Origin of the sequence: Leucobacter japonicus (assembly GCF_001273855.1) — a bacterium.
Taxonomy (GTDB): Bacteria; Actinomycetota; Actinomycetes; order Actinomycetales; family Microbacteriaceae; genus Leucobacter; species Leucobacter japonicus.
This window is the reverse complement of the sequence record NZ_JHBX01000106.1, coordinates 57,672-169,166: the sequence shown is the minus strand read 5'-3', so window position 1 is coordinate 169,166 and position 111,495 is coordinate 57,672. Positions and strand designations below refer to the sequence as shown.

Below are 111,495 nucleotides of genomic sequence, written 5' to 3'. Positions count from 1 at the left end.
TGGTGCCTCGTCAGAACGGCAAGAACGCGGTCCTTGAAGCGCGCGAGCTCGCCGGCTTGCTGCTGTTCAACGAGGGCGTCATCATCCACACGGCGCACGAGTTCAAGACGGCGAACAATTCGATGATCGCCCTGATGAACCGCATCAAGGCGTCGCCCCTGCTGGGCGAGGTCAAGGGCGGCGCGGGAATGGCGGCGAGCTCTGACATTCGAGACGTTGACGGGTTCCGTACCGGCAATCAGCCGTCGATCACGATGAAGAACGGAAACGTGCTGCAGTTCGCGGCGCGCTCGTCTGGCTCTGGTCGTGGCTTCACGGGTGATCTTGTGGTCCTCGATGAGGCCTACGCGCTGAAGGCGGCCGAGATGGATGCCTTGTTGCCGACGATGGCGGCGAAGTCGATCGAGGGCAACCCGCAGGTTTGGTTCACCTCGTCAGCGGGCATGCTGGACTCGGACCTCCTGGCTTCGCTGCGTGCACAGGCGCAGAAAGATGAGCCCGGCCGTCTGGCCTACTACGAGTGGTCTTCTGCGGACGACGCAGACCCGCTAGACCGGGACGCTTGGTACGAGGCGAACCCGAGCCTGGGCTACCGCATCTCAGAGGAGTTCGTTCAAGACGAGTACGACACCCTCGTGGGGGAGACGGGCAACGACGAAGGTTTCAAGCGCGAACGGTTGGGCATCTGGGCGAAGCTTGGCGGCGGCGGAATCATCCCTGCTGCGGCTTGGAACGATGCTGCTGGCGACCCGCTCGAGGTCGAGACGGAGACGCGCGAGGTTGGTCGTGTCGCGTTTGCGGTCGATATCCCGCGATCCCGTGATTCGGCATCCATTGTGATGGCCGGCGAGCTGGGGGACGGTCGCACGTCACTGGTTGTCATTGATCGCCGCGTCGGAACCGATTGGGTTGCTGAGCGTTTAGCTGAGCTAAAAGAGCAGTACAGCCCGGTCGCGATCGTGATCGATGAGCTCGCTGCTACGGGAACGATCCTTGGTGAGCTGAGACGACTCAGAATCCGGGTTTGGGCGGTGAAGTACCGCGAGTACCTGCGAGCGTGTGGGTCGCTCTTCGATTCGATATCTCAGGGCCGTGTGGTGCATACCTCGCAGCCGGAACTTAATGATGCGGTGGCTGGTGCTGGCCGTAAAGACGGGGAGTCCACGCTTTGGAAGTGGGCGGGCTCTTCGCATGTCGATATTTCTCCGTTGGTTGCAGCGACTCTGGCGTTTGCTGGTCTGCACCGACGATCCGCGAAGCCTGTTGAGGGTGGTCAGCGGAAGCTAATGGTGATGGGTCGGTGATCTCTTGCGCGAACTGACTGAGGATGAGCGGAAGACGTTCAATAAGCTGCACGATCAGTTGAATCGTGTGAAGCGTAGGAACGTGTTGCGCGACCGGTATGCGGATAGCAAGAAGACGTTGGATCAGGTGGGGTTTTCGATTCCTCCTCATATGGCGTCGTTTCAGGCTGTTCTGGGTTGGCCGGATAAGGCGTGCGCGGTCCTGACTCGCCGTCTGCGGCCGCAGCTCTTTGCGAGCACCACTGAGTCTGAGCTTCTGGATGAGGTCAACGAGCATTTCAAGACCGCAGACGTTCGCCTGGTCGAGCGCATGGCTTTGGAGTCGGCGGCACGGCATGGGGCGTCGTTCGTGTTCACCTCTGCGGGTGACACGAGTATCGGTGAGCCGGAAGTGCTGCACACAGTGTGCTCGGCGCTGACCGCAACTGCGATCCAAGACCCCCGTTCACGGCGGATTGTTGCCGCTCTGGAGCTGGTGTCTGGCGGATTCAATCTGAGCTTGCCAGGTGTGACGCTCGAGCTTGGGCGCTTGGGTAACTCTTGGGGCGTCATTGACGAGCACGCCGGCACGCCGGGCCGCGTCTTGTGTACCGCCTACGTGGTGGGCGGGCGTGTGGACCGTCCTTTCGGGAAGTCGCGCATCACTCGACCTGTGATGGCGTTGACCGACATGGCGGTGCGCGTGATGCTTCGCCAGGAAGTCTCGGCAGAGTTCTTCTCCTCACCGCAGCGCTACATGCTGGGCGCTACGGAGGACATGTTCACTGGCCCGAACGGTGAACCGCGTACCGGGTGGGAATCCGTTCTTGGTGGCCTTCTCGCGGTCCCGGATGACGAGGACAAGTACGAGAATCAGCGCGTCACGGTCGGCCAGTTCGCTCAGATGTCGATGCAGCCTCACTCGGATCATTTGCGGTCGGTCGCGATGATGTTCTCCGGAGAGACTTCGATCCCGGCGAGCTATCTCGGCATCCTCCATGACAACCCGTCTTCGGCGGAAGCGATCATTGCTCACGAGGCCGAATTGGTGTCGATCGCTGAGGACGAGATTTCGTGGCTGAGTGCGGCACGAGTGAGTCTGGCGACCAACACGGTAGCGGTCATGGCGGGGAGCGACTTCGGTGCGGCTGAGGCGCTCGAAGTGGCGTCGTTCACCCCACTATGGCGTGACCCGTCGACTCCGACGCGTGCCGCGATCGCGGATGCAATGTCGAAAGAGATCAGTGCGTTCCCGTGGATGGTTGATTCTGATGTCGCGCTTGAGGGCTTCGGGCATGATGGTCCGACTCTGGAGCGACTGAAAGCGGATCGCCGCAAGAGTGGAACTTCGGCGTTGGTGGCGACTTTGCGATCTCAGCAGGACGCACAAGGCGGCACAGCGGAGTAACCGGCATGGACATCGCATATCGAATGGTGGTGGTCGTTCATGTCGGTTGCTGCGCTTGAACAGCATCGTGCGGATCTTGGGCGGTTGTGGTCTGCAGCTTCCCGGGATCTGAACTCGGTGGTCTCTGCAATCCGCCAGTTGGACGTCGCTGAGGCGCGCGAAATGCTGAAGCTCGCGATCCCCGACCTGATGGACCCGTTCCTTGGCGCAGCATCAGACTTGTCGGCAGTCTTGCTTGAAGAGTTGTACGCGATCACAGCGAATGTGCCGGCCGCGACGTATCTTCCGGGTGCCGACAAGATCGATGGCATGGTTCGGTGGGCGGTCGCGCCGATGGCGGATTCGTCGTTGGATTCGACGGTTCTGACTCGTGTTTCCGGGGCGTCGGAGCGGATGATGTACGACGCTGCACGCCTGACGGTGGAGCGCGGCGTGATCTCGAACTTCCTGGCACGCAAGAACCGACGCTACGGGAACGTGACTCGTGACGAGGCTGGCAAGATCGTCAAGTTTCAGCGCTTCCCCCGGGCTGACGCGTGCGACTTCTGCAAAATGCTGGCCTCGCGCGGTGCCGTGTACAACACGGAAGCATCTGCAGGCGGCGTGGTTGGTCGCGGTTCGACACGGACCGGGCTTAGCGCCACTGGTGCTCGACTCTCTGGCGGCATCGGTGGAGGCGTCCAGGCGCGCGGTTCGCAGAAGCTCGGGTCGAACTATCACGACACATGCCGGTGCCTCGTGCAACCCGTCATCGCCGGAACAGAGGTCGCTTCGTATGCGGCCGAAGTGGAGAAGAAATACATGGCCGTCTACTCCGGTGCTTTCACTGATGCGGTCGGTACTGAACTCACTTCGGACGCCGACATTATGGCTCGATGGCGCGAACTCCAATCCCAAAAACTACCCGCGTAAAACGGGTCCAGCCTTCACCACGGTGGGGGCTTTTTTCATGCCCTCTTGGGCGCACGCTGAGCACTCGCGGCGGTCAACAGCGAGGTGAGAGAGAACAAGCAATGACTGAGCAGGATAACCCGGCAGGCGAAAACGGCGGCAACAATGCAGGGTTCACGCCACCCGCAACCCAGGAGGAGCTGAACGCGCTCATCGCTGGGCGTCTCGACCGGGAACGAAGCAAGTACGCCGGATTCGAAGAGCTCAAGGAGAAGGCTGCACGTCTCGATGAACTCGAGGAGCAGAACCGATCCGAGCTTGAAAAGGCTCAGGCTCGTGCCGAAGCCGCTGAGAAGGCGCTGTCTGAGAAGACTGCGGCTGAAGAAGCAGCAAAGGCAGAGGCCGAAGCCAAGGCTGAGCTCGCGAAGACCGCAACTGCGGTCGCGGAAGCCAAGGGCATTCCGGTTGCGCTGCTGCGCGGCGATTCGAAGGAAGCGCTCGAAGCTCACGCCGATGAACTCGCTGCTGCTCTCGGCAACGGCCCACGCCTGAACTACGTCCCGAACTCCGGTACAGGTGCAGGCAGCCAGTCAGCTACGAACTCTCTCGCTGCTGGACGGGAACGGGCAAAAGCCCGGTCCTCCAAGTAACCCACTCTGAAAGGAGATCCGCATGGATCTGACTCTGACTAAGGAAAGCTACGGCGGCTCGAAGCTGTCTTGGCTTGGGTCGCGTCACGGCGTCGACAACGCACGCACGGTGACGATTGACCGCACCAAGCTCTCGACCGCGACCGTCAACGCCGGCGTCGTGCCGGCAGGCACCCCACTCGCGAAGGAGGGCACCAAGGTTGCCCCGTACACCGCCGCTGAGGGGCAGGAGTTCGTTGGCTTCCTGCTGACCGACCAGGCCGTGAAGCCGGGCGGTGGCGACATCGTTGCACCGCTTCTCGATCACGGTCGAGTGATCGTGGCAAAGCTGCCGGTGGCATTCACCGCGCCCGATAACGCGACCTCGTTCGTGTTCGTTTAAGGAAGGGGACTGACACATGGCACTGTGGACTGATGTTGTTGAGCCCGCCGAGCTGACCGGGTACGCCCGTCAGACGCTCGAAGATTTCGAAGCCGCGAAGGGTTCCCTTTCGCGTTGGCTTCCGAACCGTACCGTCCCCGACATCGTGGCACGCTTCGTGCGCGGCGAGGGCGGCCTGACTGAGGTCGCTGAGTACCGCGCGTACGACGCGGAAACCTCGATCGGTGACGCACCGGGCGGTGAGCGTGTGACGCTCGAGCTTCCCCCGCTGGGCCGGAAGCTTCGCAACTCGGAGTACGACCAGCTCCGACGTAACGGGAACGTCACCGATGAGTCGGTGCGCCCCACGATCGAGAAGTACGCGGCTTCGGTTGCTCGCGCCGTCTCGGATCGCTTCGAGCTTGAGCGTGGCCGAGTTCTCGACACCGCGAAGGTCTCGATCAACGAGGGTGGATTCATCGCGACCGCTGACTTCCAGCGACGCGCCGACTTCACCGTGACGGCCGCGAACCTCTGGTCCGCGAACGACGCCGACCCGCTTCGCGACATCGAGGCATGGCGTGCAGCCTACGTCGCTGAGAACGGTGAAGAACCCGGAACGATCCTCACGTCGACCAAGGTGCTCAACGCGGCCCTGAAGTCGGCTGCGGTTCGCGCGCTGGTCGCCGGCAGCGGTCCTGCACCGACTGTCATCACGCGTGCAACGTTCAACACGATCCTCGAAGCGTTCGGCCTGCCGGCGTTCGAGATCTTCGATCGTCGCGTGAAGGTTGGTGGCGCGAATGTTCGCGTCACCCCGGACGACAAGGTGTACCTCCTGCCCGCGGCAACGGACCCGAACAACGCTGAGGGCACTGACCTGGGCGGCTCGTTCTGGGGCACCACGCTCGAGGCTTCCGAGCCTGAGTACGGTCTGCCCTCGGATGAGCAGGGCGGTCTCGTGGTCGGCGCGTACAAGACGCTCGACCCGATCGGTGTGTGGGTGCACGGTGCGGCTATCGGCCTGCCGGTGCTCACGAACCCGAACCTCTCGCTCGCTGCGAAGGTGCTGTAACTCGATGGTGTTGGTGGGGTCGTGATCCGGCCCCACCTTCGCCCCGATCTAGGGAGTGAAGATGGCGAAGATTCGTGAAGATCTTGTTGGTGCCGTCCACGTTGACGGCTACGTGCTGGTCGCGGGGGACGAGGTGCCGGATGGTGTGAGTGTTGGTGCTCACCTGACTGGCGAGGAAACCACGGAGGCTGCTGCGGAGGTCGCGGGGGACGAGGTGCCGGAGGAATTCGATCCACTGGCCGATGAACCCGAAGCGGCACCGACGAAGCCGCGCGGTCGCCCCCGGAAGACCCAGTAATGCCTTGGGCAACCCCGGCAGATGTTGAGGCCCGGTGGTTGCTTGAAGGGGAGATCCCGGCAACCCCGGAACAGCTTGCGGCACTGATCGAAGACGCTGAAGACACGATCGTGGCACGCGTGCCCGACGTACCTCAGCGCCTCTCATCTGGTTCGCTCCCGCAGGCCCGCGTCGTGAAGATCACGGTCGCGCTCGTCATCGAACGGTTGAAGAATCCGCGCGGTACCCGGCAGATGAATTCGACTGCTGGCCCGTTCACGGAGTCTGAGACTTTCGGTGGCAACAACCCGGGTTCGATGACGCTTTCGGATGAGCAGATCCGGGAGCTCACTGGCGGTGCGAAGCGGGCAGCGTTCACGGTGACCACTGTGCCGACAAGTTGGGTTGGTGGTTACGGACATGGCTAGGTTGTCGAGCATCCCGGAACCGCATTCGGTCATCCATGAGCCCATCGTGAGCGGTGCGGAAGATGCGCACGGAAACCCGGTGGAGTCGTGGGGGCCACCCGAAACCGTCGCAGTGTATGGGTGGGCCACGCCTGGTTCAGACCAGGAAACCCGACCGGAGCTCACCGGGGTGAAACGTGACCTCGACCTGTACTCCCGTACACCGTTCGCCGGACCCCGTGACCGTGTGACGGTCGCTGGGGAACTATTCGCAGTGGTCGGCTACCCGGAGAACTACAACTTTGGGCCGTTCCGGTTCACCCCCGGATGCCGCATCAATTTGCGTCGGGTTGAAGGGTGACTCGGTAGCGAGGCTTTTCCCCGTGGTGGCGACCTTCATGGCCGTTCTGGCGTTGGCACGGGTTGCCGAGGTGGGAGACAAACTCGCAGCGTTCGGTGACAGGGCCTCGGCGGGCTTGGCGGGCTGTGCTGTCTTGATCCCTGCGGCATTCCTTGCATCGGGAAACGCTGTAGGTGTTTTCCGGAGTGAGTTCGTGGCCGCGGGGGCAGTGCGTCTTTTGCTGGAGCGAGCGAAGCTTTGCCTCAGTTGCCTTGCCGGTTCTGCGGTTTGTCGCGTAACTCACGGCGTCGAGGTGTTCCGGGTTCACACACGAACGGTGTTGGCATTCGGAATTCCGATGACATGAGCCATCTGAATTGTGACACAGGTGGTCGATCACAAAGCCTATGGGGATGGGGCCTACGAGGAGCTCGTAGGCAGTTCGGTGGGCGCTCCGGAGTTTGTTGTCGTAACGGAACTGCCCGTAGCCGACCGAAGTTAGCCTTCCGTGCCATTGCCAGCATCCGCCTGGTTTCCGATCTGGGACGTGTGATTCCCAAGCTTCGAGGAGGGATTTGTGCATGTACTAAGCGTAGCAAAAAAACGTTGGCGGGTGGAGGGCTAATGGAGGCTTACGAGTTTCTTGATGTCGAAGCTGAGCTCGTTTCGCTGATTAAGGCGCGCGTGCGGGTTGCTGCTTCCACGATCCTCCCGAAAGCGAAGCCGACCGAACATGTGCTCGTGATTCGTGTCGGTGGTACGGCGAATCAGCTCACGGACCAGCCAATGGTGACGTTCATCGCGTCGTCGGATACGTGGCCGAAAGCTGCTGCGCTGGGGAAGCTGCTGCGTCAGCGCCTCATGTCGGTCACGAGGTTCGGTGAGCATCCGGTGTATCGGGTGCGGGAAGTCGGTGGGCTGTCGCGATCGCCAGATCCTGACACGGGCGACCCGAGGTATCAACTGACGGTCGAATTCAAACTACGAGGTTCAACGCCACCCGAATGATGGGTGGCTTTTCTATTTGAAAGGTGGCGGTGATGGCGAAGGTCGTTATTGCAAACCGGTACGTCGGCTCGGATGGTCGCGCGTACAAGGGCGGTGAGGTTGCTGAGGTCACTTCGGGTGAGGCTCGTGTCCTCATCGGGCAGGGCAAGGCTCGTCCTCATGTCGAGCAGGACAAGCCGGTACTGCCGGCGGTGAAGGAGGCCAAGAATGGCTAAGAATCGTGACAATGTTCGCGTTTATGGTGATCTCGAGTCTGAGGTGTTTCTTGCACCGAAGGGTTCGACGCTGCCGACCACGCTGACTGATCCGGAGACCCCGTTTGAGTCGCTGGGTTGGCTGTCTGAGGACGGCATCAGCCTGACGGTTTCGACGGATTCGGAGAAGTTCAAGGCGTGGCAGGGTGGTGCGACGCTTCGTGTGAAGGTGACTTCCACGGAGAAGACGATCACGTTCCAGGCGCTTGAGGAAACCCCGGGCGTGACGGAGCTTTACTACGATCACGCAGCCCCAGTGGTGACCACTGGTGTCGCGAAGATCGACCTGCCCGAGGGCATCGGCACGGTCGAGCGTGCGGCCGTGTTCAAGTTCGTTGACGGCGGCGTGACGAAGTTCCTGTGCTGCGAACTCATCCAGATCACGGAGCGCGGCGACCTGCCCCACACAAATTCAGATATGACGATGTATGAGTTCACGGCTGAGATCGTGGGCGATTCGTTCATTCTGACCAACGCTCCGTCTTACACGGAGTAACGAGACCGGGTGGGGCGCGTGGTGACTCCGCGCCCCACCCTCACCACCTCGAGTCACACAGTCTTTTAGAAATGGAGTCATCATGTCGGAAACCCGTGCCAAGAGCGCCAAGAAGCCCGAAGACCACAAGCCCGCCGCCGATGAGCAGGTCGAGTTCGAGTTCGAGGGCGTTACGGCCAAGATCTATGCGGATGCGTTCGAAGACCAGGAGGTGCTCCGCAACCTCCGCAACGGCTTGTTCCTCGACGTCGTTGAACAGATCCTCGAAGCGAAAGATGCCCGAGCGATCGTGGACGCTGTCCGTGAGAAGGACGCGCGAGGCCGCGTCATGAGCGAGCACTTCGGACCGTTCTTCGAAGCTGCCCAGGAAGCGGTTGGGTCAAAAAACTCCTAACCCTCGTCGGCCTCTTGCAAGACTGCCCTGACCGACTTACCGCTGACCTGCGGCGCTACTACGGGGTGAGTCTCGCGAGCATGTGGGCGGGCCATGAGTCGATTCGTGAGGTATCGGACATGGCCGCCCACTTGCCACGCGGAGGGGCTGTCGGGGAATGGTACGGCGGCATTCTCGCGGTGACTGCTGAGACCGAGGCGGTCTGGGAGAACACCTACGTGCTTTCGCAGGTGAACTCGAAGAAAAAGCTGAAGCCTCGCCCGATGCCTGAGGGCATTCGTGAGCAGAAGCGGAAGAGCGACCGCGCCGCTGTCATGGCTGCGAAGTACCGTCGCAAACGAGGATGATCGGAGGGCCGCATGGCTGACAAGGTCAAGCTGAACATGCGTGAGCTAAACAAGCTCATGCGGTCCCCGAAAGTCCAGTCCGAAGTGAATGCTAGAGCAGCCAGGATTTCGGCTGCGGCAGGGCCGAAGTACCGTATCGTTCCAAGTCCGCACCGCTACACCGCTCGTACATTCGTGGAGCCCGTGCCTGACACTCGGATCAGCGATGCTGACCAGTCGACGTTACTCCGCGCGTTCGATTCAGGGCGTGCTTAGGCAGCGATCTTGTTGACTGCTGCGGCGAATTGTCGCATTTTAGTTTCGTCCTTGACGGGGCCTTCAAGGATTGCGGTGTCACCGTCAGTAAACACGACGGTGACGTAGCACTTCTTCTTATTTTTTCGGAACATGCCACCGACGATCGCACCTGCTGGTCCGGCGATGATCGCACCCGCACCGATGCGGGTGAGCGTCGGGCGTGACTGATCAGCCCCGGATTCGAACGTGGCCACTGCCCCCTCGATGTCTTTCTTCGATGCGATGAAGCTCTTTGGGGCTTTGAAGTGGTAGTAACCGCCGGCAACGCGATGGTCGCCGTATGACGCAATAGCTTGCGATCGAGCTTTCTGAGCTGCGGCTTCAGCTTTCTGAGCGCTCTCCAACTCGAGAGATGCTCGATCCGCTTCAGAACGGCTTTCGATTTGCGCCTCTACAGATTTTCTAAGCACCTGCATGGCCTCGTTCTGGGCCCTAGTGAAGAACACCTGCCCTGTGCCAGCCGCCAAGGTCTCCGGTGTCACGAACCGGATCGTGCCATTTGCCAGGGCAGTCGGCTCAACAACTTCGACCCGGATCACCTGTGATGTGTCGTACTTCGAACTTTTCCCCATGTGACCAATGGCCCCGAGCAGACCCTTTCGCGTGACAACGATCTCTTCACCGTCGAATGAGATCTGTCCGCCGTGTCCTTCTGCATAAATGCGCCCTGTGTCGCTCATGCGCTGATTCTACCGATCAAAGGAGACCCAATGGCAGCGACCGGCACGGAGATAGCCCACGGTTTTATCGCCCTCACTGTGAAGGCCCCCGGGATCAAGCGCGACATCGCGAAAGAGCTGGGTGCTGTCGACACTACCGGCGCGGGCCAGCAGATCGGCAACAAGCTAGCCGACAGCATGAAGAAGACGTTGCAGATCGCGAGCGTCGGGGTCGCAGGCGTTCTGGGGACGGCTCTTGTGAAGGGCTTCGGGCGTTTGAAAGCGATCGAGACCGCTCAAGCGAAAATGCGTGGACTTGGTAACGACGCAGACACTGTGGCGAAGGCTATGGACAACAGCCTCGCAGCGGTTAAGGGGACCGCGTTCGGGCTCGGTGACGCTGCGACTGCAGCCGGACAGCTCATGGCGGCGAACATCAAACCGGGCAAGGAACTCGAAGGGGTACTGAAGACGGTCGGCAATAACGCTGCCGCGGCGGGTGTCGGATTCGATGAGATGGGTTCCATCTTCGCGAAGGCCGCATCACAAGCGAACGGTATCCAGAACGACATCCTGGCGCAGCTCGCTGACAAGGGCATCCCGATCTACCAGGCTCTGGCCGATCAGATGGGCGTTACCGCTGGCGAAGTTTTCAAGCTTGCGTCTTCCGGAAAGATCAACTTCGAAACCTTCCAAGCAGCAGCAACCGCAGCAGCCGGAACGGTCGCTGACGAGATGGGTAAAACCACCACCGGCTCGTTCGACAACATGATGGCCGCAATGGGCCGCTTCGGTGCGACGCTACTTGAAGACGTTTACCCACTTATCGGCCCAATCTTCCAAAGCCTCACGGGATGGTTGGATGAGGCCGCGAAGAAGGTCGAACCTTTTCTGTCTGGAATCAAAGGCGTCGTTGACCTTTTGGCAACTGGGAACTTCACAGCGACACTGCGTGAAGCATTTGGGTGGGAAGAGGATTCCGGACCGGTCACATTCCTCCTTGGTCTGCGTGACACGGCGATCACGGTATTCGCAGAGGTTTCCGGTGGTGTGCGAGCGATGGTTGCCGCGTTTGAAAATGGCGGAACCGACGTGACCTCGAGCGGTTTCGCGGGGTTCCTGGAGCGAGTTGGCCTCGCTGCCCGAGCCTTGGCCGACTTCGTCGCACAGAAGCTCATACCGGGCTTTGTCACCTTCGGGCAGTGGGTAGTCCAGAACAAGGACTGGCTCGCAGCTATCGCGTTGACAGTCGGCGGAGTAGTACTCGGCATGAAAGCCTGGACGGTTGCGACTACCGCTTGGGCTGCAGTTACTAAGGGTGCCGCAGTTGTGCAAACTGCTTACACGGCAGCAACGGTCGCGTATTCGACGGCAACAACTACGGCAGGACGTGCGCAAGCAATCTTCAACGCTGTACTTGGGGCTAACCCAATCGTGAAGATTGTGACGCTCGTCATGGCGCTCGTGGGAGCCCTCGTCTACTTCTTCTCGAGTACGGAAACAGGCAAGAAGATCTGGGCCGGCTTCATGGGCTTCCTGCAAGACGCATGGGCGAACATTTCCCAGTTCTTCCAGGACACGTGGAACAACGTTCTCAAGCCGGTCTTCGAGGGCATCGGGCAGGTTCTCTCGTTCGTGTGGAACTCGATCCTGAAGCCCGTTTTTGACGGAATCGCTGCGGTTGTCGGTTGGGTGTTTAACAACATCCTCGTGCCGCTGTTCAAGGCGGCGCAGTTTCAGTTCGCAATCATGGCTGGCATCTTCCAGGGCATTTGGGACTTCATCTTGAAGCCCGTATTTGATGCGATCGGTGCGGTGTTCAAGTGGCTGTGGGACACGATCATTTCGGTGATCATCGGCTACATCAAGATCAATATTCAGGTTCTTGGTGCTGTGTTCTCGTGGCTGTGGACGAACGCTATCAAGCCCGCTATTGATGCGATCAGTAAGGCGTTTAGCTGGCTGTGGGCGAATGTGATCCAGCCGGTCGCGAATTGGATTTCAGAGAAGTGGCGCATTCTCGGGCTCGCAACACAGCTCATGTGGACGACGTATATTCAGCCGGCGTTCACAGCGATCGGTGACGCCTTGAACTGGGTGTGGGTGAACATCATCTCCCCGGTTGTTGAGTGGATTCGTCAGAAGTGGGAGATCCTCGGACTCGCGACTCGGATCATGTACGAGCAGTACATCAAGCCGGCGTGGGACAAAGTGGCGTCGGTGATTTCCTCGGTGTGGAACACCGTCAAGGGCGTCATCGAAACCATGGTGCGCGTCATCCAGTCAGACCCGAAGAAAGCGTTCGAGGCAGCTCGAGACGCGATCGGTAAGGCGTGGGCTGGCATTCAGGATCTCGCGAAGAAGCCGGTTCGGTTCGTCATCGAGACGGTGATCAACGGGCTTATCGGGACGGTGAACAAGATCCTGCCTGAGGGGATGAAGATCCCCGAGGTGCCGCTCCCCAAGGGCTTCTCCGATGGTGGCTACACCGGCAACATGGCACGTGACGCTGTGGCCGGTGTCGTGCACGGTGATGAGCATGTGATTCGTGCTTCGAGTCGACGTGCGATTGAGTCTCGTCATCCTGGCCTGTTGGATCACATGAATCAGCATGGGTCGATTCCGGGCTACCGTTCGGGTGGTCTGGTTGATCCGTTGCCGCAGGGTTCGTTTTCGGTGTCGCAACCGTATAAGGGTGCGGCGCATAACGGTATCGACCTTGCTGCTGCTGCGGGCACGAAGGTGTACGCGGCCGCGGATGGTGTGGTGGGTCTTGCTGGCTCGGTGAACATGGGCGGCAATGAGGTCTACGTTCAGCACGCCAACGGTCTTGGCACTCGGTATTCGCACTTGTCGCGGTTTGGCACGTCTGCAGGTCAGTCGGTGAAGGCTGGCAACGTTATCGGCTACGTCGGATCGACCGGTATGTCGACCGGACCTCACCTTCACTACATGGTGCAGAGTCCCGGCCTTGGTGCTGGGAACTACTCGAACCATGTGAACCCGGCAGCGTTCATGGGTAGCGCGGCGAAGGATCTCGGAGAGGGCGGCGGTGCCGCTTCCATCCTTGACGGGCTCGTGGACTGGGCTATCGGGCAGATCAAGTCCACGTTCCCCGGTGGCGGCATGTGGGTTGATGTCGCCACCGGTCTGGCGAAGCAGGCGGCGGGGATGATGGCGAAAGCCTTCAACCCGTTCGCTGCTTCTGACGGTCACACGATGCTGTACGACAACGGTGGCTGGCTGCCTCCGGGAAAGTCGCTTGTTGAGAACAAGTCGGGTCGGCCTGAACCGATCCTGACCTCATCGCAGTGGGATGACTTGCTCGATTCCAAGTCGGGAAGCGGCCTTGATGGGTCGCGGTTGCGTCTCGTCGTTGATGGGCGCGAGTTCGACGCGTATGTCGATGACCGTGCAGATGGTGCCGTGTATCGCGGGTTTGGTGAGTTGTCTGATGCGACTCGTCGGGCTTCATATGTTGGTTAGGAGTGCGAATGAGTTCGCTGTCTAGTGGTGCGCTCACGTATCGGGGGGTGTCGTTCCTGTTCGGGGACGGCACCCCTTACCCGTTGACGGGGTTCCAGCGTGGGGTTTCGTCGTATCGGGTTGAGGATCGTGAATTGCCGCGCGGTGACGGTCGCGCGTTCGGTCGAGATTACAAATCGGGGCCGACGCATGAGCTGTCGTTGCTGCTGCAGGGCGAGGGCGCATCGAGGTCGGTTCGTGAGTATGACGTGAAAGCTCAGCTCGGGAGACTGGCTGGACTGTGGTCTGCTGACACGTTGCGGGCAACAGGTGGTGAGCTCGCGCAGCTCATGATCGGTGACCGTGCAACCTTCGGCCGACCCCGGGAATTCACTCCAGACGATGGAGGGATTTGGGACGGCGTAGCCCAGCCCACCCTCCAGTTCGTCGCGGCAAATGACCTTTGGTATGGGGCCGAAGAGCAAACACAGATCCGATTCACGATCGCTGCAGGCGGTGGACTCCGGTTCCCTGCCCGCGAGCCTTTCCGCTTCACGAGCGAGGGGCCGACCCGGAACGCTGCAGTCGTGGTCGGTGGTGACGTTGCAACGTGGCCGGTCTTCGAGATCCATGGGCCGGTCACGAACCCTGAGATCGAGGTGCAGGGAGTTGGGCGGCTGCAGTTCCGGGCGAATCTGCCTTACGACAAGTTCATTCGCGTGGACACGCGGCCCTGGGCTCGATGGGTACAGACAGGGTTCAAGAACAACCCGGAAGTGCTCTCTCCGATTCCTGGGGTGTTGTCACCTTCAGGAGCACGACTTTCTGACATGGCGTTGCGTCCGGGCAGTTACACGGTGCTGCTGCGTGGTTTTGATTCGACAGGGACGGCTGAGATGCGAACTTCGGTTTGGCCGGCCTACACAAGTTTTTAGGGGCACATGATGGCATTTGTTGATCCTCCGTACGCGGTTGCGAAAACGGATCATTCGGCTCGCCTGTTCCGGCGACAGTTTCAGCAGTCTGTGGGTGAAGGGTCGGGGATCTCTCGTCCTGGCGACCTGAAGGTGCAGGCGTTGAATGTCCCGGGCAACGGTTTCCGGGTCGCACCTGGTGGTGGCATCGCACAGTCTCGAGACACCTCTACAACGGTTCGCGAGTCTTATGGCCCCGTGAATAACGAGGAGATCGTGGTTACGGATGTCCCGGGGACGGGGTCTGGCGGGACTCGACGGGATCTTGTGATTGTAGAGATCACGGACCCTGCGATGCAGTCGGTCACGTATCCGTCCCCAGCAGACCCTGACTACACGGGCGCGTGGCTCCTGGGAAGCACGTTCACGAAGATCACGGTCATCCAGGGCGTCGCGGCCGGCGTGAAGTCTCTCGACCAGATCACGACTGGCCCGTATGCGAATGTGACGGGTGTGACGTTGGCGGCGATCAATTGGCCGGTGTCGACGGCAACGATCACGAGCGCAATGATTGAGGATCTGCGCACGGTCCAGAGCCCACGAAGCGTTCGAATTCTGCGAACTTGGGCGGCACCTTCCGGGTTTTCGAGCCAGATCACCAACACTTCGGCGTGGCCTGCTGGTGGTGATTGGTGGCCGTCCGAATTCGTTGATGACGTGGTCGGCGCGATCGATATCCCAGCATGGGCGCAGCGCGCACGCATCGTCATGACGTGGGGCGGCGTGAAGCTTCCCGCAGGTGCCGCGTACGGTGCGACGTGGGTGCAGATCGGGTTGAACAGTGACCCTAACCGGGTGAATTGCCCGAACACGGCATACCAAACCCCGGGGGCCACAACGTTGGGGAAAACGACGATGCTCGCCGCCTGTGACATCGCCCTTCCAGCGGCGATGCGCGGCACATCGAAGAAGTTCCTCCCGAAAGCAAACCGAACCGGGGGGACCGCTGCAGCGGCACCAATCCTGGATGCGGGTTCATCGCTGGTCATTGACGTCGAGTTCTATGAGACGGCGGTCTAATTAGGGGGCTTGATGCTTCGCTACATTGTTGAACGCATATCGGATGGGGAGTTCCTGGAATTGGAGCTCCCCATCAACGTTTCAAGCGCGGGGAAACGACTCTCCGGCCCTGGACCGTTCGGCGGGACTATCGCACCCGACGTGGGCGGGCTGCGTGCAGCTTCAGGTGACCTGTTGATCGACCAGTACGCGACGTTCATCCATGAGGAAGCAGATGGTGTCATTCGTGGCACTTGGCTCGTCGTCCGATCTTCATTTGATGCTGAATGGAAGATCGACGGGACGGGTTTCTCCGCCTACTTGAATGGCCTTCCGTACGAGGGCGAGTACCGGGGGATTGCTGTCGACATGGCGGATGTGATTCGTCACTTGTGGGCGCACGCGCAACGATTCACGCGTACGAATATCGGCGTGACCGTGACTGGGATGACAGGTGTTGTCCGCGGCACTGACTCGGATGTGAAAGCTGATGCGGCGAAAGCGCAATACGAAGCGAAGAAAGCCACGCTCAAAGTTGCATCCGACAATCGGAAAGCTAAGTCGGCGCAGATCAAGAAAGCTGCGGCTCCATTCGATGCGCAGATCAAGGTTCTGCTCGAGCAGCAGAAGCCGTTGAAAGCTGCGTATCAGGCGCTCATTGACGCACGAAAGCCACTCATCGACGCCCATCGGGCTTTGACGAAGCAGCGGTCTACTCGGACTGAGGTGTACAAGGCGTTGGTGGAGCAGAAGAGCCCTCCGGCGACACCTGCGGAGATCGCTGCGGCTAAAGCTGCGGTGGATGCTTTGGCGCAGCCAATCGTGGACGCTGCGGCGGCGGTGAACGCCCGAAAAGCTCCGATCGAGGCGGCGAAGGTCCCTTTGGATGCGAAGAACTCGCAGCTCCGTGTGGTGCGCGCAAACAGGACGCTCGCGCTGGAACCGCTTCAGCTTGAGTATGAGGCGTTGAAGCTTGTTGAGGAGCCGTTGAAGCAGCCTACGGAAGACGCGAAAGATGCGTGGGAAGCTGCGAAAGAGAAGCAGTCTGCTGATGGGGGCGCATGGAAAATCCTCTGGTGGGATACCCCAGATTGCGGCACCGAAGTTCAGAACTGTCTCGATGAGGCGGGGTGGGAGTTTGTCGAGTGGTCGGGGTGGAACTCTGATCGCACGAAGATTCTCAAGCAGATCCGGTTGCAGCAGCGGGTCGGGAGAACGCAATCGGCGTTGCAGTTCGTTGAGGGTGACAACATCATCGAGAAGGTCGTGGTTGAGACCCCTGCAACTGACTACGCGAACGCCGTTCTTGCTATCGGCGCTGGCGAGGGTAAGAGAGCTCTCCGGTCGACCGCTGAAGTCTCGGACGGGCGACGCCGGCGCGTGCATGTTTTGGATGCGAAGAACGTCACGAAGCTGTCTGTTCTGAAAGTCCTGGCAGAACGCGAACTTGCGTGGCGGTCGCGTCCCTTGCGCGTCACTGATGTGCGCGTAGATGCTCGGCATCCGAACGCGCCCCGGGGAACATTCGACGTGGGGGACACGATCCTCATCGACTGTGAGGTGTCGTGGATTGGTCGTCAACGTCTGCTGCACCGCATCGAAGAGATCGAGTGGGTCGATGACTACGTTGCCGATTTGAAATTGGGGGTGAGCGCATGATTCCTCTCGCTGCGAAGCGTGTGTTGCAGGATCAGGCGGCGGCTGCGGTTGCTGCTCGTAGGGCGACTTCTGGTCTTGCACGCACGGGGCAGGTTGCTCGGTCAACGGTCGCCGTTGGCGATGACGATGTGCTGTTGGATGACGTTCTCGTTGGGGCGGTTGATACGTCTCTCGAGACGGAAGCTCAGTCGGAGGACATCGCGTTTCTGGATGAAGACCAGGTTGACAGTTTCGATGCCGTAATTAGCGCTGGGGATACTCCTGATGTGGACTTCGTGCTCGACGCGCAGGAAGCCGACCCAGACCTTGGGGACGAATGGGAAGCGTCCGCTGCTGCGAACGACGAAGCTCACGGCGGGCGAATGTCTGGAATCGAAGCGAATGCTGCCGCTGTGCTGGCTGCGGCAAACGCGGACAGAGCCATTTTGGATGCGTCGCAGGCAACTGAGACAGCGCTCGGCAATGCGCGGTATCGACAGGTCGACGGCGGCGCGATCACGCCACCGATGCCTGAAGGCGGGTTCCGAGTAGGGGCCGAACTCGTGCGCCTGAAAATCGGCGGTACCCCGTATCAAGTCGATGTGTGGAACGGCACCGATTGGAACCGTGCGCAGGTTCTCGCTGATCAGATACTCGTGCCCGGTGAGAACGGCACGATCGCGATCGGTGACGCGCAGATCTACTCGCCGACAATCATCGGCGGGGAGTTCTATGGCAATACGTTCGAGGGTGGGCTGTTTGACGGAGGCAAGTTCGTCTTGCGATCAGCCAAAGTTCTCTCGACGCTTGCGAACGACACGTTCGAGAGCACGAACCCGTGGGATGGCACACTTTCCACGGCGCAGAAGCATAGCGGCGCTCGTTCAATTCTCGCCCCGGTGAGGGCGTTGTTGCGCCGTGCGGAACGAACTGGTCTGGTCATGCCGGCGAACACGGAGACCGTGCGCATGAGCGCATGGGTCTATTCGGCTGTAGCGGGAGATGTGTCTATCACCGCAAGGTACGCAGATTCCCTGACGGCTAATTTCGCGGCGCGCATCGTTGCCGCGAACACGTGGACACAAATCACCGGGTTCTATGATGCTGCCGCATCTGCGACTGGAGAGATTGTTTTCGGTGTTCGCGGCGTACCGACCTCGACGGCCGCACTGTACGTCGATGATGTTGTTATCGAGGCACTCGACGCAGCAGGCGACACACTCACCATTGAAAGGACGATTCAGACTGGGGAAGCAGAGTTCCGCGTATTTAAGGAGAGCGGTCAGGGCGTCTCGGTTGGGTCGCGCGGGATACTGCTCGACAACGGCGCGGGAAAACTCGGCACGATCCAAAACGATCCGTTTAGTGCTGCGTTGGCGATCACCGCGTATCAAACTCGTGTCGATATAGCTGGTACCGAGATTCGTCTTCGAAGCCCCGTCTTGTTCGAGTCGACAGCGAAGTTCCAGGGCGATACCGCGTGGGTGGCTCTGACGCTCACTGGCGCGACGGGGACGATGGAGTGGAAGCGTTCGAATAACCGGATCATGCTGCGTGGCGCTATCCAGCTCACTGCGCTTTTGAACCCGGGCGGTTCTCAGAACCCGGTTGCGTCGCTCCCGGTTGCTGCCCGTCCTGACGCGAACGTGCCGTTGTTGGTGAAGGCAACGACCACGACTTCGATCGTTGAGGGTCTCGCGCTGCCTACGGGAAACATCGTGCTGCACAACATGTCGGCTTCGTCTACGGCGATCAGTACGACTCAGATCATCAGTTATGTGGGCGAGTGGGATGCGCCCGGAACGTGAGGGGGAGTAATGGCTTATATGGGTCAAGCTCAGATCGCGAATGAGCAGAAGATTCTTCTCCGGGTTCAGGCGTGTGCCGCGAATCTGGGGGAGGAGCAGCCGGGTGCGTGGGCTCCGCAACAGATGTGGAAGTTGGCGATCACTCCGGGCTGGGATACCGCGTTTGAGACGAAGGGTGCGGAGGGGATCACGGATGCGATGATTCTCGCCGCGGTGCAGGAACTCCGGGAGGTTTCTGATGGCGTATAAGCAGCTCGTCACACCGAATTGGTGGGCGCAGGAACAGGCCGGCAATTGTTTGCCGCTCGCGCAGAAAGTTGTAGGTGCGGGTGGTGGGCCGGTGTCGGCGACGCAGGCAGCGAACGAAACCCGCTTCCGTCACTACAACCGTGACTTCCCGAACGATGCGGTCGTGGTCGTGTGGCTGTCTCATTACGGGACGTACACGAACTACATCACCGGCCGTCTCGAGTACGGCGACTGGGGCCATGTTGTGCTGCGTGACCCGAACCACTTCGGGCAGGGAATCCCGGGCTACTACAGCTCGCCACGCAACGGGTACGGCGGCGAATGGTTCCGCACGATCGCGGAAGTCGAAGCGGCGTTCGCAGCGTCGTACCGGTTCTGGTCTGAAGACCTCAATGGGGTGCGCGTGAGCGCGCCTCTCACGAACACTGCTGCGGGCGCGAAGCACGCGGCTAAGCGAAGGAGAAAGAGTATGTCGACTGTTTACTACCAAACCCGTAACGACAAGCGTGCAGGGCAGGGTGGCACTGGCCTCGAGTGGGCGCTTGCGGGTGACAGCCCGGGCACGGATGCGAACTGGCTGACGACCACGCTGCAGGAGGTCGCGAACGATTGGGCTGAGTCGCACGGCAATGCGGTGTTCCTTGCACGGAAGTCGTTCAAGGCCTACTCCGAGTGGTACAAGCAGCCCGTCCGTACGCGATGAACCCGTTCCTGTTCGTGGGCACGGCCGTGGGGTGGGATTTCATGCTGCTCTGGGGCGTGCTCTCGTACGGGGCGTGGCTCGAGAGGAGACCATATGATCCGGAAGATTAGGCGGTGGCGCATCCCGGAGCCGAAGCACATCAGCATCATCATGGGCATCGCTTACATCGTGTTCGTGCTCACGGGCTTCGCGACGCTCGTAACACCGCCCCGGTCGATCGTGGGACAGTTCGGGGAAGTGACGATGTTGCTCGTGGGCGTGTTCTTCGTACTCGGAGGCAGTGTCGGCATGTTGGCCGGCGCACTCGAATGGTGGGAGCTTGAACGGTTCGCCGTGGTCACTATGGGGATGGGGCTCGCCACCTACGCATACATCGTGACAACCCTGCACTTCACCACCGAGGGTTCACGCCTCACACAGTTGGGCGTCATCACGATCGCAACCTGTTTACTGGCGCTCCGTGGGGCGATGATCTGGCGGTACGACTTTAAGCCACGGGGGTGATCGGATGACACCGATTACCTCTCTCGACGCACTCCTGTACACGGTGCTTGGTGCTGCTCTGCTCTGGTTGGGGCGCATCATCACGCGGTGGATTGATAAGTCCACTGCGGAGAGGCGTTTGCGGACTGATCGGGCCGCAAAGGTGGAAGCGAAGAACCGTCTGTTGACGGAGTCGTTGCATGACCACCGGAATGAAATGTTGAAGTCGGGGCAGTGGACGAGAGATACGCTGCCCCCGTTTATCCGGAAGGAAGAACTCTGATGTTCCGAAACATGAAGGCGGTTCGCGTCGCCATTTACCTCATCGGTGTCGCCGCGCAGGTCGCATCGTTCTTCGTCACGATCTACTCGCCCGAGCTCGCTCAGGCGTTCTCGCAGACCTCTGACGTGCTGGGTACGCTCGCGCTTGGTACTGCGTTGACGAATCTCTCCGACTTCGGTTCGGGAGATGCGGCCGGCGATCACGCCGCCTGAGTCAAAACGAATCAAAACGAAACACAATATTTTGTTTCAAGCCCCCATCTGGCCTTCGGGCTGGGTGGGGGCTTTTCGTCGTGCGTCTGCACGTTTCCGGTCTGGTGATCCTGGCGGGTACCCGTTGCCGTCCATGCCGGAGCGTCGTCGGTACGCGTTGATTGCTTCCTGATTGCCGCCGTCCGGCCGTGGTGGCACGGCCGGGTTACGTGACGGCCACGGCACCGCTTTCTCGGCGGCTTCTTTCGTGTCGAACAGCCCCATCATGTGCTGCTTGTGCCGGATAGGATGCCACGAGCACAGAATGAACCGCGCCTCACCCGACGCATCACGCATACCCCGGATGATCGCTTTCGGGTACTGCGCGAACTCACGCATCACCACCCATTCATCGGACGCGATCTGAATCAGGTTCGACCTTTGCACCATTCACCACCATTCGAAAGTATGTTCGAACAGTTTACGTATGTGGCGAACCATGCCGCACGACCGCACTGCAAAATCGACAACACAACGGCCTGCAAATTAGGCCGCCTAAATACCCGCTAACATCGCAAAACATAACTTCTTATTGCTTAAAACGACATTCAAGTGGTAAGTTTTGTTTGTTGCTCCCCGCCCTCCGTTTTCGGACTGGCGGGGTTTCTTTTTACGCGAGGGTGCTGTGACGACTGTAGAGCTGTTCATCGATTACCAGAACTTGCACCACTCGGCGCACGAGTCATTTTGCAGATCCGACGATGATGTGCGCGACTGCTTGATCCACCCGATGAAGTTTGCAATCGAAGTACTGAAGAAGCGTACGAACGAAACGGGGCAACAGGGCCTATCGATTCAAGCGGTCAATTTGTACCGTGGAATGCCAAACCCCCGCAAGGAGCCGCGTTTGGCGTCAGCGGCATCGAAGCAGCATTCTGCATGGGGTCGCTACGATCCACGAATCAAGGTGCACACGCGCTCGTTGAGGTACCCGGAAGAGTGGCCCGATGCGAAGGCAGAGGAAAAGGGTGTCGACGTGTTGCTAGCCGTGCAGCTTGCGCAGGCAGCGATAGCGAAGAGGGCCGATCTATTCATCGTCGTTACTCGAGATACAGACCTCATCCCAGCGGTCGAACTTGCGCGAGATGTGACGCCCGGATGTGTCGAAGTCGCCACATGGTATGGCCAATCCAAGCTTCGAATTAGTGGCGTCAAATCATTGATCCTCGGAGACGCTGCGTTCCGGGCTAGTCGCGACACAACGAAGTATTGGGACGATTTCACTCCTAGTTACTGAGTGTTCGAGGAAGCGAGATCAGCCCTGACACTTCTCTACACGCCTGTGCATAGAAGTGTTACCTAAACCGCACCCCATCGACGCCCCTATTCCCAGGGCATCTGTTCGGGGAGCGCTGGGAGTATCCGCACCACCCCGCGCTCATTGTTGACGCAGTGCACGGTGTCATCGATGCGTTCCGCACGACCACCACACGCGATACAGACGAACATACGTGTGAGGGTAGCCTCACAGTATGCTCATCGCCACTATCCGCAAGCTCGAAACCGTGACTGTTGAAGTGGCGGGTGAAGGACTCCCCGAGATCCAGGAGTTGTTGGAGCAGCATCGGCCTGAAGGGTTCGACCTCACCTCCGCACCCGTCGCCATGCTGAAAGGGCAGACCGCGATCACAGCAACCGGCACGTACTCGAAACGCGACGGGCTGCAAGAGATCGAAGGCGCGGACCTTGCTGACGTGCGATCCAAAGTGCCAGACGGGTGGCAGATCTTGAACGTGCGCAGCGCGTGACTGCGGCGAGCGCTGTCACATGCGCTCAGTAGCGAGCGGTTTCTGGTTCTCATCTAGGAGGATCACGCGGTAGCTCGTGCGCGACCCGGGAACCATCGGGTAATGGAATGAAGCACTGTAATGCTCCATGCTCAGCAGGCTCGTGATGTGTGCCGTGAACAGTGTCTCGTTGGTGTCGATCTGCTTGCGCTTGTTTGTGTCCCAGCATGTGGCGGAGACGATGAGCATGTCGACGCCCGGATCTGTTTCGCCGTTCTCGTCAATGGCGGTGAAGAGGTGCGACGCGGATTGTCGGCTGATGCAGAGCTTGATCATGATGTGCGGTTGCATCGGGTGAAGCCCCTGCACTTTGCGGGCTTCCTCGCCGCGGGTCGTGGGGTCGGTGGCTACGTTCTTCCAAATGGTGACGGTCTCGTTATGCTCGATCTTGTTCATGCCGGGAGGCTAAAACGGGCCACCGACATTCACGACAAGAGACCGGACAGTGCTTCCATCGCGGATGTCAGGCGCGGGTCGGAGCGGCGCACCTTGTAGGCGCGTGACTGCATCCGCGTTGAATGGCCCACGATCTCGATAATGAGATCCTCCGGCACGTGTGCTTCGTAGAGCAGGTCTACGGTCGTGTGGCGGAGATCGTGCAGGCGTACGTGTTTATCCGTGATGCCGGATCTCGTGAGCCAACGCTGCCATCCCACGGTGACGCTGTCGGGATCGATCGGGGAGCCGTCTTCGTGGCAGAACACGAGGCCATGGCGAGACACTCCCGCGCGCTCGGAGTGGATAGCAAGCATCGACTTCAGTGGGTCAACGAGGGGCAGCACTCGATTACCTGCCTGAGTCTTCGTCTCGACCAGATAGAAGTTGCCCGACAAATGCTGCGTCGAGTAATCGGCCGGCGCTGACTCGACATCTCGGATGCGTTGCAACTGCACGTTCACATCAATGTACGTCGACAGCCGGTCGTACTGCAGCCCCAAAGCTTCCCCGCGACGGTTTGCCGTAAGCAGGTAGTAGGCGTAGAGCATGGGCATGGGGTCGTATTCACCAGGCGCATCGAGCGCTACAGCCGCCGCTCGCAGCACTTGCTTGGCTTCCGTAACGTCCAAGACCTCGAGCTGCGGTTTCCGCTTCCTGGGGGCATCCATGAGGTCGCACGGATTCCGCCCAAGCTTGCCCTCCCGCTCGGCGATCTTGAGCGCTCGCGCCATGACCCGGTGAGCGTTCAGTGCGTAACTAGTTGACAGCTTCGGCCCATCAGGATCAGAAGACTTCTTCGGGGTGGACAGGATGCGATCGTGCACTTGCCGGATATCGTCCGGGGTGAGCTTCGCCAGCTTCTTCTTCCCGATCGCCGGAACGATGTGATTGCGAACCACAGACTCGTACCCGACCAGCGTGTTCGGGCGAATGGTCGCTGGTGCCACTTGCTTGATCCAGTAGTTGAACCACCATGCAACGGTGGGGGAGGAAGTCGGCAAGTCGCCGCGATCCTCGAGCACGCGCCGCTCTACTTTGAGCTTCTGCTTCACTGCACTCTGAGATGAGGCGTACAGAAGTCTGCGGCGACGCTTGCCTGCGCGCGTGGGGAGTTCGAGAACAGCTACCCACATCCCATCTGCACGTTGGTAGATGGATTCCTGTTTTGACCTAGGCAAGATGCCTCCTGTAGCCGCTTACTGTAGCCAGCGGTATTTGCGAATGTGGCTCATATTAGCAAACAAGATGGCCGATTGACCAGAAAAGCTCATCTTTTGGCCGCTAAGAATAGGCTGAAAATCGAAAGGTCACCGGATCGATGCCGGTCGGAGCCACTGTGGGAGTATTACGCCCACTCCGAACCCTCGCAAGGCTTCTACTTGCGGGGGTTCTTTTTATATGTCGGTTGTGCGTGTCTTCTTAAGCGCACCCGCTGTTAGGCTCCGATCGTGGAGTTCGAAACCTACGCCCGCAGGTTTGCCGCGGCAGTCGTGTGCGAAGGCAACGATTCCGAGGGCTACACGATTGAGGCGATCGCATGGGCGCCGTCGGACTTCATCATTGTGACCTACCTCTGGGGTGCAGGATCCCGCGTGTACGGCGGCATCTTCAGTAAACGCGAGTACGACGAAAACTTCGATGCGCGGCCCGACGCCCCCGAGGCGTACGCCAGCATCGTTTCGACGATGGACATCCAGTCACCCACGGGGCCTGGTGTCGCGCACTCCTTCCCGTGGGAGAGCGTGCTGCAGGTTTCGAATGGGCCGGTGTATTGGTGTGAACTGAGGTGGAGACTCCCGGAGTTGCTGCCCACGCTGCTCTATCACCGGCTGCACGACCCACGTGAGTGGCAATAAACGCGTCGAACTAGGCTTGAACACAATGTCTCTCGAACTTCCCATCAGCACTGACCGGCTCGTGCTCCGTGCGTATCGCACTGAAGATACTGGCGCTTTCCACGCGATCTACTCGCAGCCGGAGGTTGCAAAGTACCTGCTTGATGAGCCGTGGACGCCTGAGGTCGCTCAGGCGAAGATTGCCGAGCGGATCCTGCGCACTGGTCTCGACAGCGACGCCCACATGCTCGGTCTGGTCATTGAGTTCGACGGAACCGCGATCGGCGATGTCATGATCTGGCTCACCGACATCGAGCGCGGTGTCGCCGAGATTGGCTGGGCGCTTGATCCGGCGTTCGGTGGGAATGGGTACGCGCGTGAAGCTGCGGCAGCGCTGCTCGACGTGGCATTCGATGTGTACGAGCTGCACCGAGTCGCGGCCCAGCTGGATCCGCGCAATGTCGCCTCAGCGAAACTCGCAGAGGGTCTCGGCATGCGTCGAGAAGCGCACCTGCGCCAGAACTGGTGGAGCAAGGGCGAATGGACGGACACGGTGGTCTACGGGCTCCTCGCGAGCGACCGTGAAATTGGGTCGCGTGCGCAGTAATCAAGGCTGCCTGTAACGCGGCGTCACATTCGCCGAAGGTGACACCGCGCAATCCCTACGATAAGTATTTGTTGCGATTCGCGATCAGCGTTGGTGATGCGAGGTGCCTGTTCGGGCGCCCGAGTCTCGGTCGCTCAGAATGCAAGGCAGGGCAGATGACGGCGGAGAGCCTGGACGTTTCGCGCCCGGCGAGCGACCTTCGGCAGCCGGTTCGGGGCGACGCTCCGACGACGCCCGAATCGCGTGCACCCGAGGCGCGCGCACGCGCCAGAACCCGCAAGCGCTTCCCGATCGGCTGGATCCTGCCGGTCGCCATCGTGCTCGTCTGGTTCGCGGCCTACCAGTTCCAGTGGATCAACCCGGTGCTGTTCTCGTCTCCGGTCGAGGTCGCCAAGGCCTTCTGGAGCGCGGTGCTCGACGGATCTTTCGTCACCAACCTCAGCGCGAGTGTCGGCCGCTGGCTGCTCGGTTTCGCGATCGGCGGTGCGCTGGGCCTCGCCGCCGGTGCGCTGACCGGGCTGTCGAAGGTATCGGAGCGGCTGCTCGATCCGTCATTCCAGATGCTCCGTACCGTGCCGATCATGGGCCTGGTGCCGCTGTTCATTCTCTGGTTCGGCCTGGGCGAGCCGCCGAAGGTGATCCTCATCGCCGTCGCGACCTTCTTCCAGATGTACATCCAGGTCTTCGCGGGCATCCGCAGCATCGACCGCAAACTGCTCGAAGTCGGCCGAGTCTACGAACTCTCCACGTGGCAGACCCTGCGCCGCATCATCATCCCGGGGGCGATGCCGAGCATCCTCCAGGGCGTGCGGCTCGGGCTCGGGATCGCCTGGCTCGCACTGGTCATCGCCGAGCTCACGGGCGCGAACACCGGCATCGGCTACTGGATGCAGACCGGTCGCGAGTACGTGCGCGTGGACATCGTGCTCGCCGCGCTGATCGTCTTCGCCGCGGTCGGCAAGATCGTCGACTCGCTCGTGCGGCTGCTCGAGCGTCGTCTACTCGGCTGGCGCGACAACATCGAGAAAGACATGAACGCATGAGCAAGCAACTGCGCATCGAGCACGTATCGCGCGTGTTCGCAGGCACGAGCAGCGACGTCGTCGCGCTCTCGGACGTCGACTTCACCGTCGATGCGGGGGAGTTCGTCGCACTCGTCGGGCCCTCCGGCTGCGGCAAGTCGACCCTGCTGCGCGGCATCGCGGGGCTCGATACCGGGTTCACGGGCGCAATCCATGTGGGGGAGCGACGCGTCGTGGCCCCCAGCGTGGAGTGCGGCGTCGTCTTCCAAGAGCACCGGCTGCTGCCGTGGCTCAACGTGCGCGACAACATCCTGTTCGGCGTCACCGAGGGCCGCGAGGCCAAGAATGCGCGCGCTGATGAATTGCTCGCGCTCATGCACCTCGAAGCCTTCGCCGACGCCTACCCGCATCAGCTCTCGGGCGGTATGGCGCAGCGCACCGCGATCGCTCGCGCCCTCGCACCTCGCCCCGAGGTGCTGCTGCTCGACGAGCCGTTCGGGGCGCTCGATGCGTTCACGCGCGTCGAGATGCAGGAGGCGCTGCGCGAAGTGTGGCGCACGCAGAACACCACCGCGGTGCTCGTGACGCACGACATCGAAGAGGCCGTGGTGCTCGCGGATCGCGTGGTCGTCATGGCGCCTCGCCCCGGCCGCGTGCAGCACATCGAACAGATCGACCTGCCGCACCCTCGGGTGCGGGCGAATGCCGAGTTCGGTGCCTACCGTGCCGGTCTGCTCGCGCAGTTCGACCTCGTGCACTGAACCTCCCCCAGACCCACCACCCCAGTTCGAAGGAACCACTGATGCAGACCTCCTCACGCATGCGCTTCGGTATGCTCGCCGCAGCCGCAGCGCTTGCCACCCTGCTTTCGGGCTGCGCCGGCGCAGCATCCGGCAGCAACGCCTCGGGCGATGACGCGAGCTCGGTCGATTTGCCGCGTGTCTCGACCGTCGCTTCGTACCCCACGCTGCCGTCAGGCCTGAAGCAGGGCCTCTTCGACGATGCGTTCGGCGCAGACGCTTCGGGCATGCAGATCGATTACGTCGCTTCGGGCCCTGACGGGGTGCAGGCGCTCACCGGCGGCCACACCGACATCGTGATCGGCGGCTACGACCCGGGTGTGCTGCTCACCGGCGACGTGCGCATCCTCGCGCTCACCGAGGCGAGCCCCGAAACCCACGCGGTGCTCGTCAAGCCGGGCTCGGACATCGCGAGCGTCGACGACCTGAAGGGCAAGACGGTCGGCGGGTTCCAGGCGACGCTGCCGCCGTTCCTGTCGCTGATGCTGGAGAAGGACGGACGCGATCCTGACTTCATCAATTACATTCAGGTGCCCAACGACGGTGGGCTCGCGGCGCTGACCTCGGGCGCGATCGACGCCTGGTACACCTGGGATCCGTTCTTCGCTCAGGCGGAGCTGCAGGATCTCGCGAAGCCGATCGTCACGGGCGACGACTTCTTCCTGAACCCAATCGTCATGCAGACGACCCAGAAGTACCTCGATGAGCACCCCGAATCGATCAAGGCGTTCATCGAGGGCTACATCGCCTCCACCGACTGGATCAACGCGAATCCCGACGAGGCGCGTGACTACATGGCCGAGGCGACGGGCATGACGAAGGAGGCGGCCGAGATCACCATCGACCGTCGCCACTACGAAGTGACGGTGCCCTCGGACACCGACATCGACTGGATGAACCGAGTCGGTGAGCTGCAGCATGATTCGGGCCTCATCACGGGTGTGCCGGATCTCACCACCGTCATCACCTCTGACGTCACGGCCGAGGCGCTCGCCGCGCAGCAGGGCTGACGTCGCGATGACCGGCCTCGACGGCCTCGCCCGCCTCGAACGCGTGGTCGCGGATGACGCCGCAATGGTGGCGTATCCGTCGACCACGTGGACGCGTGCGGCGACGCAGCACGCGGCCGACGTGAGTCGCGACATGGGGGCGCATGCGGTGCACGCCGCGCGCGCAGCCGACGATGCGTCACTGTTCGTGGCCGACGACGTCGACGTCGTGATCATCGGGGCCGGTCAGGCCGGGCTCACCACCGCGGCGAAGCTGCGCCGCGAGGGTGTGGAGCGCGTGGTGCTGGTCGACCGCGCTCCCGAGGGGTTCGAAGGTCCGTGGGCGACGTGGGCGCGGATGCGCACACTGCGCACCGCGAAAGAACTGCACGGACCCGACACCGGCATTCCCTCGGCGACTTTCCATAGCTGGTATCGCGCGCAGTACGGCGAACCCGAGTGGGATCATCTCGACCTCATTCCGCGTGAGCTCTGGATGGCCTACCTGCGCTGGATCACTCGCGTCTTCGATCTCACCGTGCGCAGTGGAACCGAAGTCACCGACGTCGTGCCGACTGCGAGCGGTCTGGCGGTGCACCTCGACGATGGGGGCACACGGTCGTCGGTCACCGCTCGCCGCGTCGTGGTTTGCACCGGCACCGACGGTATCGGTGGCCCGGTGCTGCCCGAGTGGACGCGCACGCTCTCGCCGGAGCTCTGGCGCCACTCGTCGCACGATCTGCCGCTCGACCGGCTGAGCGGCGCCCGCGTGGCGGTGCTCGGCGCGGGGGCGAGCGCCTTCGACAACGCTGCGACCGCCCTCGAAGCCGGCGCGCAAGTCACGCAGTTCGTGCGCCGCGATCACCTGCCCACGGTCAATGGCCTGCGGTCGCTCGAGAATCGCGGCATCTTTCGTCATTTCGACGCGCTGCCCGATGCCGACCGTATCGCGATCGGGCGTCGCACCCTGTCGCTCTCGGTACCGCCGCCGCAGCACTCCGTGGCGCGCTGCACCGACTTCGATACCTTCGACCTGCGCTTCGGGTCTGCTTGGGCGTCGGTGCACGAGCGCGGAGGCCGCGCCGTCGTCACCCTGTCGAGCGGCGCTGAAGAGGAGTTCGACCTGCTGATCGCCGGCACCGGCTTCACCGTCGACCTGACCCGCGTGCCGTGGCTCGCGTCGCTGCGCGACGGCATCGCGACCTGGGCGGATCGCGCCGACCTCGGCAGCGATCCGGCTGATGCGCGGCTCAGCCGGTACCCTTACCTCGCTCGAGGAATGACCGCGACTCCCCGAACACCCGAAGCCGAGAGCTGGGCGCACCGCGTGCACTTCCTCAACCAAGCCGCATTTATCAGCGCGGGCCCGGCCGCGGTGGGAATCAATGCGCTGCCCGCCGGCAGCGACCATCTCGTCGCGGAGCTCTGCCGCTCGCTCGTCGCGGAGGATGCCGAGCGGTTCACGCAGGGGTTTCTGGACGACACCGTCGAACGTGTCGCGTTGACCACGGTGTAGCTCGCACGACTACTCGGCTGCCGCGCCACCGATCTCGGTGGTGCAGTCGACGAATCCGGTGTCACTCGACCGCTCGATGACGACGGAGCCGTCGACCGACACACGGCACGACACGGTGCGGTTGTCGATCGCCAAAGCGGGCAGCTGCACGATCAGCTGCACATGGTCGACATCGGAGCGGCGCTCCTCGGTGAACACGCGCTCGGCCGTTTCGGTGACGTCGTCATCGCCGACGATGTATCGCACGCTCACCGATTCGGCGGAGGCCGTCTGCGCCTCGAGCACGAGGTCGCGCTGCGCCGATGAGGAATCTGCGGGGCCGCCGAACGCCCCGAACGCCCAGACCAGAAGCCAGACGGCGGCGATCACTGCAGCGGCTGCAAAAGCCCAGTCTCGTGGCCTGCGTACGAAAGGAACGGGGAAGGGCTGCGACTGCTGCGCCATGGATTTCCCCTCGAACGATTGAAACGCGATATCTCCAGCATTCCTGGTATGCCGGGGAGTGAGCAACCCCGCTGGCGGGTCGGCCCGAGAGGCGCGCATGACCTCGACGGCATCAGCGCAACCCCGAGCGGCAGCGGTCGCCCGAACCCTACGATTGACGCATGACGGCTCTGATCTGGTTCCGAGATGATTTGCGCCTCGCCGACCACGCGGCACTCAGCGCGCTCGCCGATGACCCGGAGGGCGTGGTCGCGCTGTTCGTGCTCGACGAAGAGTCGGATGAGACGCGCGCCCTCGGTGGCGCGACGAAGTGGTGGCTGCACCATTCGCTGACCCGGCTGCAGGCGTCACTCGAGCAACACGGTGTGCCGCTGGTGTTGCGGCGCGGCCGCGCGGAAGAGATCGTGCCGGCCGTGGTGTGCGAAGCAGGGGCGGATCGCGTGGCCTGGAATCGCCGCTACGGCTCCGAGCGGCACATCGATGCCCGCATCAAGGAGCAGCTGCGCGCGGACGGAGTCGACGCGCACTCGTACCCGGGTGGGCTGCTGTTCGAGCCGTGGACGATCGAGACCCAGACCGGCGGGCACTACCGCGTGTACTCGCCGTTCTGGCGCGCGTGCCTGGGGATGCCGGCGCCGCCCGCACCGCTGCCGCGCCCGCGCGCGCTGCGCGGCGTCGCCGAGCCCCCGGCATCGGACGCACTCGACGACTGGGGCCTGCTGCCGACGACTCCCGATTGGTCGGGCGGGATCGCCGAGACGTGGACCCCGGGCGAGCGTGCGGCATCGCTGCGCCTCACCAAGTTTTTGGACGGCCCCACAAGCGAGTACGCGACGCAGCGCGACTTCCCGTCCGAAGACGTCACCTCGGGGCTCTCGCCGTACCTCCGGTGGGGCGAGATCAGCCCGCGCACCATCTGGCACCGGGCGCTCGAATCGGGCAAAGACGTGGGCACATTTTTGTCAGAGCTCGGTTGGCGCGAGTTCGCCTGGCACACGACCTTCCACAACCCCCCCGCTGCACCTGCACGGCCTGAACGCACAGTTCGACGACTTCCCGTGGAAGGAGCCCGACCATGAACAGCTCCAGGCCTGGCAAATGGGCACAACCGGCTACGGTCTCGTCGACGCAGGTATGCGCGAGCTGTGGCACACCGGATACATGCACAACCGGGTGCGCATGGTGACGGCGTCGTTTCTCACCAAGAATCTGCTCACGGACTGGCGGATCGGTGAGGCGTGGTTCTGGGACACCCTCGTCGACGCCGATGAGGCCAGCAACCCGTTCAACTGGCAGTGGGTCGCGGGGTGCGGAGCCGACGCGGCCCCCTACTTCCGCATCTTCAACCCGGCGACACAGCAGAAGAAGTTCGACCCCGATGGGCACTACGTGAATCTCTGGGCGTCAGACAGTGTGATGTACCCCGAGATCGTCGACCTCCGCGCGACGCGCGCACGGGCGCTCGCCGCCTACGATCAGGTGCGTAACGGCGGGTGACTATTTGCTCGGGTTCGAGAACGCCACCCCGAAGCAGATGCCCAGCGAGAGCCCCATGGTGATCCAGAGCCCGATGTTGTCGGTGAGCACGCCGATGACGACGCCCGCCAGCGCGCCGAACACGAGCCCGTAGGCGAGCCGGCGGTTCGGGCCAGCACTGGGGTCGTCGTCAGACGGCTCGCGCTGCTCCGGCGGTGTCGGTCGTTGCGTGCTCATAGGGCGAACCTACGTGCCAGGATGCCTGCGCACATCCCCCTTGCGGGGGAGAACCAGGGTACGCGAGTGCCGATGCCGAGTACGCTGACCCTGAGGCCACAGTCGAGAGGAGTGCGGGTGCGCCCCTCAACGAATCGAGCGTTCACGTGGATCGCGGTGACCCTGATCGTCGTCGGTGGACCGCTCGTGCTCGTGCTGGGACTCGCCGCGACCGGGGTCGATGTCGAACTCTCGCTCGGGGCCGGGCTCGCGGTCTTGGGCATCGTCATGTTCGTGTGGCTGGTCGCCGCGCCGATCCTCGTGCTCATCACCGTGGTCATCGCGGTGCGGGATTCCATTCGCGTCATCGCGGCGAACCCGTCGGGCGAGGTGCGGAGTCGCTATCAGCGCACCTGGGCGATCGCGTCGGGGATCGCGGTCGCGGTGGCGATCCCGATCGTGATCGTCTACGCCGGGCTCAGCGGCATCGCGTTTCTGGCGACGCTGTTGAGCGCTGCCGTCGTGTGCGGGGCCGCGGTCGTTTTCTGGGTGTCGCTCGATCGGCCAGTAGCCCCGGGTCAAGCCCCTGGCGGTGCGCAGCCGGGGCGCGGACGCGCGACCCGCTGGTCGATCGTCGCGGTCGCGGCCCTGGCCATCTTCGCGGTGGGAGCGACGGCCGTGCAGGGGGCGCGGGTGAGCGCGTACCACGATGCGGTCGACCGCACGCTCGCACTCGATCGCGAGAACGCGGCCACCGAGTCTTCGCGCGATGTGGTCTTCGCGCGCATCTGTCTCGGGGCCGGCGATATCGACCAGCGATTCCAGAATCTCGAGTCCATCGTCACGGCTGAACCTCCCGTGCTGCCCGACTTCCGGCGAGCACGACTGCAGGCGGAGATCGACGCGGCTCGTACCCAGCGCGCCGAAGTCGACCGGTCGTTCTGCGCCGACGTCGCCCCGTCGCTCGAACGTCGCATCGAGCAGCACGGTGGCGACGTGGACAGCATCGACTGGTCGGATACCGCGTACGACGCTCCGCTGACCGAGTACCTGCGTCTCGACGTCGCCGCGCCGCAGGTACGGTCATTCTTCACGGTCACCCCGCTTGCTGCGCGCGAGGCAGAGGCGGCCCGGCATGCGGCGCTGGATCGCAAATCGGCACTGCGAGACGCGAGCTCCGGTGAGCGGACGCTGGAAGTCAACGCACTCGGCGTGTATCGGATCCCTGATGCCGCAACCCTGCGGGAGCTCGAACCCCACGCTGATGACCTCCCGGCCATCGCCCGTCTGCTCGACCGAGCACCATGAGGCTGTTCGCGCGCTGAGACGCCCACAGCCGAATCTCACCCACCCCAATTACACGCGAAGGAGTGCACCATGACACCGAAAGCACCGAAAGAACCGGCAATGTCGCCCTCCGATGCTCCCGTCGACGAGGTGCTCGCGAAGGCGAGCGGACCGCGGCGCGCGGAGGTCGACGAACTCCTCGAACTGCACCGTGCCGTGAGCGGAGAGCAGCCCGTGGTGTGGGCCGGCCGCATCATCGGGTTCGGTGAGATCGGGTACACCTATGACACGGGCCACTCCGGTCGCATGCCGGTGCTCGCATTCGCCCCCGGCGCATCGAAGCACACCATCTACCTCACCTCGGGGTTTGCCGAGCGCTGGCCCGACCTGCTCGAACGCCTCGGCCCCCATCGCGCCAGTGTGGCGTGCCTGTACCTCACTCGGCTCGCACCAATCGACCGAGATGTGCTCCGTGAATTGCTCGAGCGCACCCGCGACGATGCAGTGAATTCGGCGTCGTGAAGTGGGGCGAACCTGAGTGCGAGGAGTCAAACGGCTGAGCATGCGCCCGGCAGCGCCGTCGATGCAGGTTCGTGCATGGCCCGACCGCTAGCGTGGGCGTAGCGATCGGCACCCGCCCATGGCTGACCAGAGTCGATGCGAATCGGCTCGGAACGGAATCGGTGCTGATCATGGCGGCTGAACTCACGCGTACCCTCGAAGGCCTTGGCCCGTTGCGACCGACGCGCTCGGGTACCGCTGACTTCCCGCCGATCGCCAAGGCCTACACGAGCGTGTCGCAGGTGGTGCGCGAGTCGGGGCTGCTGCGGCGGGCGCCGTGGTTCTACTCGCTGGTCGGCTCGGCGATCGTGCTCGCCTTCGGCGGTGCCGTTACCGGATTCATCTTGCTCGGCGACAGCTGGTTCCAGCTGCTCATCGCCGGTGCGCTCGGCATCATCTTCACGCAGACGGCGTTTCTCGCCCACGAGGCAGCCCACCGTCAGATCCTCTCCACCGGGCCCGCGAACGATCGACTCGCCCGCTGGTTGTCAGGCGCAATCGGCATGAGCTATTCGTGGTGGGATTCGAAGCACACCCGCCACCACGCGAACCCCAACAAGGTGGGCAAAGACCCCGACATCGAGGTCGACACGATCTCTTTCATCGAAGAAGACGCGGTTGAGGCGCGCGGCCTGCGTCGCGCCATCACGAAGCGGCAGGGGTGGTTCTTCTTCCCGCTGCTCACACTGGAGGGCGCGAACCTGCATCTGCACAGCTTCAAGTATCTCTTCAGCCGGGGCCCAGTCTCGGGGCGGTGGACGGAATTGTCGATCATCGCCGCGCGTTTCGCGCTGATCTTGGTGCCGGTGTTCTTGCTGCTGCCGGTCGGCATGGCATTCGCGTTCGTCGGGGTGCAGCTGGCGGTCTTCGGCGTTTACATGGGCGCCTCCTTTGCACCGAACCACAAGGGCATGCCCGTCATCGCGCACGATGCGAAGCTCGACTTCTTCTCGAAACAGGTGCGCACGTCGCGCAACATTCGCGGTGGCTGGTGGGCGACGTGGCTCATGGGTGGGCTGAACTACCAGGTGGAGCATCACCTGTTCCCGAGCATGGCTCGGCCGCATCTCGCTCGTGCTCGCGCGATCGTGCGCGAGCACTGCCGCACGCTCGACGTTCCGTACACCGAGACCTCGCTGTGGCGCTCGTACGCCATTGTCATCGACTACTTGAACCGCGTCGGCCTCGCCGCACGCGACCCCTTCGACTGCCCGATCACGGCGCAGTACCGTCGCGCGTAACTCCCGCGGTCGCCGGTCAGTCGGCGTCAGGTGACGCCGCGCGAGCGGCCTGCTCAGCGTCGTACTCGGTTTCGCGCCGAGTACGACGCGGGGTCGTGGTCGCTTTCACGAACAGGCGAACGAGGGCGCGCTTCTTCACAAAGTAGGCATGCCGAGTGAGCTCACCGCTCGCATATTGCTCGTCGAGCTCTCTGAGCGTCTCCTCCGCGGTTGCCGCGTCGAAGCGCGAGCTGCCATTCGCGAGCGTGTGTTCTTCTCGGATGCCCAAATCGACGCTCCTCTCGTACGAGCGATGCTACGCGCCGCCGCCGACATCGGGATCAATGGGCAGGCCGGGTTGACATTGCACCGTGGTGCAGGGAAGACACTTGCGGCATGTCACTCACCACGGCACTCCGCATCGTCCGCGTTTCCGCCATTTACGACCTCATTGTCACCGCGGGCTTCGCCTTCCCCTTCTCAGCTCCGCTGATCTTTGCCGGGGTCGCCGCGCTGCAAACGTCGTTCGGCGTGAGTGGATCTCTGCCTAACGCCGGGGATGCCTCCACCGTGATGTTTGCGAACCTCATGGGCGGTCTCGTCACCGTCTGGGCGCTCTTCCGCATCGTGCGGCCATCGCTACTCGCGGGGGCCGCCGACACACTGGGCCGAGCATTCTTCAGCATGGGCATGATTGCCGCGCTGCTCGCGGGCGCATCGCCGGTGATCTGGATCATGCTCGTGCTCGAACTGGCATGGGGTGTCGTGCAGGGGTGGGCCGTCGTCGCGGCCTGGCGCCGCGCACGCGTCGCCACCGCGTAGAGTCCCAGACATGCAGATCACTGAGCTGGCGCGCCGCGCGGGTGTCAAGGTGTCCACGATCCGGTTCTATGAGCGCAGCGGTGTGCTCGCCGAGCCGAAACGCACGAGCAACGGGTACCGCGCCTACGACGGCGATGACGCGGTGTTCGTGCGCTTTCTGCGGCGCGGGCAGGAGCTCGGCTTCACCCTGGCGGAGCTCTCGGCATTCGTCGATCTATCGGTGCGCGCACGATCGGGAGTGGCGTCCGCCGACGAGGTCGCTCAGGCAGCGGAGAGCAAGGTCGCCGAGATCGAAGACCGCATCGCAGCTCTTGAGCGCACGCGCGCTGCGATCACCGGCATGCTCGACGCGCAGTGCGTGGAGGCTGACGCGCCCTGCCCGATCGTGCAGGCGCTCGGCGCGGAGCCCGCACCGGCACCGCGTCGCGCCGGCTAGCACGTTCGCGCATCGAGCGTCACCCCGTGGCGCCTCCGCATCGCAGCACCTAGCGTGGAGATCCCATTGGGAAGGAGCACCTCATGACCGAATCACACCCCCACCCCCACCCCGCCAATGAGCACGAAGCGTCGAACGGCGGCGGTACCGTCCACGATTTCGGCTCGGGTGAGACGCTCGACCACCCGGTGCTCGACGGCTCGACCGAAGACTACGGCTCGGAGGGGCAAGAGAAGAATCCGCGCTACGGACAAGAGAATCCTGAACTGATTCGGCATCCCGAGACCGGTGAAGAGACCCCGACGCCCGACGAGAGCGCCTGACGGGTTGTGGTGTGCGGCGCGTCAGCGATCTGCTGCGAGGGTGCGGCCAGGGTGCACGCCGAACTCGATGCGGTACGCCGTCGAGAACCGTGACACGTTCGAGAACCCCCAGCGCCGTGCGATGCTCGCGACGGAGTCATTGGGGAGCGCGTCGAGCAGATCGTGGTGGGCTCCGGCCAAGCGGGCGCGGCGCAGATACTCGCTCGGAGTGAGTTCCATCGACCGCCGAAACGCGTACTGCAGCCCGCGCGTCGAGATGTGCGCGGCCGCGGCGACATCATCGATGGTGATCGCGTCTTGGGCGTGGGCGTCGATGTAGGCGAGCGCGCGGCGCACCGTATCGGGGGCCGCCGTGCGCTGCGGCGCACTCTCCCAGAAATCGGTGAATGTCGTCGAGAAGGTCGTGAGAATCGTCCACAGGGCGTGTCGTTGCAGGCCGGCACCGACCGCGGTCTCGGGGTCGAGCGTGGCGTCGCCCGACAGCACCGCCGCAGTGAGATAGGTGAAGGTGCGTTCCCACTGCGCGGCTTCGGCGTCGCCGACGGCCTCGGGCTTTTTCAATTGGATCGTGAGCGCATCGTCACCGATCATCTGTCGCGCCAGTCGTTGCGCGTGACCGCGATCGAAGACCATGGCGTGCACAATGGCCGAGTCTTCCCATTGCGCGCGCACGGGGCGGCCGTGCGAGGCCCAGGGGCGCCCATGCGGCAGTGGGCGTCGATCAGTCTCGGCGCCGCCGCGGGGCGAGTGCACACTGCACGTAAAGAGCTGGTCTTCGGGGGCGATTGACGACTCCACCTGCGCCGAGAGCTCGTACCGCACGAGTGAGAATCCGGTTGCAGCGGCGGAGAACCACTCGAGCTTGCTGCGATCGTCGTCGATGCTGACGAGCTGCGAGCTGGGGGCGAATTCTGCCCAGGTCTCCGCAACGGTGGTCGCATCAGTGGAGCGAAAGCGACGAATCTCGGTCGGTGGCACGGGTGTCGAACGATCCTTTCGCGCTGCGCGGTGACGCGCGAAGGTGCACGTGTGGTCGAGCGTATTGAGTGCAATAAAGCTCTCGGCAGGGGTGGTCAAACGAAGCAGAATATGCAATGCATTTCGGTGCGCGTTATGCCGCATACTGGCGCGGTTTCGCGTGCGGGGGCGAAGAGTTCTTGCGTCTTCTGTACCGCTCTGCGTGGCGAGGCACGAGAGACGCAGTTTGCAACCGACCGACTGACACACTGGGCGGCATGGGGTTTTTGATACACGGGGGCACTGAGTACGAGTTCGAGGATCGCCTGCTGGCGCATCTCAAGATGGTCATCGGGCAGAAGCTGAAGAAGCAGGAATGCTTTTTCGTGAGCTGGACGAAGTCGGCGGAAGAAGGCAGTGGACGCGTTTCGGTCTGGTTGTCTCCCTATACGACCGTGGCGTTTCGGTTTGCGGGAAGCCGCCCGCCCGAACTGAATCCTGCATGGGTAAAAGTGCTCATTGCGCTCTCGCACTCCAACCGGGGCCTGGTGGTCATCTCGGAAGACGACGCCGTACGCTACGCGCAGAAGAACCCCGACCTCATATAAGCCCGCCTTGCGCGTGACTAAGGCCCCGGATACGGTCGAACGGGGAACGAGTCGTGCGAATGGGGGTTCGCAATGCACGATGATTCGCGCGCGTGGCCATCACGATGGCGCTGGAGTCGCACTGCTTCGGGTGCGCTCACGGTGATGATGATCGCTGCGGCGAGCTGCGGAGCGGTCATCGGAATTGCCGCGCCTGCGCCGGCCTCCGCTGCGGCACCGCACCCGACCTCGTGCGTCGTGCCGGATGCCCCTCGCGGAGAACCCGGAGTCGCGGGCGAACCCGGGGCGCAGGGTGATCCCGGTCGACAGGGGCCCACCGGGGAGCCTGGGCCGCGCGGCCCTTCGGCCGAGACGAGCGCGAACGCGGTGCGCAGTGCGTTGGTCGCACCGGCGACGACTCTGTTCTCGGTGCGCAGCGAGGGTGCTGCGCCCAACTGCGCCGATGTTGCCGAGGTATGCGTCGTGCTGTTGCCCGGAGCGCAGGGGCAGCAGGGGGAGCCGGGTATCAAGGGTGCTCCTGGCCCGACGGGTGAACCCGGGGTTCCCGGTCCGCCGGGCCCGCCCGGAACCCCGAATACTGATGCGGCGCGATCGCTCACGCACCATGAGCCGACGCGGGCAGCCGTTGCCGCGGCCGCGGTAACTGTCGTGAGGCATGCCGAGTCGCCGGCGCAGCGGGCACCCGCATGCCCCGGTATCGACACCGCGTGCACCGTGACGGTGGTCGGCCCAGTCGGGCTCGCGGGCGAACCCGGCACCCCCGGCGAGGTCGGCGTACCCGGTCCGCGGGGGCTCCCCGGAGAGCAGGGGGAGCCCGGTGCGCCGGGGACGCCGAGTGCGCCGCAGGACCCCAGCTCGCTGGGAACGCCGAGTCGAGACCGTGACAGTGGAGTGACCGCCCGCGCCGCGAGCTCGGCCAGCACGGTGCGCCCCGCCGCGATCACGCTGGAGAACGGCTCGTCGTTCGCGATTCCGTCCACCTGCTTCGACGATGAGGGTGCCAGCAAGGCAGAGTCGAGCGACGGAGGCGCGACGGCAGGCAGAGACGGAGGCAGAGATGCCGATGGCGATCAGGGAACCAGCACCCAGCCCGTGAGCCCGCGGCCCGGAGAGACCCCGGCCGAGCCTGCGACGGGGGCGAACGCGACATCGGGCACGGACACACAATCGCCGGGCGGGCACGCAGCGCGGCCGCCCGCTGAATCTGCGGAGCGCCCTTCGTCGCCGGCGCCCGAGGGCGCCGAGTTGTCGAGCGCCGACGACGCCCTTCCCGGCACCGGTGCGTCCATTGCGAGTGGCGCGCTCGCCGCAGCGCTGATCGGGTGCACCACGCTGCTCGGTCTCGGTGCGTTGGTCGCGGCGCGTCGATCGCGCCGGTGAACGTTTCGAAAACCCTCGACGAACGCTCGGAGGCCGCGGGGGCGTGCGGCGAGGGCGCCTGTGCCGCGAGGGGGCTTCGTGGCTGAAGCGGCGCGGATAGGGGGCGCCGGATGTCAAGCCCTCGGGTGTGAACGGTTGGTGCTGACGAGAAAATTCCCAGTTCACGCGCTCATACACTCGGTGTGGTGAATGAGGTTCAGGCCGCAGCGCAGCAGAAGACCGGGGCGATCTCGGGCTCCGATCGCCCGGAGTCGCGCCTCCGTGCCGAAAATGAGATTCCGCGTGGGGCCCGATCTCCCGAGTACCGCTTCTTCGAGATGCTGCCCGCAATGCTCAGCATCGGCGTGCCCGTCGTCGCGGTGGTGCTCTCGCTCATCGACCTGCGCGCCGGCATGGGGTTCGTCATGCTGTTCATCGCGATGACGCTGGTGCGCGCGGTGCGCGGCGGCGTCGACGCCCTTCGCGGATTTCGGCGGCTGAAGACCGCTGAATCGCTCGACTGGTCGGCGATCCTGCGCGACACGGAAACCGAGATCGTGCGCGCCCGAACCGGCATCGCGCCGACGTCACCGGCCCCCGCGATTGCATCGCTGCCGCGGCCGTTCAGCTCGGCGCATCACCGTTTCCGCGCCGACCTCGCGGCCGACCCCGCGTCGTTCCCGCTGCCCTCGGAGCTGCTGCACGCCGTCATCGTCGCCGCCTACAACGAACCGTACGATGTGATCGAGCCGAGCATTCGTTCGCTCGTCCGCTCGACGACCGACGGGCAGCAACTCGTCGTTGTTTTCGCTCACGAGGAGCGCGGTGGGCCGGCGATGCGGGCGACGGTTGAGCGACTACGGCGAAACTTCGGCCACGAGTTCCGTGCGTTTCTCACCGTGGAGCACCCGGCGGGCCTCCCTGACGAGTTCCCCGGCAAGGGCGCGAACATCACGTGGGCCGGTCGGGCGCTCGAGCGCTGGCTGCGGGGAGCCGGCATCGACGCCGAGCGGGTGCTGGTGACGACGCTCGACTGCGACAACCGCGTGCACCCCCAGTACTTCGACAACGTCAGCTACACGTTCACGTGCGCACCCGATCGCGCCCGTCGGTCGTATCAGCCGATCTCGACCTTCGTGAACAACCTCTGGCACGCGCCTGCCCCCACCCGAGTGATCGCGGCGGGCAACACGCTCTGGAACCTCATTTCGACCGTGCGCCCCGGCACCCTGCGCAACTTCGCGTCGCACACCCAGCCGATGCGGGCGCTCATCGACATGGATTTCTGGAGCCGGCGCACCATCGTCGAAGACGGTCATCAGTACTGGCGCAGCTACTTCCACTTCGACGGCGCCTACGAGGTGTCGGCGATCCATGTACCGATCAGTCAAGACGCGGTGCTCGGAGAAACGCTCGGTCGCACACTGCGGGCCCAGTTCACGCAGCTGTGCCGGTGGGCGTACGGCGCATCCGATATCGCGTTCGTCGGCTCACGGCTTGTCGCTCCGGATCGCCGGGCCCCGTTCGGCCGCACGCTCTGGCGCTTCATCACGCTGCTCGACTCCCACGTCACGCTGGCGACGGTCGCGCCGATGGTGGCGTTCGGCGCCTGGATACCGATCATCGTCGGCAGCCTGTCGGGCGGTGTGGGCACGCCCATCGCGATCCTCTTCCGGGAGGCGGCCGGCGCGAGCGCGTCGGTGCTCGACGGCGTCTCGCAGGTGCTCGGATTGCCCCTCTCCGCGGGCATTCCGGCCCTTGCCGCGTCGACCGGATCGATTCCGACGCCGTTCGCGCACGCGCTCGTCGCACCCCCGTTCTCGGTCGCGCAGTTCGCCGCCGATCTGCCGGGCATGATCGGTGGCGTGCAGCGATTCGCGCTCGTCGGCGTGTGCATCACCATCGTGCTGACCCTGCTGCTCACCCCCACGCGACCCGACGGAGTGCCGAGGCGACGCTCGCTCGGCATGCTCGTGCAGTGGATTCTGCTGCCGGTGACGCTGCTCTGCTACAACACGATGAGCGCCATCGTCGCGCAATCGCGGTTGTTCGTCGGCGCATACCGCGAGGAATTCGATGTCACCGAGAAGCGGGCGGCGGTGCCGGTGATCACCGGCGCGATTCCCGTGCCGGTCGTCGATCGATCGGAGTGGCGTTAGTCTGCCGCTGTGCCGTTGCAGATCGCGATGGCGTGACCTCGATCTCGCGCGCCGATCTTCGCGAATGCCGTATTGATATACGACTTCACGGTCGCGATCGAGAGGTGCAGTGCCGCGGCGATCTCGGGGTTGCTGCGCCCGACGGTCATCTGCGCGAGCACGTCGATCTCGCGCGGGGTCAGCGCGGGGAATCGCTCGCCCACGGGCGCCGGCGGCGCGAAGCTGCGCGTGAGCAGCGCTCCGACTTCGCCTGAGAACGTCGACTGACCGGCGACGGTGGTGCGAATCGCCGCCGCGATGTCGCCGCGGCGGGAGCCTTTCACGAGATACCCGCGCGCACCCGCGGCGAGCGCTCGAGCGATGGTCGCGTCGTCGGCGTAGGTCGTGAGCACGAGTACCGGGATCGCCGGGAGTTCTCGCGCGAGAAGCGCCGTGGCGGCGACGCCGTCGAGCACGGGCATGCGCAGGTCCATGAGCACGATGTCGGGCCGTGTCTCGCGTGCGAGTTCGACCGCTCGGCGTCCGTCTGCGGCGGTGCCGACCACGGTGATGTCGGGCATGAGGGAGAGCACGGTGCTCAGGCCGTCGCGCACATCGTCTTGGTCGTCAGCGATGAGCACTCGAATGGGCGCGGTCATACGGGAACCTCGATCTCGAGGGTGAACGCTGCGCCATCGGCGACGCGAAGCGAACCGCCGAGGCGCTCAATGCGTTCGCGCATTCCGGTGAGGCCGTGCCCGCCGCCGACGGACGCTGAGCGGGCTCCGGGAGCGTGCGCAGTGCTCGATCGCAGCACCAGGCGATCAGCAGTCTGAGGGTTCGGAGTAGTCACGGAACTCGCGTCGGCATTCGTGTCGCGCGCTGACCCGCTTCGGGAGACCGTGACCGTCGTTGCGCTGCCCGGAGCGTGCCTGCGGGCGTTCGTGAGCGCCTCGCGGCAGGCGGCGGCCAGTGCGTCGGCGACGTCGGGGGAGACCTCGCCGAGGTCCGCGATCTCGAGCGTGGCAGCACCGCCGAGCTCGCGGTGCTGATCGACGAGGTAGGCGAGCGCTCGCGGCAGGGCGGTCGGCGCCGCGCGCAGCGATGCGACCGCCTCGCGTGCTTCGTCGAGCCCGCGTGCGGCGAGCGCATGCGCCGAGCGCACGCGATCCTGCGCCGCCTCGATGGCACCGGCCTCGAGTTCGGCATCGACGGCATCGAGTTGCAGCGTCAGGCCGCCGAGCGTGTGCGCGAGGATGTCATGGAGGTCGCGGGCGATGCGGGCTCGCTCCTCCGACGCCGCGGTGTCGGCCCGGGCCTGCGACGCCGCCACCTGGTCGACGAGGGCCTGGCGCTGCGCTCGGACGAGCGTGCGAGACTGGCGGCGCAGCAGTGCGAACAGTGTGGTGAGCGCGAGCGTGCCCGTGCAGCCGATGACCAGCTCGAAGGGGCTCACGCCGATCGCGCCGAGCCCCAGTGTGATGGCGAGCGCCACCGTCACGGCGGAGACGCCCTGCCACCACGGCCGCTCGATCTGCGAGAGCGCGGTCATCGTGCCGGCGATGGCACCGGCAAAACCGAGGAACTGGGTGCCCGGTGCCGAGAGCGATCCGCACACGACCATGACCGCGATGAGTGCGAGGTCGAACGGGGTGTTGGGGCGGTGGGTGAGGGCGCGCACCACCCATGCGGCGAGTGCGATGATGCCGACGATCGAGGGGAGCAGCGCAGCGCCGTCGGCGGCGTTGGCGATGATGCCCACGGTCATCCCGGCCGCCACCAAGCACGGCAGGATCACCTGCGCAAGTGCGCGGCGGTCGTCGGGGGTTTCGGGCACGCCCTATTCTCCCGCGGTGCCCGGTGTCTGAGCCACCGCAGTGCCCCCGACTGGAGCGTGCGTCAGGCCGTTGTCGCTGCGCACGCCGCGGTCGCGCTCGGTGCGGCGCGAAGCCCGGACGAGCAGCACACTGGCCCGGGCGCCGCGGTTCATTGCGATCGTGAGCAGCGCACCGCCCGTCGAGAAGGCGCCCACGGTGCCGGTGCCACGATGCTCGATCACCGCGACGAGAATGCGCACGGCGATCACCACGGCCCACAGGGCGATGCCCCAGCCGCCGGTGCGCGTGTCGAACGCTGCGGCGAGCGCCGACGGCGTCGCGCGGGGGCGCGATCGAGGCGGGATCTCGCTCGGGCGGAAGTGCGCGATGGCGCCCATGGCCACACCGGTCACCGCGGCGATGGCCATCGTGATCAGCGTGATCCAGATGATCGGCATCACCTGGTCGGCGGCGACACCGCCTTGCAGGCCTGAGCCGATGCTGGCGATGCCGGCGAGCGCGAGGATCGCGGGTGTGCGCCAGATGCGCGCGGGCTCGAGTCGACGCCACGTGGTCTGTCGGTACACCACCCATCCGATGACGGCGATGCCGCAGACGATGGAGGGGAGCTGTGCGAGAAGTGTGTCGGTGTGCATGTCTTCAGCTTCGTCGCCGTCGGTGATCGGCCGTACCACCCTGGGGTGGGATTCCTTGCGCGTTCGCGGAGCCGACAGGTGACCCGCGCGACGACGTGTGCGAGGATGCCCGCATGGGGTATCTCGTGCATGGACGCAATGAGTACGCGTTCGACGATCGCGTTCTCGCGCATCTGAAGCTGGCGATCGCGCAGAAGCTGCGGCAGCAGGAATCGTTCTTCGTGAGCTGGGCGGTTCGCCCGGAAGAGGGAAGCGGCCGTGTCTCGCTCTGGCTGTCGCCTTCGGCCGATCTCGCATTCCATTTCTTCGGGAGCAAGCCTCCGGAGATCAACGTCGCGTGGGTGAAAGCGCTCGCCGCGACGTCGCACTCGGTGCAGGGGATCCGGGTGATGTCCGAACACGATGCGGAGCAGTTCGCGGCGGCGAACCCCGATCTCGTCTAGCGCCCAGCGCAGACTCGGCGAATGAGTCGGTCCGTTACGGTGCGGGTGTCGCTGCTGCGGCGAGCACGGCGTCGAGCAGCCCGGGGAAACGCGACTCGAGATCGTCGGTGCGCAGGCTGAGTCGGCGACCTCGGCCGTTCGCCTCGTTGCGAATGATCCCGGATTCGCGCAGCACCTTCATCAGGTGCGACTTCGTCGACTTCGGCATCGTCGGGTCGGTGAGTTCGCACGACGCCATGTCGAGGGGGCCGGAGACCAATTGGCGTGCGATCGCGAGGCGTTCGGGATCGCTGAGCGCGAAGAGCACGTCGTGCAGTGCGATTTCATCGCGTGAGGGATGCGGGAGCTGCGGTGCGGCTGGCATGGTTCGAGAATAGTTGAACCATTGTCGAAAATCCACTAAGCTCGCGTTCGTTCGAAAAACTTCGAACTGATGGGAGTCATCGCATGGCCGCTTCGGGTATTCGTGTCGCCGGGCACGCACGCAATCGCGGGCGCGGGTTCGGATTCGCGCTGTCGATCCTCACCATCACCGTCATGATGGCGGGAGCCAGCGCGCCGTCGCCCTTCTACCCGGTACTGGCCGAAACGATCGGCTTCTCGCCGGTCGTGACGACGTCGATCTTCGCGGTGTACGCCGTCGCGCTGCTGCTCACTCTGCTGACTGCCGGGTCGCTCTCCGACCACATCGGTCGACGCCCCGTCGCGAGCTTCGGCCTCGTGCTGCTCGCCGTCAGCATCCTGATCTTCTGGCACGCTGACACCGTCGGTCTGCTCGTACTCGGGCGCATTGTGCAGGGCGTGGCGAGCGGGTTGCTGCTCTCGGCGGTCTCCGCGGCGATCACCGATTTCGAGCCCGCATCGAGGCCCGGCTCCGCCGCGGTCTGGAATGCCGTGGCACCGATGCTGGGGCTCGGGATCGGCGCGCTCGTCGCCGGCATCGCGCTTGACGGCGCGGGCGACGCCATGGCCGAGATCTTTGCGCCGCTGACCGGTCTCTACCTCGCCCTCGCGGTGCTGTTCTGGTGCATCCCCGAGACCGCTGCGCTCACTCCGGGTGCGCTGCGATCCCTCCGCTTCCAGCTCACCGTGCCGGCGTCGATGCGCGCCGACTTCCTGCGCGGCGCCCCGGCGATCTTCGCGGGGTGGGCGACCGGCGGGCTGTTCCTGTCGCTCGGAGCGAGCATCGTGCACGTCGAGCTCGGCGGCGAGGCGCATGTCTGGCAGGGGCTCTCGGTCGGGGTGCTCGCCGGGTGCGGCGCCATCGCGGCGTTCCTCCTGCGCCGACGATCAGCGCGCACGATCGCGATCTACGGCACCGCGGCGCTCGCGATCGGCACCGCGCTCTCGCTCGCCGCACTCGCGATCGGGTCGCTCCCGGCATACTTCGTCGCCGTGGCGATCACCGGCTCCGGGTTCGGCACCGCGTTCTTCGGCGTGGTGAGTTCGCTCTCGCCGCATATTCCTGCGGCTCAGCGGGCCGACGTGTTCGCGGTCATCTTCTTGGTGTCATACCTCGCGTTCGGCATTCCGACGGTCATCGCCGGGCTGCTCGTGCAGTTCTTCGGGTTGGCCCCGGTGAGCTTCGGGTACGGGGCCGTCGTGATCGTGCTGGCCGGTGTCGCCTGCGCGGTGCGGCTGCAGTCGCCGGCGCGCGTCGCCGCTGCGCACTAGCCCGCGTCGACGCAGCCCGCTCGCGTTCGGCGCAGGCTGCGCTACACTGGGGCACATGGATATCGAGGTCGACAGAATCTAGTCGCTGCTCCGCGGTCATCGCACGCATTGCGTGCGGTCGCGTGATGCACACGCATCCTCTGTCTCGCGGCCATACGCCGCATGCCGCTGTCCCTCCCGTGACGACCCGCGTTCGAGTCCTGCGCTCCGCGGCGTATCGGGGGCTTCTGCGACAGCGCAGAACGAATCGAGTCACCATGTCTCCATCAGCCGTCACCCTGCACGCCGTCAGCCACGCCTGGCCCGACGGTTCGCCCTCGCTCGTCGAGGTCTCGGGCACCTTCCCCGAGGGCCGCACCGGTCTCATCGGCCGCAACGGCGCCGGCAAATCGACGCTGCTCAAGCTCATCGCCGGCGACCTCGCCCCCGCGTCGGGGGTCATCGACGTCGCCGGCGACGTCGCAACGCTGCCGCAAACGTTGACGCTGCACGGCGGCACAACCATCGCCGAGTTGCTCGGGATCGCCCCCACGCTGGCCGGGCTTCGCGCGATCGAAGCAGGCGACGTCGATGTGCGTCATTTCGACGCGGTCGGCGACGACTGGGACATCGAATCGCGCGCCGACGAGGCGCTCGGCCGCATCGGGTTCTCGGCGCGAGATCTCGATCGCCGGGTGGCCGAGGTGTCGGGCGGCGAGTCGATGCTCATCGCGATCACCGGGCTCAGGCTGCGCCGCGCGGCCGTGACGCTGCTCGACGAACCGACCAACAACCTCGATCGTGCGACGCGTGCCCGACTCGGCGAGTTCATCGTCGACTGGCCGGGCACGGTCATCGTGGTGAGCCACGATCTCGAACTGCTCGAGCGCATGGAGCACACGGCCGAGCTCTACGACGGCGCGCTGACCACGTTCGGCGGCCCCTACAGTGCGTGGCGCGAGCACCGCGACCACGAGCAGGCCGCTGCCGTGCAGGCCGCACGGGCCGCCCAGCAGGTGCTTCAAACCGAGAAGCGGCAGCGCGTCGAGACCGAGACGAAACTCGCGCGACGCGAGCGCACAGCCCGAAAGGTGCAGCTCTCGGGCAGTCTGCCCAAGATTCTCGCTGGCAAGCGCGCGAATGCTGCGCAGGTCTCAGCGGGAGCGCTGCGCGGCACCATGGACGGCAAGGTCGACTCGGCGCAGGCCGCCGTCGATGCGGCCGACGCGCGGGTGCGCGACGACCGTCACATCTCGCTCGTGTTGCCCGATCCCGAGCTCGCAAAGGGGCGTCGCGTCATCGAGTTCGTCTCGGGGGAGCGGTCGTTCGTCGTGCAGGGCCCCGAGCGCGTCGCGCTCATCGGTGCCAACGGGTCGGGCAAGTCCACACTGCTTGCCAGGCTGCTGCGCGGCGATGACACGCCCTCCGACGACGATGCGCAGGGCGGCCGCCCCACGGCCCGCCTGCTGACTGAACGCGTCGGTTACCTGCCGCAGCGCCTCGACGCGCTCGACGACCGTGTGAGCGCGCTCGAGAACGTGCGAACGGTGGCGCCGGGGGTGCCGGCGGGCACGATTCGCAACGGGCTCGCGCGCCTGCTGCTGCGGGGAAGCTCCGCCGATCGCCCCGTGTCGACGCTCTCAGGCGGCGAGCGCTTTCGGGCCTCGCTCGCGCGGCTCCTGTTCGCCGACCCTCCCGCGCAATTGCTGGTGCTCGATGAACCGACGAACAACCTCGACCTCGAGAGCGTGGAGCATCTTGCCGAAGCGCTCGATGCCTACCGCGGCGCACTCCTCGTCGTGAGCCATGACGTCGCGTTCCTCTCGCGCATCTCGGTCGATACCGTGCTCGAGCTCGAGGCGGGTGAGCTGCGGCGGTTGGGTGAGCTTCCGGGTGGCGACCGCGCGGGGGCGCAGGCCGCCGGGTAGTCTGGCGACGCAACGGACGAAAGGGCGACGATCATGATCGTGGCGGGATGGGTGCTCGGCATCATTGCAGCACTGCTGCACGTGTACATCTTCTGGATGGAATCGGTGACTTGGACGAGCGCGCGCACTCGCGCGACGTTCGGCGTCTCCGAGACCGAGGCCGAGGCGACGAAAGAGCTGGCATTCAACCAGGGCTTCTACAACCTCTTCCTCGCCATCGTCACGGTCGTGGGCGTCGCCCTCGCCGCCGCGGGTCACGCCGGTGCCGGCAACGCGCTCGTCTTCGCCGGAATCGGCTCGATGCTGGCTGCGGCGCTCGTGCTCTTCATCTCGTCGCCCGGCAAGCGCGGGGCAGCGGTGAAGCAGGGGACCGTGCCCCTCGTCGGCGTGATCGTGCTCGCGATCGGTCTCGCTATCGCGTGAGCGGTGCGGGATCGACCCTCGTCGATCACTCCATCTCCGATGTCGGTGCGGCGGAGTAGCATCATCGTCATGACTGAAGACTGGCGCAGCGCGCGCGTCGCGCACCTCCGCAAACTTCTGCTGCAGGCCGACCCCGGTGTCGCCGAAGAGGTGAAGTGGCGCAAGCCGTCGAACCCCGACGGGGTGCCGACCTTCTCGGCCGACGGGCTCGTGTGCACGGTCGAGACGTACAAGGACAAAGTGAAGGTGACTTTCGCCAAGGGAGCATCGCTCGATGACCCGACCCGGCTCTTCAACGCGAGCCTCGACGCGGGCACCCGACGCGCCATCGACCTCCACTCCGATGCCGCGATCGACGATGCCGCGTTCACCGCGCTCGTGCGTGAGGCCATCGCACTGAACCGCTCCTGAAGCCCGGCGTGCCGGTGTGCGGCCGGAGCCAGTTAACCGGCGAGCGCCGCGTCGACGGCCTCCTCGACCGTGCGGTGTGTGAACGTGAATCCCGACTCCTCGAGCGCTGTCGGTGCGACCCGCGCGTCGCTGAGCAGCAGTGAATCTGCGGCGTCGGTACCGAGCGCGAGACGCAGCGCCCAGGCGGGCGCCGGAATGAGGAACGGTCGCCGCAGCACACGTGCGAGCGCCCGCCCGGTATCGTTCGCGGTGGCGGGAGTGGGGCCCGTAAGGTTCACCGGGCCGCTGATATCGGCGTCGATGACGTGCCGGATCGCACGGACTTCGTCTTCGAGCGTGATCCAGGGCCAGACCTGCCGGCCGCCTCCGAGCGGCCCGCTCAGGCCGAAGCGGGTGAGCAGGATCAGCGGCTTCAGCACGCCGCCGCGGTCGATGAGCGGCGCCGTGCGCAGCAACACGACGCGGGCGTCAGGCCCAGCGCTGAGCGCCGCGCGCTCCCACTCGACGCAGAGCTCCGCGAGAAAGGTGCCGCCCGCCGAACTCGATTCGTCGAGTCGCTCGCCCGGGCGACTCCCGTAGAAGCCGACGGCCGAGGCGTTGACGAGGGCGGGTGCATCGGCGCCGAGCGCGCGCACCGCGTCCGCGATGGTGCGGGTGGGGTCGAGACGCGACGTGCGCAGCGTCTCGCGGTACTCGCGCGTCCAGGGGAGCTTGCCGATGCTCGCGCCATTGAGACAGACCACGGCGCGAGCGCCCGCGAGCACAGCGGGGTCGAGCGGAGCAGTGCCCGGATCCCAACGCACCTCGTGCTCGGATTCGGGAGCCCGGCGCACGAGATGGGTAACGTGCACGCCGTCACCGCGGAGCGAGCGGGTGAGGGCCTCGCCGATCAGCCCGGAAGCGCCGGCGATGACTACGCGCCCGGGGGTGGGCGATCCGGCACCCGAGGTGCCCGATTCGTGCGCGTCTGCTGCTCCGACTGACATGTGCCGCCCCGATCGTTCGATGTGGTTCCAGGGTTCACCCTTGCGGGCGATCGCGCCAGCCCCCACGCGGTTCGTGCGCAGGGGCCGGGCGATTTCTCAGCGCGGCGGGTCGACCGGCGCGGAGTCCGTTGCGCTCGCGTGCGCCGGGTGCGGTTCGGCCGTGTGATCGTCGTGGCGCCCCTCGACGGCACCGGCGTGCTCCGGCCGGTGCTCGGGGGTGCGGCGCTCATCGCGCCAGAGCTTCGACGGCCACCAGATCGAGCGCCCGATGTCGGTGGCGAGTGCCGGCACCAGCAGCGATCGCACAATGAAGGTGTCGAGCAGCACGCCGAAGGCCACGATGAAGGCGATCTGGGCGAGGAACAGAATCGGAATCACGCCGAGCGCCGCGAACGTCGCCGCGAGCACGAGACCCGCCGAGGTGATAACGCCGCCGGTGATGGTGAGCCCGCGCAGCACCCCCTCAGGCGTGCCGTGCCGCTTCGTCTCCTCGCGCACCCGCGTCATCAAGAAGATGTTGTAATCAATGCCCAGTGCGACCAGGAAGACGAAGCCGTAGAGCGGCACGGCGGGGTCGGCACCGGGGAAGTCGAACACGTGATTGAAGACGAGTGCAGCGACACCGAGCGCGGTGCCGAACGAGAGCACCGTCGTCAGAATGAGCAGGATCGGAGCGAGCACCGAACGCAGCAGCAGCATCAGGATCACGAGGATCACCACGAGTACGAGCGGAATGATGAGATTGCGGTCGTGGATCGACGCCTGATTCGTGTCGACTGAGGTCGCCGTGACGCCGCCGACGAGCGCGCCGGTGCCCTCGAGCTCGCTGCGCAGACTGGTGATCGTCTCGGCCGCGGCGTCGGAGTCGGCCGCGTCGGAGAGGGTCGCCTGCAGCAGCACCTTGCCGTCGCTGACGGTCGGCTCGGGAGCGGGGGTGCCGGGCGGGCCGAACGCCTGGATGCCATCGGCCGTGACCGAGGCGGTACCGCTCGGCGAGTCGGCTGCGGTGACGGCGACGCTGTCGATGCCGTCATGCGCCAGGAGGGTGTCAGTGGTCTGCTGCAGGCGATCCTGCGCGACCAGCACATAGGCCGGACTGCCCGAGCCGCCCGGGAAGTGCTCGCCGAGAATCGCCTGGCCGTCGCGGGCCTCTGACTGGCCGAGCACGAGGTCGGACTGGGGAATGCCGGTCGCTTGCAACTGCGTGGCGCCGACGGCGCCGACGGCGAGCACGAGCGCGGTCACGATCCAGATGGGGCGGGGGTGGCGCCGGATCACCCCGGCCAGGCGCTTCCACATGCCGCGAGTGGGCATGCCGTTCTCGGCTGCGACGACTTCTGGCTCGAACTTCGGGCGACGCGGCCAGTATGCCGCGCGGCCGAACGCGAAGAGGAGCGCGGGCAGCAGGGTGAGCGCCGACAGCATCGCGAATACGATGCCGATCGCGGCCACCGGGCCGAGCGTGCTGTTCGACTTGAGGTCGCTGAGCAGCAGGCAGAGGAGGCCCACGATGACGGTGCCGCCGGAGGCAGCGATCGGCTCGATCGAGCCCTTGATGGCGGCGATGATGGCGGCCCCGCGATCCTGCGCCACTCGCAACTCTTCACGGAACCGCGCGACGAGCAGCAGCGAGTAGTCGGTCGCGGCGCCGATGACGAGGATGAACAGGATGCCCTGCGTCTGCCCGCTGAGCAGCAGCACGCCGGCGTCGGCCAGATGCCAGATGACGAACAGTGCGACGCACAGCGCGAACAGGCTGGTGCTGAGCACGACCAGGGGGAGCAGGAGCGAACGGTAGACGATCACCAAGATGACGAGTACCGCGAGCAGGGCGACGAGCAGCAGGATGCCGTCGATGCCGGCGAAGCCCGCGGCGAGGTCTGCGGTGAAGCCGGCGGGGCCGGTCACATGCGCGTCGACACCAGCGGGGGCGTCATCGCGCAGGGTGTCGCCGAGTTCGGCGACGACATCTTTGATCTCGGCGTTCGCGTCGATCGGCACGAAGACCTGCACGGCCTGGCCGTCTTCAGAGGGAATCGCCGGGGAGGTCTCGTCGAGCACGCCGTCGAGTTTCGCCGCGTCGGAAACGGCGGTGTCGATGCCGCCCAGTTGGCTCTCGGTGAGCTTCGCGCCGTCTGCCGACGAGAAGACGACGATGGCGGGAATCGCGTCGTCGCCGAGGAAGTCGGCCTGCACCTCACGTACCGCTGTCGCGTCGGCCGACTCGGGCAGATAGGTCGTCTGGTCGTTCGATGAGACCTCGTCGACCTTGCCGAACAGCGGCCCACCGGCCCCGGCTCCGGCGAACCACACGATGATCAGGAGCGCGGGCACCAGGACGCGGAGCCATCGGCGACCTGCGCGTGGGGGAGTGGCACCGGCGCCGCGGTGGGCGGCAGCCGATTGCGTGTCATGTTGAGACATTTCTCTACTATCTCTCGAAGAAAGTATCTAGCTTGGCTAGCAATAATATAGCCGCTCGGAGCGGGCGATGTGAAGTCGGACGGCCTTCGGCGTTCGCCCGAGTGTCGACACTCGTGTGTCGCCGTGTGTCGTCGCAGGTGCGCACCCCCGGGTCGCCGGAGCGGGCGAGCGTAGACTCGCCGCATGTCTGAACCGCGCCGACGCACCACCCCCGCCGAAGCCGAGGCCGCGGCGGCAGCGGCGATTGCAGCCGGGGCGCCTGGCGAACCCGTCGAGGTGCTGTCTGCTGACACCGGCATCGTGCTCGAGCACGACTTCGCCAGCCGGTTGCCCGAACTCTCCGCGCCCTGGCGAGCGCTGCGACCGGATGCGCCGCGCCTGCTGGTCTGGAACGATGCGCTCGCGGCGTCGCTCGGCATCGACGGTGAGCGGCTCGTGGGCGACGCGCGCGTGCGCCTGCTGCTCGGCAATGCGCTGCCGGCGGGCGCCGAGCCGGTCGCTCAGGCCTACGCCGGGCATCAGTTCGGGGCGTATTCGCCACGGCTCGGCGATGGTCGCGCGTTGCTGCTCGGTGAAGTGCGTGATCCCTCCGGTGCGCTGCGAGATCTGCATCTCAAGGGATCGGGGCGCACGCCGTTCTCCCGTGTCGACGGCTTCGCCGCAGTCGGGCCGATGCTGCGCGAGCACCTGATGGGCGAGGCGATGCACGCCCTCGGCGTGCCCACCACCCGTGCGCTCGGGGTGGTCGCTACGGGTCGCCGCCTCGCCCGCGATGGCGAACTGCTCGAGGGGGCGGTGCTGGCGCGGGTGGCGAGCAGTCACCTGCGCGTCGGAAGCGTGCAGTTCGCGCGCGCGCTCGACGATCGCGAACTGCTGTCGCGGCTTGTCGAGTACGCCCTCGAACGCCACGCGCCCAAGCTTGCGCCTGGCGGCGTCGCACCCGCCGCGGTGCCCGCGGTCGCGCTGCTCGATCACGTGATCGCGGTGCAGGCGCAGCTGGTCGCCCAGTGGGTGCTCGTCGGGTTCGTGCACGGCGTGATGAACACCGACAACATGACGCTCTCGGGCGAGACGATCGACTATGGGCCCTGCGCGTTCATCGACGCGTTCGACCCGGGCGCGGCCTTCAGTTCGATCGACGCGCAGAAGCGCTATGCATTCGGCAATCAGCCGTCGATCGCGCTGTGGAACCTGACCAGGTTCGCCGAGTCGTTGCTGCCGCTGCTCGGCGAAGAGGTCGATGCGGCGAAAGATGCGGCCGTTGCGTCGCTCGACCGTTTCGGCGAGCTCTACAACGCCGCGTGGATGGCGGGCATTCGCGAGAAACTCGGCCTCGGCGGCGTGGCCGCTCGTGCCGCGATCGATGAGGGCGCGCTTGCGGAATTGACCGCGGAGATGCTCGCAGACCTGCAGCGCCACTCGATCGACTACACCAGCTTCTTCCGTGCGCTCGCATCGTCGGTGCGTGGCGACAGTGCCGCACTCGAAGCGGCCTTCCCGCTCGGCGAGGCGGCGGGGCCGTGGCTCGAGCGCTGGCGAGCGGGCGACCCTGACGCCGCGGCGATGGATCGGGTGAACCCCGTCTACATTCCCCGCAATCACCTGGTCGAGGAGGCGCTCGACGCCGCGGTGGCCGGCGATCTCGAGCCATACGAGACGTTGTTGAGCGTGCTCCAGCACCCATTCGAGTCGCGTCTCGGGTTCGAGCGCTACGAGCGGCCGGCTCCTGTGGGTGGCCCGGCGCACGTGACCTTCTGCGGCACGTAGGGTGCGGGTGCGCATCACACATGATGCGGTTTCAGTTGCTCTTTTCGTAATTCTCAACTGAATTCGTTGTGACATGATCCAGTTGTGCGCGAAGTCGACCGTGCGTTCAGATGATGATCTGAACCCGAATCGCGCATTCGACTGGAGTGATACCCGTGACCTCCCCAGGCCACACCGCGGAGCAATCCGCTCGTCCCACCGCCCCCACTGCGCCGCTCGGCTGGTTTATCGGCCGATCCCGGCTGCGACGAATCGCGTTCGTCGGCGGCTACGAAACCCTCAGCGTGCTGTTCACCGTGTTCGTGCTCGGTGCGCTGCTCGGGCATGGCGGTGAAGCGTCGACGGTGACAGCGATCCTCGTCTCCACCGTCGCGACGCTGTGGAACTACCTCTGGAACACCGTTTTCGAAGCGTTCGAACGCCGCACCGGGGCGACCGGCCGCGGGGTGCGCTCCCGCGCCGTGCACGCCATCGGGTACGAGGGCGGGGTGCTGCTCGTCACGATCCCGCTCGTCGCCGCGCTGCTCGGCATCGGGCTGCTCGAGGCGCTGGCGATCGAGGGCGGGCTCCTCGTGTTCTTCCTCGCCTTCACGGTCGCGTACACGTGGGCCTTCGACCGGGTGTTCGGGCTGCCGCAGACCGCGGTCGGGCAGTAACGGCGACTGCGGTCTGCGGCAGCCCGAACCGGCGGGCGTCGGCGGCTTACGCGCTCTGACCGGCGTGCTTGCCCTCCGCGATCTCTTCGACCAGCTTGGCGTTGAACGCCGGCAGATCGTCGGGAGTGCGGCTCGTCACCAGGCCCTGGTCGACGACGACCTCCTCATCGACCCACGTCGCTCCCGCGTTCTGCAGGTCGGTGCGCAGGCTCGGGTATGAGGTGACCGTTCGGCCCTGCAGCACGTCGGCGTCGGCGAGAATCCACCCGCCGTGGCAGATGGCCGCGACCGGTTTGTGCTGCGCGAAGAAATCGCGCGTCAGGCTGACTGCGGCGGCGTCGAGACGAATCTGATCACCGTTGACGACCCCACCCGGCAGCACGAGTGCGTGGAACTCCTCGGCTCGAGCATCGGCCGAGGCCAGAGACACCTCCTGCTCGTGGCCGTTCTTGCCAGTGATCGTGCCAGTCTGAGTGGAGATCACCACGGCCTCGGCGCCGTGCTCGACGACCGCCGAGAGCGGGCTCGTCAACTCCGAATCCTCAAACCCGTCCGTGGCGAGAATGGCGACGCGCTTTCCGGTGAGATGTGACATCTGGAGGCCTCCTGAGGCGTACGAGTGCGGGTGCTGTGGCGTCGACCCCGGAACACCCGAGGCCGACATCACCACCTCATCAGGGCACCGCGATGCGCATCACCCCGTTGCGCATCGACGGCGCGAGCGCTAGGAGCGGTTTAGCGAATTCGGTGCCGGATCGCCAGCCCCTGATCGTTCCGATCGTTCGCAGCGAACACCCCTGGAGCAGTGTCGGCGGCCCGGCGTAGTGTGGGCCGCATGGCACAGATCATTCTCTTCGGCGGACACGGCAAGATCGCACTTCTCACGGAACCGCTGCTCGCGCAGCGCGGTGATGCGGTGACGGCGGTGATTCGCAACCCCGACCATGCAGACGAGGTGCGCGCTGCCGGTGCCGAGCCCCTCGTCGCCGACGTCGAACAGCTCGACACCGATGCGCTCGCAGATCTGATTCGCGGCCATGACGCCGTGGTGTGGTCGGCGGGTGCCGGCGGGGGAGACCCCCAGCGCACCTGGGCGGTCGATCGCGATGCGGCGATTCGCACGATGCAGGCCGCGGAACGCGCGGGCGTGCAGCGCTACGTGATGGTGTCGTACTTCGGCGCATCGCTCGATCACGGTGTCGACCCCGAGCACTCGTTCTTCGCCTATGCCGAAGCGAAGGCGGCCGCCGATGAGCACCTGCGCGCGACCGCACTCGACTGGACGGTGCTGGGGCCCAGCAGCCTGACGCTTGACCCGGCAACCGGCGCCGTCGACACGCAGGCCGAGCAGTCGTCGAGCGTGGCCCGGGCCGACGTCGCCGGCGTCATCGCCGCGGTGCTCGTCGACGACTCGACCGTGCGCCGCACCATCCGGTTCAATTCGGGTCAGACCCCGATCGCGGAGGCGGTGCGTGACTGAGCCCGAGCCGACGCCGACGCCGGGAGCTTCAGGCTCGGAGCGAGCTGATAGCGGTCAGCATGCCCCCGCTGCCGTCGCGATCGTTACCGGTGGCGCCCGCGGGCTCGGGCGAGCGATCGCTCTCGAGCTCGCGCGGCGGGGGTCGCGGGTCGCGGTGCTCGACCGTGATCTCGCCGGTGCCGAGCAGACGGCCGATCTGGTGCGGGCCGAGACCGGGGATGCGGCAGCAGCGGCAGCTTTCGAGGTCGACGTCAGCGACGAGGGCTCGGTGCGGGCGGGCGTCGCCGGGGTGGTCGATGCGCTCGGGGCCCCACTGATTCTCGTCAACAATGCGGGCGTGCTGCGCGACGACCTGCTGTTCAAGATGACGGTCGAGGGGTGGGAGACGATCATGAACGTGCACCTTCGCGGCGCGTTCCTCATGAGCCGCGAAGTGCAGCGGCACATGGTCGCTGCGAAGTGGGGGCGCATCGTCAACCTGTCGAGCACGTCTGCGCTCGGCAACGCGGGGCAGGCGAACTATTCGGCCGCAAAGGCCGGCATTCAGGGGTTCACGAAAACCCTCGCGCTCGAGCTCGGGCGCTTCGGCGTCACGGCGAACGCGGTGGCCCCGGGCTTCACGGTCACCGACATGACCCGCAGCGTGGCCGAGCGCGTGGGCGTGCCGTTCGAGCAGTTGGTCGAGCGCGAGGCCGCAGCCACCGCGGTGCGTCGCGTCGGGTCGCCCGACGATATCGCGAACGCGGTCGCGTTCTTCGTTGCCCCCGAGAGCGGTTTCGTATCGGGTCAGGTGCTGTACGTGGCGGGCGGCCCGAGAGGCTGAACCCGATCGGGCCGGGGCGATGTCCCGGCCCGCACCGATCTACTTGCCGAGGGCGGCAGACAGAGCGTCCGATTCCTCCTGGATCGTCGCCGAGTCCACGAGATCCGAGGCATCGTCGAGCAGCGTCTGCGTTCGGGTGTCGAGCAGCTCCTGCGCGACACCCGAGTCCACCAGGTTCTCTTGCAGTGACGCCGACGCCGCATCGACGAGCGCAGCAAACTCCGGCACGTCCATGAAGCGCTCGACCAAGATGTTCGACCCGCCCATCGACCCCATGCCGCCGCCGGCATTGCCACCGGCACGGGTAGTTCCGCCAGCGTCGTCAGTGTCGTCCGCGGTTCCAGCGGGGCCCGCGCCACCCGGCGCGAACCCGCCGTCGGTGCTCGCATCGTCGTCGGTCGGGCGATCCTGCCCGCCCGGGGGCATGCCGCCGCCGAAACCGGCACCGTCGGTGTCGCCACCACCGCCACCGTCGAAGCCGGCACCGCCGCCCATTCCGCCGCCGGGGCTGGCCCCGAACGCGAGGTTCAGATCCCAGTTCACCACGGTCATCTGCGTCGTGTCGGGGTCGTAGTAGAGGTAGGAGTTGTTGCCGGGGCCGTCGATGTCGTCGGAATTCTGCACCAGATCCTGGAACGCGAGGTACGTCGCGAATGACTGCACGTCGAGATGCTCGTCGAGATCCGCCGCGAACGTGTCGTCGTCTGACTCGTTGATCCACTGCAGGAACGAGATCAACGGGGTGAGATCGTCGTCGCCGCCCTGCTGGTCGAACACGTCGGTGTACGAGCTCTCGTCGTCACCGCGATAGCTGTAATCTCCCGAGGCATCGGCCTTGTAGAGGAGGCCGTCGCCGAGCTCGCGCTCCATCCAGTCGTCGTCGGGGTTCTCGATGACGAGGCGCAGGGAGGCGTCAGAGCCGTCGGCGCTGAAGCGCACGGCGGTCGCCTGTTCGGTTGCGAGGCCCGATTCGCGCAGCAGGTCAAGGGCCAGCGCCTCGTTCAGCGAGGTCTCCGACGAGTTGCCGCGCACGACGAGCTCGGTCGCCCCCTCGTGGTTCTGGCCATCGACGTACTTGTCGAGACGGATGATCCACGGGAGGTCTTGGGGGTTCGCGGAGCTCAGCGTCGCATCTTCGCTGGTCGAGAGCGAGCGCAGCGACGAGTTGCCTTTGAGTTTGAGACCGACGTTCTGATAGGTCGTGCCGTCGATGGTGACGTCGGCGGAGATCCATTCCTTGCTCCCCGAATCGAGGTACGCGGCGATCAGGGCGTCGTAGTCGTCGGCGTCGTAGGCGAGGTCGATGGTGTGGACCTGCGAGGCATCCCACAGGGTGGAGGTGCTGGCGGCCGACGCTGATGCGCGTGCGGATTCGCTGGCGTCAGACGCATCGGAGTCGGTGGCCTGCATCGCGGCGGCTACAGCGCTGCAGCCCGCGACGCCTGAGATTCCGGCCAGCACGAGGGCCGCGGCAATTGCGGTGGTCGCGCGCATCGACCGTCGGCGTTTCGGGCGTCGAGCGGGGCTGGTGTCGTGCGGGGGAATCGAAGGCTGCTCGGGGGTCATGTGTCTACAACACCCGATTGCCCTATGAGCACACTATGGCGCAACTGGATCGGGCGTGAGAACTCCTCATGTCGTGCGAGAATCACAGGGCGCGATTTGCGCGCTTTATTTGAATTACTCAAAATAGGTGGGTAGGGTGATCGGTATGGAGACGAGCAACGAAACGGCATTGCGCAGTGCCGGTTTGCGTGCGACCGCTGGCCGGCTCGCCGTGCTCGAGGCGCTCGCCTCCATGCCCCACTCGGACGCGGAGCACGTGTTCCGAGTGGTCGTGAGCGCATTGCCGACCACCTCGATCCAGTCGGTGCACAACATTCTCGCGGACCTGACGACGGCGGGCCTCACCCGCCGGATCGAGCCGGCAGGTTCCGCGGCGCTCTACGAGCGACGCGTGGGCGACAACCATCATCACGTCGTCTGCTCCCAGTGCGGAGCGGTCGCCGATATCGATTGCGTTGTCGGTCACACGCCGTGCCTCGCCCCGTCCACCACGGCCGGGTTCACCGTACAGACCGCCGAAGTGACGTTTTGGGGCATCTGCCCCGAGTGCGCCGTTTTGGCTGCATAGGCGAACACGCACCAGCGCCCCCGGTGACGGGGCGGTGTTCGTCGTGCCTGAAACTCCTGGAGGAGCCTCATGAGTAATCCCAAGACCACCACGCAGACCGGCACCCCGGTCGCCAGCGACGAGCACTCGCTCGCAGCCGGGCGCGACGGCGCAATCGCCCTCCATGACCGCTATCTCGTCGAGAAGCTGGCCCAGTTCAATCGCGAGCGCATCCCGGAGCGCATCGTGCACGCCAAGGGTGGCGGCGCGTTCGGCGAGTTCGTCGTCACCGGCGATGTCTCTGCGTACACGCGTGCCGCGGTGTTCCAGCCGGGTGCGCGCACCGAGACGGTGCAGCGCTTCTCCTCGGTCGCGGGGGAGCAGGGTTCACCCGACACCTGGCGCGACGTGCGCGGCTTCTCGGTGAAGTTCTACACCGCTGAGGGCAACTACGACATCGTGGGCAACAACACCCCGGTCTTCTTCATTCGCGACGGCATCAAGTTCCCCGACTTCATTCACTCGCAGAAGCGTCTGCCCGGATCGGGCCTGCGCGACGCCGACATGCAGTGGGATTTCTGGACCCTCTCGCCCGAATCCGCCCACCAGGTGACCTACCTCATGGGCGACCGCGGTCTGCCACTCTCGTGGCGTCACATGCCCGGGTTCGGGTCGCACACCTATCAGTGGATCAACGAGGCCGGCGAGCGCTTCTGGGTGAAGTACCACTTCGATGCATTGCAGGGCAACCAGGAGATGACGGGTGCCGAGGCCGAGGCGATCGCCGGTGCCGATGCCGACTACTACCGCCGTGATCTCTTCGACGCGATCGAGCGCGGCGACTTTCCCGCGTGGAAGGTCTCGGTGCAGGTGATGCCCTACGAAGAGGCGAAGATCTACCGCTTCAACCCGTTCGATCTCACCAAGGTGTGGCCGCACGCCGACTACCCGAAGATCGAGGTCGGGGTGCACACGCTGAACCGCAACCCCGAGAACTTCTTCGCGCAGATTGAGCAGGCCGCGTTCTCTCCGGCGAACACGGTGCCCGGCATCGACATCTCGCCCGACCGCATGCTCATGGCGCGCGTGTTCTCGTACCCTGACGCGCAGCGCTACCGCGTGGGCACGAACTACAACCAGATTCCGGTGAACGCTCCGGTGGCACCGGTGGCGAACTACTCGCAAGACGGCGCGCAGCGTCACGGTTTCAACGCGCCGAGCACCCCGGTCTACGCTCCGAACTCGGCAGGCGGCCCCGTCGCCGATGCGCAGGCTGCCGGGGCGGGGTCGTGGGAGTCTGACGGTGACCTCGTGCGCACCGCGGCGTCGCTGCATGCCGAAGACGACGACTTCGGTCAGGCGGGCACGCTGTACCGCGACGTGTTCGATGCGGCGGCGAAGGATCGCTTCCTCGACACCATCACGGGCGCCGTCGGCGGGGTGCAGCGCGCGGAGATTCGCGAGCGCGCCATCGGCTACTGGACGCAGGTCGACGCCGAGCTCGGCGCTGCGCTGCGCCAGCGCCTCGGGGCCGGCGAGTAACCCCTCCCTTCGCCGAGCGCCCCTGAAGTCGCCGAGCGCCTCCGATCTGCGCGTGCAGTTCGGGGGCGCTCGGCAACTTGGGGAGCGTTCGGCAACTGGCAGAGGCGAGCGCGGCTCGGGTGCCAGCGGCGCGGCTCGGGGGCATCGTCGCGAGAGGTCAGGGTGATCGTGCGGGGCGGTTGGCCCGAAACGCCGCAAACACGGCCTATCCTCGATAGCAGGGAACGTCGGCACTCCACCCGCGCTGACCCCCGGACGCGCGCGGAGATCCCGCACCGCGCCCACCGCATCCGCCGCCCGCTTCGCCGAAGAAAGCGGGCGCCCGAGAGAAAGCCGAATCCATGAGCGACCTTGCAGTGTTTGATCAGTACGAGTCTGAAGTGCGCGGCTACATCCGCTCCTTCCCCGTGGTGTTCGAGCGTGCGCAGGGATCCGTGCTGACCGCGGAAGACGGGACCGAGTACCTCGACTTCTTCAGCGGAGCCGGTGTCGTGAACTACGGCCACAACAATCCGGTCTTCACCGAGGCGCTCATCGGGTACCTGCAGAGCGGTGGCATCATCCACGGTCTCGACATGGCGACCTCGGCGAAGCGCGATTTCATCGATGCGTTCCAGCGACTCGTGCTCGCTCCGCGCGGCCTGGAGTACAAGCTGCAGTTCACCGGCCCGACCGGCGCCAACGCGGTCGAATCGGCATTGAAGCTCGCTCGCCAGGCGACGGGGCGCCAGAACGTCGTCGCCTTCACGAACGGGTTCCACGGCCTCAGCTTGGGCGCGCTCGCCGCGACGGGCAATGAGAAGTATCGCGCAGCCGGTGGGGTCTCGCTCGGCGACGTGACGCGCCTGCCCTACGACGGCTACCTGGGCGAGGGCATCGACACGCTCGACCTGCTCGAGCGCATGCTCGACGACCCGGGTTCGGGCCTCGATCTTCCGGCGGCCGTGATTGTCGAAGCGATTCAGGGCGAAGGCGGCATCAACGTCGCGAGTGCCGAGTGGCTGCGACGCCTGCGCGCGATCACCGCACAGCACGGCATCCTGCTGATCGTCGATGACATCCAGTCGGGCGTCGGTCGCAGCGGTCAGTTCTTCAGCTTCGAAGACTCGGGGATCGTGCCCGACCTGGTCACGGTGTCGAAGTCGATCTCCGCATCCGGTCTGCCCATGGCGATTCTGCTGTTGCGCCCCGAGATCGATGTCTGGAAGCCGGGTGCCCATACGGGCACGTTCCGCGGCAACAACCTCGCGTTCGTCAGTGCACGCGTCGCGCTCGAAACCTACTGGGCCGACGACGCGTTCACCGCGCAGATCGCGGAGCGCGCCGAGCAGTTGCGTGCGGCGCTCGAAGCGATCGCCGCCGACTTCCCCGAAGCCGCGTTCACGGTGCGCGGCCGCGGCCTCATGTGCGGCCTCGCCTCGCCTTCGCGACCCGAACTCGCCGGGGCGGCATCGCAGCAGGCGTTCGCACGCGGCGTCGTCATCGAGACGTCGGGTGCACGCGATGAGGTGCTGAAGTTCCTTCCCGCGCTCACGATCACTGCCGACGAACTCGACCGCGGCATCGCGATCGTGCGCGAGTCGCTCGCCGCGGCCCTGTCGGCGTAGGCTCCGTCGCCCGGCTCCGGCGGCGCTTACCCCGCGGCGCCGACCGCGCGACCGGCAGTGCGCCCTGAGAACAGGCACCCGCCTAAGAAGGTGCCCTCGAGCGCGTTGTAGCCGTGCACGCCCCCGCCGCCGAATCCGGCGGCCTCGCCGGCGGCGAACAAACCAGGAATCGGCGTGCCGTCGGCTCCGAGCACACGCGAGTCGAGGTCGGTCTGAATGCCGCCGAGACTCTTGCGGGTCAGCACATGCAGCTGCACCGCAACGAGCGGCCCGGCCGCCGGGTCGAGCAGCCGGTGCGGTGCAGTGGTGCGCGTCAGTCGGTCTCCGAGGTAACGACGCGAGTTGCGGATGCTGTGCATCTGCGCGTCTTTCGAGAACGGATTCGAGAGCTGCGCATCTCGCTCGCGTACGACGCGCTCGACGGCCACTGCGTCGAGCAGTGGCGCGTCAGTGAGTGCGTTCATGCGCTCGACGAGTTCGGATACTGAGTCGGCCGAGACAAAGTCGGCGCCGCGGTCGATGAACGCCTGTACGGGGCCCGGCGCTCCCGAGCCGAGCCGCGTCTGCAGCAGCAGTTTGCGGTCGCGGAACGTGAGATCGGGGTTCTGCTCGGACCCCGAGAGCGCGAACTCTTTCGCCGCGATGCGGTGCGTGACGATGAACCACGAGTGGTCGTGGGGTGCGATGGCCGGGTCGGTGCGCAGCAACTTGAGTGTGCCGAGGGTGTCGTGACCGGGGAGTCCGGGCAGCGGGAGACGGCGACCGAGGGCGTCGAGCCAGAGCGGGGAGGGGCCGGGCAAGATGCGGATCGCGTGGCCCGGCCAGACGGGCGCCCAGTTGCGCACGCCCTCCGTGTAGTGCCACATGCGATCGCGGTTCACGAGTCGTGCTCCGGCGGTCTCGGCGATGCCGAGCATGCGCCCGTCGACGTATTCGGGGACACCCGTGACCATGCGGTTCGGCGGCGTGCCGAGGCGCTCGGGCCAGTACTGACGCACGAGGTCGTGGTTACCGCCGATCCCGCCGCTCGTGATGATGACGGCCGACGCTCGCAGTTCGAATTCACCCGCGGGCACGCGGTTGGAGGCCGCACCGCGCGGGGTCGTGTCAGGCGCGAGCACGGTGCCGCGCACTCCGACGACTATGCCCGCCTCGGTGACGATCTCGTCGCACCGGTGCCGGTGTTTGATCTCGGTGCGACCGAGGTCGACCGCCTCGTGCGCGGCATCGATGAAGGGTTGCACGACTCCGGTGCCAGTGCCCCAGGGCACGTGGAATCGCGGCACGGAATTGCCGTGTCCGCTCGCCGTCAGATCGCCACGCTCGGCCCAGCCCACGACCGGAGTGAGATCGATGCCCGCTTCGCGAATCCAGGATCGCTTCTCGCCCGCGGCGAACTCGACGTACGCTCGTCCCCACCGCTCGGCCCACACGTCTTCGTCGCTCGGCGCCGCCCCGTCGCCGGAACCGGGGCCGGTGCCGAGCCGATCCCACTGCGCGCTTCCTCGCCAATCCTGCCAGGCGAGATCTGCCGAGTCGTGCACGCCGAGTCGGCGCTGCTCGGGGGAGTCGACGAGAAACAACCCGCCGAACGACCACCAGGCCTGCCCGCCGAGATCCTGCGGCCCCTCCTGGTCAATGATGAGTGTGCGCAAGCCCGCGCTGGCGCACTCGCGAGCGGCGACGAGGCCGGCGAGGCCGGCACCGACGATGATGACATCAGCGGCGTTGCTGGGGTTCATGCCCCCATTGTGCCTCGTTGCGGGTCGATTGCGGCGTGTTCTTCGGCGTGCTCCTGACCGGTGAGGTCGTGAATCGCCTGCATAATGCGCTCCGTGGCCTCACGACGGGCGCGACCAGCGGGTAGCTTGGCGAGATCGTGCAGCTGCACGGGGGCTCCGAAGCGCACCTCGACGCGCTCGGGTCGGCCCGTGGCTGGATTGCGCAGCGCTCGATTCGTGCCGATCAGCCCCACCGGCACCACTGCGGCCCCCGTCTCGAGGGCGAGCCAGGCCGCGCCGCTGCGCCCGCGATAGAGCCGACCGTCGCGCGAGCGACTGCCCTCGGGGAACACCGCGAATACCTTGCCTGCGGCGAGTACGTCGCGCCCGGCGTCGAGCGCGGACTGCGCGGCCGATGACGCTTCTCGGTGCACCGGGATCGCGCCGATCTGCCGGAAGAACCAACCGCCGATGCGCGATGCGAACAGTGACGACTTGGCGAGAAACTGCACCGTGCGCGGCGAAAACGATGGGATGAGGATCGTGTCGAGCCCCGAGAGATGGTTGCTCGCCAGCAGCACCGGCCCCGCCTCGGGCACATGCTCGCGGCCCGACACCCGGGGCTGAAACCGGAGCCGCAGCAGCGGACGCAGCACGGCTCGCCCGATCACGAAGACGGGCCCGGGTGACGGGACTGCTGCGGCAGGTTCGGCGGTACGCACGCTCCGAGACTATCGCCGCGCCTCCCGGTGCGAGACACGCCCACGAGTGCACAGCAAATGCATAGTGCAGGGCACGATCCGGTCACAAGGGCTTGCGGCGATTGCGGGCACCGGCATTAGGGTGGAACGACGCGCTGCTTCAAGCGCACGCACCGGGAGGGGCCGACGTGATCGAGTTCGAACGGGTGTCGAAGGTGTATGCCGGCGGCGCGACGGCGGTGCATGAGTTCTCGCTGACGATTCCATCGCACCGCGCCGTTGTGCTCGTGGGGTCCTCAGGTTCGGGCAAAACGACGTTGATGCGCATGGTGAATCGCATGGTCGACCCGACGAGTGGGCGGGTGCTGATCGACGGCGAGGACGTGCGCGACAAGAACCCGGTCGCGCTGCGCCGTTCGATCGGGTACGTGCTGCAGCAGGGCGGCTTGTTGCCTCATCGCACCGTGGCAGACAACGTCGCGGCGGTACCCGTGCTCACCGGAACGTCGCGCCGAGAGGCCCGACTCGCGGCGGGGGCTTTGCTCGAGCGGGTGGGGCTCGATCCCGCACTCGCTTCGCGATACCCCGCGCAACTCTCGGGCGGTCAGCAGCAGCGCGTCGGTGTCGCCCGGGCGCTCGCCTCCGACCCCAACATTCTGCTGATGGACGAGCCGTTCGGCGCCGTGGACCCTATTGTGCGGCGCGAACTGCAGCAGGAGCTGCTGCGTCTGCAGGCCGAGCTGGGCAAGACCATTCTGTTCGTCACCCACGACATCGACGAGGCGTTTCTCCTCGGCGACGAGGTCGTGGTGCTCGAGACCGGTGGCCGGATCGCCCAGCGCGGCACGCCAGCCGAGATTCTGGGCAGCCCCGCGAATGACTTCGTGCGTGATTTCGTCGGAGCCGACCGCGGCGAGCGTCATCTGCACGTCGTGCAGACGGAGGGGCAGCGGATCGCGGTCGATGCGGCCGGGCGCCCGGTGGGAGTGCTCGAACCGTGAAGTGGTTCTTCGCGAACTGGGAGTTCGTGGCACAGCTCGCACTGTCGCACCTGGTGCTGAGCGTTCCGGCGATCATCATCAGCGTGATCGTCGCGATCCCGATCGGCCGTCTCGCTTTTCGCCACCCGCGGGTGGGCGGCCCATTGCTCTCGGTGGCGACCCTCGCCTACGCGATCCCGGCGTTACCGTTGCTCATCATCATTCCGGCCCTGATCGGCACGGCTCTGCGGTCGTGGCAGACCATGGTGGTGGCGCTCAGCGTCTACGGTGTCGCGCTGCTCGTGCGCACCGCAGCCGACGCGTTCGGCTCGGTCGATCGGCAGCTGCGCGACGCCGCGGTCGCGATCGGGTACGCACCGCGGCAACTGTTCTGGCGCGTGGACCTTCCGCTGTCGGTGCCGGTGCTGATCTCTGGCGTGCGCGTCGTCTCGGTGTCGACGATCAGCCTCGTCACGCTGGGGGCGCTGATCGGGGTGCCGAGTCTCGGCACGCTCCTCACGGACGGCTTCCAGCGCGGCATCTTCGCGGAGATCTGGACGGGTGTGGTGGCGACGGTGGTGCTCGCGCTCGTGCTCGATGCCATCGTGCTCGTCATCGGGCGCGTGCTGACACCGTGGTCGCGACGCGTCGCATCGGGCACGCGCACAAGCGCCGTGCGTGAGGAGGTGCGTCGCGCATGAATCTGTTCGCCGATGCGATCGCCTGGCTCACCGACCCCGCCCACTGGTCGGGAGACGGGGGCGTTCCGACCCGCCTGCTGCAGCATCTCGGTCTCGCCGCCGCGGCGCTGGTCATCGCCGGTGTCATCGCGCTGCCGCTCGGCGCGATCATCGGGCATACGCGGCGAGGCGCGGGTGCCGTCGGCGCGCTCGCCGGTGCTGCGCGGGCGCTGCCGACGCTCGGCGTGCTCACGCTCTTCGGTCTGGCGCTCGGCATCGGCATCACGGCACCGTTGCTCGCCCTGATCGTGCTGGCGATCCCATCGCTGCTCGCGGGTGCCTACGCGGGCGTCAGTGCCGTCGAGCCCACCGTGCCGGCGGCGGCCCAGGCGATCGGGTTCAGCCCGACGCAGGTGCTGCTGCAGGTCGAGCTGCCGCTCTCGCTGCCCGTCATGATTGGCGGCATCCGCGCTGCGACTCTGCAGGTGGTGTCTACCGCGACGCTGGCCGCCTACACCTCCGACGTCGGGCTGGGGCGCTACCTCTTCAGCGGACTGAAGTCGCGCGACTACGGCCAGATGCTGGCGGGGGCGCTGCTCGTCATCGCGCTGACCATCGTGCTCGAGATCTTGCTCGGGGCGTGCCAACGCCTCGCCGCCCGCCGGATCGCGCGGCTCCCCGCGCGCACCGGCTGAATGCACCATCCAAACGCCGACCGGCACCGAACACCGTACGACCATCAGATCACCTACCGAGAGGACCCGATCATGCATCGTCGACCCGCACTGCGCTCCGCCAGGTGGGGAGCCGCGCTCGCCGCTGGCGCGCTCGCCATCACTGCCGCGCTGACCGGCTGCTCGAGCGGCGACCCGCTCGACAGCGGCTCGGCCGACTCCGGCGGCTCATCCGAGGGCGGCACCATCGTCGTCGGCTCGCAGGATTACTACTCGAACGAGATCATCGCCGAGATCTACGCGCAGGCGCTCGAAGCGAAAGATTTCGACGTCGACCGCCAGTTCCGCATCGGGCAGCGAGAGGTCTACCTCCCGGAGATCGAAGCGGGCAAGATCGATCTCTTCCCGGAGTACACCGGCAACCTGCTGCAGTTCTTCGTTCCGGATGCGCCAGAGCGCGTGTCCGACGATGTCTACTCCGCGCTCGAGAAGGCCATGCCCGAGGGGCTTCGCGTGCTCGATCAGTCGCCCGCGACCGATCAGGATACCTATGTCGTCACGAAGGAATTCGCCGACAAGTGGCAGCTGGAGACCGTCGAAGATCTGAAGAAGGTCACTGATCCGCTGACCTTCGGGTCGAACTCCGAGGCGGAGACGCGCCCCTACGGGCCAGCCGGGCTGGCGAAGACCTACGGTATCGAGGGCGTCAAGTTCACGCCGATCGAAGACAGCGGCGGCCCGCTGACGGTGAAGGCGCTCAAGGACGGGTCGATCCAGTTCGCGAACATCTACTCGGCCGACCCCTCGCTGCAGGCGAACGATCTCGTGACGCTCGAAGACACGAAGGGCATCTTCCTCGCTTCGCACGTCGTGCCGATCGCGAGCGAGAAGATCGACGATGCGGCGGCGCAGGTGATCAACGATGTCGATGCGGCGCTCAGCCCTGAAGACCTGGTGTCGTTGAACGGGGAGAGCGTGAACGACGAGCGCTCGGCCGCCGACATCGCGAAGGATTGGCTCTCCAAGCAGAACCTCTGAGCGAACATCCCGCGCGTGATGGCGGGGTCGACCGTAGGATCTCCCCATGGAGAATGCTGCGTTCGACCTCGCCATCATCGGTTCCGGATCGGGCAACTCGCTCATCACCCCGTACTGGGATGACCGACGGGTCGCCATCGCGGAGCAGGGCACGTTCGGCGGCACCTGCTTGAACGTCGGGTGCATCCCGACCAAGATGTTCGTGCGGCCGGCGGCGCTGGCGCGCGGGCCGGAGGAGGCTGCCCGACTCGGGGTGACCCAGCACACCGACTCGGTCGATTGGCCGGGGATGCGCGATCGCATCTTCGGCAGGATCGATGCCATCTCGGCTGGGGGCGAACGCTATCGACGCGATGAGCTCGACAACGTCTTGCTGATCTCGCAGCGCGTGCGCCTGACCGGAACGCACGGCTTCGTCGCCGATGACGGCACCCGCGTCGAAGCGAAGCAACTCGTCATCGCCGCGGGGTCGCGCGCGGTACTGCCCGATGTTCCGGGCATCGATCTGCCCCAGGTGCACACCTCGGACACGATCATGCGGCTGCCCGAACTGCCGCGTCGCGTGCTGGTCGTCGGCGGCGGATACATCGCGGCCGAATTCGCGAACATCTTCTCGTCGTTCGGTTCGGAGGTGACGCAGGTGCACCGAGGGGAGCGCTTGCTGCGCCGATCCGACGAGGACATCGCGGAGCGCTTCACCAGCGAGGCCGCTCGGCAGTGGGACCTGCGGCTCGAACGCGAGCTCGCGTCGGTGCACCTCGGCGATGACGGGGGCGTCGTCGCGGAGCTGGTGCCCTCGGGAAACGCTGCTACTGGATCACCGAACGCATCGGAACGCATCGCGGTCGATGTCGTGCTGGTCGCGGTGGGCCGCACGCCGAACTCCGATCTCGTGGGCGCGCGAGAGGCCGGGCTCGATCTGCACGAGGACGGCCGGATCGCCGTCGACGCGTTCCAGCGTGTGCTCTCGGGCGGCGAGCCCGTCGCGGGGCTCTACGCGCTCGGCGACATCAGCTCGGCCGCGCAGCTCAAACACGTCGCGAATCATGAGGCGCGCGTGGTCGCCCACAATCTCGAGCACCCCGATGACCTTCGCCCCTCGCGACAAGAGGTGATCCCGGCAGCAATCTTCACCGACCCCGAGATCGCCCAGGTGGGCTGGACGGAGGCCGAGGCGGTTGCCGAGATCGGTGCCGAGCACGTGACGACCAAAGTGCAGGCCTACGGCGATACCGCGTACGGGTGGGCACTGGAAGATCGCACGGGCGTCTTCAAGATCGTCGCGGACCGTCGTGACGGGCGCATCCTGGGCGCGCACGTGCTGGGGTACCAGGCATCGAACCTCATTCAGGTCGTGGTGACGGCGATGAGCTTCGGCATCGACGCCCACACGGCTGCGCGCGGCCAGTACTGGATTCACCCCGCGCTGATGGAGGTCGCGGAGAACGCGCTCCTCGGACTCGATGTGCCGACAGGAGTGCGCCCTCCGCTCTGAGCGGTGTGCGGGGAGACCCGGTCAGTTCTGCTGACCGGGGCCGCCCATGCCGCCACCCTGACCGGTCGGAGTGCCCTGCCCGCCGCCGAAGCCGCCGCCCTGCCCCGCGGCCGCCTCACCGGCCGTCGCGGTGCCAACTTCGGAGCCGTTCACGAGCAGGGTGTACGACTCGCCGGTCGCGATGTCTGCCGAAGAAGCGGTGATCGCGCCCGCCGACTTCGCCGCGGTCGCGGTGGCGACGGTCGCTCCCGAACTGTCGACCACGGTGACGGTGTCGCCCGCGGCGACCTGCCCCGTGAGCATCACCCACCCCTGGCCCGAGGTGTCGCTCGGCGACTGCTCCATGCTGCCGTTGCCGAACGCTACCAGGGTGCCGCCCGTGATCGAGAGATCGCCGTTCGCATCGAGGGCGCCGTTCATCGAGGCGCTCGGGCCGTACACGGTGATCGTGCCGCCCGAGATCGTGAGCGAGCCGTTGGAGTCGAGACCGTCGCCTTCGGCGTTCACGGTGACGGTGCCGCCCGAGATTTCGACGCGCTGACCGCCGTCGGCCATGTCGCCGCCGCCCATCCCGTTCTCGGCGCTGGTGCCGCTCGAATCCGTGCTGGTGGTCGCGGAAGCGGCCGATCCGGAACCGTTGAGCCCGTCGTCGCTGGAGGTCACCGAGACCGTGCCGCCGCCGATGCCGATCGCGGCGGCCTCGATGCCCTCGTTCGACTGCGTGATGTTCACGCTGCCGTCGCCGATCGATACGATCGCCTCGCCCTTCACGCCGTCGTCCACGGCCGACACTGTGAGGTCGCCGCCCGAGATGACGGTATCGGTCTGGGCCTGCACGCCGTCGTCGCCGGCGGTGATGTCGATCGTGCCTCCCGACACCCAGATGTACCCCTGGGTGTCGTCGGAGTCCTGATCGCTCTTCAAGCCATCGCCGCCGGTCGCCGTGAGGTCGAGCGTGCCGCCGGAGACGACGAGTGAGTCCTTGCCGCGGAGGGCGTCGTCAGCGGCCGTCACGGTGATGGCGCCCGAGAGGATGACGAGGTCGTCGGTGCTCACGATGCCGTCATTGCCGTTGCCGGCGACGGTGAGCGCGCCGGTGCCGGAAATGGTGAGATCGGCGTGCGAGTGGATCGCCGCGTTGGCGTCGGCGTCGTCGGCGTAGCTCGAGGCGTCGGAGACCGCGTTCTTTGACCCGTCGGCGAGATACAGTGCGACGTCGTCGGCCGTCTGCACATCGATCGCCGCCCCCGCGGTGTTCGTGATGGTGGCGCCGTCGAGCACGAGCACGACCTGCGCGTCGTCGGGGGCGGCGACCACCACGGTGCCGTCGAAGCTGCCGGCGAGCCGGTACACGCCAGCAGCGGAGATGGTGAGCGTCGGGGTGCCCGACGCATCGCTGACGGCGACCGCGTCGCTCTCGCTCGTCGCCGAATCACCGTTCAGCGTGACGTCCACCGCGTCGTCGAGCTTCCACTCGTCATCGTTCACGGTGGTCGCGTTCGCGTTGGCGGCGAGCACGTCGTCCGGGCTGAGATCGCCCGTGAATGCCGCGGAGACCGCCGTGGTGGTCGAGCCGCCGCTCCCGGAGGTCGTGGTCGCCGCCGAGGTGATCGCAGTGCAGCCGGCGAGGAGCCCGCCGCAGAGCAGTACGGCTGAGGCGGCGAGGACGGTGCGTTTCAGTGAGGGGGTCATGCTGCGTCCTCCAAGGAATCGGGGGTGTGGGGGTGGGGTGCGGTGCGCCGGGGGATCGGACCGGCGGAGGAGGCGCGAGGCGGAACCGAATGGTCGGCATCCGAGAAGATGTCGCGCAGGACGCGCGCCCACTTGTTGCTCGGCAGCTCGGGGTGGAGTGCTGCGGTGCCGGTGCCGAACTTGCTGATGCCCTGCGGGCGATGTCCGAGCCGCCAGAGCGCCCGGTCGATCTCGGTGGCGGGGCCCGCCGACTTGGATTCGATGATCACGTGCGCGGGGAGGCCGACGCGCTCGCCGCCGGCGTCGATCCAATCGAGCTCGGTGTCGATGGTGGCCCGGCTGCCTCCGGGGGCGAGGAGTGTGGTGCGGCGATATCGCGTAGTGAGCGTCGGGCGCATCTCTCGCGTCAGCGTCGGATCGAGCCCGATCGTCTCCAGCGATTCCCCGACGTAGCGGTGCCCCTCGGGAGTCAGGCGGTCGAGGTGATCGGTCAGATAGGGAATGCGATCCTTCACCGTCGCACCGCGGCCGCCGCGCGTCTTCATCTCGAGGTACGCGGTGTCGCTCGACAGGTAGGCGCGCGTGCGCAGTTTGAAGCGGCGCCGACGCGGTCGCGCGGCGAGGTGGTAGCTGAGTCGATCCGGGGTGTCGAAGTACACGGAGGCGTACGCGAAGGCGCGTTCGCCGGCGATATCGAGCACGCGGGTGGCCGGGTCGATGGCGGCGAGCAGGTGCGCGGCATCGGCGGCAGGAAGCAGATACTTGCGGTCGACGCGGGTGAGGAGCGCCGCGTCCGAGACGAGTTCGTCGAGGTCGATCGGCGCGAGGGAACCGGCAATGCGGCTGAGTTCGGCGGTCATCGGGCTGCCACCTGGGTGCGCCCCGCAGTGCGACCCGCCGTGTGCATCTGCGGTGCCGGCGGCGCGGGCAACCGATAGCGCACGTCGACGAGCGTCGTGTCGTTCACGAAATCGAGATCCTGCACGGTGAGCGAGGTCACGCGTGCGCCGAGCCGCTGCTCGATCTCGCCGCGCAATTCGTGTTCGTCGACGATCGCGCGATCGAGGCGCACGACCTGGTGTCGGCTGCGTGCGAGCAGGGCCGGGTGATCCGCCGCCCACATGACGATGAGAATGAGCGCGATGCACAGGATCGGCGTGACCAGGCTGGCAGTGTTCAACCCGCCGAGCAGTCCCATCGCGAGCGCCGAGAAGTAGTAGGCGACCTCGCGCTGCGAGATCTCCGAGGAGCGGAGACGGATGATGGAGAGCACCCCGAAGAGGCCGAGACCGAGACCGAGCGCGACCTCAGCCGTGCTCAGTACCGTCGCGACCGCGAGTACGCCGATGTTCACGCCGAGAAAGGCGACGACGAGGTCGCGGCGGCGATGGCGGCGGTAGTAGATGCCGAAGGTGAGGATGAGCGCTGCGGCGAGGTCGACGGCGATGAGGATGAGAGTGCTGGACGTCACGGGATCTCCAGGATCGAGGGCGGTGGGGCGGGGCCCCGGTGGATACTGGATCCATTCGAACCGGTGATGCTATGTGAAAGTTATGCAATCGCTTCGCGAAAGATGAATCGCGGGTAAACGGGCGCGCTCGCGCCGTGCCGCGATTCAGCCCTGCAGCAGTGCGGGGAAGATGTAATCGGTGTTCAGCGGCGCAATGTCATCGCGATCGCTTGCGGGATCGATCCACTCCACCGCAGCGATCTCCGCCAGCGGCCCGGCGGCGTCGGCCGACTCCACGAACGGGTGTTCGAACACGGTCGCCTCCACGATGTGACCGGGTTCATTCGCCGCCACCGCGCGGAAGACGCCCAGCGGGCGCAGCAGATCGCGATCGAGATCGATACCCAGCTCCTCGCCGAACTCGCGGACCGCGGTGTCGATCGGCGCCTCATCAGGCTCGTGCTTGCCGCCCGGCAGCATGAACGACGCAGTGCCTCGCTTGCGCACGTTGAGCACCCGCCCGGCCGCATCGCGCATGACGACGGCGCTGACGCGAATCACGCGCTCAGCGATGCTCGGGTGCTCCGGAACGTCGCTGTGCTTCTGAGGATTCACGAGGCATACCCGGGGGCTGCGGGGAGACCGAAGAATTCCTCGAGCGTGGTGACGCCGGTGTCGCGCAGGTGCTGCGCGAGGTCGGTGCCGACGAATCGGAAATGCCAGGGCTCGGGCATGAAACCGGTGACCTCCTGTTTGCCGTCGGGGTAGCGCACGATAAACCCGTACTCGGCCGCGTGCTCCGCGAGCCAGACGCCGGCCGGGGTGTCGCCAAAGCACGCGGAGAGGTAGCAGTTGCCGTGATCGTCGAGGTCGATCACCAGACCGGTCTGGTGCTCCGAGAAGCCGGGGCGCGCCGAATAGGTGTCGGCGGCCTCCTGGCCATCGCGGGCGACGTAGCTGTCGTAGAGGGAGACTTGCGTCGCGTAGTCGCGGTAGGCGCTGATGATGCGGACGTCGAGCCCCGCGTCGGCCGCACCCGCGATGAACGCTTCGGCAGCCCGCGCGGCCGGTTCGCGCAGCGGTTGGGTGAACTCGTTCTCGACGCCCTCGGGCATGACGAGGTCGGTGGGGGCGAAGTCGAGGGGCTGCAGCGGGCGCAGTTTGTTGCTGACGACCCAGATCGACATCGGATCATCGGTCGAGTTCGCGGTCGCGTCGAACGCCGGTGCGGTCGGCGATGGGGTCGAGGGCTCTGTCGTGGCGGGTGCCACTGACGTGGGCGAGGACGAAGCCGAAGCGCCCGATGCGTCGTTCGGCTCGGGGGCGCACCCGACGCTGCCGAGCGCCGCTGCAGAGGCCAGGAGGGCGATCGTCGCGCGGGTGATCGCTCGCAGTGTCATACCCTCCATCGTAGCGTTCGGGCTCGATCCGACGCCCGACTGTCGTAGGCCCCGGCTAGGCTGGAACGCATGGATGACGGCAGCGGATCGCGCACCCCTGAACCCGGGTACACCCCCATCGCGGTGACCGGCAGGAAGCGGCTCTCGCGTCGCGCCCGCACGGCGATCACGCTCGGCGCGATCGCCGTAACCGTGCTCGGTCTGGGCGGAGGAGCGGCGGCGCTCGTCTGGGGCGCGTCGCGCGACGAAGCGCCGCCGGTCGCAACCCCCGCACCGAGCCCGAGTGCGTCGCCGACCCCTGAAGCGGAGCCGACGGAGGCTCCCGCGACCAGTGACGACGATGGATCGGTGCACGTCATCGCCATGGGCGACATGCTGCCGCACGACTCGGTCAACGCCAACGCGCTCGGCGCAGATGGCACGTACGACTACGGCCCATTCTTCTCGGGCATCGCCCCGCAACTCGCCGCCGCCGACGTGACCTTCTGCAACCAGGAGGTGCCGAGCGCCGGCGTCGACTTCGGCATCAGTGGGTACCCCACCTTCAACGCGCCCGCAGAGTTCGCGCAGGCGCTGCAGGCCACGGCAGGGTGCGACCTCGTGAACATCGCGACGAACCATTCGGCTGACCTCGGCGCCGCCGGTATCGCGGCGACGCGCGGCGTCTGGGACGGGCTGGCACCGGCCGTCGTCGATGGCGCCAACCGCACGGCCGAAGAACAGCGCTCGGTGCCGGTGTTCGAGCAGGGCGGCATCACCTTCGCTCTCGTGTCGTTCGCCGAGTACTCGAATGCCCCCATCGACGGGGTCTCGCTGAACATGATGAGCGATACGGCCCTCGTCACCGACCTCATGACGCAGGCGCGCGCTGCGGCCGACGTGGTCATCGTCTCGGCGCACTGGGGTACCGAAGACTCGCACGAGGTCAATGACCAGCAGCGGGCATTTGCGCAGCAGGTCGCCGATCTCGGTGCCGACGTCATCGTCGGCACCGGCCCGCACGTGCTGCAGACCACGGCCTGGCTCGACCGCGCCGATGGCGGGCGCACGCTCGTCTGGTACTCGATCGGCAACATGCTCAACACCCAGATTGAACTCGACCAGCGCACCGGGGTGATCGCCGGCTTCGATGCGATGCGCGACTCGACAACCGGCGCGGTGAGCATTGCGAACCCGACCGGCATCCTCACCTACATGCACTACGACTGGACGGCGGAGCAGGAGGCGGCGAACGATCTGCTCGCCCGCACGAACCTGTCGATCACGCCGCTGGCGCAGGCAGACGCGCTGCTGGCGACGACGCGCTTCGGCGTGACCGCCGAGCAACAGGTGGCGACATCGAGTGCGATTCTCGGCCCGGACGTCACCATCCTTCCGGAGTAGCGCCGCCTCCGTGAACTACACCCGTTCGCTGGCGAGCGCGGCGCCTCAGTCGCGTGCGAGCGCCCGGTAGTCGTCGATGCTCAGACGGTCGCCGATCACGGGGAACTCGCCGCGCACCTCCGCGACCCGCGCGCCATCGAGTTCGACCACGAGCACCTCTTCCGCATCGCCGCACTCGGCGACGATGCGCCCTGACGGGTCGACGATGCGGCTGAACCCACCGAGCTGCACGTCGCCTTGCGCGCCGCAGGCGTTCACCGCGATCACCCAGAGCTGGTGCTCCACTGCCCGAGCCTGGGTCAGCAAGCGCCAGTGCTCGCGACGGGCCGCCGGCCACGCCGCAGGCACGATGACGGCTTCGGCTCCGCGGGCGCTCAGCTCTTGCCACAGGCCCGGAAAGCGCAGGTCGTAGCAGGTCGTGCTGCCGGTCGGGCCGAGCGGCCCCGGCACGACACTGAGGCTCGACCCCGGGGTGAGCAACTGCGATTCGAGCGACTGATAGCCGAAGACGTGAATCTTGCGATACGTCTGCGCGATCCGCCCTGCGCGATCGATCAACACGGCCGTGTTGTGCAGCCGGCCGTCGTTCCCGAGCTCCACGAAGCTGCCCAGGTGCACGGCCGAGCCGAGGTCGCGCGCCACGCGCTGCGCCATCTGCACCGTCGGCCCGTCCAGCGTCTCGGCGCGTTCGCGGTACTGCTCGAACGAGAAGTAGCCGGCGCTCCACAGCTCGGGCAGCACGAAGAGGTCGACCGGGCCGGTGTGACGCAGCAGCGCCTCGACGCGGGCGATGCGTGCCTGCGGGCTTTCTGCTTCGGGGCTGGCGATCTGCACGAGCGCGACACGGCGCGTGGACTCGGAACGGGCGTGCTCGGTGACCTGCATGACTCCCAGCCTAGGTGAGGCGTGCCGAGCGCGACAGCGTCTCGGGTCATGCGAAGATGGGACGCGGATCGGTTCGCGCGTGCGAGCCGCGCGACCGGGAATGGTGAGGGTATGACGATCGATACCGCCGAGCTCCCCGACCCCGAGGGGCCGGAAGATCGACCGACGCCGCCGGGCAACCCCGGATGGCTGAGCGATGACGAGCTCAGCTTCGTACGCGGCCGGCTGCCGATCGTGTACGTCGAAGCGGTGCCCGTGCGCCTCGACGGTCTCGGCCAGGTCGTCGAAGTCGGTCTCCTCCTGCGCAGCACCCCCGAGGGCGTGATGACGCGGTCGCTCGTGTCCGGGCGCGTGCGCTACGGCGAGACGCTGCGAGAGGCGCTCTTCCGCCACCTTGAGAATGACCTCGGGCCGATGGCGTTTCCGCAGATGCCCGCGGCCCTCGTGCCGGTGCAGGTCGCGGAGTACTTTCCGATGCCCGGCATCTCGCCGTATGTGGATGAGCGCCAGCACGCGGTGTCGCTCGTGTACGTCGTGCCGGTCACCGGAACCTGCAATCCGCGCCAGGATGCGCTCGAGGTCACGTGGATGGCCCCGGACCAGGCGCTGCACCCGGCGAATCTCGACGAGTTCGTGAATGGCCGGGGTGCCCTGCTGCGGCAGGCGCTCTCGTCCATGAGCTGCTGACCGCGGGCGAGGTCGTCCCGCTGCGTCAGTCGCGCGAGCGCCAGGAGATGACGTGCTCGGGCGCGAACCGCTTCGCGCATTGACCGCACGAGTGCAGGCGTGTGGGCTTGCGGAAGCGATAGTGCTCGTGCCCTGCTGAGCAGCGCCCCACCCACGGCGCGCGTTCGTGCGCGATCTCGCCGTGGTGGGTGACTCCGCCGACGTAGCCGAGGTCGCGGGCGATCGTCTTCCACGTCGCTCCATGGCCGGCTTCGGGACCGGCGAGCGCATGGGCGACTTCATGGAGCAGCACCTGATGGATCTCATCGTCGTCGAACTTCTCGGCGAGGTAGCGCGACACCGTGATGCGACGGTCGGTGTAGTTGCAGAGCCCCGCGCGGCGCTTGGCGTGATCGAATGCGAACGACCAGGGCCGGTCACCGGGTGCGAGCTGCGGCTGCAGGTGCGCCGTGATCAGCGCCTCCGCCCAGACGCGAACGCGCGCGAGATCGGACACGATCAGTTCCGTTCGAAGAGCTCGCGGGCCGGCTCGGGGGAGTCGACGGCGGTCGCGTCGGTGACCGCCGCAGTACCGCGCACCCACTCGGCGAACTCGCGCCCGACGAGCATGCGGGCCGGGTGCGGTCCCCCCGCCAGCAGGCGGGGCAACCATTCGAGCGCCTCGAGGTCGGCGTCGGAGGCGACGAAGACGACATTGCCGAACCGGCGGCCCTTCAATACCTGGGGCTCGGCGATGGCGACCGCAGACGTGAAGAGGCGATCGAGTGTGGCTGCCTGACCGCGCACGAACGGGAGCCCCGCGCCGTCTGCCGCGTTGACGACGACGACGCCATCGGGCGTGAGCAGTGGCCGCAGCAATTCGTAGAACTCGACGCTCGACACGTGGGCCGGCGTGCGTGCGCCGGCGAAGATGTCGACGACGATCAGATCCATCGCACCCCGCATGCCCTCGGGCAGCTTGGCGACGACATCGCGCGCATCGCCCCGACGCACGCGAATGCTCGCCCGCTTCGGCAAGGGAGCGGCCTCGCGGACGAGATCGACCAGTGCCCCCTCGAGTTCGATGACCTGCTGTCGGCTGCCGGGCCGGGTCGCCTCGATGTAGCGCGGCAGCGTGAACGCGCCCCCGCCGAGGTGCAGCGCAGAGATGGGGCGGCCCTGCGGGCGGAAGAGGTCGATGACGTGCCCGATGCGACGCACGTACTCGAAGAAGAGCTCGCTCGGATCGCGGAGGTTCACGTGCGACTGCGGCGTGCCGTCGACGACGAGCTGGACGGCTCCGGGCACCCATCGGTCGGCTTCGATCTCGGCGCTCAGCCCCGAGCTGAGCGTCACCGGGTCGGGAAACTGCCTCACGGGCGCGAGAGCCCCAGCTCGTCGATCTTGCGCAACATGTCGGCATTCGACGGTTCGACTTGGTGGCTCGCGTCGGGGTACAGAATGACCGGAATGTTGGTGCGGCCGCTGATATCGCGGGCAACGTCGGCGGCCGCCGGATCTTGCACCAGGTCGACGTAGCGGTAGGGCGTGCCCGAACGGTCGAAGATGAGCTTGGCGCGGCGGCAATCGCCGCACCAGTCGGCACCGAAAATGACGGTCTCGGTGGTGGGTGCGGCCGCGCCGGCGGCGGGCTCGGTGGAGATCTGATCGCTCATGGTGTCAGCCTACGCGGGGCCGCCGACTTCCGATGTCGATTTCGCGCAGAGTGATGCCGGCCGCGCCGGGGGAATGGAACCGACGCGCGCCGTGTTCTGTGACAGGAGAGCGTCGTTCCTGCGGATCGCGGCGCATCGCGAACGAACGGAGCACGGCACGATGCACGCATCAGCAGTCGACGAGCAGGCGCTGAGCCCGCACCTCGCCATGGACGCGGTGACGCTGCGCGTCGGCGACCTCGAAGAGATGTCGTCGTACTACGCCGAGGCGCTCGCGCTCACCCCGATCGAAGAGCGCGCCCGCGGCACCGAGGTGCACCGTGTGCTCGGCCGCGGGTCGGTGCCGTTCGTGCGGTTGATCGGTACTCCCGAGCTGCCACCCGTGCGACCGGGCGATGCGGGTCTCTTTCACACGGCGTTCCTGTTCGCCTCGCAGGCGGCGCTCGCCGCCACCGTGTTCCGCACCGCGAGCGATGCGCGCAGCCGTTTCTCCGGTTCGTCGGATCACGGGGTCAGCGAGGCCTTCTACTTCACCGACCCCGAGGGCAACGGGATCGAGCTGTACGTCGATCGCGCCCGAGACCAGTGGAGCTATGTCGGCGCCGAACTGCAGATGGGTACCGAGTATCTCGATCCGAATGCGTACCTACGCGCTCACCTCGACGAGCAGGTGCTCGCCGATGTCGAGCAGCAGGCCGGAGGCGTCGGCCACGTGCACCTGCAGGTCGGCGATGTCGCGGCGGCTCGCGGTTTCTACGTCGACGGGCTGGGGTTCGAGCCGACCGTATCGGGAATCCCGACGGCGCTGTTCGCGTCGGCGGGCGGGTACCACCATCACGTCGCGATGAACACGTGGAACAGCCGCGGCGCGGGCCCCCGTGCGGCACGATTGGGGTTGGGCGATGTCGCCATCACCCTGCCCGCGCGGGAAGATCTCGACGCGCTCGGCGATCGCCTGCGGCGGCGCGGGATCGCGTTCGCCGATACCGGCCGCTCCATCATCGCGCACGATCCCTGGGGCACCCAGGTCACCCTCGCACTGCCGCAGGCGACTGCGGAGGAACTGCTCAGCGACTGAGAGCGGGGCGGCGTTCGGGGCTGAACCAGAGTCGCCGGGCGAGCACCGCAGCCGCTGCTCCCAGCGCTGCGCCGGCCAGCGTATCGGTGAGCCAGTGGACGTGCAGGGCGGTACGGCTCCAGAGCATCGCGACGATCCAGATGCCCGCGGCGACGATGATCCATCGGGTGAGCTGCGGACCGAGTCGCTCCGAGCCGATCGCGATGAGGGCGATCGAGACGGCGATCGCGGCCGCACCCATCGAATGGCCGGAGGGGTACGACGCCCCGTGGCTCTCGAAGAGCTGGCCAGACGGACGCACGCGAAGCACGAGCGCCTTCGCCGTTTCGGAGCACGCGACGCCGATGAGTGCGGCCGTCATGAGTGCCGCAGCATCTCGTGGGCGGCGGAGCGCGAAGCAGAGCGCGGCCAAGATGGCGACGAGCGCCGCCGAGCCGGCACCGTCGCCGACCTGGGCGAGGAACACGGCGACGGCGTAGGGGCCGGAGCCGCGTTCGACGGTGACGACGCTGTTCCACCAGGTGTCGATCGGCAACGCGCCGGTGTGCGTCAGTCGTAGAAACGCGCCGAAGGCGGCGACGAGCAGGATCGCAACGATGGCGCCGCCCACGGCCGCGCGGGGCGGTGTGCGGCGTGCGGGGGAGGCCCGCCGTTGCGACGGGGTGCGTCCTGCAGGGTGTTCACTCGGTGCCATCCCGATACGGTAGTGGAGTCGTCTGAGGGTGCGACGCAGGCGTCCGTGCATCGAACGAGAATGCAGTGCGACGCTGCGCGATCCGCATCCCCGCGAATTCTGGAATGGGAACTGGACATCCCATAACCATGCTGTTACAGTTGGCAGTTGCACTACGGACACCAGTGTGCCTCCATATAGCGGGAGGCCCCGGGAGCTGGCGCGAAAGCGCAGATGAGCCTCGCCCGCGTGATCCCGAAGCAATTCTCGCAAGACCAGGTCAACCGGCCCGACGGGGCCCACGGAGGTAGTTTCCTTGGCTGCTGCGCGCAACGCATCGTCCACCCAGAATCCGAAGAACGGCCGCGATCACCAGCGGCTCTCCTTCGCCAAGATTTCCGACACGCTGTCGGTGCCCAATCTGCTGGCACTGCAGCTCGAGAGCTTTGATTGGCTCGTCGGTAACGATACGTGGAAATCGCGTGTCGTCGAGGCACAGGCTCAGGGGCGCGATGACATCGCGCTGAAGAGCGGCCTCGAGGAGATCTTCGATGAGATCTCGCCGATCGAAGACAACGCTGGCACCATGCAGCTGTCGTTCGAGAACCCGATTCTCGACGAGCAGAAGTTCACCATCGAGGAGTGCAAGGAGCGCGGCAAGACCTACGCCGCGCCGCTGTACGTCGAGGCTGCCTTCTACAACACCGAGACTCAGGTGCTGAAGAGCCAGACGGTCTACATGGGTGATTTCCCCATCATGACCGACAAGGGCACCTTCATCATCAACGGCACCGAGCGCGTCATCGTGTCGCAGCTCGTGCGTAGCCCGGGTGTCTACTTCGAGCGCGCTCAGGAGAAGACGAGCGATAAAGACGTCTTCACCGCACGCGTCATCCCCAGCCGCGGTGCCTGGCTCGAGTTCGAGGTCGACAAGCGCGACCAGGTCGGCGTGCGCATCGACCGCAAGCGCAAGCAGTCGGTCACGGTCTTCCTGAAGGCTCTCGGCATGACGAGCGAGGAGATCCTCGAGGAGTTCGCCGGCTACGAGTCGATCGCACTCACCCTTGAGAAGGACGCCATCCTCACGCAGGAAGAGGCGCTCAAGGACATCTACCGCAAGCAGCGTCCGGGCGAGCAGGTGGCCATCGAAGCCGCTCGCGCGCTTCTCGACAACAGCTACTTCAACCCGAAGCGCTACGATCTGGCCAAGGTCGGCCGCTACAAGATCAACCGCAAGCTCGGTGTCGACGCCGCCATCACCGACTCGGTGCTGTCGCTCGAAGACATCGTTGCGACGATCAAGTACCTTGTCGGCCTGCACGCCGGCACCGAGACGCTCCCCGGCACCCGTGAGGGCAAGCCGGTCGACGTGCGCCTCGAGACCGACGACATCGATCACTTCGGCAACCGTCGCATCCGCGCGGTGGGCGAGCTGATCCAGAACCAGGTGCGCACCGGCCTCAGCCGCATGGAGCGCGTCGTGCGCGAGCGCATGACGACGCAGGACATCGAGGCGATCACGCCGAACACCCTGATCAACACGCGCCCCGTGCTCGCGGCGATCAAGGAGTTCTTCGGCACCTCGCAGCTGTCGCAGTTCATGGATCAGAACAACCCGCTCGCGGGCCTGACCAACAAGCGCCGCCTCTCGGCTCTCGGCCCCGGCGGTCTCTCGCGTGACCGCGCAGGCGTCGAGGTGCGAGACGTGCACCCGTCGCACTACGGCCGCATGTGCCCGATCGAGACCCCGGAAGGCCCGAACATCGGCCTGATCGGTGCGCTCGCCACGTTCGCGCGCATCAACGCCTTCGGCTTCATCGAGACCCCGTACCGTCGCGTCGTCGACGGCAAGGTCACCGACCAGGTCGACTACCTCACCGCCCACGAAGAGGACGAGTTCCTCATCGCCCAGGCCGGCGCCCCGCTCACCAAGGACGGCGTCTTCGCCGAGAAGCAGGTGCTCGCGCGCCCCCGCGGCTCCGAGGTCATCATGGTCGACGCCGATCGCGTCGGCTACATGGACGTCTCGCCGCGCCAGATGGTGTCGGTCGCGACCTCGCTGATCCCGTTCCTCGAGCACGACGATGCGAACCGCGCCCTCATGGGTGCCAACATGCAGCGTCAGGCCGTGCCGCTCGTGCGCAGCGAGTCGCCGGTCGTCGGTACCGGTATGGAGGGCTACGCAGCCATCGACGCCGGTGACGTGGTCACCGCGCAGAAGTCGGGCGTCGTCTCCGAGGTCTCCGCAGACTTCGTGACGATCGAGCACGACGAGGGCGGCTCGAAGAGCTACTTCATGCGCAAGTTCGATCGCTCGAACCAGGGCACGAACTACAACCACCGTGTCATCGTCAAGGCCGGCGAGCGCATCGAGGCCGGCGAGGTCATCGCCGACGGCCCCGCGACCGAGAACGGCGAGCTCGCGCTCGGCAAGAACCTCCTCGTGGCGTTCATGTCGTGGGAGGGTCACAACTTCGAGGACGCGATCATCCTGAGCCAGAACCTGGTGAAGGACGACACGCTCTCGTCGATCCACATCGAGGAGTACGACGTCGACGCGCGCGACACCAAGCTCGGCAAGGAAGAGATCACCCGTGACCTCCCCAACGCCAGCATGGAGGCGCTGAAAGACCTCGACGAGCGCGGCATCATCCGCATCGGCGCCGAGGTTTCGCCCGGCGACATCCTTGTCGGCAAGGTCACGCCGAAGGGCGAGACCGAGCTCTCGGCCGAGGAGCGCCTGCTTCGCGCGATCTTCAACGAGAAGAGCCGCGAGGTGCGCGACACCTCCCTCAAGGTGCCCCACGGCGTCTCGGGTACGGTCACCTCGGTCAAGGTGTTCGACGCGGAGAACGACAACGACGACGAGCTCGGCTCGGGCGTCAACCAGCGCGTGGTCGTCTACATCGCTCAGAAGCGCAAGATCACCGAGGGCGACAAGCTCGCCGGTCGTCACGGCAACAAGGGCGTCATCTCGAAGATCCTCCCGGTCGAAGACATGCCGTTCCTCGCAGACGGCACCCCCGTCGACGTCATCCTGAACCCGCTGGGCATCCCCGGCCGAATGAACTTCGGCCAGGTTCTCGAGGTGCACCTCGGCTGGATCGCCAAGCAGGGCTGGAAGGTCGACGGATCGCCGGAGTGGGCTGCCAAGCTCTCGCAGCAGGCGCTCGAAGCCGCACCGAACACCAAGGTCGCGACCCCGGTGTTCGACGGCGCTTCGGAGGCGGAGATCGCCGGTCTGCTCGATTCGACCCTCGTCACCCGTGACGGCGATCGACTCATCGACTCGTCGGGCAAGACCCGCCTGTTCGATGGTCGCTCGGGCGAGCCGTACCCGTACCCGATCTCGGTCGGCTACATGTACATCCTGAAGCTGCACCACCTGGTCGACGACAAGATCCACGCGCGTTCGACGGGCCCCTACTCGATGATCACGCAGCAGCCGCTGGGCGGTAAGGCCCAGTTCGGCGGCCAGCGCTTCGGCGAGATGGAGGTGTGGGCGCTTGAGGCGTACGGTGCCGCATACGCACTGCAGGAGCTGCTCACGGTGAAGTCGGACGACATCCTCGGCCGCGTGAAGGTGTACGAGGCGATCGTGCGCGGGGAGAACATCCCCGAGCCCGGCGTCCCCGAGTCCTTCCGAGTGCTCATGAAGGAGATGCAGTCGCTCTGCCTGAACGTCGAAGTACTCGGAGCTGACGGCCAGGCCGTCAACCTGCGCGACAACGACGACGAGGCCCACCGCACCGCGGAAGAGCTCGGCATCAACCTCTCCACCCGCTTCGAATCCTCGTCGATCGACGAGATCTAAGCCGGACACCTTCACTTTTCAGTAATTCCCAAGGAGAACATTTTGCTCGAGGGTACGAGTTTTAACGAGCTGCAGATCCGTCTCGCCACGGCAGAGGACATCCGCAGCTGGTCGTTCGGCGAGGTCAAGAAGCCGGAGACCATCAACTACCGCACGCTGAAGCCCGAGAAGGACGGTCTGTTCGGTGAGCAGATCTTCGGGCCCAGCCGCGACTGGGAGTGCGCGTGCGGCAAGTACAAGCGCGTCCGCTACAAGGGCATCGTCTGCGAGCGCTGCGGCGTCGAGGTCACCAAGTCGAGCGTCCGTCGCGAGCGCATGGGCCACATCGAGCTCGCCGCTCCCGTCACGCACATCTGGTACTTCAAGGGCGTCCCGTCGCGTCTGGGCTACCTGCTCGACATGGCGCCGAAGGACCTCGAGAAGGTCATCTACTTCGCCGCGTACATGATCATCGACATCGATGAAGAGGGTCGTCACGAAGATCTGGGCGAGCTGGAGGCCGAGCTGCGTCTCGAGCTGAAGGCGCTCGAAGATCAGCGCGACATCCAGATCGCTCAGCGTCAGCAGCAGGCCGAGTCCGATCTCGCCGCGCTCGAGGCCGAAGGGGCGAAGGCCGATCAGCGCCGCCGCGCCGAGGCTTCCGCCGAGAAGGAGATGACCTCGATCCGCAAGGGCTTCGACGACGACATCGCTCGTCTGCAGCGCGTGTGGGAGGACTTCCGCGGGCTCAAGGTCGGCGACCTCAAGCCCGAAGATGCGGTCTTCGCTGACCTGCAGGATCGCTATGGCGATTACTTCGAGGCGTACATGGGCGCCGAGGCGATCAAGAAGCGTCTCGAGTCGTTCGATCTGGCCAACGAGGCCGAGGTGCTGCACCTGCAGATCGCCGAGGGCAAGGGCCAGAAGAAGATCCGCGCGATCAAGCGTCTGAAGGTCGTCAGCTCCTTCCTGCAGACGGGCGCGAGCCCGGCAGCGATGGTGCTCGACGTCGTTCCGGTGATCCCGCCGGAGCTGCGCCCGATGGTGCAGCTCGACGGTGGCCGCTTCGCGACCTCGGATCTCAACGATCTGTACCGCCGCGTGATCAACCGCAACAACCGTCTGCGCCGCCTGCTCGATCTCGGGGCTCCCGAGATCATCGTGAACAACGAGAAGCGCATGCTCCAGGAAGCCGTCGACGCACTGTTCGACAACGGTCGCCGCGGTCGCCCGGTCACCGGTACCGGCAACCGTGCACTGAAGTCCCTGAGCGACATGCTCAAGGGCAAGCAGGGCCGCTTCCGTCAGAACCTGCTCGGCAAGCGCGTCGACTACTCGGGCCGTTCGGTCATCGTGGTCGGCCCGCAGCTCAAGCTGCACCAGTGCGGTCTGCCCAAGCAGATGGCGCTCGAGCTGTTCAAGCCGTTCGTGATCAAGCGCCTCATGGATCTGTCGCACGCGCAGAACGTGAAGGCTGCGAAGCGCATGGTCGAGCGCGCGCGCTCCGAGGTGTGGGACGTGCTCGAGGAGATCATCCGCGAGCGCCCCGTGTTGCTGAACCGCGCACCGACCCTGCACCGCCTCGGCATCCAGGCGTTCGAGCCGCAGCTCGTCGAGGGCAAGGCCATCCAGCTGCACCCGCTCGTCTGCGCCGCCTTCAACGCGGACTTCGACGGTGACCAGATGGCTGTGCACCTGCCGCTGTCGGTCGAGGCTCAGGCCGAGGCCCGCGTGCTGATGCTCGCGTCGAACAACATCCTGAAGCCGTCGGACGGCCGTCCGGTGACCCTGCCCTCGCAGGACATGATCATCGGTCTGCACCACCTCACCACGATCAAGAAGAACGCTCCCGGCACTGGCCGCGCGTTCGGCTCGATCGCCGAGGCGATCCTGGCCATGGACGAGGGCACCCTCGACCTCGGCGCGCTCGCGAAGATCCGTCTCATCGGCTACACCAATGCCGAGGGCGTGACCTCCGACAAGCCCGTGCTGGTCGAGACCTCGCTCGGACGCGCGATCTTCAACGAGGCGCTGCCCGCCGACTACGTGTACTTCGAGGCTGTCGCCGACAAGGGCTCGCTCTCTGGCCTGGTCAACGACCTTGCCGAGCGCTACCCGAAGACCGAGGTCGCGGCGACGCTCGACCGCATCAAGGACGCCGGTTTCCACTGGGCATCGCGCTCGGGTGTGACCGTCTCGCTCTCCGACGTCGTGACCCCGTCGAACAAGGCGGAGATCATCTCGGAGCACGAGAAGCGCGCCGCCAAGGTGCAGCGCGACTACGACCGCGGCATGATCCAGGACAGCGAGCGCAAGAAGGCCCTGACCGAGATCTGGACCGAGGCGACCGACGAGGTGGCTGCCGCCATGCGCGAGCAGTTCCCCGAGGACAACACCATCTTCCGCATGGTGTCGTCGGGTGCTCGTGGTAACTGGCTGCAGATCCGTAACATCGCCGGTATGCGTGGCCTGGTGTCGAACCCGAAGGGTGAGATCATCCCTCGCCCGATCATCAACTCGTACCGCGAGGGCCTGTCGGTGGCGGAGTACTTCATCGCGACGCACGGTGCGCGTAAGGGTCTGGCCGATACGGCACTCCGTACCGCCGACTCGGGCTACCTGACCCGTCGTCTCGTCGACGTGTCGCAGGACGTCATCATTCGCGAGGAAGACTGCGGCACCCGCCGTGGCCTCGACCTCCCGATCGCCGCTCCCGACGCCAACGGCGTGCTGGTCGGCGACGAGAACGTCGAGAACTCGGTCTACGCTCGTACGCTCGCCGCTGACGCGGTGAACGGCGAGGGCGCGGTTGTGGCTCAGGCGGGCGAAGACGTGGGCGACGTGCTCATCGAGAAGCTGGTCGCCGGCGGCGTCACCGAGATCAAGGTGCGCTCCGTGCTCACCTGCGAATCGGCTGTCGGCGTCTGCGCGACCTGCTACGGCCGTTCGCTCGCGACCGGCCAGCGCGTCGACATCGGCGAGGCCGTGGGCATCATCGCGGCGCAGTCGATTGGTGAGCCGGGCACGCAGCTGACGATGCGTACCTTCCACACCGGTGGTTCGGCTTCGGCAGACGACATCACGCAGGGTCTGCCCCGCGTGCAGGAGCTCTTCGAAGCGCGTACCCCCAAGGGTGCATCGCCGATCGCCGAGGCCGCAGGCCGCGTCGTGATCGACGACACCCCCAAGGGTCGTGTCGTGCTGCTCACCCCGGATGACGGTACCGAGGAGAAGGCGTACCCCGTGCTGAAGCGCGCCACGCTGCTCGTCGAGGACGGCGACCACGTCGAGCTCGGCCAGCCCTTCCTCGCCGGAACGCTCGACCCGAAGGACATCCTGCAGGTCGGCTCCACCGAGAACGGCAAGCACATCCCGGGCGAGCGCGCGGTGCAGAAGTACCTCGTCGAGGGCGTGCAGGGCGTGTACCGCTCGCAGGGCGTGCCGATTCACGACAAGCACATCGAGGTCATCGTGCGCCAGATGCTGCGCAAGGTGACGGTCGTGGATCACGGCGAGACCGAACTGCTCCCGGGCGAGCTCGTCGACCGCGCACGCTACCAGCGCATCAACCGCGAGGCGCTGCTCGAGACGAAGCGCGCTGCGACGGCCCGCCCCGAGGTCATGGGTATCACCAAGGCCTCGCTGGCGACCGAGTCGTGGCTGTCGGCCGCATCGTTCCAGGAGACGACCCGCGTGCTCACGCAGGCCGCGATGGAAGGATCGAAGGATCCGCTCATCGGCCTCAAGGAGAACGTCATCATCGGTAAGCTCATCCCGGCCGGCACCGGCCTGGGCGTCTACCGCGATGTCGACGTGGCGGCCACCGAGGAGGCGAAGGCGGAGCGCTACCCGAACCGTCTGTTCGCGACCGAGGGCACCTTCGACGAGAACGACCTGTCGTTCGTGGACTTCGACAGCTTCACCGCTGACGAGTTCAACCCGGGCAACTACAGCTGATCCGGCGTTCCTGCGCAACGGGCGTCCGCACCTTCGGGTGCGGGCGCCCGTTGCCGTTTCATCGGGTTGTCGGCTCGCGGCGCGTGGTCCGCGCGATCTCCCGCGAACCTTGTACTGTGGCGGCACAGTGACTGTGTTCTGTCGTCTACGGACGTCAAACACCACGAACGCTACGAGAGGTGAAGCGATGAGCGACGAGCGCGAGGCATCGAGGGCTGCGGAGACGCCGGAAACCGCTGCCACTCCGGGTGCCCCGGTCGAAGAGACCGAGGCGAGCCAGACCGAGGTACTCCGCGCGGTCGAGCGCTCGCGCGTTCCCGGGTCGGATGAGACCGTCGGCGAGGCACCGGGCGCGACTCCCGCAGCCAGCGCAGACGTGAACGAGGCCGACGCCGCTGCGGCGGCCGAGCGCGCGCATCGCGAAGAGGTCTCGCTCGTCGATACCGAACTCAATCTTGAGCCGCCGTCGGCGCAGGCGACCTCGTCTGCCGCTCCGCTGACGCGGGAAGAGACGTCTGCGCTCCCAGCGCTCGACGACCTGCCGAGCGCAGCCGCGGCGGCCCCGGTTGCGTCAGAACGAGACGGCGAGATTCGCATCAGTTCGGATCACCCGATGGCCGGGCTGTACGTGCAGTCGCCGCTGCCGCCCGACATCAAGGGCAATCGCGGTGCGGGCGCGCTCATCGCGCTCGTCGCGACGATCGGGTTCGCCATCGTGTTCGCGGGGGTGCTCGCACTCTGGCTCGCACCGACGTTCCCCCCGTCGACGTTCCTCACCGAAGCGTTGGTTCCGTGGGTGACCTCCTGGCCCGTGATCGCCGCAGTGGCGGCGTTCTTCCTGGGGCTGCTGCTCGTCGTGCTGATCGTCGGTCGCGCCGGATGGTGGGCGTACGTACTGGGCGGGTTCTTCGTCGCAGCGCTCGTCTGGGTCGCCGTGACGCTGTCGCTCGCATACTTCGGCACGCCGTTCGAGACGCCGCGCGAAATGCTCGGCGGATCTCGCGGTTGGTCGGGAGATCTGCAGACACTCGTCACCCGCTTCGGACTCACGGTGCCCGCCCTCGGTGCGGCACTCGTCGCACGCGAGGCGACGGTGTGGTTCGGTGCCTGGATCGGTGCTCGCGGACGTCGCGTCAAGCTGCGCAACGCGCGTGAACTCGCGGACTACGAAACCGCGCTCGCCGAGTCCCAGACCGCCGCACAGGCATGACCGACGGCCCGCGGCGCGGAGTGACCCGAGGCTATGTCGGGGCACTCATCGGCGCAGCGGGCATTGCCGCCGTGGCGGTTCTGGTCGCGGTCTGGGGCGGCCTCGCGCTGGCGCTGGATCGCGAACCCGTGACTACCGACGCCGTTGCGGCGTGGACGGCGCCTGCGGTGATCCTCGTCGCACTCATCGCCCTCGCGGTGTCGCTGTGGGCCTCGGCCATCGCGCTCCTGCGCGGGCGACGATCGCCCTCGTGGGGCATCGTGCTCGGTCTCGGGTTCGGCGTCTACCTCTGGTGGTGCCTCGCGGGTATGCTCGGCGGCATGTCGGCTGCCGAAACCTGGTTCAGTGCCTTCGCCCTCGGCCTGGCGGTCATCTGGAGCCTGGCGGCTCTGGCGTTCTGGGCCGTACTCGCACGACGCGTCTATACCGATCGGCCGGCTCCGCGGTGGCCCTGGGAACGCGATGAGGCGGGCGAGTGAGCGCGGCGAATACGATCGAGGGTCGGGTCAACGCGGCGGTCGACGCGTGGTTGCGATGGGTACCGAGCTGGAAGCCGGGAACGCATCGCGGTCGCGCACGGGTGTGCCGACGCTGCACCGGATCGCCCATTCTCGCCGCGTCGGGGCTCGCCGCCGATGTGCCGCATCAGGTGACGCACGCGCTCGTTTCGCGCATGCAGCGCATCATCGACAAGCGGGTCGAGGAGTTCACCGCCTCCGAGCTCCCCGCGCTGCACGCCGAACTCTCCGACGCAGAGATGTGGAACGCCGGGGGGTACGACCCGTCGCAGGGGCTCGAGCCCGAATTCGAGGGGCTTGATCCCGATCCCGAACCCGAAGAGGGAGATCAGCCGTTCCTGTTCACCCTCACCGGTCTCGCTGAGGAGTCCCGGCCGGAGCCGCCGCTGCCGCGCCCGCCGCTCAGTGCCGATGAGAAGGTGCGCCTGCGGCGGGAGATCGAGCTGGCCGATGCGCAAGCGGAGGAGGCCGGGCGCGAGGTGTGCTTCGCGCTGGTCGCCCATCGCCCCCGCATCGAGGCCGCAGTGCACCGCTTCGTGGAGCCGCTGATTCAAGACATGCTCGACGAGCTGAGTCGCAACCTGGAGCCGCCGCAGTAGCAGGCGTTCTCTGGGGCGGGGCATAGGCCTCGCAAAGCCGGTGCGGCTTCACTCGGGGATATGGACACGAACCCCACCCCGACTTCCGCGTCTCGCGTGGCTTCCACGCAGCTTGCGTCGAATCCGACACCTCCGGCGCCGAGGCGCCGCCGATCGCGTCGGTTCCGGATTCCGCTCGCGGCTTCCATCACCGCCGTCGCGCTCGTACTCGGCGGAGGCGCCGCCTGGGCCGCCGACCGATTTCTCATCGCGAAGGTCGAGATCTCCGACGTCACGAGCTACGAGGCGGCGCACGCATCGCAGGCCACGAGTGAGGCTGCCGCGAACTCGGACGATGCGGCGACGACGGGCACCGTCGACGGCGATGAGTACACGAATGGCGACACCTCGGTCAGCGTGCGCCAGGTGACCACGGGAAGCGGCGACGACACCGTGACGTATTACGTGGCCGATGTGCAGCTCGGCGACGCGACGGACCTCCGTTCGGCATTCGCGCAGAATCAGTTCGGCGAGAACATCACCGAGACGACGAGCGAGATCGCGGCCGACAACGGAGCGGTATTCGCGATCAACGGCGACTACTACGGCTTCCGCGACACCGGCATCGAGATTCGCAACGGTGTCGTGTACCGCGACGAGGGGGCTCGCGAAGGTCTCGCTTTCTATGCCGATGGCTCGGTGCAGGTGTACGACGAGACGCAGACGAACGCCGCAGATCTGCTCGCCGATGGCGTCTGGAACACGCTCAGCTTCGGGCCCGCAATCGTCGAGGATGGTGCGGTGGTCGACGGGATCGAGAGCGTCGAGGTCGACACCAACTTTGGCAATCACTCCATTCAGGGCGAGCAGCCGCGCACCGCGGTCGGTGTCATCGATGACAATCACCTCGTCTTCGTGGTCGTCGACGGGCGCGACCCCGGATACAGTCGCGGCGTCACGATGACCGAGCTCGCCGGGATCATGCAGGATCTCGGAGCGACGACCGCCTACAACCTCGACGGAGGCGGCTCCTCGACGATGGTGTTCGACGGTGAAGTGCTGAATCAGCCCTCGAACGGCGGGGAGCGTGGCACCAGCGACATCCTGTACGTGGCGGAGTGAACTATGTTCGTGCTGATTCCCGCCTACGAACCCGACCAGCGGCTGCTGGATCTGATTGTGGAGCTGCGATCGCGAGCATCGCAGCTCGAGCTCCTGATCGTCGATGACGGCTCGGGTGTCGCATACGCGAACATCTTCGATGCGGCGCGGGTCACGGGCGCTCGCGTGCTGACCTTCGCCCGGAACCGTGGCAAAGGTGCGGCGCTCAAAGCCGGGTTCGCCTGGATATCGGGGGAGCGGCCCGGCGCCGCCGTGGTGACCGCGGATGCCGATGGGCAGCACACGGTGGCCGACATCGAGCGGATCGCCGCCGCGCTGACTGCGGGGGCGGCGGATCGCGACGACGGCAACGCTGTGCTATCGATGGTGCTGGGCTGCCGCGATTTCGCCGGTGAGGTCCCGTTCCGCAGCCGCTTCGGCAACGCCGTCTCCCGCGGCCTCTTCCGCGCGGTGGCCGGGTGGCGGCTCAGCGACACCCAGACCGGGCTGCGGGGCATCCCGCCGCAGATGCTCGACTGGCTAGCAACGGTGCCGGGGGAGCGGTTCGAGTACGAGCAATCGGTGCTCTTGCGACTGCGCGGGGCCGGGTACGGCGCCGTCCAGATCCCGATCACCACGGTGTATCTCGAGGAGAACCGCTCCAGTCACTTCCGGCCGATCCTCGATTCTGTGCGCGTGATGCTGCCGGTCGCACTCTTCGCGGCGTCGTCTCTGGCGGCATTCGCGATCGATGCGATTGCACTGTTCCTGTTGCAAGCCCTCACCGGCGCGCTGATTCCGTCGATCATCGGTGCGCGCGTGTTGAGTGCCGGGGCGAACTTCGCCGTGAATCGCCGGCTCGTCTTCGCCCGACGGGGGCGTGCCGGGCTCGTGCGAGAGGCGCTGCAGTATCTCGCGCTGGCGGCACTGCTGCTCGCCTCGAACATCGTGTGGATGTCGTTCCTGACCGAGCACGGAGTGCCACTGTGGCTCGCAAAAGTCGTGACCGAGGGAGTGCTGTTTCTCACGAGCTATCGCGTGCAGCGGGGCGTCATCTTCACGGCGCGTGGCAATACCGAAGTCGCAGCTGATCCTGAGCCGACGACCATTGCCAAAACGCCGTTCAGGGCCGTATAGTTGTGTGTTGGTGTGTTCCACTGGTTCCGTCGTGCCCGCACGTCGGAGGCGAGGGACTGCGCCACAGGGTCAGACGCCTCGCCAGAGGCGAACCCCCACGGCATACCTGCACTCGGTTCCGCTTCGGTGGAACAGCAGGTCAGCGTCAGCGCAAGCAGTCGCACATGCTCATCCATTGAAGCATTCCTGTCACCGTGCAGGACGAATGAGGAGAAATATTGCCTACCATTCAGCAGTTGGTCCGTAAGGGCCGGTCGCCGAAGGTCACCAAGACCAAGGCGCCCGCTCTGAAGGCGAACCCGCAGCAGGCTGGTGTGTGCACGCGTGTGTACACCACCACCCCGAAGAAGCCGAACTCGGCGATGCGCAAGGTCGCTCGTGTGAAGCTCCGCAACGGCACCGAGGTCACCGCCTACATTCCGGGCGAGGGCCACAACCTGCAGGAGCACTCGTTGGTGCTCGTGCGCGGTGGTCGTGTGAAGGACCTCCCCGGTGTTCGTTACAAGATCGTGCGCGGCGCGCTCGACACGCAGGCGGTCAAGGATCGCCAGCAGGCTCGCAGCCGCTACGGTGCAAAGAAGGTGAAGTAATGCCCCGTAAAGGTCCCGCTCCCAAGCGCCCCGTCGTCGCTGATCCCGTCTACGGTTCGCCCGTAGTCAGCCAGCTCGTCAACAAGATTCTGCTCGACGGCAAGAAGGGTCTCGCAGAGCGCATCGTTTACGGTGCACTCGAGGCCGTTGCTGCCAAGTCCGATCAGGATGCCGTGACCGTGCTCAAGAAGGCGCTCGACAACGTGCGCCCCACCCTTGAGGTGCGTTCGCGTCGTGTTGGCGGCAGCACCTACCAGGTGCCCGTCGAGGTCAAGCCTCATCGTGCGAACACGCTCGCCCTCCGCTGGCTCACCAGCTACGCGAAGGCTCGTCGTGAGAACTCGATGACCGACCGCCTCACCAACGAGATCCTCGACGCATCGAACGGCCTTGGCGCCGCGGTGAAGCGTCGCGAGGACACGCACAAGATGGCGGAGTCGAACCGCGCGTTCGCTCACTACCGCTGGTAGTACTCAGGTGCCGGGTCGGATCGCCTCGCGCGCTCCGACCCGGTACCCCGAGGCCAGCACCGCGACTCGCTCGTTCGAGTCGCAATCTCCCGAACTTTCACCCCCACCCCGGAGGAGAACCCTGTGGCACAAGACGTGCTCACCGACCTGAGCAAGGTCCGCAACATCGGCATCATGGCCCACATCGATGCCGGCAAGACCACCACCACCGAGCGCATCCTGTTCTACACGGGTGTGAACCACAAGCTGGGTGAAACGCACGACGGCGCTTCGACGACCGACTGGATGGAGCAGGAGAAGGAGCGCGGTATCACCATCACCAGCGCTGCCGTCACGTGCTTCTGGAACAAGAACCAGGTCAACATCATCGATACGCCCGGTCACGTCGACTTCACCGTCGAGGTGGAGCGCTCGCTCCGCGTGCTCGACGGCGCGGTTGCCGTGTTCGACGGCAAGGAGGGCGTTGAGCCCCAGTCCGAGACCGTCTGGCGCCAGGCCGACAAGTACGGCGTGCCCCGCATCTGCTTCGTCAACAAGATGGACAAGATGGGCGCCGACTTCTACTTCACGGTCGACACCATCATCAGCCGTCTGGGCGCGAAGCCGCTCGTGATGCAGCTGCCGATCGGTGCCGAGTCTGACTTCATCGGTGTCGTCGATCTGCTCTCGATGCAGGCATTCGTCTGGGAAGGCGACGCCAAGGGCGACGTGTCCCTGGGTGCCGCGTACGAGACGCAGGAGATCCCCGCGGACCTGCAGGCCAAGGCCGAGGAATACCGTGCGCAGCTCGTCGAGGCCGTCGCCGAGAGCGACGACGCCCTGCTCGAGAAGTACTTCGGCGGCGAAGAGCTCACCATCGACGAGCTCAAGGCGGGTATCCGCAAGCTCGTCGTGAACAACGAGATCTACCCCGTGTACTGCGGCTCGGCGTTCAAGAACCGCGGCATTCAGCCGATGCTCGACGCGGTCGTCGACTTCCTCCCGAACCCGCTCGACGTGGGCTCGATCGAGGCTCACGATCCCCGCGACGAGTCGATCGTCATCGAGCGCAAGCCGGCAGCGAGCGAGCCCTTCTCGGCACTCGCCTTCAAGATCGCCGTGCACCCGTTCTTCGGTCGCCTCACCTACGTGCGCGTCTACTCGGGCAGCATCCCCTCCGGCACCCAGGTCGTCAACTCGACCAAGGGCAAGAAGGAGCGCATCGGCAAGATCTTCCAGATGCACGCCAACAAGGAGATCCCGGTCGACGATCTCAACGCGGGCAACATCTACGCCGTGATCGGTCTGAAGGACACCACCACTGGTGACACCCTCTCGGATCCGAACAACCAGGTCGTGCTCGAGTCGATGACCTTCCCCGAGCCCGTGATCGAGGTGGCCATCGAGCCGAAGACCAAGAGCGACCAGGAGAAGCTCGGCGTCGCGATCCAGAAGCTCGCCGAAGAGGACCCCACGTTCCGCGTGAGCCTCAACGCCGAGACCGGCCAGACCGTGATCGCCGGCATGGGCGAGCTTCACCTCGACATCCTCGTCGATCGCATGAAGCGCGAGTTCAACGTCGAGGCGAACGTCGGCAAGCCCCAGGTGGCTTACCGCGAGACGATCCGCCGCGAGGTGCCGAAGTACGACTACACCCACAAGAAGCAGACCGGTGGTTCCGGTCAGTTCGCAAAGGTGCAGATCTCGCTGGCTCCGCTCGAGACCGACGACGACAAGGTCTACCTGTTCGAGGACAAGGTCACCGGTGGTCGCGTGCCGCGCGAGTACATCCCGTCGGTCGACGCCGGTATCCAGGACGCCATGCAGTACGGCATCCTCGCCGGGTTCCCCGTCGTCAACGTCAAGGCACAGCTGCTCGACGGCCAGTACCACGACGTTGACTCGTCGGAAATGGCGTTCAAGATCGCCGGCTCGATGGCCTTCAAGGAGGCCGCGCGTCTGGCTCAGCCCGTGCTGCTCGAACCGCTCATGGCGGTCGAGGTGCGTACTCCCGAGGAGTACATGGGCGACGTCATCGGCGACCTGAACTCGCGTCGCGGTCAGATCCAGTCGATGGAGGACGCGAGCGGCGTGAAGGTCGTGCGCGCGCTCGTTCCGCTGTCGGAGATGTTCGGGTACATCGGTGACCTCCGGTCGAAGACCAGCGGTCGTGCCGTGTTCTCGATGACCTTCGATTCCTACGCCGAGGTTCCCAAGGCCGTGGCTGAGGAGATCGTGCAGAAGGCTAAGGGCGAGTAACTCCGCCCCGAGGTCGGCGGCGATGCCGAGCATCGCCGCCGACCGAATCGCTCAGCTCGCGATCACAGCGCTGAGCTTGTAACATAGTGACACCAACCCCGTACCAGGGCCCTCCGAAACCGTCGGAGTCGCAAGGGTACTTAACGTCCTGAGGAGGACCATAGTGGCGAAGGCCAAGTTCGAGCGGACCAAGCCGCACGTAAACATCGGAACGATCGGTCACGTTGACCACGGTAAGACGACTCTTACCGCGGCGATCTCGAAGACCCTCGCCGACAAGTTCCCGTCTGACGTGAACGTGCAGCGCGACTTCGACACGATCGACTCGGCTCCTGAGGAGCGCCAGCGCGGCATCACGATCAACATCTCGCACGTCGAGTACGAGACCGACAAGCGTCACTACGCTCACGTCGATGCCCCCGGTCACGCTGACTACATCAAGAACATGATCACCGGTGCTGCTCAGATGGACGGCGCAATCCTCGTGGTTGCGGCGACCGACGGCATGATGGCGCAGACCAAGGAGCACATCCTGCTCGCCAAGCAGGTCGGCGTTCCCTACCTGCTCGTTGCACTGAACAAGAGCGACATGGTCGACGACGAGGAAATCCTCGAGCTCGTCGAGATGGAGGTCCGCGAGGAGCTCACCAAGAACGGCTACGACGGAGACAACGCTCCCGTCGTCCGCGTCTCGGGCTACGAGGCGCTGCAGGGCACCGAGAAGTGGGTCGACTCGATCGTCGAGCTCATGACCGCTGTCGACGACAGCATCCCGGACCCGGTGCGCGACAAGGACAAGCCGTTCCTGATGCCCGTTGAGGACGTCTTCACGATCACCGGTCGTGGCACCGTCGTCACCGGTCGCGCCGAGCGTGGCACGCTGAAGATCAACTCCGAGGTCGAGATCGTGGGTCTGCGTCCGACGCAGAAGACCACCGTCACCGGCATCGAGATGTTCCACAAGCAGCTCGACGAGGCATGGGCCGGCGAGAACTGTGGCCTCCTGCTCCGCGGCACCAAGCGTGAAGACGTCGAGCGCGGCCAGGTCGTCGTGGCCCCGGGTTCGATCACCCCGCACACCAAGTTCGAGGGCACCGCCTACATCCTGAAGAAGGAAGAGGGCGGCCGCCACAACCCGTTCGAGACGAACTACCGTCCGCAGTTCTACTTCCGTACGACTGACGTGACCGGTGTCATCACCCTCCCCGAGGACAAGCCGATGGTTATGCCCGGCGACACCACGGACATGTCGGTCGAGCTGATCCAGCCGATCGCTATGGAAGAGGGCCTCGGCTTCGCGATCCGTGAGGGTGGCCGCACCGTCGGCGCCGGCACGGTGACCAAGGTCTCCGAGTAAGTCTCGTAGTACCGCCTTCCTCGGCCTGACGGCCGATGATGTGAACCCCCGGGAATTCGTTCCCGGGGGTTCTTGCGTTTTCGCCGCAGTGCGCGCGGCCTGCGCGGGTACCCAGCACTGAAGCGGTATCCTCGAAATCTGATCCACGTCGGCGCTCCCGCGCCGCGCTGTATGAAGGGAGCCCACGTGCCGCAGACCGTAGCGGGCCGCATCGCTCACTTCACCCGGCAGTACGGGGTGCTCTTCTTGATCGACGCTCTCGCCTGGGCTGTCGGCATCCTGGCCGCACTCGTGCTGCGCTTCGACTTCAATCTGATGCGCATTCACTGGGGCTGGACGCTGGCGGTCATTGGTGTGACCGCGATCCTGCAGCTGCTGTTCGGCTGGGTGTTCTGGCTCTATCGCAATCGCTACCAGGTGGGCAGTTTCGATGAGGTGCGCGTGCTCGTGCTCGATGTCACCGCAGTGCTGGTGGTGGCCTGGCTCTTCGCCTATTTGGTGGGGTACGGCAACGGGATTCCACGCAGCACGCTGGTCATTGCCGCCCCCATCACGTTTAGCCTGATGGGGGTCGCCCGCTACGTCGTTCGGCTCTACAACGAACGACAGCTCCTGCCAGGCATGGAGGCCGAACGAACGCTGCTGTACGGCGCCGGCTATCTCGGCGTGCAGACGGCGAAGCGGTTGCTGACCGATGCCAAGGGCTCGATTCTTCCTGTGGGGTTCATCGATGACGACCCCATGAAGCGCAACCAAGAGGTTCGTGGAGTGCGGGTACTGGGTGGTTTTGCCGATCTCGCCGATGTCGCGCGCGACACCCGTGCCACCAAGGTCATCGTCTGCATCGGTGATGCAGACGCGACGCTCATGCGCCAGGTCGACGAGGTCGCGAACGAGGTGGGCATGACGGCTCTCGTGCTGCCCCCGCTCGATCAGATCCTCCGCAACAATTCGGTGATCTCCGATTTCCAGCAGCTCTCGATCGAGGATCTCATCGGCCGCCATCCCGTGCGGCTCGAGACGGGGTCGATCGCCTCATATCTGCAAGATCGCCGCGTGCTCGTCACAGGAGCGGGTGGCTCGATCGGTTCGGAGCTGTGTCGACAGCTCGCTCGCTTCGCGCCCCGTGAGCTCATCATGCTCGACCGTGACGAGACCTCGTTGCAGGAGTCGCAGCTCTCGATCAGCGGTCACGGCTTGCTCGACACCAATGACGTCGTCCTCGCCGATATTCGTGATTCCGCCGCACTCGAGCGCATCTTCCTCGAACGACGCCCCGAGGTGGTGTTCCACGCGGCGGCGCTCAAGCACCTCCCCATGCTCGAACAGTATCCCGATGAAGCTTGGAAGACCAATGTGCTCGGCACGCTCAACGTGTTGCGAGCCGCGGAAGCCGCTGGCGTCGGCACATTCGTGAACATCTCGACCGATAAGGCAGCGAACCCGACCAGCGTGTTGGGGCATTCGAAGCGCGTGGCCGAGAAGCTGACCGCCTACATGGCCGAGCGCACTGGCGAGCGTTACCTCTCCGTACGTTTCGGCAACGTGATCGGCAGTCGCGGTTCAATGCTTCCGACCTTCCGATCGCTCATCGAGTCGGGCGGTCCGGTGACGGTCACACACCCCGACGTCACACGGTTCTTCATGACCATTCCCGAGGCATGCCAGCTCGTGGTGCAAGCCGGGGGCATCGGGCGCCCGGGTGAGGTGCTCATCCTCGACATGGGGGAGCCCGTGCGTATTCTCGACGTGGCTCAGCGCATGATTGAGCAGTCGGGTCGCGACGTCGACATCGTCTTCACCGGGCTGCGTCACGGTGAGAAACTGCACGAAGAACTCGTAGGTGACGGCGAAAGCGATGAACGCCCGTTCCACCCGAAGATCTCGCACGCCACGGTCGACACCATCTCCCCAGAGGTGCTCGACCATGAGGGCTGGGTTGCGCGAATGGATCTGACCGCAGAGGCCGAGGAGCGGGTGCAGTGACCGTGACGGCGTTCGCCTGGGTGGTCGGTGGAGTCGCGGCGCTGCTCAGTGTTGTGCTGCCCGTTGCGGTGCGGCCACTGCTCGTGCGGCTCGGCATTATGGACGTGCCGAATGAGCGCTCGTCTCATGAGCGGCCGGTGCTGCGCGGACTCGGGCTCGCAGTGCTGATCGCGATCGCCATTGCGGAAGCGGTCGGGGTCGCTGCACTGGTCGATTCCGAAGATGCGTTCGGCGGGTGGCGGGTACTCCTCATCGTGGCGCTCGGCACCATCGCCTCCGGAATGCTCGGCCTGGCAGAAGACCTCCGCGGCCTCAGCGTGGGGTTGCGCAGCGTGCTGCTGCTCGGTATCGCCCTCGCTGCAGCGGTTGCGCTGCTCATCATGGCTCCGGCTGGAGGTGGCGTCGCCACCGGAAGCGGCGATGGTGCTGCGTCGTTCGGATGGGCTGCCGGTGTGGGGACGCTCCCGCTTTGGGCATCGGTGCTGCTGGCGATCTACGCCGTGCTCTTCATCTCGAGCTATATCAACGTTGCGAACTTCATGGACGGGCTCAACGGCATCAGTGGCTTCCATGGTGTGATCGCCGGACTCACGTTCGCCGTCGCTGGATGGTTTGCCGAGATGCCGTGGCTCATCGGTGCCGGCGCCGCTCTCGCTGCCGGATTCGCGGGCTTTCTCCCCTGGAACCTTACGAAACCGGGCGCGTTTCTCGGCGATGTGGGCAGTTACCTGCTCGGCGGAGCCGTTGCGATCACCAGCTTCGCCGCACTGGTTTCGGGGGTACCGCTGCTCGCGACCATCGGCCCGATGGTCATCTGCTTCGGCGACGTCGCGGTCACGCTCGTCAAGCGGGTGCGGGCCGGTCACCGCTGGGACGAGCCGCACAAAGAGCACGCGTATCAGCGCATCCAACAACGTGGGTACTCGCACGTGCAGGCGTCGGCCTGCACAGCAGGCGCTACTCTTCTCACCTCTGTCCTGGGCCTCGCATCATTCTTCACCGGGTTCGGGGGAGGAGTCGTGCTCCTCGGGGCAGGTCTCGCCGTGCTGGTGGTCTACCTCCTCCTGCCGCGCCTGCTGCCGACCCGCAATTGACGCTCGACACCTCAATGCCTGAGGCGATCCGACACGCGACACGCCCGGGTTGCACGGAGGCTCCCCGCGTGCGAGAATAGACAGGTTCAGTACTCCACGCTTCGGTGTGGGTCACTGCCAGGCAGTGCATAATCGCTCCGAGTGATCGGGGTTCGGGTTAGGCCGCGGGTAGCGAACAACACCCGTACGCCGTTCGGCGGCCAGACATCAGTCCGGCCGCTTTCGTGCGCGCGGGGCCGACTTCTCGTCGATACGGGTGGTCGGTTTTGACAGGTGAACAGAGACCCAGCACGAGGCGCGAGAGCGCCAACGCCAGGGCGCTGGTACGTAAGACGTCCAATGCGGCGCACTTCGGTGCGCAGTACGACGCAAGTAGAAAAGAGAGTCACATGGCGGGACAGAAGATCCGCATCCGACTGAAGTCGTATGACCACGAGGTCATCGACAGCTCCGCACGCAAGATTGTCGACACGGTCACCCGCGCTGGTGCCACTGTGATCGGCCCCGTGCCGCTCCCCACGGAGAAGAACGTGATCGCAGTCATCCGTTCGCCCCACAAGTACAAGGACAGCCGCGAGCACTTCGAGAAGCGCACGCACAAGCGCCTGATCGACATCGTCGATCCCACCCCGAAGGCTGTCGATTCGCTCATGCGTCTCGATCTGCCTGCCGACGTCAATATCGAGATCAAGCTCTAAGGGGGGATCCGGACATGTCAGTAGTACGTAACGTGAAGGGTCTTCTGGGCACCAAGCTCGGTATGACGCAGGTCTGGGACGAGAACGGCAATGTCGTTCCCGTCACCGTGATCGAGGTGGCACCCAACGTGATCACCCAGATCCGTACCCCCGAGGTCGACGGCTACAGCGCCGTGCAGATCGCCGCGGGTCAGATCGATCCCCGCAAGGTGAACAAGCCCACGGCTGGTCACTTCGAGAAGGCCGGCGTAACGCCGCGCCGTCACCTCACCGAGGTTCGCACCTCCGACGCGGCTGAGTACGCGCTCGGCCAGGAGCTCACCGTCGATGGCACCTTCGAGGCCGGTCAGAAGATCGACGTCGTTGGCACCTCGAAGGGCAAGGGCTTCGCCGGCGCCATGAAGCGTCACAACTTCAAGGGTGTTGGCGCATCGCACGGTGCTCACCGCAACCACCGCAAGCCGGGCTCGATCGGTGGAGCCGCGACCCCGGGTCGCGTCTTCAAGGGTCAGCGCATGCCGGGCCGCATGGGTGGCGAGCGCGTGACCGTGCAGAACCTCACCGTGCAGGCGATCGACGCCGAGAAGAACCTCATCCTGGTCAAGGGTGCAGTTCCCGGTGCACGCGGTCGTCTCGTTTTCGTTCGCAACGCAGTGAAGGGGGCGTAGTTCATGGCTACCGCTACCAAGCTCGAGGTGTTCGACGCCCAGGGTAAGAAGGCCGGGTCGGTTGACCTGCCCGAGACCATTTTCGGTGTCGAGACCAACGTCCCGCTGATCCACCAGGTGGTCACCGCTCAGCTCGCAGCTGCGCGTCAGGGTACGCACAAGACCAAGAACCGCGGCGAGGTCTCCGGTTCGGGTGTCAAGCCGTTCAAGCAGAAGGGCACCGGCCGCGCTCGTCAGGGTTCGGTTCGTGCTCCTGAGCACCGCGGCGGCGGCGTCGTGCACGGCCCCGTGCCGCGCGACTACTCGCAGCGCACCCCCAAGAAGATGATTGCTGCTGCACTCCGCGGTCTGCTGTCGGATCGCGCTCGCGCGAACCGCCTGCACGTCGTCGAGGGCTTCGGCATCGCCGACAAGCCCAGCACCAAGGCCGCACGCGTCTTCCTCGCGTCGGTTGCTCCGGGCAAGCGCGTACTCGTGGTCGTCGACCGCGATGACGAGCTGACGGCGCTCAGCGTGCGCAACCTGGAGCACGTCCACGTGATCTTCCAGGATCAGCTCAACGCCTACGACGTGGTCGTCAGCGACGATCTCGTCTTCACCAAGGCCGCCTTCGACGCCTTCGTCACCGGCCGTGCCGCTCAGGAGGTCTCGAAGTGAGCTTGAACAAGTCCGCACACGACGTCATCATCCGCCCGATCGTTTCGGAGAAGAGCTACGGTCTCATCGACGCCAACGGCCAGTACACCTTCGAGGTGCAGCCGGAGTCGAACAAGACCGAGATCAAGCTCGCTGTCGAAGAGGTCTTCAATGTGAAGGTCGCCAAGGTCCGCACGCTGACCCGCAAGGGCAAGACCCGCCGCACCAAGTTCGGTCTGGGCAAGCGCAAGGACACCAAGCGCGCGATCGTCACCCTGAAGTCGGGCTCCATCGACATCTTCACGGCTGCGCTGTAGAAGGGGCGAAGAGGAACACATCATGGCAATTCGCAAGTACAAGCCGACGACCCCGGGTCGTCGCGGCTCGAGCGTTGCTGATTTCGCAGAGATCACGCGCTCCACGCCCGAGAAGTCGCTGCTTCGCCCGCTCCCCAAGACCGGCGGCCGCAACAACCAGGGCCGAATCACCACCCGTCACATCGGTGGTGGCCACAAGCGTCAGTACCGCGTCATCGACTTCCGTCGTCACGACAAGGACGGCGTCGACGCCAAGGTCGCTCACATCGAGTACGACCCCAACCGCACCGCACGCATTGCACTGCTGCACTTCCAGGACGGCACGAAGCGCTACATCATCGCGCCGAACAAGCTGAAGCAGGGCGACGTCGTCGAGTCGGGTGCCGGCGCTGACATCAAGCCGGGCAACAACCTGCCGCTGAAGAACATCCCGACGGGTACCGTCATCCACGCGATCGAACTGAAGCCCGGTGGGGGAGCGAAGCTCGCTCGTTCCGCAGGCACCTCGGTTCGCCTCGTTGCGAAGGACGGCCCCTACGCTCAGCTGCGTCTCCCCTCGGGCGAGATCCGCAACGTCGACGTGCGCTGCCGCGCAACCGTCGGCGAGGTCGGCAACGCCGAGCAGTCGAACATCAACTGGGGCAAGGCCGGCCGCATGCGCTGGAAGGGCGTCCGCCCGACCGTGCGTGGTGTCGTCATGAACCCGGTGGATCACCCCCACGGTGGTGGCGAAGGCCGCACCTCGGGTGGTCGTCACCCGGTCAGCCCCTGGGGCCAGAAGGAAGGCCGTACGCGCCATCCGAACAAGGAAAGCGACAAGCTCATCGTGCGTCGCCGCAACGCTGGCAAGAAGCGTTAGTCGACAGGTAGGAGAGAGTAGAAGATGCCTCGTAGTCTCAAGAAGGGCCCCTTCGTCGATAACCACCTGTTGAACAAGGTGATTGTGCAGAACGAAGCTGGCTCCAAGAACGTGATCAAGACCTGGTCGCGCCGCTCGATGATCATCCCCGCCATGCTGGGACACACCATCGCGGTGCACGACGGTCGGAAGCACATCCCCGTGTTCGTCACGGAGACCATGGTCGGTCACAAGCTGGGCGAGTTCGCGCCCACGCGTACCTTCCGTGGACACGTGAAGGACGACAAGAAGGGCCGTCGCCGCTAAGCGGTGACGTGAAGGAGGAAGAGAAATGGTGGAGTCGATCGCACGCGTGCGTCATATCCGCGTTACCCCCCAGAAGGCCCGTCGCGTTATTGATCTGGTTCGCGGGAAGAACGCTCAGGAGGCACTCGCCATCCTGAAGTTCGCCCCGCAGGCCGCATCGGAGCCGATTTTCAAGCTGGTGGCCTCGGCGATCGCGAATGCGCGCGTCAAGGCTGACAAGGAAAATCTGCGTCTCAACGAGGACGAGCTGGTCATCGCTCGTGCCTTCGTGGACGAGGGTGCGACGCTGAAGCGTTTCCGCCCCCGTGCACAGGGACGCGCGTTCCGCATCAACAAGCGCACCAGCCACATCACGATCGTGCTGCAGTCGGCTGATGAGCTGGCTGCCGCGAAGAAGGGAGCCTAACGGTATGGGCCAGAAGATTCATCCCTACGGCTTCCGCCTCGGGATCACCACTGATCACGTGTCGCGTTGGTTCTCGGACTCGACGAAGGCCGGTCAGCGTTACGCTGACTACCTCGCCGAGGACATCAAGATCCGTCAGCACCTGACGAAGCAGCTCGACCGTGCGGGCGTTTCGCGCGTCGAGATCGAGCGCACCCGTGACCGTGTTCGCGTGGACATCCACTCGGCACGTCCCGGCATCGTCATCGGCCGCCGTGGCGCCGAGGCCGAGCGCATCCGCGCCGACCTCGAGAAGCTCACCGGCAAGCAGATCCAGCTGAACATCCTCGAGGTCAAGAACCCCGAGGCCGACGCTCAGCTCGTCGCGCAGGGCATCGCCGAGCAGCTCGCTGCTCGTGTGGCGTTCCGCCGCGCGATGCGCAAGGGTCTGCAGGGCGCTCAGCGCGCCGGCGCCAAGGGCATCCGTATCCAGGTCTCCGGCCGCCTCGGCGGCGCCGAGATGAGCCGCTCGGAGTTCTACCGTGAGGGTCGTGTGCCGCTGCACACGCTCCGCGCGAACATCGACTACGGCTTCTACGAGGCAAAGACCACCTTCGGCCGCATCGGTGTGAAGGTCTGGATCTACAAGGGTGACCTGACCAACAAGGAACTCGCTCGTGAGCAGGCGGCCCAGAAGCCGTCTCGCGACCGCGGCGACCGCCGCCGTGCGCCCCGTGGCGCACAGGCCGAGGCTGCACCTGCTGCAGCAGGAGCGGAGAAGTAAGCATGCTGATTCCCCGTCGAGTCAAGTACCGCAAGCAGCACCACCCCAGCCGCACCGGTCAGTCCAAGGGTGGCAACACCGTGGCATTCGGTGAGTTCGGCATCCAGGCGCTGACCCCCGCTTACGTGACGAACCGTCAGATCGAGTCCGCTCGTATCGCCATGACGCGTCACATCAAGCGCGGCGGCAAGGTGTGGATCAACATCTACCCGGACCGCCCCCTCACCAAGAAGCCTGCGGAAACCCGCATGGGTTCCGGTAAGGGCTCCCCGGAGTGGTGGGTTGCCAACGTCAAGCCGGGCCGCGTCCTCTTCGAGGTCGCCGGCGTCGATGAGGAGCTTGCACGTGAGGCGCTCACCCGCGCCATCCACAAGCTGCCCCTCAAGGCCCGTATCATCAAGCGCGAGGAGGGCGACGCGTAATGGCGATCGGTACCCAGGAACTGGCCATCACCGAGCTCGATAGCTTCGAGAACGAGCGACTGGCAGAAGAACTCAAGAAGGCGAAGGGCGAGCTCTTCAACCTTCGTTTCCAGTCGGCCACCGGCCAGCTGGAAAGCCACGGCCGCGTTCGCCAGGTGAAGCGCGACATCGCTCGCATCTACACCGTGCTGCGCGAGCGTGAGCTCGGCATTCGTGCCACGCCCGCTGCTGCTGCGCCCGCAAAGGCGAAGAAGAGCAGCAAGAAGACCGAGCAGGCGGATGCCGCCGCTGAGACGAAGGAGGCCTGAACATGGCTGAGGTCGAGAAGGAACAGCGCGGCTACCGTAAGGCTCGCCGCGGCTACGTCGTCAGCGACAAGATGGAGAAGACCATCGTTGTCGAGGTCGAGGATCGCGTGAAGCACCCGCTCTACGGCAAGGTGCTCCGTCGCTCGTCGAAGGTCAAGGCCCACGACGAGCAGAACACGGCCGGCATCGGCGATCTCGTGCTCATCCACGAGACCCGCCCGCTGAGCGCGACCAAGCGCTGGCGTCTGGTCGAGATCCTCGAGAAGGCGAAGTAAGCCCCCGGGCTTACTGAGTGAAGGAGTAACAAGTGATTCAGCAGGAATCCCGACTCAAGGTTGCCGACAACAGCGGCGCCAAGGAGTTGCTCACGATTCGTGTGCTCGGTGGCTCGAAGCGTCGTTACGCCGGTGTCGGCGACACGATCGTCGCGACCGTCAAGGACGCAATCCCCGGCGGCAATGTGAAGAAGGGCGACGTCGTCAAGGCGGTCGTCGTTCGCACGCGCAAGTCGACTCGTCGCGCGGATGGCTCGTACATCGCGTTCGACGAGAACGCTGCCGTCATCCTCAAGGCCGATGGGGAGCCCCGCGGCACCCGTATCTTCGGGCCGGTCGGACGTGAGCTGCGCGATAAGCGGTTCATGAAGATCGTCTCGCTCGCACCGGAGGTGATCTAGTCCTATGGGCGCAAAGATCAAGAAGGGTGACCTCGTCGAGGTCATCTCGGGCCCGTCGCAGGAACGCGGCGGCTACAAGGGCAAGCAGGGTCGCGTCATCGAGGTCCTGACCGAGACCGACCGCGTCGTGGTTGAGGGCGTCAATTTCGTCACCAAGCACGTCCGCGTCGGCCAGTCGGAGCGTGGCACCCGCGAGGGTGGCATCGAGACCGTCGAGGCCCCGATTCACGTGTCGAACGTCGCCATCGTCGACCCCGAGACGAAGAAGCCGACCCGCGTCGGGTTCCGCGTCGAGGAGATCGAGAAGGACGGCAAGAAGAAGACGGTTCGCGTGCGCTACGCGAAGTCGTCCGGGAAGGATCTCGCATGACCGAGACTGCAGCGACCAACGCTCAGCCCCGCCTGAAGCAGAAGTACCGCGCCGAGATCGTCCCCGCGCTCCGCGAGGAGTTCAACTTCGCCAACATCATGCAGGTTCCGGGGATCGTCAAGGTCGTCGTGAACACGGGTGTCGGCGAGGCTGCGCGTGACAGCAAGGTGATCGAGGGCGCAATTGCCGATCTCGTGAAGATCACCGGTCAGAAGCCCATGGTCACGAAGGCTCGGAAGTCCATTGCGCAGTTCAAGCTGCGCGAGGGCCAGGCCATCGGTGCGCACGTCACGCTTCGTGGCGATCGCTCGTGGGAATTCCTCGACCGTCTGATCAACCTCGCACTGCCCCGTATCCGCGACTTCCGTGGCCTGTCGCCGCGTCAGTTCGATGGAAACGGCAACTACACCTTCGGTTTGACCGAACAGAGTGTGTTCCACGAGATCGATCAGGATAAGATTGATCGCGTGCGTGGGTTCGACATCACCGTCGTGACCACCGCAAAGACCGATGACGAGGGTCGTGCGCTGCTTCGCGCGCTCGGCTTCCCCTTCAAGTCGGAATAACTGAATAGTCCAAGCGGCGAGGGTGCCCGGGTTTTCCCGGGCACCCCATCCGTGTGTCACCTAGGTCGTGCGTCGGTGTACCGGCGCATGAAACCAGGCGAGAAAGAAAGAGTCACTCATGACGATGACTGATCCGGTAGCAGATATGCTCACCCGGTTGCGCAACGCAAACTCTGCGCATCATGACGACGTTTCGCTCCCCGGCTCGAAGCTGAAGGAGCGGATCGCTGAGATCCTCAAGCGCGAGGGCTACATTCAGGACTGGAAGGTTGAGCCGGCACGCGTCGGAACGACCATCACCATGTCGCTGAAGTACGGCCCGAACCGCGAGCGTTCCATCGAAGGCATCAAGCGGGTTTCGAAGCCCGGCCTTCGCGTGTACGCGGGCACCACTGAGATCCCGAGCGTGCTCGGCGGCCTCGGCATCGCGATCCTGTCCACCTCCTCGGGTCTCCTGACCGACCGCGAGGCTGAGCAGAAGGGCGTTGGCGGGGAAGTCCTCGCTTACGTGTGGTAACCCGTCATGTCACGTATTGGTAAGCTTCCCATCGCCGTTCCCGGCGGTGTCGACGTCAAGATCGATGGCCAGAAGGTCACGGTCAAGGGTTCGAAGGGCGAGCTCGCACTCGTCGTTTCGGAGCCCATCCGCGTTGCGTTCGAAGACGGACAGGTGCTGGTCACCCGTCCCGACGACGAGCGCGATTCCCGAGCGCTGCACGGCCTGACCCGCACGCTCATCAACAACAACATCATCGGTGTCACCGAGGGCTACACCAAGCAGCTCGAGGTTGTCGGAACCGGCTACCGCGTGCAGCAGAAGGGCGCAGGCCTCGAGCTCGCGCTCGGCTTCTCCCACCCGGTGAACGTGGATGCCCCCGAGGGCATCACGCTCGCAGTCGAGGGCAACACCAAGATCACCGTCAGCGGGATCTCGAAGCAGGCTGTCGGCGAGGCCGCAGCAAACATCCGCAAGCTGAAGAAGCCGGAGCCCTACAAGGGCAAGGGCATTCGCTACGCGGGCGAGGTTGTCCGTCGCAAGGCAGGAAAGGCTGGTAAGTAACCATGGCCGCTTCAGTAACCCGGGCTAAGGGTCGGACCGCTGCGCGCGTTCGCCGCCACACCCGCCTGCGTAAGAAGATCGTCGGCACGGAGGTTCGCCCCCGTCTCGTCGTGAACCGTTCCGCGCGCCACGTCTTCGTGCAGATCGTTGACGATTCGAAGGGTCTCACCCTCGCATCGGCTTCGACCATGGAAGCCGACCTGCGTTCGTTCGACGGTGACAAGACCGCCAAGGCACGCAAGGTCGGCGAGCTCGTCGCTGAGCGCGCTAAGGGCGCCGGCATCGACGCGGTCGTCTTCGACCGCGGCGGCAGCAAGTACGCCGGTCGCGTCGCAGCGATCGCCGACGGCGCTCGCGAAGGGGGGCTGACCCTGTGAGCAACGAAACGAAGGAGCAGGAAGTGTCTGCAGAGGCCCAGTCTGAGACGACGGCCGCGCAGGCCCCGGCTCAGGATCACCGCAACGAGCCGCGTGAGCAGCGTCGTGGAAGCCGCGATCGTGGCACCCGCAACGAGCGCAGCGGCCGCGATCGCAACGAGAGCCAGTTCCTCGAGCGCGTCGTGACCATCAACCGCGTGTCGAAGGTCGTCAAGGGCGGCCGTCGCTTCAGCTTCACCGCGCTTGTCGTGGTGGGCGATGGCAACGGCACCGTGGGCGTCGGCTACGGCAAGGCGAAGGAAGTTCCCCTCGCGATTGCCAAGGGCGTCGAAGAAGCCAAGAAGAACTTCTTCCGCGTGCCCCGCGTCGGCAGCACCATCCCGCACCCCGTGCAGGGTGAGGCCGCAGCCGGCGTCGTGCTGCTGCGCCCCGCTGCTGCCGGTACCGGTGTTATCGCCGGTGGCCCGGTCCGCGCCGTACTCGAGTGCGCGGGCATCCACGATGTGCTGAGCAAGTCGCTCGGTTCGTCGAACACCCTGAACATCGTGCACGCGACCGTTGAGGCACTGCAGCTGCTCGAGGAGCCCCGCTCCGTTGCAGCTCGCCGTGGCCTCGACTTCGACCGCGTCGCCCCGGCTCGCATTGTGCGGGCTGAGGCGAAGGCTGCGGCCGACGCTGCCGCGAAGGCAAAGGCAGGTGCGTAATGGCAAAGAGCCTGAAAGTTACGCAGACGAAGTCCGTCATCAGTGAGAAGCAGAACCAGCGCGACACGCTGCGCAGCCTCGGCCTCAAGAAGATCGGCCAGTCGGTCGTTCGTGAGGACACGAAAGCTAACCGCGGCTACATCCGCGCGGTCGCTCACCTGGTAGTGGTTGAGGAGATCGACGCATGAGTGAGAAGAACGAGGAGCGTGAGTCGGTGCTGAAGGCGCACCACCTCCGTCCGGCTCCGGGGTCCAAGAAGGCCAAGACCCGTGTGGGTCGCGGTGAGGCGTCGAAGGGCAAGACCGCTGGCCGCGGTACCAAGGGCACCAAGGCCCGGTACCAGGTCAAGGTCGGCTTCGAGGGTGGGCAGATGCCGCTGCACATGCGCACCCCGAAGCTGCGCGGGTTCAAGAACCCGTTCCGCACCGAGTACCAGGTCGTGAACGTTGCCAAGCTCGCAGAGCTGTAGCCCCAGGGTGGCGACGTGACCGTTGATGATCTGGTGGCCAAGGGCGCCGTGCGCAAGAACCAGCCCGTCAAGGTGCTGGGCGACGGCGACCTGCAGGTCAAGCTCACAGTGCAGGTCGACAAGGTCTCGAGCTCGGCTGAGCAGAAGATCGTCGCCGCCGGTGGTGCCGTGAAGTAACGATCCGTCAGGATCATGCAGTACCCCCGGGTGTATCCCGGGACGCGGGGGCTCGGGTCGGGCGGCAGCACTGCCGCACCGGCCTGACCCCCGTTTTTTGCTTGTCCGCCGCCGTCTTTCGTGACGGAGGCTTCAGGCGCACGGCCGATGCCGTGTAGTCTGGAGAAATTGGTTCTCGTCGTTAGGCGAAGCCCCTTACGACGTTCCAGGAGGCAGATTTTGTTCAGCGCCATCGGACGGATCTTCCGGACTCCCGACTTGCGCCGGAAGATCGTGTTCACACTCGCGATCGTTTCGCTGTTCAGGTTGGGGTCTTTCATCCCCGCGCCCTTTGTTGACTTCAACAACGTGCAGGCCTGCCTCGTGGCAAACCAGGCGAGCAGCGGAGGCAACGGCCTCTACGACATGATCAACCTGTTCAGCGGCGGTGCGCTGCTGCAGCTCTCGATCTTCGCGCTCGGCATCATGCCCTACATCACGGCATCGATCATCACGCAGCTGCTCCGTGTGGTCATCCCGCACTTCGAGGCACTCCACAAGGAGGGTCAGGCGGGCCAGAGCAAGCTGACGCAGTACACGCGCTACCTCACCATCGCACTCGCGATTCTCCAGTCGACCACGCTGATCACCGTCGCGCGCTCGGGCCAGCTCTTTGGCTCGCTCGCGAACCAGGCCTGCCAGAACCTCGTGTCGCAGGAATGGTGGGCCGTGCTCATCATCATCATCACGATGACGGCCGGCACCGGACTCATCATGTGGTTCGGCGAGCTCATCACTGAGCGCGGCATCGGTAACGGTATGTCGCTGCTGATCTTCACGTCGATCGCGGCACAGTTCCCCGGTGCGATGTGGATCATCAAGGAGTCGCGCGGCTGGGAAGTCTTCTTCATAGTTCTCGGTGTCGGCTTGCTGGTCGTGGCAG

General features: G+C 65.6%; 122 protein-coding genes and 1 pseudogene (2 of these 123 running past the window's edge). 94 read left to right on the top strand and 29 right to left on the bottom strand.

The features are described from left to right. The 8 genes from AMS67_RS08665 to AMS67_RS08630 form a co-directional block, all read left to right on the top strand. On the top strand, window positions 1-1,304 hold the 3' portion of the coding sequence (locus AMS67_RS08665; protein WP_156316591.1) for a terminase large subunit domain-containing protein. The gene continues 208 nt to the left of window position 1, outside the view; the window shows 1,304 of its 1,512 coding nt (coding positions 209-1,512); its start codon lies beyond the left edge, outside the window; it ends in the stop codon at window positions 1,302-1,304. Between the two features lie 4 nt (window positions 1,305-1,308). Continuing rightward, window positions 1,309-2,691, top strand: a complete 1,383-nt coding sequence (locus tag AMS67_RS08660; protein ID WP_053387008.1) for a phage portal protein — start codon at window positions 1,309-1,311, stop codon at window positions 2,689-2,691. A gap of 39 nt (window positions 2,692-2,730) precedes the next feature. After that, window positions 2,731-3,603 (top strand): VG15 protein, encoded by an 873-nt coding sequence (locus tag AMS67_RS08655; protein WP_156316590.1) that lies wholly within the window; start codon window positions 2,731-2,733, stop codon window positions 3,601-3,603. A gap of 101 nt (window positions 3,604-3,704) precedes the next feature. Then, a complete protein-coding gene (locus tag AMS67_RS08650) occupies window positions 3,705-4,232 on the top strand; it encodes a hypothetical protein (RefSeq protein ID WP_053387006.1) in 528 nt (175 codons plus the stop codon). A gap of 22 nt (window positions 4,233-4,254) precedes the next feature. After that, window positions 4,255-4,614: a hypothetical protein gene (locus AMS67_RS08645; protein ID WP_053387005.1), complete on the top strand. Its 360-nt coding sequence runs from the start codon at window positions 4,255-4,257 to the stop codon at window positions 4,612-4,614. 16 nt (window positions 4,615-4,630) lie between these two features. After that, window positions 4,631-5,668 carry a major capsid protein gene (locus tag AMS67_RS08640; RefSeq protein ID WP_053387004.1) on the top strand — a complete coding sequence of 346 codons (1,038 nt, stop codon included), beginning with the start codon at window positions 4,631-4,633 and terminating at the stop codon, window positions 5,666-5,668. 61 nt (window positions 5,669-5,729) lie between these two features. After that, on the top strand, window positions 5,730-5,966 hold the full coding sequence (locus AMS67_RS08635; protein WP_053387003.1) for a hypothetical protein: 237 nt from the start codon (window positions 5,730-5,732) through the stop codon (window positions 5,964-5,966). Further along, window positions 5,966-6,373: a hypothetical protein gene (locus AMS67_RS08630; protein ID WP_053387002.1), complete on the top strand. Its 408-nt coding sequence runs from the start codon at window positions 5,966-5,968 to the stop codon at window positions 6,371-6,373. The genes AMS67_RS08635 and AMS67_RS08630 overlap by 1 nt, the downstream gene beginning before the upstream one ends. 314 nt (window positions 6,374-6,687) lie before the next feature. Here AMS67_RS08630 and AMS67_RS18230 read toward each other — a convergent pair whose 3' ends face one another. After that, window positions 6,688-7,275 (bottom strand): HNH endonuclease signature motif containing protein, encoded by a 588-nt coding sequence (locus tag AMS67_RS18230; RefSeq protein WP_075201282.1) that lies wholly within the window; start codon window positions 7,273-7,275, stop codon window positions 6,688-6,690. Between AMS67_RS18230 and AMS67_RS08625 the strand changes: the two genes are divergently transcribed. From AMS67_RS08625 to AMS67_RS08605, 5 genes are all read left to right on the top strand, one after another. Next, on the top strand, window positions 7,242-7,700 hold the full coding sequence (locus AMS67_RS08625; RefSeq protein WP_162230833.1) for a hypothetical protein: 459 nt from the start codon (window positions 7,242-7,244) through the stop codon (window positions 7,698-7,700). The genes AMS67_RS18230 and AMS67_RS08625 overlap by 34 nt on opposite strands. 32 nt (window positions 7,701-7,732) lie before the next feature. Then, window positions 7,733-7,915 carry a hypothetical protein gene (locus tag AMS67_RS08620; protein WP_053387000.1) on the top strand — a complete coding sequence of 61 codons (183 nt, stop codon included), beginning with the start codon at window positions 7,733-7,735 and terminating at the stop codon, window positions 7,913-7,915. Then, window positions 7,908-8,450 carry a phage tail tube protein gene (locus AMS67_RS08615; RefSeq protein ID WP_053386999.1) on the top strand — a complete coding sequence of 181 codons (543 nt, stop codon included), beginning with the start codon at window positions 7,908-7,910 and terminating at the stop codon, window positions 8,448-8,450. The genes AMS67_RS08620 and AMS67_RS08615 overlap by 8 nt, the downstream gene beginning before the upstream one ends. 82 nt (window positions 8,451-8,532) lie before the next feature. Next, on the top strand, window positions 8,533-8,844 hold the full coding sequence (locus AMS67_RS08610; RefSeq protein ID WP_053386998.1) for a hypothetical protein: 312 nt from the start codon (window positions 8,533-8,535) through the stop codon (window positions 8,842-8,844). A gap of 119 nt (window positions 8,845-8,963) precedes the next feature. Continuing rightward, window positions 8,964-9,191, top strand: coding sequence for a hypothetical protein (locus AMS67_RS08605; RefSeq protein ID WP_156316588.1), 228 nt, complete (start codon window positions 8,964-8,966; stop codon window positions 9,189-9,191). Window positions 9,192-9,442: 251 nt separating this feature from the next. On the opposite strand, the gene AMS67_RS17305 is transcribed toward AMS67_RS08605, so the two are convergent. Next, complete coding sequence (locus AMS67_RS17305) at window positions 9,443-10,168, bottom strand: hypothetical protein (protein WP_156316587.1); 726 nt, start codon at window positions 10,166-10,168, stop codon at window positions 9,443-9,445. Window positions 10,169-10,198: 30 nt separating this feature from the next. Here AMS67_RS17305 and AMS67_RS08595 point away from each other — a divergent pair, with 30 nt between their 5' ends. The 8 genes from AMS67_RS08595 (at window position 10,199) to AMS67_RS08545 (ending at window position 20,961) form a co-directional block, all read left to right on the top strand. Beyond that, on the top strand, window positions 10,199-13,633 hold the full coding sequence (locus tag AMS67_RS08595; RefSeq protein ID WP_053386995.1) for a peptidoglycan DD-metalloendopeptidase family protein: 3,435 nt from the start codon (window positions 10,199-10,201) through the stop codon (window positions 13,631-13,633). Between the two features lie 8 nt (window positions 13,634-13,641). After that, window positions 13,642-14,547: a phage tail family protein gene (locus AMS67_RS08590; protein WP_053386994.1), complete on the top strand. Its 906-nt coding sequence runs from the start codon at window positions 13,642-13,644 to the stop codon at window positions 14,545-14,547. A gap of 9 nt (window positions 14,548-14,556) precedes the next feature. Next, on the top strand, window positions 14,557-15,606 hold the full coding sequence (locus tag AMS67_RS08585; protein WP_156316586.1) for a hypothetical protein: 1,050 nt from the start codon (window positions 14,557-14,559) through the stop codon (window positions 15,604-15,606). Between the two features lie 12 nt (window positions 15,607-15,618). Next, entirely contained in the window at window positions 15,619-17,244 is a 1,626-nt protein-coding gene (locus tag AMS67_RS08580; protein ID WP_053386992.1) for a hypothetical protein, read from the top strand. Beyond that, window positions 17,241-19,031, top strand: a complete 1,791-nt coding sequence (locus AMS67_RS08570) for a hypothetical protein (RefSeq protein ID WP_156316585.1) — start codon at window positions 17,241-17,243, stop codon at window positions 19,029-19,031. The genes AMS67_RS08580 and AMS67_RS08570 overlap by 4 nt, the downstream gene beginning before the upstream one ends. A 238-nt stretch (window positions 19,032-19,269) precedes the next feature. Further along, window positions 19,270-19,983 carry a hypothetical protein gene (locus AMS67_RS08560; protein ID WP_156316584.1) on the top strand — a complete coding sequence of 238 codons (714 nt, stop codon included), beginning with the start codon at window positions 19,270-19,272 and terminating at the stop codon, window positions 19,981-19,983. A 93-nt stretch (window positions 19,984-20,076) separates the two neighbouring features. Continuing rightward, complete coding sequence (locus tag AMS67_RS08555) at window positions 20,077-20,487, top strand: hypothetical protein (RefSeq protein WP_053386987.1); 411 nt, start codon at window positions 20,077-20,079, stop codon at window positions 20,485-20,487. A 261-nt stretch (window positions 20,488-20,748) separates the two neighbouring features. After that, the gene (locus AMS67_RS08545) at window positions 20,749-20,961 is read left to right on the top strand and encodes a hypothetical protein (RefSeq protein ID WP_053386985.1); all 213 of its coding nucleotides are present in this window, start codon (window positions 20,749-20,751) and stop codon (window positions 20,959-20,961) included. 36 nt (window positions 20,962-20,997) lie between these two features. Here the strand turns inward: AMS67_RS08545 and AMS67_RS08540 are convergent, their stop codons facing one another. Then, complete coding sequence (locus AMS67_RS08540; RefSeq protein WP_053386984.1) at window positions 20,998-21,390, bottom strand: hypothetical protein; 393 nt, start codon at window positions 21,388-21,390, stop codon at window positions 20,998-21,000. Window positions 21,391-21,625: 235 nt separating this feature from the next. Between AMS67_RS08540 and AMS67_RS08535 the strand changes: the two genes are divergently transcribed. Continuing rightward, window positions 21,626-22,237 (top strand): NYN domain-containing protein, encoded by a 612-nt coding sequence (locus AMS67_RS08535; RefSeq protein WP_053386983.1) that lies wholly within the window; start codon window positions 21,626-21,628, stop codon window positions 22,235-22,237. A 235-nt stretch (window positions 22,238-22,472) separates the two neighbouring features. After that, window positions 22,473-22,748, top strand: a complete 276-nt coding sequence (locus AMS67_RS08530) for a hypothetical protein (protein WP_053386982.1) — start codon at window positions 22,473-22,475, stop codon at window positions 22,746-22,748. 15 nt (window positions 22,749-22,763) lie between these two features. Here AMS67_RS08530 and AMS67_RS08525 read toward each other — a convergent pair whose 3' ends face one another. After that, window positions 22,764-23,183: a hypothetical protein gene (locus tag AMS67_RS08525; RefSeq protein ID WP_053386981.1), complete on the bottom strand. Its 420-nt coding sequence runs from the start codon at window positions 23,181-23,183 to the stop codon at window positions 22,764-22,766. A 29-nt stretch (window positions 23,184-23,212) separates the two neighbouring features. Beyond that, on the bottom strand, window positions 23,213-24,277 hold the full coding sequence (locus AMS67_RS08520; RefSeq protein WP_162230836.1) for a tyrosine-type recombinase/integrase: 1,065 nt from the start codon (window positions 24,275-24,277) through the stop codon (window positions 23,213-23,215). Between the two features lie 396 nt (window positions 24,278-24,673). Between AMS67_RS08520 and AMS67_RS08515 the strand changes: the two genes are divergently transcribed. The 6 genes from AMS67_RS08515 to AMS67_RS08490 all read left to right on the top strand — a co-directional run bounded on the left by AMS67_RS08515 (window position 24,674) and on the right by AMS67_RS08490 (window position 29,994). Beyond that, window positions 24,674-25,081, top strand: coding sequence for a hypothetical protein (locus AMS67_RS08515; protein ID WP_053386979.1), 408 nt, complete (start codon window positions 24,674-24,676; stop codon window positions 25,079-25,081). 25 nt (window positions 25,082-25,106) lie between these two features. Continuing rightward, the gene (locus tag AMS67_RS08510; protein WP_053386978.1) at window positions 25,107-25,667 is read left to right on the top strand and encodes a GNAT family N-acetyltransferase; all 561 of its coding nucleotides are present in this window, start codon (window positions 25,107-25,109) and stop codon (window positions 25,665-25,667) included. Window positions 25,668-25,822: 155 nt separating this feature from the next. Beyond that, on the top strand, window positions 25,823-26,710 hold the full coding sequence (locus AMS67_RS08505; RefSeq protein WP_053386977.1) for an ABC transporter permease: 888 nt from the start codon (window positions 25,823-25,825) through the stop codon (window positions 26,708-26,710). Continuing rightward, window positions 26,707-27,450: an ABC transporter ATP-binding protein gene (locus tag AMS67_RS08500; RefSeq protein ID WP_053352736.1), complete on the top strand. Its 744-nt coding sequence runs from the start codon at window positions 26,707-26,709 to the stop codon at window positions 27,448-27,450. The genes AMS67_RS08505 and AMS67_RS08500 overlap by 4 nt, the downstream gene beginning before the upstream one ends. A 41-nt stretch (window positions 27,451-27,491) precedes the next feature. Then, entirely contained in the window at window positions 27,492-28,499 is a 1,008-nt protein-coding gene (locus AMS67_RS08495; RefSeq protein ID WP_053386976.1) for an ABC transporter substrate-binding protein, read from the top strand. 7 nt (window positions 28,500-28,506) lie between these two features. Continuing rightward, window positions 28,507-29,994: an FAD/NAD(P)-binding protein gene (locus AMS67_RS08490; RefSeq protein ID WP_053386975.1), complete on the top strand. Its 1,488-nt coding sequence runs from the start codon at window positions 28,507-28,509 to the stop codon at window positions 29,992-29,994. Between the two features lie 9 nt (window positions 29,995-30,003). Here the strand turns inward: AMS67_RS08490 and AMS67_RS08485 are convergent, their stop codons facing one another. Next, window positions 30,004-30,438, bottom strand: a complete 435-nt coding sequence (locus AMS67_RS08485) for a hypothetical protein (protein ID WP_156316582.1) — start codon at window positions 30,436-30,438, stop codon at window positions 30,004-30,006. A gap of 161 nt (window positions 30,439-30,599) precedes the next feature. Between AMS67_RS08485 and AMS67_RS08480 the strand changes: the two genes are divergently transcribed. Together AMS67_RS08480 and AMS67_RS18225 are read left to right on the top strand one after the other, a co-directional pair. Continuing rightward, window positions 30,600-31,517, top strand: coding sequence for a deoxyribodipyrimidine photo-lyase (locus AMS67_RS08480; RefSeq protein WP_370726589.1), 918 nt, complete (start codon window positions 30,600-30,602; stop codon window positions 31,515-31,517). Continuing rightward, the gene (locus tag AMS67_RS18225) at window positions 31,456-31,935 is read left to right on the top strand and encodes an FAD-binding domain-containing protein (RefSeq protein WP_370726590.1); all 480 of its coding nucleotides are present in this window, start codon (window positions 31,456-31,458) and stop codon (window positions 31,933-31,935) included. Before AMS67_RS08480 ends, AMS67_RS18225 begins: the two co-directional genes overlap by 62 nt. On the opposite strand, the gene AMS67_RS08475 is transcribed toward AMS67_RS18225, so the two are convergent. Beyond that, the gene (locus AMS67_RS08475; RefSeq protein ID WP_053386973.1) at window positions 31,936-32,151 is read right to left on the bottom strand and encodes a glycine zipper domain-containing protein; all 216 of its coding nucleotides are present in this window, start codon (window positions 32,149-32,151) and stop codon (window positions 31,936-31,938) included. It lies immediately after the preceding gene. A 117-nt stretch (window positions 32,152-32,268) separates the two neighbouring features. Here AMS67_RS08475 and AMS67_RS08470 point away from each other — a divergent pair, with 117 nt between their 5' ends. The 3 genes from AMS67_RS08470 (at window position 32,269) to AMS67_RS08460 (ending at window position 35,219) form a co-directional block, all read left to right on the top strand. Beyond that, window positions 32,269-33,438, top strand: a complete 1,170-nt coding sequence (locus tag AMS67_RS08470; RefSeq protein WP_053386972.1) for a hypothetical protein — start codon at window positions 32,269-32,271, stop codon at window positions 33,436-33,438. Window positions 33,439-33,507: 69 nt separating this feature from the next. Continuing rightward, window positions 33,508-33,939 carry a DUF1801 domain-containing protein gene (locus AMS67_RS08465; RefSeq protein ID WP_206541753.1) on the top strand — a complete coding sequence of 144 codons (432 nt, stop codon included), beginning with the start codon at window positions 33,508-33,510 and terminating at the stop codon, window positions 33,937-33,939. 170 nt (window positions 33,940-34,109) lie between these two features. Further along, the gene (locus AMS67_RS08460) at window positions 34,110-35,219 is read left to right on the top strand and encodes a fatty acid desaturase family protein (protein ID WP_053387041.1); all 1,110 of its coding nucleotides are present in this window, start codon (window positions 34,110-34,112) and stop codon (window positions 35,217-35,219) included. 16 nt (window positions 35,220-35,235) lie between these two features. Here AMS67_RS08460 and AMS67_RS08455 read toward each other — a convergent pair whose 3' ends face one another. Beyond that, entirely contained in the window at window positions 35,236-35,487 is a 252-nt protein-coding gene (locus AMS67_RS08455; RefSeq protein ID WP_053386971.1) for a hypothetical protein, read from the bottom strand. A 107-nt stretch (window positions 35,488-35,594) separates the two neighbouring features. Here AMS67_RS08455 and AMS67_RS08450 point away from each other — a divergent pair, with 107 nt between their 5' ends. The 3 genes from AMS67_RS08450 to AMS67_RS08440 all read left to right on the top strand — a co-directional run bounded on the left by AMS67_RS08450 (window position 35,595) and on the right by AMS67_RS08440 (window position 36,779). After that, window positions 35,595-36,020 (top strand): hypothetical protein, encoded by a 426-nt coding sequence (locus AMS67_RS08450; protein ID WP_053386970.1) that lies wholly within the window; start codon window positions 35,595-35,597, stop codon window positions 36,018-36,020. Between the two features lie 10 nt (window positions 36,021-36,030). Then, window positions 36,031-36,456, top strand: coding sequence for a MerR family transcriptional regulator (locus AMS67_RS08445; protein ID WP_053386969.1), 426 nt, complete (start codon window positions 36,031-36,033; stop codon window positions 36,454-36,456). 83 nt (window positions 36,457-36,539) lie between these two features. Then, a complete protein-coding gene (locus tag AMS67_RS08440; RefSeq protein ID WP_053386968.1) occupies window positions 36,540-36,779 on the top strand; it encodes a hypothetical protein in 240 nt (79 codons plus the stop codon). Between the two features lie 21 nt (window positions 36,780-36,800). On the opposite strand, the gene AMS67_RS08435 is transcribed toward AMS67_RS08440, so the two are convergent. Then, complete coding sequence (locus AMS67_RS08435; RefSeq protein ID WP_162230835.1) at window positions 36,801-37,856, bottom strand: helix-turn-helix transcriptional regulator; 1,056 nt, start codon at window positions 37,854-37,856, stop codon at window positions 36,801-36,803. Between the two features lie 158 nt (window positions 37,857-38,014). On the opposite strand from AMS67_RS08435, the gene AMS67_RS08430 reads away from it, so the two are divergent. The 3 genes from AMS67_RS08430 to AMS67_RS08420 all read left to right on the top strand — a co-directional run bounded on the left by AMS67_RS08430 (window position 38,015) and on the right by AMS67_RS08420 (window position 41,862). Further along, window positions 38,015-38,344, top strand: a complete 330-nt coding sequence (locus AMS67_RS08430) for a DUF7882 family protein (RefSeq protein WP_053352863.1) — start codon at window positions 38,015-38,017, stop codon at window positions 38,342-38,344. A 72-nt stretch (window positions 38,345-38,416) separates the two neighbouring features. Further along, window positions 38,417-39,724 carry a collagen-like protein gene (locus tag AMS67_RS08425; protein ID WP_053386966.1) on the top strand — a complete coding sequence of 436 codons (1,308 nt, stop codon included), beginning with the start codon at window positions 38,417-38,419 and terminating at the stop codon, window positions 39,722-39,724. A gap of 185 nt (window positions 39,725-39,909) precedes the next feature. Further along, complete coding sequence (locus tag AMS67_RS08420) at window positions 39,910-41,862, top strand: glycosyltransferase family 2 protein (RefSeq protein ID WP_156316581.1); 1,953 nt, start codon at window positions 39,910-39,912, stop codon at window positions 41,860-41,862. Here the strand turns inward: AMS67_RS08420 and AMS67_RS08415 are convergent. Genes AMS67_RS08415 through AMS67_RS08405 form a run of 3 tightly spaced genes read right to left on the bottom strand, consistent with a single transcriptional unit; the run spans window position 41,859 to window position 44,353 of the window. Continuing rightward, entirely contained in the window at window positions 41,859-42,500 is a 642-nt protein-coding gene (locus AMS67_RS08415) for a response regulator transcription factor (protein WP_053386964.1), read from the bottom strand. The genes AMS67_RS08420 and AMS67_RS08415 overlap by 4 nt on opposite strands. Next, entirely contained in the window at window positions 42,497-43,678 is a 1,182-nt protein-coding gene (locus tag AMS67_RS08410; protein ID WP_053386963.1) for a sensor histidine kinase, read from the bottom strand. The genes AMS67_RS08415 and AMS67_RS08410 overlap by 4 nt, the downstream gene beginning before the upstream one ends. A 3-nt stretch (window positions 43,679-43,681) precedes the next feature. Beyond that, window positions 43,682-44,353 carry a hypothetical protein gene (locus AMS67_RS08405; RefSeq protein WP_053386962.1) on the bottom strand — a complete coding sequence of 224 codons (672 nt, stop codon included), beginning with the start codon at window positions 44,351-44,353 and terminating at the stop codon, window positions 43,682-43,684. A gap of 74 nt (window positions 44,354-44,427) precedes the next feature. Here AMS67_RS08405 and AMS67_RS08400 point away from each other — a divergent pair, with 74 nt between their 5' ends. After that, window positions 44,428-44,757: a DUF7882 family protein gene (locus tag AMS67_RS08400; protein ID WP_053386961.1), complete on the top strand. Its 330-nt coding sequence runs from the start codon at window positions 44,428-44,430 to the stop codon at window positions 44,755-44,757. 34 nt (window positions 44,758-44,791) lie between these two features. Here AMS67_RS08400 and AMS67_RS08395 read toward each other — a convergent pair whose 3' ends face one another. Further along, the gene (locus tag AMS67_RS08395) at window positions 44,792-45,121 is read right to left on the bottom strand and encodes an ArsR/SmtB family transcription factor (protein WP_053386960.1); all 330 of its coding nucleotides are present in this window, start codon (window positions 45,119-45,121) and stop codon (window positions 44,792-44,794) included. A gap of 83 nt (window positions 45,122-45,204) precedes the next feature. Here AMS67_RS08395 and AMS67_RS08390 point away from each other — a divergent pair, with 83 nt between their 5' ends. The 4 genes from AMS67_RS08390 to AMS67_RS08375 all read left to right on the top strand — a co-directional run bounded on the left by AMS67_RS08390 (window position 45,205) and on the right by AMS67_RS08375 (window position 49,172). Next, on the top strand, window positions 45,205-46,431 hold the full coding sequence (locus AMS67_RS08390; protein WP_053386959.1) for an MFS transporter: 1,227 nt from the start codon (window positions 45,205-45,207) through the stop codon (window positions 46,429-46,431). 257 nt (window positions 46,432-46,688) lie between these two features. Next, complete coding sequence (locus AMS67_RS08385) at window positions 46,689-48,338, top strand: ABC-F family ATP-binding cassette domain-containing protein (protein ID WP_053386958.1); 1,650 nt, start codon at window positions 46,689-46,691, stop codon at window positions 48,336-48,338. A gap of 33 nt (window positions 48,339-48,371) precedes the next feature. Next, window positions 48,372-48,761, top strand: coding sequence for a DUF1304 domain-containing protein (locus AMS67_RS08380; RefSeq protein ID WP_053386957.1), 390 nt, complete (start codon window positions 48,372-48,374; stop codon window positions 48,759-48,761). A gap of 69 nt (window positions 48,762-48,830) precedes the next feature. Continuing rightward, window positions 48,831-49,172 (top strand): DUF1801 domain-containing protein, encoded by a 342-nt coding sequence (locus AMS67_RS08375; protein ID WP_053387040.1) that lies wholly within the window; start codon window positions 48,831-48,833, stop codon window positions 49,170-49,172. 32 nt (window positions 49,173-49,204) lie between these two features. Here AMS67_RS08375 and AMS67_RS08370 read toward each other — a convergent pair whose 3' ends face one another. After that, on the bottom strand, window positions 49,205-50,158 hold the full coding sequence (locus AMS67_RS08370; RefSeq protein ID WP_082305402.1) for a TIGR01777 family oxidoreductase: 954 nt from the start codon (window positions 50,156-50,158) through the stop codon (window positions 49,205-49,207). Window positions 50,159-50,254: 96 nt separating this feature from the next. Beyond that, entirely contained in the window at window positions 50,255-52,582 is a 2,328-nt protein-coding gene (locus tag AMS67_RS08365) for an MMPL family transporter (RefSeq protein WP_082305393.1), read from the bottom strand. Window positions 52,583-52,765: 183 nt separating this feature from the next. Between AMS67_RS08365 and AMS67_RS08360 the strand changes: the two genes are divergently transcribed. Then, window positions 52,766-54,349 (top strand): protein adenylyltransferase SelO, encoded by a 1,584-nt coding sequence (locus AMS67_RS08360; RefSeq protein ID WP_082305392.1) that lies wholly within the window; start codon window positions 52,766-52,768, stop codon window positions 54,347-54,349. A 155-nt stretch (window positions 54,350-54,504) separates the two neighbouring features. Further along, a complete protein-coding gene (locus AMS67_RS08355) occupies window positions 54,505-55,005 on the top strand; it encodes a PACE efflux transporter (RefSeq protein ID WP_206541752.1) in 501 nt (166 codons plus the stop codon). A gap of 46 nt (window positions 55,006-55,051) precedes the next feature. Here AMS67_RS08355 and AMS67_RS08350 read toward each other — a convergent pair whose 3' ends face one another. Next, a complete protein-coding gene (locus AMS67_RS08350) occupies window positions 55,052-55,600 on the bottom strand; it encodes a type 1 glutamine amidotransferase domain-containing protein (protein WP_053386956.1) in 549 nt (182 codons plus the stop codon). 240 nt (window positions 55,601-55,840) lie between these two features. Between AMS67_RS08350 and AMS67_RS08345 the strand changes: the two genes are divergently transcribed. Continuing rightward, the gene (locus AMS67_RS08345; RefSeq protein ID WP_053386955.1) at window positions 55,841-56,485 is read left to right on the top strand and encodes an SDR family oxidoreductase; all 645 of its coding nucleotides are present in this window, start codon (window positions 55,841-55,843) and stop codon (window positions 56,483-56,485) included. 79 nt (window positions 56,486-56,564) lie between these two features. Beyond that, window positions 56,565-57,308 carry an SDR family oxidoreductase gene (locus AMS67_RS08340; protein ID WP_053387036.1) on the top strand — a complete coding sequence of 248 codons (744 nt, stop codon included), beginning with the start codon at window positions 56,565-56,567 and terminating at the stop codon, window positions 57,306-57,308. A 39-nt stretch (window positions 57,309-57,347) separates the two neighbouring features. Here AMS67_RS08340 and AMS67_RS08335 read toward each other — a convergent pair whose 3' ends face one another. Further along, window positions 57,348-58,874, bottom strand: a complete 1,527-nt coding sequence (locus AMS67_RS08335) for a CotH kinase family protein (protein WP_053386954.1) — start codon at window positions 58,872-58,874, stop codon at window positions 57,348-57,350. A gap of 145 nt (window positions 58,875-59,019) precedes the next feature. Between AMS67_RS08335 and AMS67_RS08330 the strand changes: the two genes are divergently transcribed. The 3 genes from AMS67_RS08330 to ectB all read left to right on the top strand — a co-directional run bounded on the left by AMS67_RS08330 (window position 59,020) and on the right by ectB (window position 62,570). Beyond that, window positions 59,020-59,442 (top strand): Fur family transcriptional regulator, encoded by a 423-nt coding sequence (locus tag AMS67_RS08330; protein WP_053386953.1) that lies wholly within the window; start codon window positions 59,020-59,022, stop codon window positions 59,440-59,442. A gap of 69 nt (window positions 59,443-59,511) precedes the next feature. Continuing rightward, entirely contained in the window at window positions 59,512-60,963 is a 1,452-nt protein-coding gene (locus AMS67_RS08325) for a catalase (RefSeq protein WP_053386952.1), read from the top strand. Between the two features lie 341 nt (window positions 60,964-61,304). Further along, window positions 61,305-62,570 carry a diaminobutyrate--2-oxoglutarate transaminase gene (gene ectB, locus AMS67_RS08320; protein WP_053386951.1) on the top strand — a complete coding sequence of 422 codons (1,266 nt, stop codon included), beginning with the start codon at window positions 61,305-61,307 and terminating at the stop codon, window positions 62,568-62,570. A 26-nt stretch (window positions 62,571-62,596) separates the two neighbouring features. Here the strand turns inward: ectB and AMS67_RS08315 are convergent, their stop codons facing one another. Together AMS67_RS08315 and AMS67_RS08310 are read right to left on the bottom strand one after the other, a co-directional pair. Continuing rightward, window positions 62,597-64,312 (bottom strand): FAD-binding dehydrogenase, encoded by a 1,716-nt coding sequence (locus AMS67_RS08315; protein WP_053386950.1) that lies wholly within the window; start codon window positions 64,310-64,312, stop codon window positions 62,597-62,599. Further along, window positions 64,309-65,013 (bottom strand): lysophospholipid acyltransferase family protein, encoded by a 705-nt coding sequence (locus tag AMS67_RS08310; RefSeq protein WP_082305390.1) that lies wholly within the window; start codon window positions 65,011-65,013, stop codon window positions 64,309-64,311. Before AMS67_RS08310 ends, AMS67_RS08315 begins: the two co-directional genes overlap by 4 nt. A 167-nt stretch (window positions 65,014-65,180) precedes the next feature. On the opposite strand from AMS67_RS08310, the gene AMS67_RS08305 reads away from it, so the two are divergent. The 5 genes from AMS67_RS08305 to AMS67_RS08285 all read left to right on the top strand — a co-directional run bounded on the left by AMS67_RS08305 (window position 65,181) and on the right by AMS67_RS08285 (window position 69,859). Then, window positions 65,181-65,993, top strand: coding sequence for an ABC transporter ATP-binding protein (locus tag AMS67_RS08305; protein ID WP_053386949.1), 813 nt, complete (start codon window positions 65,181-65,183; stop codon window positions 65,991-65,993). Continuing rightward, entirely contained in the window at window positions 65,990-66,673 is a 684-nt protein-coding gene (locus tag AMS67_RS08300) for an ABC transporter permease (RefSeq protein WP_053386948.1), read from the top strand. The genes AMS67_RS08305 and AMS67_RS08300 overlap by 4 nt, the downstream gene beginning before the upstream one ends. After that, window positions 66,670-67,347 (top strand): ABC transporter permease, encoded by a 678-nt coding sequence (locus tag AMS67_RS08295; RefSeq protein ID WP_053386947.1) that lies wholly within the window; start codon window positions 66,670-66,672, stop codon window positions 67,345-67,347. The genes AMS67_RS08300 and AMS67_RS08295 overlap by 4 nt, the downstream gene beginning before the upstream one ends. A gap of 72 nt (window positions 67,348-67,419) precedes the next feature. Continuing rightward, complete coding sequence (locus AMS67_RS08290) at window positions 67,420-68,364, top strand: ABC transporter substrate-binding protein (protein ID WP_053387034.1); 945 nt, start codon at window positions 67,420-67,422, stop codon at window positions 68,362-68,364. 46 nt (window positions 68,365-68,410) lie between these two features. Beyond that, entirely contained in the window at window positions 68,411-69,859 is a 1,449-nt protein-coding gene (locus AMS67_RS08285; protein ID WP_053386946.1) for a mycothione reductase, read from the top strand. A 21-nt stretch (window positions 69,860-69,880) separates the two neighbouring features. Here AMS67_RS08285 and AMS67_RS08280 read toward each other — a convergent pair whose 3' ends face one another. From AMS67_RS08280 to AMS67_RS08260, 5 genes are all read right to left on the bottom strand, one after another. After that, window positions 69,881-71,551 (bottom strand): carbohydrate-binding domain-containing protein, encoded by a 1,671-nt coding sequence (locus AMS67_RS08280; RefSeq protein WP_053386945.1) that lies wholly within the window; start codon window positions 71,549-71,551, stop codon window positions 69,881-69,883. Further along, window positions 71,548-72,411: a VTC domain-containing protein gene (locus AMS67_RS08275; RefSeq protein WP_075201280.1), complete on the bottom strand. Its 864-nt coding sequence runs from the start codon at window positions 72,409-72,411 to the stop codon at window positions 71,548-71,550. The genes AMS67_RS08280 and AMS67_RS08275 overlap by 4 nt, the downstream gene beginning before the upstream one ends. Beyond that, window positions 72,408-73,022, bottom strand: coding sequence for a DUF4956 domain-containing protein (locus AMS67_RS08270; protein WP_053386944.1), 615 nt, complete (start codon window positions 73,020-73,022; stop codon window positions 72,408-72,410). The genes AMS67_RS08275 and AMS67_RS08270 overlap by 4 nt, the downstream gene beginning before the upstream one ends. 144 nt (window positions 73,023-73,166) lie before the next feature. Continuing rightward, entirely contained in the window at window positions 73,167-73,616 is a 450-nt protein-coding gene (locus AMS67_RS08265) for an NUDIX hydrolase (protein WP_277619556.1), read from the bottom strand. Continuing rightward, window positions 73,613-74,401, bottom strand: coding sequence for a M15 family metallopeptidase (locus tag AMS67_RS08260; RefSeq protein WP_053386943.1), 789 nt, complete (start codon window positions 74,399-74,401; stop codon window positions 73,613-73,615). Before AMS67_RS08260 ends, AMS67_RS08265 begins: the two co-directional genes overlap by 4 nt. 69 nt (window positions 74,402-74,470) lie before the next feature. Here AMS67_RS08260 and AMS67_RS08255 point away from each other — a divergent pair, with 69 nt between their 5' ends. After that, a complete protein-coding gene (locus AMS67_RS08255) occupies window positions 74,471-75,784 on the top strand; it encodes a CapA family protein (protein WP_053386942.1) in 1,314 nt (437 codons plus the stop codon). Window positions 75,785-75,829: 45 nt separating this feature from the next. Here AMS67_RS08255 and AMS67_RS08250 read toward each other — a convergent pair whose 3' ends face one another. Further along, window positions 75,830-76,669, bottom strand: coding sequence for a carbon-nitrogen family hydrolase (locus AMS67_RS08250; protein ID WP_053386941.1), 840 nt, complete (start codon window positions 76,667-76,669; stop codon window positions 75,830-75,832). 111 nt (window positions 76,670-76,780) lie between these two features. On the opposite strand from AMS67_RS08250, the gene AMS67_RS08245 reads away from it, so the two are divergent. After that, window positions 76,781-77,356 carry an NUDIX hydrolase family protein gene (locus AMS67_RS08245; protein WP_053352772.1) on the top strand — a complete coding sequence of 192 codons (576 nt, stop codon included), beginning with the start codon at window positions 76,781-76,783 and terminating at the stop codon, window positions 77,354-77,356. A 25-nt stretch (window positions 77,357-77,381) separates the two neighbouring features. Here the strand turns inward: AMS67_RS08245 and AMS67_RS08240 are convergent, their stop codons facing one another. The 3 genes from AMS67_RS08240 to AMS67_RS08230 are packed head-to-tail and all read right to left on the bottom strand — an operon-like array spanning window position 77,382 to window position 79,011. Continuing rightward, a complete protein-coding gene (locus AMS67_RS08240) occupies window positions 77,382-77,852 on the bottom strand; it encodes a SprT-like domain-containing protein (RefSeq protein ID WP_053386940.1) in 471 nt (156 codons plus the stop codon). 2 nt (window positions 77,853-77,854) lie between these two features. Beyond that, window positions 77,855-78,712 (bottom strand): spermidine synthase, encoded by an 858-nt coding sequence (locus AMS67_RS08235; protein WP_053386939.1) that lies wholly within the window; start codon window positions 78,710-78,712, stop codon window positions 77,855-77,857. Next, on the bottom strand, window positions 78,709-79,011 hold the full coding sequence (locus AMS67_RS08230) for a glutaredoxin domain-containing protein (protein ID WP_053386938.1): 303 nt from the start codon (window positions 79,009-79,011) through the stop codon (window positions 78,709-78,711). Before AMS67_RS08230 ends, AMS67_RS08235 begins: the two co-directional genes overlap by 4 nt. Window positions 79,012-79,171: 160 nt before the next feature. Between AMS67_RS08230 and AMS67_RS08225 the strand changes: the two genes are divergently transcribed. Beyond that, window positions 79,172-80,089: a VOC family protein gene (locus AMS67_RS08225; protein ID WP_053387032.1), complete on the top strand. Its 918-nt coding sequence runs from the start codon at window positions 79,172-79,174 to the stop codon at window positions 80,087-80,089. On the opposite strand, the gene AMS67_RS08220 is transcribed toward AMS67_RS08225, so the two are convergent. After that, the gene (locus AMS67_RS08220) at window positions 80,079-80,783 is read right to left on the bottom strand and encodes a phosphatase PAP2 family protein (protein WP_053386937.1); all 705 of its coding nucleotides are present in this window, start codon (window positions 80,781-80,783) and stop codon (window positions 80,079-80,081) included. The genes AMS67_RS08225 and AMS67_RS08220 overlap by 11 nt on opposite strands. A gap of 295 nt (window positions 80,784-81,078) precedes the next feature. Here AMS67_RS08220 and rpoB point away from each other — a divergent pair, with 295 nt between their 5' ends. From rpoB to secY, 34 genes and pseudogenes are all read left to right on the top strand, one after another. Next, window positions 81,079-84,576: a DNA-directed RNA polymerase subunit beta gene (rpoB, locus tag AMS67_RS08215; RefSeq protein ID WP_053352778.1), complete on the top strand. Its 3,498-nt coding sequence runs from the start codon at window positions 81,079-81,081 to the stop codon at window positions 84,574-84,576. Window positions 84,577-84,618: 42 nt separating this feature from the next. Further along, a complete protein-coding gene (locus AMS67_RS08210) occupies window positions 84,619-88,512 on the top strand; it encodes a DNA-directed RNA polymerase subunit beta' (RefSeq protein WP_053352779.1) in 3,894 nt (1,297 codons plus the stop codon). 187 nt (window positions 88,513-88,699) lie between these two features. After that, a complete protein-coding gene (locus tag AMS67_RS08205) occupies window positions 88,700-89,722 on the top strand; it encodes a hypothetical protein (RefSeq protein ID WP_053386936.1) in 1,023 nt (340 codons plus the stop codon). Further along, window positions 89,719-90,201: a DUF6121 family protein gene (locus tag AMS67_RS08200; protein ID WP_053386935.1), complete on the top strand. Its 483-nt coding sequence runs from the start codon at window positions 89,719-89,721 to the stop codon at window positions 90,199-90,201. Before AMS67_RS08205 ends, AMS67_RS08200 begins: the two co-directional genes overlap by 4 nt. Beyond that, window positions 90,198-90,839, top strand: coding sequence for a hypothetical protein (locus AMS67_RS08195; protein ID WP_053352782.1), 642 nt, complete (start codon window positions 90,198-90,200; stop codon window positions 90,837-90,839). The genes AMS67_RS08200 and AMS67_RS08195 overlap by 4 nt, the downstream gene beginning before the upstream one ends. 60 nt (window positions 90,840-90,899) lie before the next feature. Continuing rightward, window positions 90,900-91,940: a phosphodiester glycosidase family protein gene (locus AMS67_RS08190; RefSeq protein ID WP_082305389.1), complete on the top strand. Its 1,041-nt coding sequence runs from the start codon at window positions 90,900-90,902 to the stop codon at window positions 91,938-91,940. Window positions 91,941-91,943: 3 nt separating this feature from the next. After that, window positions 91,944-93,056: a glycosyltransferase gene (locus AMS67_RS08185; protein ID WP_053386933.1), complete on the top strand. Its 1,113-nt coding sequence runs from the start codon at window positions 91,944-91,946 to the stop codon at window positions 93,054-93,056. Window positions 93,057-93,274: 218 nt separating this feature from the next. Beyond that, window positions 93,275-93,646 carry a 30S ribosomal protein S12 gene (gene rpsL / locus AMS67_RS08180; RefSeq protein WP_010156385.1) on the top strand — a complete coding sequence of 124 codons (372 nt, stop codon included), beginning with the start codon at window positions 93,275-93,277 and terminating at the stop codon, window positions 93,644-93,646. Then, entirely contained in the window at window positions 93,646-94,116 is a 471-nt protein-coding gene (gene rpsG / locus AMS67_RS08175; RefSeq protein ID WP_053352784.1) for a 30S ribosomal protein S7, read from the top strand. Before rpsL ends, rpsG begins: the two co-directional genes overlap by 1 nt. Window positions 94,117-94,239: 123 nt before the next feature. Further along, window positions 94,240-96,354: an elongation factor G gene (fusA, locus tag AMS67_RS08170; protein ID WP_053352785.1), complete on the top strand. Its 2,115-nt coding sequence runs from the start codon at window positions 94,240-94,242 to the stop codon at window positions 96,352-96,354. Between the two features lie 163 nt (window positions 96,355-96,517). Further along, window positions 96,518-97,711 (top strand): elongation factor Tu, encoded by a 1,194-nt coding sequence (gene tuf / locus AMS67_RS08165; RefSeq protein WP_053352786.1) that lies wholly within the window; start codon window positions 96,518-96,520, stop codon window positions 97,709-97,711. 186 nt (window positions 97,712-97,897) lie between these two features. Then, a complete protein-coding gene (locus AMS67_RS08160; protein WP_082305388.1) occupies window positions 97,898-99,697 on the top strand; it encodes a polysaccharide biosynthesis protein in 1,800 nt (599 codons plus the stop codon). Next, window positions 99,694-100,791 (top strand): MraY family glycosyltransferase, encoded by a 1,098-nt coding sequence (locus AMS67_RS08155; protein WP_053386931.1) that lies wholly within the window; start codon window positions 99,694-99,696, stop codon window positions 100,789-100,791. Before AMS67_RS08160 ends, AMS67_RS08155 begins: the two co-directional genes overlap by 4 nt. A 389-nt stretch (window positions 100,792-101,180) precedes the next feature. Then, window positions 101,181-101,489, top strand: coding sequence for a 30S ribosomal protein S10 (rpsJ, locus tag AMS67_RS08150; RefSeq protein WP_010156393.1), 309 nt, complete (start codon window positions 101,181-101,183; stop codon window positions 101,487-101,489). 14 nt (window positions 101,490-101,503) lie between these two features. Beyond that, the gene (gene rplC, locus AMS67_RS08145; protein ID WP_053352789.1) at window positions 101,504-102,157 is read left to right on the top strand and encodes a 50S ribosomal protein L3; all 654 of its coding nucleotides are present in this window, start codon (window positions 101,504-101,506) and stop codon (window positions 102,155-102,157) included. 3 nt (window positions 102,158-102,160) lie between these two features. After that, entirely contained in the window at window positions 102,161-102,814 is a 654-nt protein-coding gene (rplD, locus tag AMS67_RS08140; RefSeq protein ID WP_053352790.1) for a 50S ribosomal protein L4, read from the top strand. Continuing rightward, a complete protein-coding gene (rplW, locus tag AMS67_RS08135; RefSeq protein ID WP_053386930.1) occupies window positions 102,811-103,110 on the top strand; it encodes a 50S ribosomal protein L23 in 300 nt (99 codons plus the stop codon). The genes rplD and rplW overlap by 4 nt, the downstream gene beginning before the upstream one ends. 22 nt (window positions 103,111-103,132) lie before the next feature. Next, complete coding sequence (gene rplB, locus AMS67_RS08130) at window positions 103,133-103,969, top strand: 50S ribosomal protein L2 (RefSeq protein ID WP_053352792.1); 837 nt, start codon at window positions 103,133-103,135, stop codon at window positions 103,967-103,969. Between the two features lie 24 nt (window positions 103,970-103,993). Continuing rightward, the gene (rpsS, locus tag AMS67_RS08125) at window positions 103,994-104,275 is read left to right on the top strand and encodes a 30S ribosomal protein S19 (protein ID WP_010156398.1); all 282 of its coding nucleotides are present in this window, start codon (window positions 103,994-103,996) and stop codon (window positions 104,273-104,275) included. Between the two features lie 25 nt (window positions 104,276-104,300). Continuing rightward, window positions 104,301-104,681, top strand: a complete 381-nt coding sequence (gene rplV / locus AMS67_RS08120) for a 50S ribosomal protein L22 (RefSeq protein ID WP_053352793.1) — start codon at window positions 104,301-104,303, stop codon at window positions 104,679-104,681. Between the two features lie 4 nt (window positions 104,682-104,685). After that, window positions 104,686-105,444, top strand: a complete 759-nt coding sequence (rpsC, locus tag AMS67_RS08115; protein ID WP_053352794.1) for a 30S ribosomal protein S3 — start codon at window positions 104,686-104,688, stop codon at window positions 105,442-105,444. Window positions 105,445-105,446: 2 nt separating this feature from the next. Next, window positions 105,447-105,866: a 50S ribosomal protein L16 gene (gene rplP, locus AMS67_RS08110; protein ID WP_053352795.1), complete on the top strand. Its 420-nt coding sequence runs from the start codon at window positions 105,447-105,449 to the stop codon at window positions 105,864-105,866. Continuing rightward, a complete protein-coding gene (gene rpmC, locus AMS67_RS08105) occupies window positions 105,866-106,174 on the top strand; it encodes a 50S ribosomal protein L29 (protein ID WP_053352796.1) in 309 nt (102 codons plus the stop codon). The genes rplP and rpmC overlap by 1 nt, the downstream gene beginning before the upstream one ends. A 2-nt stretch (window positions 106,175-106,176) precedes the next feature. After that, window positions 106,177-106,449, top strand: a complete 273-nt coding sequence (rpsQ, locus tag AMS67_RS08100; protein ID WP_053352797.1) for a 30S ribosomal protein S17 — start codon at window positions 106,177-106,179, stop codon at window positions 106,447-106,449. 32 nt (window positions 106,450-106,481) lie between these two features. Next, a complete protein-coding gene (rplN, locus tag AMS67_RS08095) occupies window positions 106,482-106,850 on the top strand; it encodes a 50S ribosomal protein L14 (protein ID WP_053352798.1) in 369 nt (122 codons plus the stop codon). A 4-nt stretch (window positions 106,851-106,854) separates the two neighbouring features. Continuing rightward, window positions 106,855-107,220, top strand: coding sequence for a 50S ribosomal protein L24 (rplX, locus tag AMS67_RS08090; protein WP_053352799.1), 366 nt, complete (start codon window positions 106,855-106,857; stop codon window positions 107,218-107,220). Next, window positions 107,217-107,786: a 50S ribosomal protein L5 gene (rplE, locus tag AMS67_RS08085; protein ID WP_053352800.1), complete on the top strand. Its 570-nt coding sequence runs from the start codon at window positions 107,217-107,219 to the stop codon at window positions 107,784-107,786. The genes rplX and rplE overlap by 4 nt, the downstream gene beginning before the upstream one ends. A 118-nt stretch (window positions 107,787-107,904) precedes the next feature. Beyond that, window positions 107,905-108,303, top strand: a complete 399-nt coding sequence (gene rpsH / locus AMS67_RS08080; RefSeq protein ID WP_053352801.1) for a 30S ribosomal protein S8 — start codon at window positions 107,905-107,907, stop codon at window positions 108,301-108,303. Window positions 108,304-108,309: 6 nt separating this feature from the next. Continuing rightward, complete coding sequence (gene rplF / locus AMS67_RS08075; RefSeq protein ID WP_053352802.1) at window positions 108,310-108,846, top strand: 50S ribosomal protein L6; 537 nt, start codon at window positions 108,310-108,312, stop codon at window positions 108,844-108,846. Window positions 108,847-108,848: 2 nt separating this feature from the next. Next, a complete protein-coding gene (rplR, locus tag AMS67_RS08070; RefSeq protein WP_053352803.1) occupies window positions 108,849-109,223 on the top strand; it encodes a 50S ribosomal protein L18 in 375 nt (124 codons plus the stop codon). Next, complete coding sequence (rpsE, locus tag AMS67_RS08065) at window positions 109,220-109,927, top strand: 30S ribosomal protein S5 (RefSeq protein ID WP_053352804.1); 708 nt, start codon at window positions 109,220-109,222, stop codon at window positions 109,925-109,927. Before rplR ends, rpsE begins: the two co-directional genes overlap by 4 nt. Beyond that, the gene (rpmD, locus tag AMS67_RS08060; protein ID WP_053352805.1) at window positions 109,927-110,115 is read left to right on the top strand and encodes a 50S ribosomal protein L30; all 189 of its coding nucleotides are present in this window, start codon (window positions 109,927-109,929) and stop codon (window positions 110,113-110,115) included. Before rpsE ends, rpmD begins: the two co-directional genes overlap by 1 nt. Next, window positions 110,112-110,573, top strand: a pseudogene (gene rplO / locus AMS67_RS08055) (50S ribosomal protein L15). The gene rpmD and the pseudogene rplO overlap by 4 nt, the downstream one beginning before the upstream one ends. Window positions 110,574-110,792: 219 nt before the next feature. Then, window positions 110,793-111,495, top strand: partial view of a preprotein translocase subunit SecY gene (gene secY, locus AMS67_RS08050; protein ID WP_053352807.1) — the 5' portion only. The gene runs 626 nt beyond the window's last position; the window shows 703 of its 1,329 coding nt (coding positions 1-703); its start codon is at window positions 110,793-110,795; the stop codon falls past the right edge of the window.

Coding starts and splice junctions, on each gene's coding strand:
- rpsQ (WP_053352797.1), top strand. CDS start 106,177: ATGGCTGAGGTCGAGAAGGAACAGCGCGGCTACCGTAAGGCTCGCCGC.
- AMS67_RS08200 (WP_053386935.1), top strand. CDS start 89,719: ATGACCGACGGCCCGCGGCGCGGAGTGACCCGAGGCTATGTCGGGGCA.
- rpsG (WP_053352784.1), top strand. CDS start 93,646: ATGCCCCGTAAAGGTCCCGCTCCCAAGCGCCCCGTCGTCGCTGATCCC.
- rpsC (WP_053352794.1), top strand. CDS start 104,686: ATGGGCCAGAAGATTCATCCCTACGGCTTCCGCCTCGGGATCACCACT.
- AMS67_RS08440 (WP_053386968.1), top strand. CDS start 36,540: ATGACCGAATCACACCCCCACCCCCACCCCGCCAATGAGCACGAAGCG.
- AMS67_RS08385 (WP_053386958.1), top strand. CDS start 46,689: ATGTCTCCATCAGCCGTCACCCTGCACGCCGTCAGCCACGCCTGGCCC.
- AMS67_RS08315 (WP_053386950.1), bottom strand. CDS start 64,312: ATGAACCCCAGCAACGCCGCTGATGTCATCATCGTCGGTGCCGGCCTC.
- AMS67_RS08530 (WP_053386982.1), top strand. CDS start 22,473: ATGCTCATCGCCACTATCCGCAAGCTCGAAACCGTGACTGTTGAAGTG.
- AMS67_RS08580 (WP_053386992.1), top strand. CDS start 15,619: ATGCTTCGCTACATTGTTGAACGCATATCGGATGGGGAGTTCCTGGAA.
- rpmD (WP_053352805.1), top strand. CDS start 109,927: ATGGCAAAGAGCCTGAAAGTTACGCAGACGAAGTCCGTCATCAGTGAG.
- rpsS (WP_010156398.1), top strand. CDS start 103,994: ATGCCTCGTAGTCTCAAGAAGGGCCCCTTCGTCGATAACCACCTGTTG.
- AMS67_RS08560 (WP_156316584.1), top strand. CDS start 19,270: ATGGCGTATAAGCAGCTCGTCACACCGAATTGGTGGGCGCAGGAACAG.
- ectB (WP_053386951.1), top strand. CDS start 61,305: ATGAGCGACCTTGCAGTGTTTGATCAGTACGAGTCTGAAGTGCGCGGC.
- rplV (WP_053352793.1), top strand. CDS start 104,301: ATGGTGGAGTCGATCGCACGCGTGCGTCATATCCGCGTTACCCCCCAG.
- AMS67_RS08555 (WP_053386987.1), top strand. CDS start 20,077: ATGATCCGGAAGATTAGGCGGTGGCGCATCCCGGAGCCGAAGCACATC.
- AMS67_RS08230 (WP_053386938.1), bottom strand. CDS start 79,011: ATGAGCGATCAGATCTCCACCGAGCCCGCCGCCGGCGCGGCCGCACCC.
- AMS67_RS08295 (WP_053386947.1), top strand. CDS start 66,670: ATGAATCTGTTCGCCGATGCGATCGCCTGGCTCACCGACCCCGCCCAC.
- AMS67_RS08510 (WP_053386978.1), top strand. CDS start 25,107: ATGTCTCTCGAACTTCCCATCAGCACTGACCGGCTCGTGCTCCGTGCG.
- AMS67_RS08620 (WP_053387000.1), top strand. CDS start 7,733: ATGGCGAAGGTCGTTATTGCAAACCGGTACGTCGGCTCGGATGGTCGC.
- AMS67_RS08640 (WP_053387004.1), top strand. CDS start 4,631: ATGGCACTGTGGACTGATGTTGTTGAGCCCGCCGAGCTGACCGGGTAC.
- AMS67_RS08220 (WP_053386937.1), bottom strand. CDS start 80,783: ATGGCACCGAGTGAACACCCTGCAGGACGCACCCCGTCGCAACGGCGG.
- AMS67_RS08585 (WP_156316586.1), top strand. CDS start 14,557: ATGGCATTTGTTGATCCTCCGTACGCGGTTGCGAAAACGGATCATTCG.
- AMS67_RS08260 (WP_053386943.1), bottom strand. CDS start 74,401: ATGACACTGCGAGCGATCACCCGCGCGACGATCGCCCTCCTGGCCTCT.
- rpsH (WP_053352801.1), top strand. CDS start 107,905: ATGACGATGACTGATCCGGTAGCAGATATGCTCACCCGGTTGCGCAAC.
- AMS67_RS08460 (WP_053387041.1), top strand. CDS start 34,110: ATGGCGGCTGAACTCACGCGTACCCTCGAAGGCCTTGGCCCGTTGCGA.
- rplD (WP_053352790.1), top strand. CDS start 102,161: ATGGCTACCGCTACCAAGCTCGAGGTGTTCGACGCCCAGGGTAAGAAG.
- AMS67_RS08350 (WP_053386956.1), bottom strand. CDS start 55,600: ATGTCACATCTCACCGGAAAGCGCGTCGCCATTCTCGCCACGGACGGG.
- AMS67_RS08570 (WP_156316585.1), top strand. CDS start 17,241: ATGATTCCTCTCGCTGCGAAGCGTGTGTTGCAGGATCAGGCGGCGGCT.
- AMS67_RS08400 (WP_053386961.1), top strand. CDS start 44,428: ATGGGGTATCTCGTGCATGGACGCAATGAGTACGCGTTCGACGATCGC.
- AMS67_RS08290 (WP_053387034.1), top strand. CDS start 67,420: ATGCATCGTCGACCCGCACTGCGCTCCGCCAGGTGGGGAGCCGCGCTC.
- AMS67_RS08650 (WP_053387006.1), top strand. CDS start 3,705: ATGACTGAGCAGGATAACCCGGCAGGCGAAAACGGCGGCAACAATGCA.
- AMS67_RS08545 (WP_053386985.1), top strand. CDS start 20,749: ATGTTCCGAAACATGAAGGCGGTTCGCGTCGCCATTTACCTCATCGGT.
- rplP (WP_053352795.1), top strand. CDS start 105,447: ATGCTGATTCCCCGTCGAGTCAAGTACCGCAAGCAGCACCACCCCAGC.
- rplX (WP_053352799.1), top strand. CDS start 106,855: ATGGGCGCAAAGATCAAGAAGGGTGACCTCGTCGAGGTCATCTCGGGC.
- AMS67_RS17305 (WP_156316587.1), bottom strand. CDS start 10,168: ATGAGCGACACAGGGCGCATTTATGCAGAAGGACACGGCGGACAGATC.
- AMS67_RS08525 (WP_053386981.1), bottom strand. CDS start 23,183: ATGAACAAGATCGAGCATAACGAGACCGTCACCATTTGGAAGAACGTA.
- AMS67_RS08415 (WP_053386964.1), bottom strand. CDS start 42,500: ATGACCGCGCCCATTCGAGTGCTCATCGCTGACGACCAAGACGATGTG.
- rpmC (WP_053352796.1), top strand. CDS start 105,866: ATGGCGATCGGTACCCAGGAACTGGCCATCACCGAGCTCGATAGCTTC.
- AMS67_RS08395 (WP_053386960.1), bottom strand. CDS start 45,121: ATGCCAGCCGCACCGCAGCTCCCGCATCCCTCACGCGATGAAATCGCA.
- AMS67_RS18230 (WP_075201282.1), bottom strand. CDS start 7,275: ATGCACAAATCCCTCCTCGAAGCTTGGGAATCACACGTCCCAGATCGG.
- AMS67_RS08390 (WP_053386959.1), top strand. CDS start 45,205: ATGGCCGCTTCGGGTATTCGTGTCGCCGGGCACGCACGCAATCGCGGG.
- AMS67_RS08475 (WP_053386973.1), bottom strand. CDS start 32,151: ATGAGCACGCAACGACCGACACCGCCGGAGCAGCGCGAGCCGTCTGAC.
- AMS67_RS08335 (WP_053386954.1), bottom strand. CDS start 58,874: ATGACCCCCGAGCAGCCTTCGATTCCCCCGCACGACACCAGCCCCGCT.
- AMS67_RS08495 (WP_053386976.1), top strand. CDS start 27,492: ATGCAGACCTCCTCACGCATGCGCTTCGGTATGCTCGCCGCAGCCGCA.
- AMS67_RS08630 (WP_053387002.1), top strand. CDS start 5,966: ATGCCTTGGGCAACCCCGGCAGATGTTGAGGCCCGGTGGTTGCTTGAA.
- AMS67_RS08635 (WP_053387003.1), top strand. CDS start 5,730: ATGGCGAAGATTCGTGAAGATCTTGTTGGTGCCGTCCACGTTGACGGC.
- AMS67_RS08375 (WP_053387040.1), top strand. CDS start 48,831: ATGACTGAAGACTGGCGCAGCGCGCGCGTCGCGCACCTCCGCAAACTT.
- AMS67_RS08380 (WP_053386957.1), top strand. CDS start 48,372: ATGATCGTGGCGGGATGGGTGCTCGGCATCATTGCAGCACTGCTGCAC.
- AMS67_RS08365 (WP_082305393.1), bottom strand. CDS start 52,582: ATGTCTCAACATGACACGCAATCGGCTGCCGCCCACCGCGGCGCCGGT.
- AMS67_RS08590 (WP_053386994.1), top strand. CDS start 13,642: ATGAGTTCGCTGTCTAGTGGTGCGCTCACGTATCGGGGGGTGTCGTTC.
- AMS67_RS08450 (WP_053386970.1), top strand. CDS start 35,595: ATGTCACTCACCACGGCACTCCGCATCGTCCGCGTTTCCGCCATTTAC.
- AMS67_RS08360 (WP_082305392.1), top strand. CDS start 52,766: ATGTCTGAACCGCGCCGACGCACCACCCCCGCCGAAGCCGAGGCCGCG.
- AMS67_RS08325 (WP_053386952.1), top strand. CDS start 59,512: ATGAGTAATCCCAAGACCACCACGCAGACCGGCACCCCGGTCGCCAGC.
- AMS67_RS08500 (WP_053352736.1), top strand. CDS start 26,707: ATGAGCAAGCAACTGCGCATCGAGCACGTATCGCGCGTGTTCGCAGGC.
- AMS67_RS08615 (WP_053386999.1), top strand. CDS start 7,908: ATGGCTAAGAATCGTGACAATGTTCGCGTTTATGGTGATCTCGAGTCT.
- AMS67_RS08610 (WP_053386998.1), top strand. CDS start 8,533: ATGTCGGAAACCCGTGCCAAGAGCGCCAAGAAGCCCGAAGACCACAAG.
- AMS67_RS08505 (WP_053386977.1), top strand. CDS start 25,823: ATGACGGCGGAGAGCCTGGACGTTTCGCGCCCGGCGAGCGACCTTCGG.
- AMS67_RS08595 (WP_053386995.1), top strand. CDS start 10,199: ATGGCAGCGACCGGCACGGAGATAGCCCACGGTTTTATCGCCCTCACT.
- AMS67_RS08425 (WP_053386966.1), top strand. CDS start 38,417: ATGCACGATGATTCGCGCGCGTGGCCATCACGATGGCGCTGGAGTCGC.
- rplE (WP_053352800.1), top strand. CDS start 107,217: ATGACCGAGACTGCAGCGACCAACGCTCAGCCCCGCCTGAAGCAGAAG.
- AMS67_RS08485 (WP_156316582.1), bottom strand. CDS start 30,438: ATGGCGCAGCAGTCGCAGCCCTTCCCCGTTCCTTTCGTACGCAGGCCA.
- AMS67_RS08540 (WP_053386984.1), bottom strand. CDS start 21,390: ATGGTGCAAAGGTCGAACCTGATTCAGATCGCGTCCGATGAATGGGTG.
- AMS67_RS08275 (WP_075201280.1), bottom strand. CDS start 72,411: ATGACCGCCGAACTCAGCCGCATTGCCGGTTCCCTCGCGCCGATCGAC.
- AMS67_RS08225 (WP_053387032.1), top strand. CDS start 79,172: ATGCACGCATCAGCAGTCGACGAGCAGGCGCTGAGCCCGCACCTCGCC.
- AMS67_RS08645 (WP_053387005.1), top strand. CDS start 4,255: ATGGATCTGACTCTGACTAAGGAAAGCTACGGCGGCTCGAAGCTGTCT.
- AMS67_RS08330 (WP_053386953.1), top strand. CDS start 59,020: ATGGAGACGAGCAACGAAACGGCATTGCGCAGTGCCGGTTTGCGTGCG.
- AMS67_RS08430 (WP_053352863.1), top strand. CDS start 38,015: ATGGGGTTTTTGATACACGGGGGCACTGAGTACGAGTTCGAGGATCGC.
- AMS67_RS08185 (WP_053386933.1), top strand. CDS start 91,944: ATGTTCGTGCTGATTCCCGCCTACGAACCCGACCAGCGGCTGCTGGAT.
- AMS67_RS08250 (WP_053386941.1), bottom strand. CDS start 76,669: ATGCAGGTCACCGAGCACGCCCGTTCCGAGTCCACGCGCCGTGTCGCG.
- rplB (WP_053352792.1), top strand. CDS start 103,133: ATGGCAATTCGCAAGTACAAGCCGACGACCCCGGGTCGTCGCGGCTCG.
- AMS67_RS08205 (WP_053386936.1), top strand. CDS start 88,700: ATGAGCGACGAGCGCGAGGCATCGAGGGCTGCGGAGACGCCGGAAACC.
- AMS67_RS08190 (WP_082305389.1), top strand. CDS start 90,900: ATGGACACGAACCCCACCCCGACTTCCGCGTCTCGCGTGGCTTCCACG.
- AMS67_RS08655 (WP_156316590.1), top strand. CDS start 2,731: ATGTCGGTTGCTGCGCTTGAACAGCATCGTGCGGATCTTGGGCGGTTG.
- rplF (WP_053352802.1), top strand. CDS start 108,310: ATGTCACGTATTGGTAAGCTTCCCATCGCCGTTCCCGGCGGTGTCGAC.
- AMS67_RS08605 (WP_156316588.1), top strand. CDS start 8,964: ATGGCCGCCCACTTGCCACGCGGAGGGGCTGTCGGGGAATGGTACGGC.
- AMS67_RS08280 (WP_053386945.1), bottom strand. CDS start 71,551: ATGACCCCCTCACTGAAACGCACCGTCCTCGCCGCCTCAGCCGTACTG.
- AMS67_RS08465 (WP_206541753.1), top strand. CDS start 33,508: ATGACACCGAAAGCACCGAAAGAACCGGCAATGTCGCCCTCCGATGCT.
- AMS67_RS08445 (WP_053386969.1), top strand. CDS start 36,031: ATGCAGATCACTGAGCTGGCGCGCCGCGCGGGTGTCAAGGTGTCCACG.
- AMS67_RS08245 (WP_053352772.1), top strand. CDS start 76,781: ATGACGATCGATACCGCCGAGCTCCCCGACCCCGAGGGGCCGGAAGAT.
- AMS67_RS08255 (WP_053386942.1), top strand. CDS start 74,471: ATGGATGACGGCAGCGGATCGCGCACCCCTGAACCCGGGTACACCCCC.
- AMS67_RS08285 (WP_053386946.1), top strand. CDS start 68,411: ATGGAGAATGCTGCGTTCGACCTCGCCATCATCGGTTCCGGATCGGGC.
- AMS67_RS08345 (WP_053386955.1), top strand. CDS start 55,841: ATGGCACAGATCATTCTCTTCGGCGGACACGGCAAGATCGCACTTCTC.
- rpsJ (WP_010156393.1), top strand. CDS start 101,181: ATGGCGGGACAGAAGATCCGCATCCGACTGAAGTCGTATGACCACGAG.
- AMS67_RS08490 (WP_053386975.1), top strand. CDS start 28,507: ATGACCGGCCTCGACGGCCTCGCCCGCCTCGAACGCGTGGTCGCGGAT.
- rplR (WP_053352803.1), top strand. CDS start 108,849: ATGGCCGCTTCAGTAACCCGGGCTAAGGGTCGGACCGCTGCGCGCGTT.
- AMS67_RS08370 (WP_082305402.1), bottom strand. CDS start 50,158: ATGTCAGTCGGAGCAGCAGACGCGCACGAATCGGGCACCTCGGGTGCC.
- AMS67_RS08480 (WP_370726589.1), top strand. CDS start 30,600: ATGACGGCTCTGATCTGGTTCCGAGATGATTTGCGCCTCGCCGACCAC.
- rplC (WP_053352789.1), top strand. CDS start 101,504: ATGTCAGTAGTACGTAACGTGAAGGGTCTTCTGGGCACCAAGCTCGGT.